The organism is Janthinobacterium sp. 1L-D-8-B-C4, from assembly GCF_057291295.1.
On sequence record NZ_JBXAVX010000001.1, the window covers coordinates 111209 to 224991 of the forward strand.

Annotated in this window: 98 protein-coding genes, 1 tRNA gene and 2 pseudogenes (2 of these 101 running past the window's edge); 45 read left to right on the forward strand and 56 right to left on the reverse strand. The window is 63.0% G+C overall.

The window, feature by feature from the left end:
• Both AC0Z42_RS00540 and AC0Z42_RS00545 read right to left on the reverse strand, forming a co-directional pair.
• Positions 1-1009: the 5' portion of a cytochrome ubiquinol oxidase subunit I gene (locus AC0Z42_RS00540; RefSeq protein WP_485466281.1), read on the reverse strand. 566 nt of this gene lie to the left of the window's left edge; 1009 of the gene's 1575 nt are visible here — the first part of the coding sequence; its start codon is at positions 1007-1009; its stop codon lies off the left edge, out of view.
• A 165-nt stretch (positions 1010-1174) separates the two neighbouring features.
• Entirely contained in the window at positions 1175-1426 is a 252-nt protein-coding gene (locus tag AC0Z42_RS00545; protein WP_485466282.1) for a hypothetical protein, read from the reverse strand.
• An 8-nt stretch (positions 1427-1434) separates the two neighbouring features.
• Between AC0Z42_RS00545 and AC0Z42_RS00550 the strand changes: the two are divergent.
• Positions 1435-1671 (forward strand): annotated as a pseudogene (locus AC0Z42_RS00550) (pirin-like C-terminal cupin domain-containing protein); the annotation flags it as partial.
• 138 nt (positions 1672-1809) lie between these two features.
• On the opposite strand, the gene AC0Z42_RS00555 reads toward AC0Z42_RS00550, so the two are convergent.
• From AC0Z42_RS00555 to AC0Z42_RS00590, 8 genes are all read right to left on the reverse strand, one after another.
• Positions 1810-4239, reverse strand: a complete 2430-nt coding sequence (locus AC0Z42_RS00555; RefSeq protein ID WP_485466283.1) for a TonB-dependent siderophore receptor — start codon at positions 4237-4239, stop codon at positions 1810-1812.
• Between the two features lie 117 nt (positions 4240-4356).
• Positions 4357-5325: a FecR domain-containing protein gene (locus AC0Z42_RS00560; RefSeq protein ID WP_485466284.1), complete on the reverse strand. Its 969-nt coding sequence runs from the start codon at positions 5323-5325 to the stop codon at positions 4357-4359.
• The gene (locus AC0Z42_RS00565; protein ID WP_485466285.1) at positions 5322-5864 is read right to left on the reverse strand and encodes a sigma-70 family RNA polymerase sigma factor; all 543 of its coding nucleotides are present in this window, start codon (positions 5862-5864) and stop codon (positions 5322-5324) included. The genes AC0Z42_RS00560 and AC0Z42_RS00565 overlap by 4 nt, the downstream gene beginning before the upstream one ends.
• 28 nt (positions 5865-5892) lie before the next feature.
• Positions 5893-6492 (reverse strand): metal-dependent hydrolase, encoded by a 600-nt coding sequence (locus AC0Z42_RS00570; protein WP_485466286.1) that lies wholly within the window; start codon positions 6490-6492, stop codon positions 5893-5895.
• Positions 6493-6849: 357 nt separating this feature from the next.
• Positions 6850-8412, reverse strand: coding sequence for an FHA domain-containing protein (locus tag AC0Z42_RS00575; protein WP_485466287.1), 1563 nt, complete (start codon positions 8410-8412; stop codon positions 6850-6852).
• Positions 8413-8664: 252 nt separating this feature from the next.
• Positions 8665-9594: a PP2C family protein-serine/threonine phosphatase gene (locus AC0Z42_RS00580; RefSeq protein WP_485466288.1), complete on the reverse strand. Its 930-nt coding sequence runs from the start codon at positions 9592-9594 to the stop codon at positions 8665-8667.
• Positions 9595-9758: 164 nt separating this feature from the next.
• Positions 9759-10211 (reverse strand): glycine zipper 2TM domain-containing protein, encoded by a 453-nt coding sequence (locus AC0Z42_RS00585; RefSeq protein WP_485466289.1) that lies wholly within the window; start codon positions 10209-10211, stop codon positions 9759-9761.
• A gap of 79 nt (positions 10212-10290) precedes the next feature.
• A complete protein-coding gene (locus tag AC0Z42_RS00590) occupies positions 10291-10863 on the reverse strand; it encodes a GNAT family N-acetyltransferase (RefSeq protein WP_485466290.1) in 573 nt (190 codons plus the stop codon).
• Positions 10864-11032: 169 nt separating this feature from the next.
• Here AC0Z42_RS00590 and AC0Z42_RS00595 point away from each other — a divergent pair, with 169 nt between their 5' ends.
• Positions 11033-12466, forward strand: coding sequence for a M20/M25/M40 family metallo-hydrolase (locus AC0Z42_RS00595; protein WP_485466291.1), 1434 nt, complete (start codon positions 11033-11035; stop codon positions 12464-12466).
• An 11-nt stretch (positions 12467-12477) separates the two neighbouring features.
• On the opposite strand, the gene AC0Z42_RS00600 is transcribed toward AC0Z42_RS00595, so the two are convergent.
• From AC0Z42_RS00600 to AC0Z42_RS00610, 3 genes are all read right to left on the reverse strand, one after another.
• A complete protein-coding gene (locus tag AC0Z42_RS00600; RefSeq protein ID WP_485466761.1) occupies positions 12478-13950 on the reverse strand; it encodes a virulence factor in 1473 nt (490 codons plus the stop codon).
• On the reverse strand, positions 13943-16081 hold the full coding sequence (locus AC0Z42_RS00605) for a T6SS effector phospholipase Tle3 domain-containing protein (protein ID WP_485466292.1): 2139 nt from the start codon (positions 16079-16081) through the stop codon (positions 13943-13945). Before AC0Z42_RS00605 ends, AC0Z42_RS00600 begins: the two co-directional genes overlap by 8 nt.
• Before the next feature lie 116 nt (positions 16082-16197).
• Complete coding sequence (locus AC0Z42_RS00610; protein WP_485466762.1) at positions 16198-17055, reverse strand: MBL fold metallo-hydrolase; 858 nt, start codon at positions 17053-17055, stop codon at positions 16198-16200.
• 173 nt (positions 17056-17228) lie between these two features.
• On the opposite strand from AC0Z42_RS00610, the gene AC0Z42_RS00615 reads away from it, so the two are divergent.
• The 10 genes from AC0Z42_RS00615 to AC0Z42_RS00660 all read left to right on the forward strand — a co-directional run bounded on the left by AC0Z42_RS00615 (position 17229) and on the right by AC0Z42_RS00660 (position 29938).
• The gene (locus AC0Z42_RS00615; protein ID WP_485466293.1) at positions 17229-17471 is read left to right on the forward strand and encodes a hypothetical protein; all 243 of its coding nucleotides are present in this window, start codon (positions 17229-17231) and stop codon (positions 17469-17471) included.
• A gap of 89 nt (positions 17472-17560) precedes the next feature.
• Positions 17561-17809, forward strand: a complete 249-nt coding sequence (locus tag AC0Z42_RS00620; protein ID WP_485466294.1) for a hypothetical protein — start codon at positions 17561-17563, stop codon at positions 17807-17809.
• A 304-nt stretch (positions 17810-18113) separates the two neighbouring features.
• Positions 18114-19004, forward strand: coding sequence for a methylisocitrate lyase (prpB, locus tag AC0Z42_RS00625; protein ID WP_485466295.1), 891 nt, complete (start codon positions 18114-18116; stop codon positions 19002-19004).
• Positions 19005-19024: 20 nt separating this feature from the next.
• Positions 19025-20179, forward strand: coding sequence for a bifunctional 2-methylcitrate synthase/citrate synthase (gene prpC, locus AC0Z42_RS00630; protein ID WP_485466296.1), 1155 nt, complete (start codon positions 19025-19027; stop codon positions 20177-20179).
• Positions 20180-20190: 11 nt separating this feature from the next.
• Complete coding sequence (acnD, locus tag AC0Z42_RS00635) at positions 20191-22788, forward strand: Fe/S-dependent 2-methylisocitrate dehydratase AcnD (protein WP_485466297.1); 2598 nt, start codon at positions 20191-20193, stop codon at positions 22786-22788.
• Positions 22789-22903: 115 nt separating this feature from the next.
• Positions 22904-24085 (forward strand): 2-methylaconitate cis-trans isomerase PrpF, encoded by a 1182-nt coding sequence (prpF, locus tag AC0Z42_RS00640; RefSeq protein WP_485466298.1) that lies wholly within the window; start codon positions 22904-22906, stop codon positions 24083-24085.
• 30 nt (positions 24086-24115) lie between these two features.
• Positions 24116-26041 carry a propionate--CoA ligase gene (locus AC0Z42_RS00645; RefSeq protein WP_485466299.1) on the forward strand — a complete coding sequence of 642 codons (1926 nt, stop codon included), beginning with the start codon at positions 24116-24118 and terminating at the stop codon, positions 26039-26041.
• 176 nt (positions 26042-26217) lie between these two features.
• A complete protein-coding gene (locus AC0Z42_RS00650; protein WP_485466300.1) occupies positions 26218-26925 on the forward strand; it encodes a M12 family metallopeptidase in 708 nt (235 codons plus the stop codon).
• Positions 26926-26936: 11 nt separating this feature from the next.
• On the forward strand, positions 26937-29366 hold the full coding sequence (locus AC0Z42_RS00655; RefSeq protein WP_485466301.1) for a caspase family protein: 2430 nt from the start codon (positions 26937-26939) through the stop codon (positions 29364-29366).
• On the forward strand, positions 29363-29938 hold the full coding sequence (locus AC0Z42_RS00660) for a hypothetical protein (RefSeq protein WP_485466302.1): 576 nt from the start codon (positions 29363-29365) through the stop codon (positions 29936-29938). Before AC0Z42_RS00655 ends, AC0Z42_RS00660 begins: the two co-directional genes overlap by 4 nt.
• A 70-nt stretch (positions 29939-30008) precedes the next feature.
• Here the strand turns inward: AC0Z42_RS00660 and AC0Z42_RS00665 are convergent, their stop codons facing one another.
• Positions 30009-30722, reverse strand: coding sequence for a S24 family peptidase (locus AC0Z42_RS00665; RefSeq protein WP_485466303.1), 714 nt, complete (start codon positions 30720-30722; stop codon positions 30009-30011).
• A gap of 147 nt (positions 30723-30869) precedes the next feature.
• Between AC0Z42_RS00665 and AC0Z42_RS00670 the strand changes: the two genes are divergently transcribed.
• The 12 genes from AC0Z42_RS00670 to AC0Z42_RS00725 all read left to right on the forward strand — a co-directional run bounded on the left by AC0Z42_RS00670 (position 30870) and on the right by AC0Z42_RS00725 (position 43368).
• The gene (locus AC0Z42_RS00670; protein WP_485466304.1) at positions 30870-31289 is read left to right on the forward strand and encodes a MarR family transcriptional regulator; all 420 of its coding nucleotides are present in this window, start codon (positions 30870-30872) and stop codon (positions 31287-31289) included.
• A 16-nt stretch (positions 31290-31305) separates the two neighbouring features.
• A complete protein-coding gene (locus AC0Z42_RS00675; protein WP_485466305.1) occupies positions 31306-31848 on the forward strand; it encodes a hypothetical protein in 543 nt (180 codons plus the stop codon).
• A 297-nt stretch (positions 31849-32145) separates the two neighbouring features.
• Positions 32146-33351 carry a phage tail tube protein gene (locus AC0Z42_RS00680; RefSeq protein WP_485466306.1) on the forward strand — a complete coding sequence of 402 codons (1206 nt, stop codon included), beginning with the start codon at positions 32146-32148 and terminating at the stop codon, positions 33349-33351.
• Between the two features lie 73 nt (positions 33352-33424).
• Positions 33425-33868 carry a hypothetical protein gene (locus AC0Z42_RS00685; RefSeq protein WP_485466307.1) on the forward strand — a complete coding sequence of 148 codons (444 nt, stop codon included), beginning with the start codon at positions 33425-33427 and terminating at the stop codon, positions 33866-33868.
• A 104-nt stretch (positions 33869-33972) separates the two neighbouring features.
• Entirely contained in the window at positions 33973-34212 is a 240-nt protein-coding gene (locus AC0Z42_RS00690) for a phage tail assembly chaperone (protein ID WP_485466763.1), read from the forward strand.
• Between the two features lie 50 nt (positions 34213-34262).
• Positions 34263-37433: a PspA/IM30 family protein gene (locus AC0Z42_RS00695; protein ID WP_485466308.1), complete on the forward strand. Its 3171-nt coding sequence runs from the start codon at positions 34263-34265 to the stop codon at positions 37431-37433.
• Positions 37430-38329: a carbohydrate-binding protein gene (locus AC0Z42_RS00700; protein ID WP_485466309.1), complete on the forward strand. Its 900-nt coding sequence runs from the start codon at positions 37430-37432 to the stop codon at positions 38327-38329. The genes AC0Z42_RS00695 and AC0Z42_RS00700 overlap by 4 nt, the downstream gene beginning before the upstream one ends.
• Positions 38326-40539: an SGNH/GDSL hydrolase family protein gene (locus AC0Z42_RS00705; protein WP_485466310.1), complete on the forward strand. Its 2214-nt coding sequence runs from the start codon at positions 38326-38328 to the stop codon at positions 40537-40539. The genes AC0Z42_RS00700 and AC0Z42_RS00705 overlap by 4 nt, the downstream gene beginning before the upstream one ends.
• A 68-nt stretch (positions 40540-40607) precedes the next feature.
• Complete coding sequence (locus AC0Z42_RS00710; protein ID WP_485466311.1) at positions 40608-41036, forward strand: hypothetical protein; 429 nt, start codon at positions 40608-40610, stop codon at positions 41034-41036.
• A gap of 11 nt (positions 41037-41047) precedes the next feature.
• On the forward strand, positions 41048-41548 hold the full coding sequence (locus tag AC0Z42_RS00715; RefSeq protein ID WP_485466312.1) for a glycoside hydrolase family 19 protein: 501 nt from the start codon (positions 41048-41050) through the stop codon (positions 41546-41548).
• Positions 41545-41727, forward strand: coding sequence for a hypothetical protein (locus tag AC0Z42_RS00720; RefSeq protein ID WP_485466313.1), 183 nt, complete (start codon positions 41545-41547; stop codon positions 41725-41727). The genes AC0Z42_RS00715 and AC0Z42_RS00720 overlap by 4 nt, the downstream gene beginning before the upstream one ends.
• Positions 41728-41934: 207 nt before the next feature.
• Complete coding sequence (locus AC0Z42_RS00725) at positions 41935-43368, forward strand: nucleobase:cation symporter-2 family protein (protein WP_485466764.1); 1434 nt, start codon at positions 41935-41937, stop codon at positions 43366-43368.
• A 13-nt stretch (positions 43369-43381) separates the two neighbouring features.
• Here AC0Z42_RS00725 and AC0Z42_RS00730 read toward each other — a convergent pair whose 3' ends face one another.
• From AC0Z42_RS00730 to AC0Z42_RS00745, 4 genes are all read right to left on the reverse strand, one after another.
• Entirely contained in the window at positions 43382-43855 is a 474-nt protein-coding gene (locus AC0Z42_RS00730) for a DUF7684 family protein (RefSeq protein WP_485466314.1), read from the reverse strand.
• A 6-nt stretch (positions 43856-43861) separates the two neighbouring features.
• A tRNA-Leu gene (locus AC0Z42_RS00735) sits at positions 43862-43948 on the reverse strand.
• A 124-nt stretch (positions 43949-44072) separates the two neighbouring features.
• The gene (locus tag AC0Z42_RS00740) at positions 44073-46352 is read right to left on the reverse strand and encodes a TonB-dependent receptor (RefSeq protein WP_485466765.1); all 2280 of its coding nucleotides are present in this window, start codon (positions 46350-46352) and stop codon (positions 44073-44075) included.
• Positions 46353-46476: 124 nt separating this feature from the next.
• Positions 46477-46833: a hypothetical protein gene (locus AC0Z42_RS00745; protein ID WP_485466315.1), complete on the reverse strand. Its 357-nt coding sequence runs from the start codon at positions 46831-46833 to the stop codon at positions 46477-46479.
• Between the two features lie 13 nt (positions 46834-46846).
• Between AC0Z42_RS00745 and AC0Z42_RS00750 the strand changes: the two genes are divergently transcribed.
• Positions 46847-48250 carry an HD-GYP domain-containing protein gene (locus AC0Z42_RS00750; RefSeq protein WP_485466316.1) on the forward strand — a complete coding sequence of 468 codons (1404 nt, stop codon included), beginning with the start codon at positions 46847-46849 and terminating at the stop codon, positions 48248-48250.
• A 6-nt stretch (positions 48251-48256) separates the two neighbouring features.
• Here AC0Z42_RS00750 and AC0Z42_RS00755 read toward each other — a convergent pair whose 3' ends face one another.
• Positions 48257-48469, reverse strand: a complete 213-nt coding sequence (locus tag AC0Z42_RS00755; RefSeq protein ID WP_485466317.1) for a hypothetical protein — start codon at positions 48467-48469, stop codon at positions 48257-48259.
• A 72-nt stretch (positions 48470-48541) separates the two neighbouring features.
• On the reverse strand, positions 48542-48985 hold the full coding sequence (locus AC0Z42_RS00760; protein WP_485466318.1) for a DUF2939 domain-containing protein: 444 nt from the start codon (positions 48983-48985) through the stop codon (positions 48542-48544).
• A 111-nt stretch (positions 48986-49096) separates the two neighbouring features.
• Here AC0Z42_RS00760 and AC0Z42_RS00765 point away from each other — a divergent pair, with 111 nt between their 5' ends.
• On the forward strand, positions 49097-49936 hold the full coding sequence (locus tag AC0Z42_RS00765; RefSeq protein WP_485466319.1) for a hypothetical protein: 840 nt from the start codon (positions 49097-49099) through the stop codon (positions 49934-49936).
• Between the two features lie 14 nt (positions 49937-49950).
• The gene (locus AC0Z42_RS00770; RefSeq protein WP_485466320.1) at positions 49951-52131 is read left to right on the forward strand and encodes a penicillin acylase family protein; all 2181 of its coding nucleotides are present in this window, start codon (positions 49951-49953) and stop codon (positions 52129-52131) included.
• A gap of 6 nt (positions 52132-52137) precedes the next feature.
• Here AC0Z42_RS00770 and AC0Z42_RS00775 read toward each other — a convergent pair whose 3' ends face one another.
• Positions 52138-53319, reverse strand: coding sequence for a trans-sulfuration enzyme family protein (locus AC0Z42_RS00775; RefSeq protein WP_485466321.1), 1182 nt, complete (start codon positions 53317-53319; stop codon positions 52138-52140).
• Positions 53316-54710, reverse strand: a complete 1395-nt coding sequence (locus tag AC0Z42_RS00780) for a pyridoxal-phosphate dependent enzyme (protein WP_485466322.1) — start codon at positions 54708-54710, stop codon at positions 53316-53318. The genes AC0Z42_RS00775 and AC0Z42_RS00780 overlap by 4 nt, the downstream gene beginning before the upstream one ends.
• A 252-nt stretch (positions 54711-54962) precedes the next feature.
• Between AC0Z42_RS00780 and AC0Z42_RS00785 the strand changes: the two genes are divergently transcribed.
• Positions 54963-55511, forward strand: a complete 549-nt coding sequence (locus tag AC0Z42_RS00785) for a thymidine kinase (RefSeq protein ID WP_065309168.1) — start codon at positions 54963-54965, stop codon at positions 55509-55511.
• Here the strand turns inward: AC0Z42_RS00785 and AC0Z42_RS00790 are convergent.
• Positions 55508-56166 (reverse strand): annotated as a pseudogene (locus AC0Z42_RS00790) (glutathione S-transferase). The gene AC0Z42_RS00785 and the pseudogene AC0Z42_RS00790 overlap by 4 nt on opposite strands.
• Positions 56167-56291: 125 nt before the next feature.
• Here AC0Z42_RS00790 and AC0Z42_RS00795 point away from each other — a divergent pair.
• On the forward strand, positions 56292-56855 hold the full coding sequence (locus tag AC0Z42_RS00795; protein WP_485466323.1) for a TetR/AcrR family transcriptional regulator: 564 nt from the start codon (positions 56292-56294) through the stop codon (positions 56853-56855).
• Between the two features lie 6 nt (positions 56856-56861).
• Here AC0Z42_RS00795 and AC0Z42_RS00800 read toward each other — a convergent pair whose 3' ends face one another.
• From AC0Z42_RS00800 to AC0Z42_RS00810, 3 genes are read right to left on the reverse strand one after another with little or no spacing between them, the layout of a single operon-like run.
• Positions 56862-57092 (reverse strand): hypothetical protein, encoded by a 231-nt coding sequence (locus AC0Z42_RS00800; protein WP_485466324.1) that lies wholly within the window; start codon positions 57090-57092, stop codon positions 56862-56864.
• A gap of 23 nt (positions 57093-57115) precedes the next feature.
• Entirely contained in the window at positions 57116-57388 is a 273-nt protein-coding gene (locus tag AC0Z42_RS00805; RefSeq protein ID WP_485466325.1) for a putative signal transducing protein, read from the reverse strand.
• A 57-nt stretch (positions 57389-57445) separates the two neighbouring features.
• Positions 57446-59416 (reverse strand): methyl-accepting chemotaxis protein, encoded by a 1971-nt coding sequence (locus AC0Z42_RS00810; protein ID WP_485466326.1) that lies wholly within the window; start codon positions 59414-59416, stop codon positions 57446-57448.
• A 530-nt stretch (positions 59417-59946) separates the two neighbouring features.
• Between AC0Z42_RS00810 and AC0Z42_RS00815 the strand changes: the two genes are divergently transcribed.
• The 3 genes from AC0Z42_RS00815 (at position 59947) to AC0Z42_RS00825 (ending at position 63571) form a co-directional block, all read left to right on the forward strand.
• Complete coding sequence (locus AC0Z42_RS00815; protein ID WP_485466327.1) at positions 59947-62214, forward strand: carboxy terminal-processing peptidase; 2268 nt, start codon at positions 59947-59949, stop codon at positions 62212-62214.
• Positions 62215-62479: 265 nt separating this feature from the next.
• The gene (locus tag AC0Z42_RS00820) at positions 62480-63328 is read left to right on the forward strand and encodes a hypothetical protein (RefSeq protein WP_485466328.1); all 849 of its coding nucleotides are present in this window, start codon (positions 62480-62482) and stop codon (positions 63326-63328) included.
• A gap of 9 nt (positions 63329-63337) precedes the next feature.
• Positions 63338-63571, forward strand: coding sequence for a hypothetical protein (locus tag AC0Z42_RS00825; RefSeq protein WP_485466329.1), 234 nt, complete (start codon positions 63338-63340; stop codon positions 63569-63571).
• A 1-nt stretch (position 63572) separates the two neighbouring features.
• Here AC0Z42_RS00825 and AC0Z42_RS00830 read toward each other — a convergent pair whose 3' ends face one another.
• A complete protein-coding gene (locus tag AC0Z42_RS00830; protein WP_485466330.1) occupies positions 63573-64496 on the reverse strand; it encodes a LysR family transcriptional regulator in 924 nt (307 codons plus the stop codon).
• 123 nt (positions 64497-64619) lie between these two features.
• Between AC0Z42_RS00830 and AC0Z42_RS00835 the strand changes: the two genes are divergently transcribed.
• Positions 64620-65849 carry an MFS transporter gene (locus tag AC0Z42_RS00835; protein ID WP_485466331.1) on the forward strand — a complete coding sequence of 410 codons (1230 nt, stop codon included), beginning with the start codon at positions 64620-64622 and terminating at the stop codon, positions 65847-65849.
• A gap of 166 nt (positions 65850-66015) precedes the next feature.
• On the opposite strand, the gene AC0Z42_RS00840 is transcribed toward AC0Z42_RS00835, so the two are convergent.
• Positions 66016-66699 (reverse strand): pentapeptide repeat-containing protein, encoded by a 684-nt coding sequence (locus AC0Z42_RS00840; RefSeq protein ID WP_485466332.1) that lies wholly within the window; start codon positions 66697-66699, stop codon positions 66016-66018.
• 303 nt (positions 66700-67002) lie between these two features.
• Between AC0Z42_RS00840 and alaC the strand changes: the two genes are divergently transcribed.
• The 5 genes from alaC to infA all read left to right on the forward strand — a co-directional run bounded on the left by alaC (position 67003) and on the right by infA (position 74419).
• Positions 67003-68223, forward strand: a complete 1221-nt coding sequence (gene alaC, locus AC0Z42_RS00845; protein WP_485466333.1) for an alanine transaminase — start codon at positions 67003-67005, stop codon at positions 68221-68223.
• A 307-nt stretch (positions 68224-68530) separates the two neighbouring features.
• Positions 68531-71494: a sensor histidine kinase gene (locus tag AC0Z42_RS00850; protein ID WP_485466334.1), complete on the forward strand. Its 2964-nt coding sequence runs from the start codon at positions 68531-68533 to the stop codon at positions 71492-71494.
• Positions 71495-71996: 502 nt separating this feature from the next.
• On the forward strand, positions 71997-73046 hold the full coding sequence (locus tag AC0Z42_RS00855) for a DUF4238 domain-containing protein (protein WP_485466335.1): 1050 nt from the start codon (positions 71997-71999) through the stop codon (positions 73044-73046).
• Between the two features lie 59 nt (positions 73047-73105).
• Entirely contained in the window at positions 73106-73393 is a 288-nt protein-coding gene (locus tag AC0Z42_RS00860) for a hypothetical protein (protein ID WP_485466336.1), read from the forward strand.
• 807 nt (positions 73394-74200) lie between these two features.
• Positions 74201-74419, forward strand: coding sequence for a translation initiation factor IF-1 (gene infA, locus AC0Z42_RS00865; protein WP_166105866.1), 219 nt, complete (start codon positions 74201-74203; stop codon positions 74417-74419).
• 48 nt (positions 74420-74467) lie between these two features.
• Here the strand turns inward: infA and glpK are convergent, their stop codons facing one another.
• The 15 genes from glpK to araD form a co-directional block, all read right to left on the reverse strand.
• Positions 74468-75955, reverse strand: a complete 1488-nt coding sequence (gene glpK / locus AC0Z42_RS00870) for a glycerol kinase GlpK (protein ID WP_485466337.1) — start codon at positions 75953-75955, stop codon at positions 74468-74470.
• A complete protein-coding gene (gene glpD / locus AC0Z42_RS00875) occupies positions 75952-77511 on the reverse strand; it encodes a glycerol-3-phosphate dehydrogenase (RefSeq protein ID WP_485466338.1) in 1560 nt (519 codons plus the stop codon). The genes glpK and glpD overlap by 4 nt, the downstream gene beginning before the upstream one ends.
• A gap of 31 nt (positions 77512-77542) precedes the next feature.
• Positions 77543-78304, reverse strand: a complete 762-nt coding sequence (locus AC0Z42_RS00880) for a TSUP family transporter (protein WP_485466339.1) — start codon at positions 78302-78304, stop codon at positions 77543-77545.
• Complete coding sequence (locus AC0Z42_RS00885) at positions 78304-80325, reverse strand: alpha-glucosidase (RefSeq protein WP_485466340.1); 2022 nt, start codon at positions 80323-80325, stop codon at positions 78304-78306. The genes AC0Z42_RS00880 and AC0Z42_RS00885 overlap by 1 nt, the downstream gene beginning before the upstream one ends.
• Positions 80326-80344: 19 nt before the next feature.
• Positions 80345-81742: a porin gene (locus AC0Z42_RS00890; RefSeq protein ID WP_485466341.1), complete on the reverse strand. Its 1398-nt coding sequence runs from the start codon at positions 81740-81742 to the stop codon at positions 80345-80347.
• Between the two features lie 103 nt (positions 81743-81845).
• The gene (locus AC0Z42_RS00895; RefSeq protein ID WP_485466342.1) at positions 81846-83300 is read right to left on the reverse strand and encodes an NAD-dependent succinate-semialdehyde dehydrogenase; all 1455 of its coding nucleotides are present in this window, start codon (positions 83298-83300) and stop codon (positions 81846-81848) included.
• A 30-nt stretch (positions 83301-83330) separates the two neighbouring features.
• Positions 83331-84116 (reverse strand): SDR family NAD(P)-dependent oxidoreductase, encoded by a 786-nt coding sequence (locus AC0Z42_RS00900; protein ID WP_485466343.1) that lies wholly within the window; start codon positions 84114-84116, stop codon positions 83331-83333.
• Positions 84113-85057, reverse strand: coding sequence for an SMP-30/gluconolactonase/LRE family protein (locus AC0Z42_RS00905; RefSeq protein ID WP_485466344.1), 945 nt, complete (start codon positions 85055-85057; stop codon positions 84113-84115). The genes AC0Z42_RS00900 and AC0Z42_RS00905 overlap by 4 nt, the downstream gene beginning before the upstream one ends.
• A complete protein-coding gene (locus AC0Z42_RS00910; protein ID WP_485466345.1) occupies positions 85050-85937 on the reverse strand; it encodes an aldose 1-epimerase in 888 nt (295 codons plus the stop codon). Before AC0Z42_RS00910 ends, AC0Z42_RS00905 begins: the two co-directional genes overlap by 8 nt.
• A 3-nt stretch (positions 85938-85940) precedes the next feature.
• Positions 85941-86771 carry a carbohydrate ABC transporter permease gene (locus AC0Z42_RS00915; protein ID WP_485466346.1) on the reverse strand — a complete coding sequence of 277 codons (831 nt, stop codon included), beginning with the start codon at positions 86769-86771 and terminating at the stop codon, positions 85941-85943.
• Positions 86768-87682 (reverse strand): carbohydrate ABC transporter permease, encoded by a 915-nt coding sequence (locus tag AC0Z42_RS00920; protein WP_485466347.1) that lies wholly within the window; start codon positions 87680-87682, stop codon positions 86768-86770. The genes AC0Z42_RS00915 and AC0Z42_RS00920 overlap by 4 nt, the downstream gene beginning before the upstream one ends.
• Before the next feature lie 78 nt (positions 87683-87760).
• Positions 87761-89020 (reverse strand): ABC transporter substrate-binding protein, encoded by a 1260-nt coding sequence (locus AC0Z42_RS00925; RefSeq protein ID WP_485466348.1) that lies wholly within the window; start codon positions 89018-89020, stop codon positions 87761-87763.
• Positions 89021-89063: 43 nt separating this feature from the next.
• A complete protein-coding gene (locus AC0Z42_RS00930; protein WP_485466349.1) occupies positions 89064-90167 on the reverse strand; it encodes an ABC transporter ATP-binding protein in 1104 nt (367 codons plus the stop codon).
• Between the two features lie 61 nt (positions 90168-90228).
• Positions 90229-91041 carry an HpcH/HpaI aldolase family protein gene (locus AC0Z42_RS00935; RefSeq protein ID WP_485466350.1) on the reverse strand — a complete coding sequence of 271 codons (813 nt, stop codon included), beginning with the start codon at positions 91039-91041 and terminating at the stop codon, positions 90229-90231.
• A 41-nt stretch (positions 91042-91082) separates the two neighbouring features.
• Positions 91083-92750: an L-arabinonate dehydratase gene (gene araD / locus AC0Z42_RS00940; RefSeq protein WP_485466766.1), complete on the reverse strand. Its 1668-nt coding sequence runs from the start codon at positions 92748-92750 to the stop codon at positions 91083-91085.
• A 354-nt stretch (positions 92751-93104) separates the two neighbouring features.
• Here araD and AC0Z42_RS00945 point away from each other — a divergent pair, with 354 nt between their 5' ends.
• From AC0Z42_RS00945 to AC0Z42_RS00970, 6 genes are all read left to right on the forward strand, one after another.
• The gene (locus AC0Z42_RS00945) at positions 93105-94139 is read left to right on the forward strand and encodes a LacI family DNA-binding transcriptional regulator (protein ID WP_485466351.1); all 1035 of its coding nucleotides are present in this window, start codon (positions 93105-93107) and stop codon (positions 94137-94139) included.
• Positions 94140-94587: 448 nt separating this feature from the next.
• A complete protein-coding gene (locus tag AC0Z42_RS00950; RefSeq protein ID WP_485466352.1) occupies positions 94588-96177 on the forward strand; it encodes an aspartate:alanine exchanger family transporter in 1590 nt (529 codons plus the stop codon).
• A 145-nt stretch (positions 96178-96322) separates the two neighbouring features.
• Complete coding sequence (locus AC0Z42_RS00955) at positions 96323-97513, forward strand: acyl-CoA dehydrogenase family protein (RefSeq protein WP_485466353.1); 1191 nt, start codon at positions 96323-96325, stop codon at positions 97511-97513.
• Positions 97514-97531: 18 nt separating this feature from the next.
• Entirely contained in the window at positions 97532-98677 is a 1146-nt protein-coding gene (locus AC0Z42_RS00960) for an acyl-CoA dehydrogenase family protein (RefSeq protein ID WP_485466354.1), read from the forward strand.
• Positions 98674-99156: a MaoC family dehydratase gene (locus AC0Z42_RS00965; protein WP_485466355.1), complete on the forward strand. Its 483-nt coding sequence runs from the start codon at positions 98674-98676 to the stop codon at positions 99154-99156. The genes AC0Z42_RS00960 and AC0Z42_RS00965 overlap by 4 nt, the downstream gene beginning before the upstream one ends.
• Entirely contained in the window at positions 99149-99604 is a 456-nt protein-coding gene (locus AC0Z42_RS00970) for a MaoC family dehydratase (RefSeq protein ID WP_485466356.1), read from the forward strand. The genes AC0Z42_RS00965 and AC0Z42_RS00970 overlap by 8 nt, the downstream gene beginning before the upstream one ends.
• Positions 99605-99610: 6 nt before the next feature.
• Here the strand turns inward: AC0Z42_RS00970 and AC0Z42_RS00975 are convergent, their stop codons facing one another.
• The 13 genes from AC0Z42_RS00975 to AC0Z42_RS01035 all read right to left on the reverse strand — a co-directional run bounded on the left by AC0Z42_RS00975 (position 99611) and on the right by AC0Z42_RS01035 (position 112894).
• Positions 99611-100183, reverse strand: a complete 573-nt coding sequence (locus AC0Z42_RS00975) for a prepilin-type N-terminal cleavage/methylation domain-containing protein (RefSeq protein WP_426078195.1) — start codon at positions 100181-100183, stop codon at positions 99611-99613.
• Between the two features lie 55 nt (positions 100184-100238).
• Positions 100239-100973 (reverse strand): hypothetical protein, encoded by a 735-nt coding sequence (locus tag AC0Z42_RS00980; protein WP_485466357.1) that lies wholly within the window; start codon positions 100971-100973, stop codon positions 100239-100241.
• A complete protein-coding gene (locus AC0Z42_RS00985; RefSeq protein WP_485466358.1) occupies positions 100973-101737 on the reverse strand; it encodes an ABC transporter permease in 765 nt (254 codons plus the stop codon). The genes AC0Z42_RS00980 and AC0Z42_RS00985 overlap by 1 nt, the downstream gene beginning before the upstream one ends.
• Entirely contained in the window at positions 101737-102450 is a 714-nt protein-coding gene (locus AC0Z42_RS00990; protein ID WP_485466359.1) for a prepilin-type N-terminal cleavage/methylation domain-containing protein, read from the reverse strand. Before AC0Z42_RS00990 ends, AC0Z42_RS00985 begins: the two co-directional genes overlap by 1 nt.
• Positions 102447-103142 carry a hypothetical protein gene (locus tag AC0Z42_RS00995; RefSeq protein WP_485466360.1) on the reverse strand — a complete coding sequence of 232 codons (696 nt, stop codon included), beginning with the start codon at positions 103140-103142 and terminating at the stop codon, positions 102447-102449. The genes AC0Z42_RS00990 and AC0Z42_RS00995 overlap by 4 nt, the downstream gene beginning before the upstream one ends.
• Positions 103139-103522, reverse strand: coding sequence for a hypothetical protein (locus tag AC0Z42_RS01000; RefSeq protein WP_485466361.1), 384 nt, complete (start codon positions 103520-103522; stop codon positions 103139-103141). Before AC0Z42_RS01000 ends, AC0Z42_RS00995 begins: the two co-directional genes overlap by 4 nt.
• Positions 103519-104187 carry a hypothetical protein gene (locus AC0Z42_RS01005; protein ID WP_485466362.1) on the reverse strand — a complete coding sequence of 223 codons (669 nt, stop codon included), beginning with the start codon at positions 104185-104187 and terminating at the stop codon, positions 103519-103521. The genes AC0Z42_RS01000 and AC0Z42_RS01005 overlap by 4 nt, the downstream gene beginning before the upstream one ends.
• Before the next feature lie 8 nt (positions 104188-104195).
• Positions 104196-105755: a hypothetical protein gene (locus AC0Z42_RS01010; RefSeq protein WP_485466363.1), complete on the reverse strand. Its 1560-nt coding sequence runs from the start codon at positions 105753-105755 to the stop codon at positions 104196-104198.
• Positions 105756-105777: 22 nt separating this feature from the next.
• Positions 105778-106983 carry a type II secretion system F family protein gene (locus AC0Z42_RS01015; protein WP_485466364.1) on the reverse strand — a complete coding sequence of 402 codons (1206 nt, stop codon included), beginning with the start codon at positions 106981-106983 and terminating at the stop codon, positions 105778-105780.
• Positions 106983-108686 carry a GspE/PulE family protein gene (locus tag AC0Z42_RS01020; protein ID WP_485466365.1) on the reverse strand — a complete coding sequence of 568 codons (1704 nt, stop codon included), beginning with the start codon at positions 108684-108686 and terminating at the stop codon, positions 106983-106985. The genes AC0Z42_RS01015 and AC0Z42_RS01020 overlap by 1 nt, the downstream gene beginning before the upstream one ends.
• Before the next feature lie 7 nt (positions 108687-108693).
• On the reverse strand, positions 108694-110058 hold the full coding sequence (locus AC0Z42_RS01025) for a tetratricopeptide repeat protein (RefSeq protein WP_485466366.1): 1365 nt from the start codon (positions 110056-110058) through the stop codon (positions 108694-108696).
• On the reverse strand, positions 110055-112007 hold the full coding sequence (locus AC0Z42_RS01030) for a type II secretion system protein GspD (RefSeq protein WP_485466367.1): 1953 nt from the start codon (positions 112005-112007) through the stop codon (positions 110055-110057). The genes AC0Z42_RS01025 and AC0Z42_RS01030 overlap by 4 nt, the downstream gene beginning before the upstream one ends.
• A gap of 158 nt (positions 112008-112165) precedes the next feature.
• Complete coding sequence (locus AC0Z42_RS01035; protein ID WP_485466368.1) at positions 112166-112894, reverse strand: ABC transporter ATP-binding protein; 729 nt, start codon at positions 112892-112894, stop codon at positions 112166-112168.
• A gap of 189 nt (positions 112895-113083) precedes the next feature.
• On the opposite strand from AC0Z42_RS01035, the gene AC0Z42_RS01040 reads away from it, so the two are divergent.
• On the forward strand, positions 113084-113783 hold the start of the coding sequence (locus AC0Z42_RS01040) for a GspE/PulE family protein (RefSeq protein WP_485466369.1). 1004 nt of this gene lie beyond the right edge of the window; the window shows 700 of its 1704 coding nt (coding positions 1-700); it begins with the start codon at positions 113084-113086; its stop codon lies beyond the right edge, outside the window.

The window sequence follows — 113783 nt, forward strand, 5'->3', positions numbered from 1 at the left end:
GGATGTTGACGGCATAGTCGGTGCGCTCGGTTTCCATGTTGGGCAGGCCGAACAGGGTCAGCGGCACGCCGCTGTCCGCGCTGTCATTTTCCCAGTGTCCTTCGATGGCGGCGATCTTGGCTGGCTGGTGCTTGAGCGTGTTGACGCCATGCATGTCGCCGAGAAATGCCTGCAGAGGCGCGATGACCAGCAGCATGCCGAGCGCCATGCCGAACATCTTGCGGACATGGCTGCTGTCGCGGCCGCGCAACAGATGCCAGGCGCCGGTGGCCGCCACCATCAGCGCGGTGGCGACAAAGGCCGCCACGCCCATGTGTGCCAGGCGGAATGGAAACGAGGGATTGAAGATCACCGCCAGCCAATCGGTGGGCACTACGCGGCCATCGACGATGGCGTAACCGGCCGGTGTATGCATCCAGCTGTTCGATGCGAGTATCCAGGTGGCCGACATCAGTGTGCCGAGGGCAACCATGATGCTGGCAAACATGTGCAGGCCGGGTCCGACGCGATTCCAGCCGAACAGCATCACGCCCAGAAAACCCGCTTCCAGGAAAAACGCAGTCAGCACTTCGTAGGCCAGCAGCGGACCGGTGATGCTGCCGGCGAAATCGGAGAAGAAACTCCAGTTGGTGCCAAACTGGTAGGCCATGACCAGGCCGGAGACCACTCCCATGCCGAAATTGACTGAAAATATCCTGATCCAGTAGTGATAGAGATCGCGGTAAACGGCGTTTCCGGTACGCAGCCAGCATCCTTCCAGGACCACCAGAAAGCTCGCCAGGCCGATGGTAATGGCAGGAAAAATGATATGGAACGAAATGGTGAAACCAAATTGTATGCGGGCCAGTAGCAGGGCGGTGCTGTCCATGAATTCATGCTCCGGATGAAGGCGCTGCCGGTCCTTGCTTGTTGTCGTTGTGCCAAAGAAGGCGGCTTGTCGCCAGGCAGTAGAAAACACTTCCAATGTTGACTGAGTGATCGCGCCGGTAATCTCTTCATATGGCTTCATGAAGCAACGTATATGACGTTGAGAGAAAGGCAATCAGCAGTATAGTCAGTGCGACCTTGTGGCACCGTAGCGGCGCGCCTGCTTATTGTTCCAGCACAAACGAGGTATCGATTTTTTGACACGCAGGTTGTCGCCTGGCTGCGCGGCAATGCCGCGCGCCTGATATCACGGCTGGCTGTGTCCAAACCGCCAGTCGTGCAGCCACTGCAGCATGCCGTCCCAGGCGGCAACCAACCAGTCAGTCGACCACAGCGGCCAGCCTTGTATAAACGCTGCGGCGCGCCGCAAATGAAGCCCGTCGAAAAACACATGGTCGGCCACGATGGTGGCGGCCAGCCAGGCGGCGCCGATGACGATCAGGTCGTGGCGGCCGCTCTTCCACCAGCGCAGCGAGTGGCGGCGGATAATCCACGGCATGCCCAGCCGTGGCGCTGCAGGCTGGCCAGGCGTTGCGCCTGGACGGTTTGCCGGCCGAGGCGGCGATCTACCCGATCAGTGGCACGCTGCTGGTTGACGGCGTGGCGATGGCGCCGCATACCATGGCCTTGCTCGATTCGGGCGCCGCGCCACTGGTGACGGCAGGCGAGGGCGGCGGCGCGGTGCAGTTCGTGGTGATCGGCGGCGAGCGGCTCGACGGTCCGCGTTTCATTTTCTGGAACTTCGTTTCGTCGAGCAAGGAGCGCCTGGCGCAGGCGGGCGAGGACTGGAGCGCGCAGCGCATGGGCCAGGTGCCGGGCGAGACGGAATTCATCCCGCTGCCCAAGCCGCCGGCCAGGCCGGCGCCGCAGTTTCTGCAGGTCTTAAAAGCGGGCGCGCAAGGTCAGGCTGGCCTTGCGCGGCTCGCCATAGAAATTGCCCCAGGCGGGCGCACCGACCGTCTGGTAGTAGCGCTTGTCGAGCGCATTTGTCACGCTCAGGGAAGCGGTCCAGTTGCGGTCGATCTGATAGGCGGCGCGCGCGCTCCACAGCGCATATGCGCCTTGCGCCACCGTGATGCCCTGCGTGACGCGCGAGCTTTCGGTCTGGAAGTTCACGCCGCCGCCCACGCTCCACGCCGCCAATGTCCCCGGCAAACGATAGTCGCTCCACGCGCGCAGCATATGGCGCGGCGAGTAGGTGCTGGCAAACATCACGCCGGCGCTGGATGTCTGCTCCAGGTACTTGAAATTGTTCAGCGTGTAGCCGGCGAACAGCTGCCAGCCGCGCGCCACTTCACCGCTGATCTCCGCGTCCACGCCTTCGCTGCGCACCTTGCCGGTGGAGAAATAGCATTCCGTGCCGCTGGAGCAGGTATTGACCAGGTCCAGTTCTGCGCGGTTGCGCTGCTCGATGCGGAACACGGCCAGCGACGCATTGACCTTGCCGTCGAACAGTTCACCCTTGACGCCCGCTTCCAGGTTGCGGCCCTTGAGCGGGTCGAGCAGTGCGCCATCGGCCGTGCGCTGGTTCTGCGGCTGGAAGATGTCGGACACGCTGGCGTAGCCGGACCAGCGAGCGTCGAATGCGTAGATCAAGCCGCCATACGGCGTGAGCACGCCGTTTTCCTTGTACGGATCGATATATACTTCGCCCGTGTCGCGATACACGCTGCTCGATTTGTAGTTCGACACGCGCGCGCCCAGCACCACCGTCAGCGGATCAGTCACGCTCAATCGCGCCACGCCATACGCGCCCGACTGGCGCATGGTGGTGATGCTGGGGTCGCCCCGGTAGCTGTTGGCGCGGAACCAGGCGTCGCTGGGCTCGGCCACGCCGTGCTCGGGTTGCAGGGCGCTGTTGGGCCGCTGCAGCAGGGCCAGGCTGAAGTCGCTGTCGCTTTCCAGGCGGTTGGTACTGGCGCCCACGCTGAAACCATGGCGGCGGCCGAAGGCATTGAATTTGCCGTCGAGCGAAATATCGACGCCCTTGTTGGTGGTGCCGTAGTCGAACACGCCGCCATACATCATCATGCCGGCCAGGGTGGCGCGGTCGAGTGCGCCCTGGCTGAACATGTATTTCACGTCGTGCCGCTCGCGCGTGCCGTTGGCCGTAATTTTCATTACCCAGTCGGCGTCGAAGCGGTGCTCGAATTCAGCGAAGACGGCGCTCTGGCGGCTGTCCCAATGGTTCCAGTCGGCACCGAGGTAGGTGTTGCGCGGCAGGTGAGGGTCGCCGCCGTCGCGGTAGCGCGGCATGCCCGAAAAGAAAGGCGTCGAGCGCAGTTTCTCGACGCTGGCGCCGGTGGTCAGCTTGCTGCCGGGCGCCAGGTCGAATTCCAGCACGCCGTACAGCACGTCGGTGCGGCTGTCGGCGACGTCATAAAAATAGTCGCGCTGGTCGTGCGCGGCCACCACGCGGCCGCGGATGCTGCCCGACTCGTTCAGGGGGCCGGTGGCGTCGACTTCGCCGCGCAGCGCGTTCCAGCGCCCACCCGTCAGCGCCAGTTGTACCTGCTTTTCCGCCAGCGGGCGCTTGCGCACCATATTGATGGCGGCGCCGGGCGAACCCGTGCCCTGCAGCAGGCCGGTGGCGCCACGCACCACTTCCACCCGGTCCAGCACCGCCGTATTGCTGGTAAAGCTGTTCGCCTGCGGGTAGTACATGGCGCGGTTGACGCCGTCGAACTGGTAGGTTTCGACCATGAAGCCGCGCGAATACACATAGCGTCCGCCCATCGGGCTGTCATACATGGTAATGCCGGTGGTATTGGCCAGCACGGCGTCGATGGTGGTCAGGTTCTGGTCGTCCATCTTCTGGCGCGTGATGACGCTGACCGACTGCGGAATTTCGCGCAGGGTCTGCACACCCTTGCCGACGGTGACGGCGCGCGCCGCATAAGAATTGCCGTGTTCGCTGACGGGATCGCGTTCCTGGCTGGCGCTGATGGTCACCGGCGCCATGGTTTTCTCGGCGCCCGCCTGCGGCGCGATGGCCGCCTGGCGCAGCACATAGCCGCCATTGGCCAGTTGTACCGCTTCCAGGCCGCTGCCGGCCAGCAGCAGGGCAAAGCCTTGCGCCACGCTGTAGGCGCCGTGCACGCCGGGCGAGCGCAGGCCGCGCGTTTGCGCCGGGGCGGTCGACAGGCTGACATTGGCGGCCACGGCAAAGTCGTTCAGGGCGCTCGACAGCGGGCCGGCGGCAATCGCGTAGCTGGCGCTGGCCGGCTGGCTTTGCGCCAGCGCCGGCAGGGCGGTCAGGGCGGCGGAGACAGCGCAACTGATGGCGAGCAGGGTGGGAGTGTTCAGTTTCATGCTTGAGCTTTCTGTCTTTACGTTCAAGGGGATGGTGGTGGCGTACATCGGCTGCTTGCCTGGTAAGCCGAAGCAGCGGCCCGAAACACCAACCCCAAAACAGAAAAAAAGTAAAAATCAGCTGGCAAGCGGGCCGACCGTACCCCAGAAGCGCGTCACATAAGTAACTTGCAAGCCGTGCGACACGCACAGGCTTTCCAGCGCGGCGTCGATATCGTCGAGGCGATAAGTGCCCGTGACGCTCTGCTGCGCTACCCTGGCGTCACAGGCGAGGTGGCCGCGCCGGTAGCGCGCCAGTTCGGCCACCAGGCGCTGTAAAGGCCAATCGAAGGCCACCAGCATTGCGCGCGTCCAGCTGTCCTGGTGGCGCGGCGCCGGCATCACGCCACCGTCGCCCAATCGGGTAAACCGCAGCTGCTGGCCCGCTTCGACGCGGCGGGTTTTGCCGGACGCGGCATGGCCATGGCTGCGCACTTCCACCGCGTGCTCGAACACGGTCACGCTGCTTGCCTCTGCGTCGCAGCGCACGGCAAAGCGCGTGCCCAGTGCGCGGATCACGCCGTGCACGGTGTCGACCAGGAAAGGGCGCGCGTCGGGCGCGGTGGCGACCATGATTTCGCCGCGATGCAGGCGCAGCAAACGGCGCGTGGCACTGTACTCGAGGTCGGCCGCGCTGTCGGTGTTCAACTCCAGGGTGCCGCCATCGGCCAGTATCACGCGCCGGCGCTGGCCTGGCGCCGTGCGCAGCGCCGCCCTCCAGGACTGCCAGGCGCTGGACTCCATGCCGATCTGCCCCAGCCGGATGCCGCCGGCGGTGGCCGCCAGCATCGCCAGCAGCTTGGCGGCCGCGCGGCGTTTTACATGCGAGGCCTGCAGCGCCGGCAGCGCCAGGGTGGCGGGAATCGATTTCATCTGGCCGTTCATCTGCCGCAGCAGGTCCCAGGCGCGCACATGTTCGCCGCTTTCGGCCAGCCATGCCGCCAGCGCCATCGGGTCTGCGCTGCCGCAGCACAGCTCCACATGCCAGTGGGCGGCCTGGGCCAGCACTGAGCGGCTGATGGGTGCTATCGGCGCTGCGGGCGTCATGCGGCCGCCAGCACCAGGCATTCGGTATAGGCACGCACCAGGTGCTTTTTTACCGTGGGCAGGGACACGCCCAGGCGCTTGCCGATCTCCACATAGCTCAGCTCTTCGATCTGCGCCAGCAGGAAGATGGTGCGCGTGCGCGTGCCAAGGCGGTCGAGCAGGCGGTCGACCGCCAGCAGGGTTTCGATAATGATGGCCTGGGTTTCGGCCGAGATGGTTTGCGGTTCCGGCTGCTGCGCCAGCGCGTCGAGATAGGCTTGCTCCAGGGCCTGGCGGCGGTAGCGGTCGACCAGCAGCCCGCGCGCGATCGTCGCCAGGTAGCCACGCGGCTCGCGCAGCGGCGCCGCTTCGCGCTTGCCCAGCAGGCGCACAAAGGTATCCTGCGCCAGGTCGGCCGCATCGCCGGCATTGCCCAGCTTGCCGCGCAGCCAGCCATGCAGCCAGCCGTGGTGTTCGCGGTACAGGGTGTTCAGTTGCGGCAGGTGGGTGGTGCTGACGGTACTCACTGCGGACTCCATGATATTGAGAATGATACTCATTCATTATCACATTGCCGTGGCTGGTTCGTCAATTCCCGGGGCCCAGCCGCCACTCCCGCAGCCACTGCCAGCAGGCGTCCAGGGCCGCGCTCATCCATTCGGTCGACCACAGCGGCCAGCCCTGTATAAACCCCGCGGCGCGCCGCAAATGAAGCCCGTCGAAAAACACATGGTCGGCCACGATGGTGGCGGCCAGCCAGGCAGCGCCGATGACGATCAGGTCGTGGCGGCCGCTCTTCCACCAGCGCAGCGAGTGGCGGCGGATAATCCACGGCACGCCCAGCGGATTGGGCCAGTCGGCCAGCAAATGCATGATGCCGCCAGCGGCAAAGCCGAACAGCGGCGGCGCCCATGCATGGTGGGGCAGTTGCAGGTAGGTATAGACCAGTAGCGCGATCCAGGCCAGGCCCCAGTGGGTCCAGGTGCGGTGCGTGATCCACAGCCGGCGCTTGGGCGCCCACCAGGCCACTTCCAGCCAGTCCGGCGCGGTGCCGCCCAGCGCGCCCATTACAAAGGCAAGCATGCTCAGCACTTGGTACGGGCCGCCAGCGCCGGCGTGGGCGACCAGCGCCGCGGCGATCACGCCGGCGGCCCAGCCAGTCGCATGGTGCGCTTTATTTGAAGCCATAGGAAATGTAAAACACGCAGCGCGCGCTGTGTAAAACGTCAGGGAGATTTGCTGGATGAATATACAGTACGCAAGGGCGTAGTGCGAGGCAATTTGTACAATAAGACTAAATTATTTGTTAAATAGCAGTCGCTTCAGCTTGCCTTAAGCTGGCGTAGCAGCCGTACTGGACAGGAAACAGAGTTATGCGGCTGATAATGCATTTTCCGCGATGCGCGCTATGCTGGAATCCTGAGTGAACGTTGGGAGGACTGCCATGAAAATTCCGCGTGAAATACAGATCCCGGCCATCGTGCTGAGCCTTCAGGCGATCTTTATCGTCGGTGTGTCGCTGATCTTTTTGGTACTGGTGCCGAACTAGGCGGTGAGTACCGCGCTGTCGCACAGGCTGACGCCTTCGGTGCGGATGATCCAGCATTCGGGATAGGCTTCGCTGGCGAAACGGTTATGCCGGGCAAAGCCGGCGAGTTTGTCGAGCGCGGTGGCGGGCGCCAGCGCGGTTTCCTTGCCGCTGGCACAATCGAGGTGCCAGAAACCGCCGTTGCGATGAAACAGCACCGGTAGCGCGGCCGCCTGCGGTGCAAGGCTGTGCGGCGAAGGCACGACCACCGGCCGCGCTTCGGGCAGCAGCAAATAAAAACACTCGGCATGCGCGCCCTGGTCGAGGCGGTGCAAGATCACGCCATGCTGCAGAATGGCCGACACGCCCAGCACCACGATGCCCTTGATACTGGCCGTCAGCTCGATGCGCATGCCCGGGCGCAAGGCTACCGGCTTGTGCTTGCCTGGCCATACGCCGTCGAGCAGCATGCCGTAGCGCGACACGTCTTCGATGTCAAAACCCTGCGCGCTGCGGCGGATCACGGCATGGCGGCCGGAAAGCCGGCGCGTCAGGCCATTATTGTCCTGGCCGTCGGCGCTGAAATGGCTGAGCAGTACATCGGCTTCAGGATCGACCAGTTCGAACCGGCCCAGCATGCATTCTTCCAGCGCAAACAAACGGATCTGGCGCTGTTCGCCCGCTTCCGGCGCCGCATTGACGATGCAGGCTGCCGTGCTGGGATGCGGGTGGCAGTCGCTGGCGGCTGGCACGTCGACTTCGATCAGTTCCTCGTCCCAGGCGATGGTGGTAAAGCCCATGTCGATCTTGCCTTGCGGCGCCGACAGGTCGACATGGGCGATGCCGGCATTGCGCGCTGTCACGTCCAGGTTGCAGCCGTCGCCGCCGGTCACGCGCGCGATCGAGGCGTCATCGGCCATCACGCGCACGTTTTTGTGGGTGCTGAGGAAGATCTGGTGGATTTCGGTCAGGGTGGCGTCGCGGCGCGGCACCAGGATGACAAACGTGCACACCCATTTCTGCGCCACTGCGCCATCAACGTGGCTCAGTACGTCCACCTCGATCTGGTATTGCCCGTGTTCCTTGTTGCGCGATGAAAACTCGACAAACACGGGCCGCCAGTCGCCGCGCGTGGTGCGCACCACATCATGCTGTACCTGGCCGCGCGCGATCAGATCGGAGCGCAGGCGCAAGCTCAGTTGCGGCGCGCAATGGGTGTCCAGGCCGCGCAATTCCATTTTCAGTGTTTGCCGGCCACCTGCGGCACGCGGATCGAAACCGCTGATATGCAGATGCGTCTGCACCGCCGCGCTTGCAGGCTGGGCAGGCGTCACTGGCGGACGCATGATCGGCATGCTGACCGAATTGACGGGCGGCGAAACCGCCATTGGCAGTGATACCACGGACGCAGGCACACCCGCCGTTGCCGATTGCTCGGAACGGGCGCTGCGCATGGCGCTCAGCAGGTCATAGCTGGTAAGAGCCTGGACTGGCTGCGGGTGGTTGCCCGCGCAGACCTGCTCACCAGGCAAGACCCAGAACGTACAGTGCGGGTGCTCCGGGTTGCTGCATTTTTTCATGTGGTGGAAACTCGACCGGGTGGGAGCGTGGCGCTCTCTGTTATAGACAAGAGCTTACGCCCTTTTGACCTTGCTTGGCAACAAGCATGATTGCGCCACCGCCTGTTTTTTCAGCAGTTGTGCAGTATCGCCAACGCAGCGTCCAAAATCGCCGGAAACCATTGCCTAAAATCACATTTTATGGATTTTAAGATAGTTATTTATTGCAATTTTTTCGTTCCGCTCCTGCCCGGTCTGGTGCTCTGCGGCAGGTCAGGCCATGACGCGCAGCGCCAGCAAGGTGAGATTGTCGCTGTGTAAGCCTTGCGGTGGGTGGGACAGGAAATCGTCGAACAGCGCCTCGCTGGCCTGCGCCGCCGTGCGGCCTGCGCACAAGGCTGGCCAGCGGGCAAGGACGCTGGCGGGATCGGGGCAGGACCAGAAGCCGTCGCTGGCCAGCAGATACAGGGCGTCGCGGCGCAGCCGCACCACACGGCGGTCTCCCAGGTGCGCCAGGAAGGGCGGCAGGTTGCCTTCGTCCAGCGCATGCAGCGATGGGGCCAGTACTTGCGGATCGACGATGACGTTGCCTAATATAAAAGCTTGCGAGATCTGCGGCTGGTGTTCGCCATACACCTGACTATGCCATTGCTGCTCGCTGATCACGCCATGCATGGCGTACACGGTGGCCGGCACATGATCGACCGTCAGGGGAGTGACAGCACCATCGGCCACTTCATACAGGCGCGAATCGCCCACGTGATACAACAGCGGCTCTTGCTGCGGCGCAATTTCCAGCAGGGTCAGGGTGGTGCCGGGCGGGCGCGACCGGGTTTCGGGGCCGGTATCGAAAGCCGCTTGCAGGCGCGCGTGCAACTGGTCCAGCTGGCTTGCCAGGCTGGCAGCATCAACGCAGGCCGGCATCACCAGCAGCCCCTGCACGGTGGCCTCGGCCGCCTCCCGGCCATGGCCATGGCCGCCCATGCCATCGAGCACGGCCAGGCGCACATGGCCGGCCGGCCAGTCTGCAACCTGGCCACGCCAGGGCGTTTGCCCCACCAGGCAGGCGGCATGGCCGGTGGCGTCGATCAGCAGGAAATTGTCCTGGTTCTCGCGCCGCGCCATGGGGCCAGCACCCACGCTGCTGCCAGCGGCGGCGTCCAGTCGCGGGCCGAAATCGAGTTGGTCTTTGATGAAATGCATCGGAGATGGCAGCCCTGGCGGATATGAATGTTGATAATAAATATAGCTTGCCTGACACAGCTTAGCCGATCCTGCCGAAGGGCGATACCTTGCGCTGACGTAAAAGAATGCAAAAAACCTGCGGCAGCGAAGCTGGCGCAGGTTTCTGTCAGAAGCGCAGACGCTTAGCGGCGATGTCCCCAGCCACGGTCGTCGCGGTAGCCACGGCGGTCATCCCAGCGATCGTGGTCGCGGTAGTAGCCACGGCCAGGCTGCACATACACCACCGGCGGCGGGCCGTAGTAGCGTGGTGGCGGCGCGTAGTACACGGGGCGCGGCGCAGGCTGGTAGTACACCGGTGGCGCGCTCTGGTAGTAGCTGCCGCGGTAGCCGCGGTCATAGCCCCGGTTGTAGCCGCGATCATAGCCGCGGTCGCCCGTGCGCAGGCTGTTGCCGACGGCGGCACCGATCACGCCGCCAACGATCGCGCCGTTGGTGCCGCCAGTGTTGTTGCCGATCGCCGCTCCGACGACGGCGCCGGCAACGGTATTGAAGTCGCGGTCACCGGCGGCCGTTGCTGCCGATGAGACAGCTACAGCCGCTACCATTACCGCACCCAGGAGTTTCTTGTTCAACATGGCATTTCCTTCCAATCCGGCGAGATCACAGTGATCTGCATGAATGAACTATAGCGGCTGCATAAAACTTGATCCATGTCTAATACAACTTATTACAATCCGTCCATGTCGGTAACAAGTCAGCCTGGCGGCCAGCTTGCCACTCCGGCCGCAACAATCCATACATCTTGACGTCGCGCATCACGCCGTTGATGAAGAACGCCTGGCGCAGCACGCCTTCCTGCGTAAAACCGCATTTTTGTGCAATCCGCTCGGAAGCGGTATTGAGCGGATCCATCAGCAGCTCCAGCCGGTGATAAGGATAGGCGCGGAACAGGTAGTCGACCAGCAACTGCGTCGCCTCGCTGGTGTAGCCGCGTCCGTTGCGCTGCGGGTCGAACAGGCGGTAGCCGATCTCGCGGCTGCTGGGCGTGCGGCTCTTGAAATGGGTAATCGTGCCGATCATCTCCTGGTGCTGGTCTTCAATGATGAACAGCTCGCTGTCTTCGGTGACGAAGCCCGTTTGCATGAAGTCGCGCCGCAGCGCTTCGGGCGACTTCAGCTGCGGCGAAAAGAACGCGCCGCGCGAGGGCAGGTCGTTGACCAGCGCGATATACGTGGCCAGGTCGGCGGCCTGCAGGTGGCGCAAGCTGCACAGTGTTCCTTTGATCATGGCAATTCCCGAAGCAAGAGAGCCTGCATGGTACGCCATCGCGGTAATGGCCTGCAATCGGCCGGCTGCAAAATTGCTGCAAGCACAGAATAAATACGCTATCGTGCCGGGCTGCGCCCTGCGTTGCGATGCAAGGCGCACCAGCCCCATCCACCATCACAGGACTCGCATGCCTTCCGTACAACTACACCGTTCCCTTGTTTTCGTGCTGCTCGGCAGCGCCATCAGCGCCGGCGCACTGGCCGCCGCACCGGGCAATGACCCGGCCGCGCTGGCGCAAGTGCGCGATACCGCGCTGCAAAGCGACTGGGCGTATGCGCGCCTGGCCGACATGACCGATCTGATCGGCCCGCGCCTGTCCGGCTCCGCCGGCGCCGCGGCCGCCGTCGAACAGGTGGCCGCCACCATGCGCGCTCTGGGCGCCAAAGTGACCTTGCAACCGGTCAAAGTGCCGCACTGGGTGCGCGGCGTGGAAACGGCGCAAATCGTCGACTACGCCGGCCGTCCCCAGGGTGTCTCGCAGCGCGTGGTGCTGACCGCGCTGGGCGGCTCGGGCGCGACGCCCGCCGCCGGCTTGACGGCGCCCGTCATCATCGTCAAGAGCTTCGAGGAAATGACAGCGCGCGCTGCAGAAGTCAAAGGCGCCATCGTGCTGATCGACACGCCGTTCGACCAGGAAATGGCCGAACGCGGCCTGGCCGGCACCACCTACGGCCAGGGTTCGCGTTTTCGTTTCGCTGGCCCGAAAGCGGCGGCCGAGCTGGGCGCCGCCGCCGCGCTGGTGCGCTCGATCGGCGGCGCCGATTTCCGCATTCCGCACGCCGGCGCCACCGGCCTGGAAGACGGCAAGCGCATTCCGGCCGCCGCCGTCACGGTGGAAGACGCGCTGCTGATCGGCCGCCTGGCCGCGCGCGGCCCGATGAAGATGCACCTGACCCTGACGCCGCAAAACCTGCCCGACGCCGACAGCTACAACGTGATCGCCGACTGGCCGGGCACCGACAAGGCCGGCGAAGTGGTGATCGTTTCAGGCCACCTCGATTCCTGGGACCTGGCCACCGGCGCGCATGATGACGGTGCCGGCGTGGTGGCGGCGATGGGCGTGATCGAGACCCTGAAAAAGCTCGACTACCGCCCGCGCCGCACCATCCGCGTGATCGCCTGGATGAACGAGGAAAATGGCGGCCGCGGCGGCCAGGCCTATTTCGAGGCGAACCAGCAGGCGCTGGGCAAGCAATACGCCGCGATTGAAATGGACATGGGCGCTGGTCGCCCGTTCGGCATCCTGGCCAGCGTCGGTCCGAAATCGGAAAAACTGTTCGCACCGCTGCGCACCGCCCTCCAGCCGATCGGCGCGCACGCATTTACCCGCCGCGACGCACTGGGTTCGGGCGACCTGCACCGCCTGGAAAAAGGCGGCGTCCCCAGCTTCGAGCCGCTGGTCGACAGCCATAGTTACTTCCACTACCACCACACGCCGGCCGATACCCTGGACAAGGTCGATCCCGACAACCTGAAACGCAACGTGGCACTGATGTCGTCGCTGGCGTGGTACCTGGCCAATCTGGATGGCGAGATCGGCAGGGCGCCCGAGCAGGAGTAAGCGGTAGCTGCTTACTGCGAGTAACCTTGGAGGGTATCGGCCGTGTCATGGCGGATGCCCCACCAGGGCAGGTAGGCATGGTTTTCGCCACGTGCGCGAAACCATGGTTTGCCGTGATCGATGGGCCGCACTTTGGCCGGCGGTAATACCATCACGCCGGTCAGGCTGGCGCTGTCGCTGGTGCCGGCCACCAGCACCGGCTTGCCCATGTGATTGGCGTAGGCAATCGCCAGCGCCACGTTCGTCAAGGCCGTACCGGCGCCCATCTCGCCCAGCAGCGCAGGCGTATTGAAGGTCTGCGGCAAAAAGTCGAACTCCGGCACTTCCAGGGTCAGCGCGTGCGCCAACTGGCGCAAGCGGTCGGATGAGGAAGGCAGGATATTGTTGGCGTCGTGGATCACATAGCCGATATTGTCTTCCGTCCTGCCGCCATTGCGCGCCGCTTGCGCAAACACCGATTGCCACGCTTGCACGGCGCGTGGAGGACTGTCCTTGGCCAGCTCGAAATCCGCCGCATTGTTAACCGACGGATAGCCAATCCACGCCAGCGCCGCGCGCTCTGTATTGTAGTTGGGGCCGGCGAGTACCAGCAGCACCAGGTTTTCGTTGATCTGCGTATGTTTCGGGCGGCTGGGCGCATCCCAGTTCATCACCCAGACCGTTTCCTCCGGATTTGCCTCGAGATAGGCGAGTGCGGTTGTCAAGGAAGAAAAGCCGGCGTTGTTGGCGCCCATGGTGATACGTACGTCGGGCGGGGTGGCGCGTGACCAGACGGTGGGGAAACTTCGGTTGCCGATGTCGAAGCTGTCAATGATGCGGTCGCGGATCATGTTTCGCGCTGCCTCCGCATCCAGCTTGCCCGCAGGTAGCGCAGATTCAACGCGTATGCCGGCCAATTCGCGCCAGTTTTTCGGTTTTCCTCGAGGATAGACCCGGTAAAAATAAGTGGGACTGGAAAAATAAATATCCCTGAACAAACCGGTTAATTTTCGTACATACTTGTAGTGATAGCCTTCGAATGTCTCCGTGCCATTGAGATCGTAAGCAATCGGCGCCACTGCCTGTAGCGTACCAAAACCCCGAGGATCGGTCCTGATCATATCGTCGTTCTTGTTGGGCCTGGCCAGGCCCAGAGTCCACAGCAATTGCCATTCAGACGGATAGTCGAGACGCTGCAAGGGATTGAGCCATTGCAGCCCGACTACCTGTGCCCGAAATGGCGGCTTTGGCGTTGCTACTTCCATCGAAGAAATTGCGTTTTGAGCAGGCTTTCCCGTGCTTGCGCACGCCGTCAGCAAACAGAAAAGCGCCAGCCCAGCGAGCATGGGGATGGCAACAAAACGTTTCATGATTTCTCCATTTGATGAGATGCCGGAATCTCCTGCTCTACCTTGCCATGTCAGCCAAAGCGCGGCGGCAACCAGCATGACAACAATCAAACTGAACAAGAACCGTTTGCGTGATGAGTTTTTCAGACTAGACATCATCAGTCCCAAGTGCGGATATGCCAGTCGGCGCCGCCCGGGCAGTACTGTTCTGGCGCTCATCCATTATCTTTGGCGGTTTTCTGGCAGGACTTTTTTCATCGTTGGCCCATTCAAATAGCGGTACGTTCTTGAATCTGCCGCTATCGTAATATTCAAAAAACTCCGCGTTGTTCGCTGTATCATTCAGACGTTCCAGCAATGTCCAGTCCGCCGCTATCCTCAGTGAACGAAGCTCATCCTGCCTGATCGTGCACACCCCCACCGCCACGTCATACGCCAGTGCCTTTTCCGCATGTTCCGCATTGGTCATGATGGTCGAATGATCGGTGGCGTGGGTGTCGATATTGGCTGCAAGATAGCTCCGGATTTCTTTCGTGCGCCAGGCCTGGAATTCGCTTGATGCTTGCTCCGGCTGGTCCACCGCTGTCACGGGCTGGCCTTTTTTCGCCATGCCGTCGCGCCTGGCCTGCATGCGCAGCATGCCGTTCTGTTCATAGCGCAGTGCCGCTTCGGTTTCCGCGTCGCCCTGACCCTGCGCGCGATGCGCGGCATACGCATCATCGGGTTCGGCGGGGCGCTGCCGGTTCAAGGCGTCAGAGGGTGCATCGTTACCCTCGTCAAACTGCTCGCTCGGCTTGCCATCACGCCTGGCATGGGGCAGGAAGGCTTCAGGCAGCTTAGGTGCTTTTATCGGCAGCAGCCAGGACTCGGGCGGCAAGGCATTGATGCGCGTACGTACCAGTTTCATCAGCACGATCATGACCGGCGCGAGCACAAAAGTCAGTATCTTGCGTCCGATGTATTGACTGGAGCGCATGCCTTTCTCGATGGAATATTCGGCAATCAGCGAGCTTGGATGCCAGAAATCCTGGTTGCCTGGCGCCAGTGGCACGCCGTCGCGCTGCCAGATATCGTAATCCCTTTCATTCTCCTGGCCGACCATATGGTTCTGTGCAAACACGCGCTGGGTGAAGACGCCTTCGCCGCCCGTATCGGCAATCTCCCGGGCCGACATGCCGCGCCAGCCGATGCCTTGCACGGGCGTGGCGGAAATCACCTGGTCGTGGGGATTGAAATACAGGGTGACCCGGCCACAGGTGGCGCCATGCAAGCCGTAGGCGGCCCGGTCAAGCGCCGCTTCATAGCCATCCTCGGGCCTGGCTTTTTTGTTGGCCGTGTATTTGTCGACAAACGCTGCATCCTGTTGCATCGCCTGCCGCGTGCGCAGGATATCGAAAAATGCCTTCAAGGTTGCCGTGCGCGCCGCGTATTTTTGCCGGCCCGTATTGCCGTGCTCATCCTTCAAATTGCCGCTGACCCAGTTCTCCGTAAAATTCTTGTCCAGCAGGCTGTATGGCGGATTGCACAGCACATAGCTGTCGGCCACCGCGTCAGCGCCCAAGGTGTCGCCCAGGAAGGCGGCCGCCATCGCCACCATATTGCCCTGGCTATGGCAGACGATGGTAACGGGTACATCTTTCTGGCAGGCGCGGATCGATTGCACCAGCCGCGCCAGGCGCCAGGCGGCGAACACGAAATAGGGACGTGGCGGACAGGCATACACTTGCCGGTCATTGGTCGGGTTCAAATGCTGGATATGCATCCACAAGAACAGTTCTTCCGACAGGCCCTGGCTCCACAGGTCGGGCAGGGCGCTGCAGCCGTTGGCGAACGGCCCGCCGCCCCAGTAGTTCTTTTCGTTCAGGTAGATGCCGTCGCCAAACTCCTGCAGTTCCGCGCTGCTGGCCTTATAGCCCCAGCGGAAACGGATCACGGGCGAATTGGCATCATCTGCGTGCAAGAAGGTGCTGGCGCTGCGCTTTGGATTGAGAAAGCCATCGTCGCTCAATTCGCGCTGGTAGCGCGCCGGTTTCATTTGCCCGCCGGCCGGGCCCGGTATCGCCATGTCTTCGTCGCGGCGTTTCAGGCGCTGGTTCAAGCCTTCGCACAAGCCCGCTTCAGCCTGCTCATACCATTCGCCATCGGAGTTGACGCCGTGCACGAAGATGATAATGCCGGGCCGCTGCAAACGCTGGACTATCCTGAGATCGCTATGGCTGAACAGCGCATGGCCTTCACCTTCACCGAGCAGTATGCAATCGGCATCAAGCTTGTACTCATTCCACATGCGGGCGCTCCGTCGGTGATCAGCGATCAGGAAAATTGCGCCAAGGCAAGCCCGGGCAATCTGCACTCTAGGTGGATATGCCGGGACAGGATTTGCGGGGGATCAAGGAAGGATAGTTACAGCGCGTCCAGCGGTATTTTCAGATAACGCACGCCATTCTCTTCCGGCTCGGGCAGCTTGCCCGCGTTGATATTGACTTGGATCGCAGGCAGTATCAGGGTCGGCATCTCCAGAGTGGCGTCGCGGCCGGTGCGCAGGGCCACGAATTGCGCTTCCGTGACGCCGTCGTGCAGGTGGATATTGCAGGCGCGCTGGGCGGCCACCGTGGTTTCCCAGCGCGCCTCGCGCCCGGCGGGCGGGTAGTCGTGGCACATGAAGAGGCGGGTTGCCGGCGGCAGCGACAGCAGGCGCTGGGCCGAGCGGTACAGCAGGGCGGCCGAACCGCCGGGAAAGTCGCAGCGCGCCGAGCCCACGTCGGGCATGAACAGGGTGTCGCCGACAAACACCGCGTCGCCGATCTGGTAGGCCAGGTCGGCCGGCGTGTGGCCCGGCACGTGCAGCGCGCGCACTTCGAGCGCGCCGATATGAAATACCTGGTCCGGCGCGAACAGCTGGTCGAATTGCGAACCGTCGGCCGTTGCACCGTGCTGGTGATAGATATCGGCAAACGCCTGCTGCACCGCCTGGATGGCGGCGCCGATGGCCACTTCGCCGCCCAGTTGCCGCTGCAAATAAGGCGCGGCCGACAGGTGGTCGGCGTGGGCGTGGGTTTCCAGCAGCCAGCGGCACGTCAACTTGTGTTCGCGCACAAAGGCGATCACCTTGTCGGCCGAGGTAGTCGCCGTGCGGCCCGCTTTCGGATCGTAGTCGAGCACGGAATCGATGATGGCGCAGGCGCCGCCTTCGCCTTCGTACACCACATAGGTGACGGTGGCGGTGGCGGTATCGAAGAAGGCTTGTATATGGGGCATCATCATGTTGGCGTAGAGCGGGCAGGGAAGGCCATTATATCGCCGCACTGGTTCAAAAAATATCTCGGATCATGATTTGATATGTAAAAAACGCATATCGACAGCGGCCAGCCGGTGCAAGGTGTGTGCCTCGCCACACGCTTCGTGCTAATCTCGTTGCCACAAGGAGGAAGTCCATGAACGATACCACTGCACGTAGCGAACAGTACCGCGGTTTCACGATCTCCGTGACGCCGCAAAAGGACAATGACGACCTGTGGGACTTCACCTACCACCTGCAGCGCGAAGCCGGCGCCGAAGGCGAAGCCAAGGACATCGAACGCAGCCGCACCCTGGGTGGCTACGCCACGCCCGAGACTGCCCGCGTGGCCGGCCTGGAAGTGGCCAAGACCGAAGTGGACAATCTGCTGCGTCCCTGACCGCCCGATTTGATCCACCGTAAATCGTTTGCCTTGAATGCACGGCGCTTCATGCTACGATTTCTTTTATTGCGCAAGGAGGCACCCCCATGAACAGCAGTTCCAAGATTCACTACAAAGGCTGGGAAATCGTTCCCCTGGCCGTGCCGACCAGCGATGGCAAATGGTCGGCCAGTTGCGATATCGAACGCGCCACGCCGGAAGGCCTGGAAGTGTTCGAAGGCTCGACCATGCAATTCGTGCGTGACGATGAAGACGGCGCGATTGCCGCCGCCTGCGAAGAAGCGGTGCGCCAGATCGACAATATTATCGCCAATCCGCTGGTGCGCCTCGCCTGAGGCCAGCCACGCATCGCTTTGCCGCGCAGCTGGCGTCCACCAGCTGCCTTTCACCATGTTGCATCCGTGTTTCATAAAATGTTTCATTTTGAGAATTTGAAACAAATATGAAACAGGTCGTCGTTCCTCAGTAGCACTTCCTGTTTCATTCATCCGCTCGCCATACCCCACAAGACGCCGCGATACGGTCGTTTCCCCTCTGGTGTGGGCCATCTGCAACGCTAAAACGGTCGCCTGGCACGGCATTTGCAATACCCATGTTCATAGCAGGTCCATGAAACATTCGAACCCATAAGGTGAACACATGAGTCTTTACTCCGCAGGTGCCGCATTCCGCAAGGCCGTCCAGGAAGAATCCCCGTTGCAAGTGGTCGGCGCCATCAATGCCAACCACGCCTTGCTGGCCAAACGCGCCGGCTTCAAGGCCATCTACCTGTCCGGTGGCGGCGTCGCGGCCGGCTCGCTGGGCCTGCCCGACCTGGGCATTTCCAACCTCGACGACGTACTGACCGATATCCGCCGCATTACCGACGTGTGCGACCTGCCGCTGCTGGTTGACGCCGATACCGGCTTCGGTTCGTCCGCCTTCAATGTGGCGCGCACGGTCAAGTCGATGATCAAGGCCGGCGCTGGCGCGCTGCATATTGAAGACCAGGTCGGCGCCAAGCGTTGTGGCCATCGTCCGGGCAAGGAAATCGTCAGCAAGGAAGAAATGGTCGACCGCATCAAGGCCGCCGTCGATGCGCGCACCGATCCGAACTTTGTCATCATGGCGCGCACCGATGCGCTGGCCGTCGATGGCCTGGAAGCGGCGCTGGAACGCGCGGTCGCCTGCGTCGAAGCGGGCGCCGACATGATCTTCCCGGAAGCGATCACGGACCTGGCGATGTACACCACGTTTGCCAGGGCCGTAAAGGTTCCGGTGCTGGCCAATATCACCGAGTTCGGCGCCACGCCCTTGTTCACGGTCGACGAATTGCGCAGCGCCGAAGTGGGCCTGGTGCTGTACCCGCTGTCCGCTTTCCGCGCCATGAACAAGGCGGCCGAAAACGTCTACACGGCGCTGCGCCGCGACGGCACGCAACAGAACGTATTGGACACCATGCAGACGCGCATGGAACTGTATGAATCGATCAATTACCACGACTTCGAACAAAAGCTGGACGCACTCTTTGCTGCGCAAAAAACCAAATAAATATCATTCCGGAGAAGACAATGACCGCACCACAAGCCACCACCTTCAAGCCTAAAAAATCCGTTGCCCTGTCCGGCGTCACCGCCGGCAATACCGCCCTGTGCTCGGTCGGAAAGACCGGCAACGATCTGCACTACCGCGGCTATGACATCCTGGACGTGGCCGACAGCTGCGAGTTCGAAGAAATCGCCTTCCTGCTGGTGCACGGCAAGCTGCCCACCACGGCCGAACTGAAAGGCTACAAGGCCAAGCTGAAGTCCCTGCGCGGCTTGCCGTCGGCCGTGAAAGCGGCACTGGAAGCGCTGCCGGCCGCCGCCCATCCGATGGACGTGATGCGCACCGGCGTGTCGGTACTGGGCTGCACCCTGCCTGAAAAAGACGACCATAACGCACCGGGCGCGCGCGATATCGCCGACCGCCTGATGGCCTCGTTCGGCTCGATGCTGCTGTACTGGTACCACTACAGCCATAACGGCAAGCGCATCGAAGTGGAAACCGACGACGATTCGATCGGCGGCCATTTCCTGCACCTGCTGCACGGCGAAAAACCGTCGGCGTCGTGGGAAAAAGCCATGCACACCTCCTTGATCCTGTACGCGGAACACGAGTTCAACGCCTCGACCTTCACCAGCCGCGTGATCGCCGGCACGGGCTCGGACATTCACTCGGCCATCACCGGCGCCATCGGCGCGCTGCGCGGCCCGAAACACGGCGGCGCCAATGAAGTGGCGCTCGATATTCAAAAGCGCTACGACACGCCTGACGAAGCCGAAGCGGATATCCGCGAGCGCGTCGCCAACAAGGAAGTGGTGATCGGCTTCGGCCACCCGGTCTACACGATCTCCGACCCGCGCAACGTGGTCATCAAGGAAGTGGCGCGCACCCTGTCGCAGGAAGCCGGTTCGACCAAGATGTTCGATATCGCCGAGCGCCTTGAATCGGTGATGTGGGAGATCAAGAACATGTTCCCTAACCTGGACTGGTTCTCGGCCGTGTCGTACCACATGATGGGCGTGCCGACGGCGATGTTTACGCCGCTGTTCGTTATTTCGCGCACCTCGGGCTGGGCGGCCCATATCATCGAACAGCGCATCGACAACAAGATCATCCGCCCGAGCGCCAATTACGTGGGCCCGGAAGACCTTGAATTCGTGCCGCTCAAGGACCGTACATAATGAGCACCCCCATGAATCACTTGTTCCGCAAACCGTTGCCGGGAACAGTGCTGGACTTTTTCGACACGCGCGCCGCCGTCGACGCGATTCAATCCGGCGCCTACGCCACCTTGCCGTACACCTCGCGCGTGCTGGCCGAAAACCTGGTGCGCCGCTGCGACCCGGAGACGTTGAACGCTTCGCTGCGCCAGTTTATCGAACGCCGCCGCGACCTGGACTTTCCGTGGTTCCCGGCGCGCGTGGTCTGCCACGACATCCTGGGCCAGACCGCGCTGGTCGACCTGGCCGGCCTGCGCGACGCCATCGCCGCCCAGGGCGGCGACCCGGCGCTGGTCAATCCTGTCGTACCCACCCAGCTGGTGGTCGACCATTCGCTGGCGGTCGAATGCGGCGGTTTCGATCCGGACGCCTTTGCCAAGAACCGCGCGATCGAAGACCGCCGCAACGAAGACCGTTTCGACTTCATCGACTGGACCAAGAAAGCGTTTAAAAACGTCGACGTGATCCCGCCCGGTAACGGCATCCTGCACCAGATCAACCTGGAACGCATGTCGCCGGTGATCCAGGTGCAGGACGGCGTAGCTTACCCGGACACCCTGGTCGGCACCGATTCGCATACGCCGATGGTCGATGCCCTGGGCGTGATCGCCATCGGCGTGGGCGGCCTGGAAGCGGAAAGCGTGATGCTGGGCCGCGCCTCGTGGATGCGCTTGCCCGACATTATCGGCGTCAATCTGACCGGCAAACCGCAGCCGGGCATCACCGCCACCGACACCGTGCTGGCGCTGACGGAGTTCCTGCGCAAGCAGAAGGTGGTGTCGTCGTATCTGGAATTCTACGGCGAAGGCGCTGCCCACCTGACCCTGGGCGACCGCGCGACCATTTCGAACATGGCGCCGGAATTTGGCGCCACCGCCGCCATGTTCTATATCGACCAGCAGACCATCAAATACCTGAAGCTGACCGGCCGCGAAGACGCGCAGGTGGCGCTGGTGGAAACCTATGCGAAAGAAACCGGCCTGTGGGCCGACAGCCTGGTCGATGCGCAATACGAGCGCGTGTTGAGTTTCGACCTGTCGTCGGTGGTGCGCAATATCGCCGGCCCGTCGAATCCGCACAGCCGCGTGCCGACCTCGGAGCTGGCCGCGCGCGGCATCTCGGGCGTGGTGGAAAACGAGCCGGGCAAGATGCCGGACGGCGCCGTGATCATCGCGGCCATTACCAGCTGCACCAACACCAATAACCCGCGCAACATGATCGCCGCCGGCCTGATTGCCCGCAACGCCAACCGCCTCGGCTTGCTGCGCAAACCGTGGGTCAAGTCGTCGCTGGCGCCGGGCTCGAAAACGGTGGAGCTGTACCTGCAGGAAGCGGGCCTGATGGACGAACTCGAAAAGCTGGGTTTTGGCGTGGTGGCGTTTGCCTGCACCTCGTGCAACGGCATGTCGGGCGCGCTCGACCCGGTGATCCAGGACGAAGTGGTGGCGCGCGACCTGTACGCCACGGCTGTGTTGTCGGGCAACCGCAATTTCGACGGCCGCATCCATCCGTATGCGAAACAGGCTTTCCTGGCTTCGCCGCCACTGGTGGTGGCCTATGCGATCGCCGGCACCATCCGCTTCGATATTGAAAAAGACGTGCTGGGGATTGGTCCCGATGGCCAGCCAATCTTGCTGAAGGATATCTGGCCGCTGGATGAAGAGATCGACGCCATCGTCGCTGCCAGCGTCAAGCCCGAACAGTTCCGCAAGGTGTATATCCCGATGTTCGCCAAGCAGGCGGATGATGGCATCAAGGTCAGCCCGCTGTACGACTGGCGCCCGCAGACCACCTATATTCGCCGCCCGCCATACTGGGAAGGCGCGCTGGCCGGCGCGCGCCCCCTGAAAGGCATGCGTCCGCTGGCTGTGTTGGGCGACAATATCACCACCGACCACCTGTCGCCATCGAACGCCATCATGCTCGATAGCGCCGCCGGCGCCTACCTGGCGAAAATGGGCTTGCCCGAGGAAGACTTCAACTCCTACGCCACCCACCGCGGCGACCACCTGACAGCGCAGCGCGCCACGTTTGCCAATCCGACGCTGCAAAACGAGATGGTGATCGAAGACGGCAAGGTGAAAGCGGGATCGCTGACGCGCATCGAACCGGACGGCACGATTTCGCGCATGTGGGAAGCGATCGAGATCTACATGGAGCGCAAGCAGCCATTGATCATTATTGCCGGCGCCGACTATGGCCAGGGTTCCTCGCGCGACTGGGCGGCAAAAGGCGTGCGCCTGGCAGGCGTGGAAGCGATCGTCGCCGAAGGTTTCGAGCGCATCCACCGCACCAACCTGGTCGGCATGGGCGTGCTGCCGCTGGAGTTTTTGACCGGCGTCACGCGCAAGACCCTGGGCCTGGACGGCAGCGAAACCTACGACGTGGTCGGCGAACGCACGCCGCGCTCGATTTTGACGCTGGTGATCCACCGCGCCAATGGCGACAGCGAAGAAGTGCCGGTCACCTGCCGCCTCGATACGGCCGAAGAAGTGTCGATCTACGAGGCCGGTGGCGTCTTGCAGCGCTTTGCGCAGGACTTCCTGGAATCGTCGAAAGCAGTGGCGTAGCTTCAATTCACCCCAGAGGCAAGTTCTGGGGTCGGACCCTCAGGGACTCGGCGTCCCCGTCCGACCCCGGTACTTCTGCCGTTGGGTTTAATCAGCCATTCAAGCAGGAACTTCAATGACCCATCCCCCCCAAATCAGAATCCCCGCCACCTATATGCGTGGCGGCACCAGCAAAGGCGTGTTCTTCCGCCTGCAGGACCTGCCAGCGGCAGCGCAAGTACCCGGCGCGGCGCGCGATGCCTTGCTGCTGCGCGTGATCGGCAGCCCGGACCCGTATGGCAAGCAGATCGACGGCATGGGCGGCGCCACGTCGAGCACCAGCAAGACGGTGATCCTGTCGAAAAGCGAACGGCCAGGCCATGATGTCGACTATCTGTTCGGGCAAGTGTCGATCGACACGCCGTTTGTCGACTGGAGCGGCAACTGCGGCAACCTGTCGGCGGCGGTGGGCTCGTTTGCGATCGCCAATGGCCTGGTCGACGCGGCGCGCATACCGCACGACGGCGTGGCTGTGGTACGCGTCTGGCAAGCCAATATCGGCAAGACGATTATCGCCCACGTGCCCGTGACGAACGGCGCAGTGCAGGAAACGGGCGACTTCGAACTCGATGGCGTGACGTTTCCGGCTGCCGAAGTAAAACTCGAATTCCTCGATCCGGCGGCCGAAGAAGAGGGCGCAGGAGGCGCCATGTTCCCCACCGGCCAGCTGGTCGACGAGCTGGAAGTGCCCGGCATCGGCGTATTGAAAGTCACCATGATCAACGCCGGCATCCCGACCATCTTTGTCGACGCCGAGGCCATCGGCTACACCGGCACCGAGCTGCAGGATGCGATCAACGGCGATCCGCTTGCGCTGGCCCGCTTTGAAACCATCCGCGCCCATGGCGCCCTGCGCATGGGATTGATCAGCCACCTCGATGAAGCGGCCAGGCGCCAGCATACGCCGAAGGTGGCGTTTGTCGCCAGGCCGGCCAGCTATGTGTCGTCAAGCGGCAAGCAAGTCAATGCGGAAGATATCGACCTGCTGGTGCGCGCCATGTCGATGGGCAAGCTGCATCACGCCATGATGGGCACGGCGGCGGTGGCCATCGGCACGGCGGCGGCGATTCCGGGCACCCTGGTCAACCTGGCGGCCGGCGGCGGCGAAAAAACCAGCGTGCGTTTCGGCCACCCGTCCGGCACCCTGATGGTGGGCGCGCAAGCGACGCAGGCCAATGGCGAATGGAGCGTCACCAAAGCCATCATGAGCCGCAGCGCGCGCGTGCTGATGGAAGGTTTTGTGCGCGTGCCAGGGTAAAAGTGGAGGGTAGCCAGCCAGCTTGATTTTTTGCAGGATAGGAAGAAAAAATCTCACGGAGGAGACATGAGTTTTGCACAGTTCTACCAGCACTCGATCGACCAGCCCGAAGCTTTCTGGCGCGAGGAAGCGCAAAAGATCGACTGGCATACGCCGTTCGGGCAGGTGCTTGACGACAGCCGCCCGCCGTTCGCGAAATGGTTTGTCGGCGGCACCACCAATCTGTGCCATAACGCCGTCGACCGCTGGGTCGGCAGCCGTGGCGATGCGCCAGCGCTGATCGCCATTTCCACCGAAACCAATACCGAGCGCACTTACAGCTACCGCGAACTGCAGCGCGAAGTGGAACGCTGCGCGTCCATGCTGCTGTCGCTCGGTGTCGGCCAGGGCGACCGGGTGCTGATCTATATGCCGATGATCGCCGAAGCGGCGTTTGCCATGCTGGCCTGCGCGCGCATCGGCGCCATCCATTCGGTGGTGTTCGGCGGTTTTGCCTCGAACAGCCTGGCCAGCCGCATCGACGATGCGCAGCCCAAACTGGTGTTTTCCAGCGACGCCGGCTCGCGCAACGGCAAGGCGATCCCCTACAAGCCGCTGCTGGACGAAGCGATCCGCATCGCCGCGCACCAGCCCGAACACGTGCTGCTGGTCGACCGTCATCTGGTGCCGATGGCGCTGGTGGCCGGGCGCGATGTCGATTACGCGGCCCTGCGCGAACAGCATCTCGATGCGCAAGTCCCGGTTACCTGGCTCGAATCGAACGAAGTATCTTATGTGCTGTACACCTCGGGCACCACCGGCAAGCCGAAGGGCGTGCAGCGCGATGTCGGCGGCTATGCGGTGGCGCTGGCGTCGTCGATGCAGTACACCTTCTGCGGCAAGCCCGGCGAAACCTTTTTTGCCACCTCCGATATCGGCTGGGTGGTCGGCCACTCGTATATCGTGTATGGCCCGCTGATCGCCGGCATGGCCACCATTTTGTACGAAGGCTTGCCGGTCTGTCCCGACGCGGGCATCTGGTGGAGCATCGTTGAAAAATACCGGGTCACGCGCATGTTCTCGGCGCCGACGGCGATTCGCGTGCTGCGCAAGCACCCGGTGGAACTGATGCGCAAACATGATCTGTCGTCATTGAAGGCGCTGTACCTGGCGGGCGAGCCGCTCGACGAAACCACCTCGCAATGGATCGCCGGTGAACTGCAGGTCGACATCATCGACAACTACTGGCAGACCGAGACCGGCTGGCCGATTCTGTCGGTCGCCAGGGGCGTCGACAACACGCCGACGCGCCTGGGCAGCCCGGGCCTGGCCATGTACGGCTACAAGGTGAAATTGCTCGATGAATCAACCGGCGAGGAGTGCGGCGCGAATCAGAAGGGCGTGCTGGTGCTGGAAGGTCCGCTGCCGCCGGGCTGTTTGCAAACCGTGTATGGCGATGACCAGCGCTTTGTCGACACCTACTGGTCCACCTTCAGCGACAAACAGGTGTATTCGACCTTCGACTGGGGCCTGCGCGACGCCGACGGATATTACTTCATCCTGGGCCGCACCGACGACGTGATCAACGTGGCCGGCCATCGCCTGGGCACGCGCGAGATCGAGGAAAGCATTTCCAGCCACCCGAATGTGTCGGAGGTGGCGGTGGTCGGCATGGAGGACAAGCTCAAGGGCCAGGTGGCGATGGCTTTCGTGATCCTGAAAGACCCGCGCGCAGCGGAAAGCGAGCAGGGCCGCGCGCTGCTCGAGCGCGAAATGATGGCGGTGGTCGACCGCCAGCTGGGCGCCGTGGCGCGGCCGGCGCGCGTGCTGTTCGTGCCGCAGTTGCCGAAGACGCGCTCGGGCAAGTTGCTGCGGCGCGCCATCCAGGCCGTGTGCGAAGGGCGCAATCCTGGCGACCTGAGCTCGATGGACGATCCGCTGGCCCTGCGGCAGATCGAGAGCGTGATGGCGGCTTGACCGCTCTTGCGGGCCGGTATGCGCGGGATCAAACCATGCATAGGCAAGGATTGAACTTGTCCCTGCGTTCATTCGTCTTAATGGAAGGAGCGGTGGCGGCACGGCGGTCTGCGCAAGCAGCCGGTGCTTGCCGGCCGCATCCATCGGCCACCCTTCCACCATGACTGGAGACAACCATGTCGGCGAATGAACAGCACTATTGCAGTTGTTTGACCATCGAAGATATTGACCCTGCGGCACGCAAGGTGCTGGACAGCCAGGTGCGCGGCGTGCTGCTGAAAAGCGCGAAGTGGCCCGACCGCAGCGTCATCCGCATACGCTTTCTGGAAGGCGACCCTGCGCTGCAACAGCGCGTGCGCAAGGCCGCCGCCGAATGGGACAAGCTGGTCAATCTGACGTTCTCGTTCGACCAGCGCAAGCCCAGCGATGTGCGCATCGCGTTCCAGCAGGGCAAGGGCTCCTGGTCTTATCTGGGCACCATGTGCAAGACCATTCCCGACCCCCAGCCGACCATGAATTTCGGCTGGCTGACGAATGAATCGAGCGACGAGGAAGTGTGCAGCGTGGTGCTGCACGAGTTCGGCCATTTGCTGGGCCTGACACATGAACATTTCAATGTCAAGGGCGGCGGCATCGAATGGAACCGCGACGCGGTGATCCGCGACCTCAGCGGCCCGCCGAACAACTGGAATATCGACACGATCGAACACAATATGTTCCAGAAGTTCAAAAATGCCGAGATCGTTGCCACGCCGATGGACCGCGAATCGATCATGATGTATCCGATTCCGGCCGCCTGGACGCTCAACGGCATGTCGATCGGCTTCAATGCGGCCCTGTCCGAGCAGGACCGCAAGTTTGTTCAGGGCATGTACCATGACTGAGCGGAGGCGCCATGGCAGACCATGCGATATTGATCGGCATCCGCGATTACCCGACGCTGCTTGGTGACGAGCAAGCCAGTGTGCTGGAAGGCCCCATCAACGATGTCGAAGCCGTCAAGGCATGGCTGCTCGCGCCACATGGTGGCGGTTTCGCCGATGACAGCACCATCCATGTCATTATTTCGGCCGACGTCATGCCCGCTGGCGGCGCCAGCCCGACCGAGGTGGAGCTGGAAAAAGTGCTCTCGCATTTTGAGGATCTGGCGCAGCAAAGCAATGACATGCAAAATGGCCTGCGGGTGGGCGAACGGCTGTACCTGTTCATGGCCGGCCACGGCTTTTCGCCGGAACGCAATAACGCCTGCCTGTTGACCGCCAACGCGCGGCCCGATTTCAACGCCCACATCCATGCCACCGGATGGCTCAACTGCCTGCAGGACAACGCTTATTTCGATGAGTTCGTGCTGTGGATGGATTGCTGCATGGATGGCATGGTACAAAAGCCGCTGCGTGAGCCAATTCTGACGGTGCTCACCAGCGGCATCCCGCCACAGGCCAGCTTCGTTGCCTTCGCCGCGCAGCGCCCCTTGAAAGCGGTTGAAAATCCGATACCTGCCGATGGCAACAAGGTGCACGGCGTGTTTACCTGGGCCCTGCTGGAAGGCTTGCGCGGCGCTGCGGCCGACCAGAACGGGCGTGTCACCGGACGCAGCCTGGCCGACTGGGTACGCAATGCCCAGTCTGCCTTGATGAGCGATGCGCAGCGCGAAAACAGCTTCATCGCGCTCGATCCCGAAATCATCCAGGAAGATCGCGGCCTGATCTTCGTGCGCGGCATCGAGCAGTTGCGCTATCGCGTCACGCTGGCCTTTCCGCCCGAGGCGCACGGCCATGCGGCTTTCCTGTGGAGCGGCGTGCCGCCGGCCGCGCGGCAGATCGCGGCCGATGGCGCGGAGCACCTGCTTGTGCCCGGCCTGTATCTGGTGCAGGTGCCAGACTTGAACCTGTCGCAGGGTTTCGAGGTGCTGACCGACATGCGCGTGGTAGTGCGTGAAAACGGACCGCCAGTCGACCTGGCTGCGGCAGGGAAAATCTTCATGCTCGAAGTCGTCCCCACCGAGCTCAGTACCGAGATCTTCGTGATCGACCAGCGCCTGTCGCTGGTCGACCGGGACGCCGGGCGCCTGTCGACGTCTTTGCCATTCGGGCTGTTCAAGGTCAAGACGCGTCTGGGCCGCGGCATCAGCCAGCGCATCATGCTGCTGGACCGCGATGCGATGTCGCTCAATCCGGGCGACATCACGCGCCTGCCGTCGTCGGTCGTTCCGCTGTCAGGCACCACGTCTGCTCTGGCCGCGCATACCCTGGCCCGCGCGCAGGAATTGAACGCCAGCAGCAGGCAGGCCGCAGCCGGCGACGGCGATGAGGCGGCGCTGATGCTGATGGTGCGCGCCTGCAGTGCGCCTGACACCTCCTTGCTGCACAGTGAACCGTGGAAAGGCGTGTCCATCGTTGACGCCAGTGGCGCCACGGTATTCGATGGCGAATGCGATACGCGCCTGCATCGCGGCGATGCCAATCCGTATGCCGTGGGCAGCAGGAAACTGGCGCCCGGCAGCTATTTCCTGCGCCAGAAACTGGACGATGGCAGCGCCCTCGAACAAAGCCTGCTGATGTGCAAGGGGTGGCGCCTGGAAGTGTATCTGCTGCGCCGCGGTGCGCCCGGCAAGGATCTGCTGAGCGTGCGCCCGCGCGTGTCGCTGGTGATGCGCGAGATGTCGCTGGGCGCTGCCACCGACGAGGCCGAAGACCGCATGGCCGAGAGCCTGCGTCTGGCGCTGGCCGATGAACGCTGCATACTGAATGCCGGCCTGGAACAGATGCTGGTCACTGAGCATCTGGCCAACCCCATCTTCGGCCTGGCCGGCGCGCATTTGCTGCTGCTCGAACACGAGCGCAACAGGTACCGCGATATGCGCAACCTGGACCTGATCGTCCGGCATTTGCAGCCGCAGCTGGGCGCCACGCACCCGGACTGGGTGGCGCTGGCCTTGCAGTGCAACAAGGTCACCGTGCCGCAGGCAGCGGTGCTGGACGGCCCGCCGATGTTTTCCCGCAGCTGGCCCCTGCTGGTGCGGGCCGCGCACGAGGGGCGTATTGCGATACCGTCCGCCATGTGGAGCAGGATGCAGGCGCCGGCCTCGCTGCCGCCCTTCATGGCATGGAGCATCGATGAGACAGTCAAGCTGGCGGCATGGGAAACCTTGCGCAAGGCGCTGCTGGAGCCAGCACTGCCGGACATGGCGATGGCGACGGCGATGACAATCAGCAGGGCGCCGGCAAATTCGCTGGCGCAGCACTCCAGTGCGCGCCTGGCGCGGGCGCAGAAATGGCAACTGCCACCCTCGGCGCTGGACCTGCTTCCCGCCGCACCGCCATGACGCTGGCAACGGCCGGCCGGCTGGCACTCGGGCGCGCAGTGATACTGACGTTTCAGCGCTTTCGCCAGCCGCCCGGGACCACGCTGGAGCAGCCGCCTGCCAGCCTCGGTGCGCTGCCGGTCGGGCGCAATGCGCTGGGCGCGTGGCTGTTGCCATTGGCCGACGACGAATGTTTCTGGATCGGCATGAGCGAAAACAGGGCGCTGGCGCCGGCCATGCTGGCGGTCCGGGCCGAGCTGGGCGACGCGGCGCTGGTCGACGCCGTCACGGGGCAGCCGTGGCACGCGCAGCACGCCGGCGAGCTGGCGCTGCCGGGCACATTGTGGCTGGCCGGCCTGCGCCAGGCGGGCGACCCGCCACGCTGGTCGGTGTTTTCCAATCATCACCTCGCGCCAGCGGCGCAGCGCTGTATCTCGCTCACCTTCCGCCTGCGCGCGCGCGGCGATCACGGCGCGGGCCTCGCCACGCGGCTGGAACTGGTCAACTACGCGCGTTTTTTCAGCGAAACCGGCATCCGGCCACCGCCACCCCTGGATGCTGAAGCGGCCTACAAAGGGTGGCGCTTGCCATGAGGTAGCATCTGAAAAAATGGAGAAATAGCGAACATTACAGGTTGTTTACTACAACATTCGACAGGTCTCATCAGATACGTTCGCTTTCCTTGCGCACCACGCGGCCGACGATAATGCACTCCTTGCCGCGGCACATCTTGCGGTGGTATTTGCGCTGGTCGGGGTTGTCCGAGGTCAGCCACCATTCGCCGACATCGCGCGCCAGGCGCTTGACCACCGGTTCGCCCTCGTAGTTGATGGCGTACACCACGCCGTCGACGGGGCGGATATCAGCCGTATTGATGATCACCACGTCGTCTTCATACAGGGCCGGCTCCATGCTTTCGCCCTTGACCTTGATCGCCACCAGTTTTTCAGGGTGGTAGCCGTTGCGGTCGACCCAGCCGCGCTGCACGCTGATGGTGCTGCCGTCATGCGTTTCGGGCTCGATCGCAAAGCCGGTGATGCCGGCCGACAGGCGCAATTTCACCTTGCGGATATTGTAGAAGTGCTCGTCTTCGCCATCGTTGACGACCACCGGCCGCACGCCGGCCAGCGCGCGCGCTGCCAGGGCTGCCTGGTCGGGCGCCGCACCCTGGTCGAAATACATACTGTCCAACTGCAGGTCCGTCTCCAGCTTGCGCGCGATCTTTTCGCTGAAGGCGCGCCCTTCGCGGTAGGTGGGCGACAGGATTTGTGAAATGCGCGCTTCGCTCCAGCCGCTGGCGTCGGAGATTTTCTTGCGCGTGTGTTCATAGCGCTCGCTGATCAGTGCCAGCAATCGGTCGCGTCTGTATTGATACATGTTCATCTCCACATTAAACCCGAAATTAACCGTTTGATAAATTACCAAATGCTTGACTTTAACATTAGCGATTGATAAAGTCCACTCGTTGCCTGTCGCAAATTCGCACACAGCGCTGCCCGGCAGGCCAGTACAGGGAGGATGGAGATGTTGAACAGCAGTCAGGTGGCCCTTCGCGGAGCGCCGCCGCAAACAGGTCGCAGGGTACTGGGGCGCAGCAAGAAATCGCAGCTGCATATCGCCCATATCGCGCAGCATATCGCCGAGCACGGCCAGGCCAGCGCCGCGCAACTGTCGGCCCGGCTGGGCCTGGACGCCGGCACCATGAGCCGCTATTTGCGCCATATGTGCGGTGCCGGACTGATCCATCTGGCGCAGCGCCATTGCACCGAGCCGGGGCGCCAGCGGCCCGCCCTGTACGCGCCGGGCGAGGCGGATGACGAAGGCGAAGCCTGGGCCGAATTGCCGCCGCAGGTGCGGCGCATGGCCAGCTGGCCACGCGGCACAGCCAGCCGCGATCCGCTGGTGGCGGCCCTGTTCGGGCCGGCCAGGTCATCAACACAGTAACAACGAGGAGAACATCATGGGGTTTGCAGAACAATTCATCGCCGCGCTGTCGTCGCATAATTTGCGCGACGACGCGCTCCACCACGACCTGGACGTGATCGCCGCAGCGGCGCTGGCCGGCGACATGGGCGCCTTGCTGTGCCGGGTCAAGTATGCGGACGGCACCGTCAGCCGCCAGTTCGAAGGCAATGCGGGCAACCTGGCGCAGTTGCTGCGCGCCTGGACCGCGGCCGTGACAAAAAAAGGCCAGGCGCGGCGCTGGGTCAAGGCGGCCACCGCCTGGGACGCGCAGGCGGCCAGCATCCTGTACCGGCGCGTGGCCGAAGCGTCGCTGGCGCACTGGCTCGACAGCAAATGCAAGGTTTGCCACGGTACCGGCGTAGTCAGTGCCGGCGCGGCTGGCGCACCGCTGGTCTGCAAGGCCTGCCATGGCGCCGGCGAAGCGGCAATCACCTGTTCCGGCGGCTTTGAACTGGAGCGCATCAAGGACATGGTCAGCGAACTGGAAGCGATTTTCCAGTCGCACGGCCGGCGCGCCATGCGCCGCCTGGGCAGATAAAATAATTGTGCAATATGCTTTGAGCTGAAAAAAACGTCCCTACAATAGAGTCTCGCTCAAGCAGCAAACAAAGCGAATGCAGCACAGCACCACCACATGCTTATCCACTCGTAATAGACGCGCTTCCTGTGCGACACCGATAGGATAATCTCCAGCGACTCCGCCTTCCCGGCGACTTCTCCTGCAGCCCACAGCCTTGCCGCGTGTGGGCTGTTTCATTTGTTCTTCCATTTTTTCAACGACTTCACCCAGACCGCCCCGGCGGTCTTTTTTTTCATCTCATGAAAGGCACTCCCCATGGCATCGACAGCAAACGGCATCGACAGCGTCATCGTCATCAGCAAACAAGGCGCGGAAGGCGTCAAGGCGGCGGCCGGTGGCGGCCAGGTCTACCCGCGTGTCACGGCTACCTTCGACACCGAAGCGGACAAATACGCCAGCAGCGAAATCGACGCCAGCCAGCAGCAGGGCGATACCCGCCTGGGTAACTTCCGCACGACCGGCGCCATCAAGGCCGAAGCGGCCTGCGGCACCTACGCGCCACTGATGGCCGCGCTACTGCGCCGCGATTTCACGGCCGGTGGCGTGGCCGCCGCCCAGACCACCATCGCCGCCGCCGCCAACGGCCTGGTTCGCAGTGCCGGTTCCTGGCTGGCCGACGGTTTCCATGCCGGCAGCGTGGTGCGCATCAGCGGCATGACGGCGCCGGCCAGCGCCAACAACGCGAAGAATTTTTTCGTGACCACTGTCACCGCCACCAACCTGAACGGCCAGTTCATGGACGGCTCGGCGATGGTCACCAAGGCGGCCGGCGACCTGGTCGGCGTGGTGGCCGTCGGCAAGCGCAGCTTCACGCCATTGACCGGCCACACCACCGACTGGTTCACGGCCGAAGTGCAGGACCCGCAGATCGGCGTGCACCGCAGCTTTGTCGATCAGCTGGTCAGCAAGATGGATATCGCGGTGCAGCCGAACGGCATCACCAGCCTGGACTTCACGCTGATGGGCAAGGCTGAGGGCCCGACCACGGCGGTGCCGCATTTCGCCACTCCGGCAGCCCCAGCCGGCAGCGGCAAGTTCTCGGGCGCCACGGCGATGCTGTCGGTAAACGGCATTCCTTCGCAGATATGCACCGGCATGTCGTTATCGCTCGACGGCCAGGTCAAGGTCGATCCGGTGATCGGCTCGAAGTTCGCCACTGCCGCCTCGCGCGGCAAGGTACTGGGCTCGGGCCAGTTCACGGTACTGCTGCAGGACGCCGTCTACCTCGATTACTTCAAGGACGAGACGGAAATCGCGCTGGCCTACGCAATGGCGTCCGGCACGGCGCCGAACGCCGACGTGCTGGCGCTGGCCATGGGCCGCATCAAGATCACCTCGGCCAAGATCGACGACGGCGAGAAAAACAAGATCGTCACCTGCGCCTTCGACATCCTGCGCTACAAGGGCGCCGACGCGCAGCATGAAGCGACCACCTTGACCATCCAGGACAGCGCGCTGTAACAAACCGGCAAATTGCCATGGCCGCCTGCGTGGCGGCCTTTTTTATCCTTACTTCACTCGGAAAGCAGCACATATGAACAACGCACAAAAAATCCAGGCAGGCTTCGACATCGGCAACCTCAATGCGGTAGCCGCCCCCGTCACTTTCGACGTGCCCGTCATCTTCGACGCCGACGGCGAAGCGGTAGCCGGTCTGACCATCGTCGGCAAGAACAGCGAGCAATACCGCTTGGCCAATAACGCCGTACGCGCCGAAGGCTACAAGAAATCGGCGCGCCGCAAGACCGCCATCGACGCTTCCACCGACGAAGGCGCCGAACTGCTGGTGCAGGCGATCGACGGCAACCAGAAGCGCCTGGCGCTGGCCGTGGTCACCGGCTGGTATGGATTCACCAGCAACGGCGCAGAAGCACCGCTCGATGCGGCCTTGCTGGAAGCGGCGTTTGAAAAATACCCGACCTGGCAGGAAAAAGTCACCACCGCGCTGGAAAACGAGTCGAATTTTTTGAAACTCTGACGGCCAGCCTGCTGCGCTACGCAGCGCACCAGTTCGAGCGCGGCGCGCGCGCTGCCGACGGTCACGCCAAGGGCGAGCATCTCGATGCCGCCCGGCGCCATCCCCTGTACCGCGCGCCGCCCGAAGCGGCAGCACCGCCACTGCCGTTCGAGCTGGCCCACGTGTGGGAGTGGTTCGTGCAGCTGAACCGCAAGCGCCAGAACGGCATGGCCGTCAACCCCATCGCCAGCACCGAGATCCTGGCATGGCAGGCACGCCACCGGCTCGCCATGGAACCGTTCGAGCACCAGTTGCTCGACAGTCTCGATGCGCTGTTCCTGTCGCACCAGCATGCGCCTGACTGACTGTTTTTCCAACCCGGCCGCCATGTGCGGCCCTTTTTTAGAGGCCAACCATGCCAGAGATCACGGAGTTAAAAATCACCTTGTACACATCGAAGGCGGGTGTCGAGGCTCTCAAGGCACTCGACGAGGCAAGTAGCGCCGCTGCCGCCAGTCTCAAGGAAGTCAATACACAAACCGAATTGTCGGTGCTGCTGCTGCGGGCACAGGCGGACCAGGCACGGGACAGTGCTGCTGCAGCCAAGGCACTGGGTGCCATCAACGTCGCTGAAACCAAGGCACTCGCTGACGCCTACAAGGTGGCAAACCTGGGGAATGCCTATACCCGGCTGGCTGCGATGCGGGCCGGCGCCACTGATGGAGTCGGTGCCGGGCCTGGTGTCGCGACCAAGGCCGGCGACAAATACATCGCCTATGCATCTGATGAGCAGCGCCAGAATAATCTGGATAGCGCCGGCAAGGGAGCCGCAGATGCCAAGGCCAAGGCAACTGCGGCACCTGCTGCGCCGAAGCGTAAATACAGCGAGGCGGAATGGAAGGAAGCAGGAGACTTCGCTACCGAACTGGGAAAAAAACTGGAACACGCTTTCGGCGGAGTCGGCACCACTATCGGCAAGATGACCACGGCCTTGCTCAATTTCAGGAAGACGCAGGACGATATCGATTTCAACCTGGCAAAGGATCTGGCGGCAGCTACATCTGAACCGGAACAGACAAAGGCGCGCGACAAGGCCCACCTGGCTGGCGTCAAGCAGTACAAAGAATTGGCAGGTGCCGCCAAGGGCTTCTTCAAGGAGCACACGACTGGCTACGAGGTAATGGAAAAGGTGGAGAAGGGGTTTCGCGCCTACGAATTCGCCATGAATGCCAAGGCATTGTTTGAAAAGCTGACCAACATTACGCTGGTCAGCACCGCAAAAGCTGCCGCCACCACTGCCGAAGTTGCCGGTGCCGCAATCGCAGTTGCGCCAGTGGCGGCTGCCGAAGCGGCCAAGTCCAGCGCTTACGGAACGACTGCGCTGGCGTCGGCGCTGGCGACGCCATTTCCCGCCAGTATCGGCGCGTATGCGATGGTAGCCGGCATGCTGATGGCAATCGGTGTCGCTGTGTCCGGCGGCGGTGGCGCCGATACCACCGCCAAGGATCGCCAGGCCGCCAACGGCACCGGCACGGTGCTGGGCGACTCATCGGCCAAGTCGGAATCGATCGCCAACAGCTTGACCATCATGGAAAAAAATTCCGGGCTTGGCCTGGTGTACTCGTCGTCCATGGTGGTGTCGCTCAAGCAGATCGTGTCCGGTATCGGCGGGCTGGGCAGCTTGCTGGTGCGTTCCGATACGCTGACCGCCACTTTGGCGACCAAGGGTAGCGCCAGCGGCGGCATGCTGGGCAATATCGGCAACAGCATTTTCGGCGGCAAGACCTCGGTGATCGATACGGGGATCGTGACCAGCCAGACGGCCTTGGGCGACCTGGACAAGTCGGGCATCGAGGTCAATGCCTACGTCGACAGCAAGAAGTCCGGCGGCTGGTTCTCCAGTGACAAATACCGCACTGCGCTGTCTGGCCTGGGCAGTGAAACCGGCGATCAGTTCACCAAGATCATTCTCGGCCTGCGCGCCACCATCGTCGCGGCCTCCGATACGCTGGGACTGGGCGGCGACGCTTTCGCCGCCAAACTGAATACCTTTGTCGTCAATCTGGGGAAAATCAGCCTGAAGGATTTGAAGGGCGAAGAACTGCAGAAAGCGCTGGAGGCCGCGTTTTCGAAGCTGGGCGACGACATGGCCAAGTTCGGCGTGGGCGGCCTGGAAAAATACCAGCAGGTCGGCGAAGGTTACCTGGAAACGCTGGCCCGCGTCGCCAACAATTACATGCAAGTGTCGGACGTGCTGGCCGTGCTGGGCAAGTCTTTCCAGGTGACCGGCCTGGGGGCGGTGGCGCTCAGCGAAAACCTGATCGACGCCGCCGGCGACCTCGATGCGCTGACCAGCGGCACCAGCTTTTTTGTCGACAACTTCCTGACCGAAGCCGAACGCATGGCGCCGATCACGAAATCGGTCAACGACGCCATGGGCAAGCTGGGGCTGGCCGGCGTGACCACGATGGACGGCTTCAAGGCGGCGGTATTGAACGCGGCCGATGGCGTGGCGCTTGGCAAGGATGGCGCGGCGCAGTTGTATGCGTCGTTGCTGTCGCTGGCCGAGCCGTTCAAGACGGCCGCTGAATATGCGGCCGACCTGGCGGCGGCCACCGGTGACTATGCCGCCGTGACCAAAACGGCGGCCGAGATCGCCAGCGAGCGCAAGGACTTGCAGTCGCAGCTCGAACAACTGACCCTGAGTGCCATGCAGCTGCGCGCAAAAGAGCGCGAGGCGCTCGACGCCGGCAATCGCGCGCTGTTCGACCAGGTGGCCGCGCGCCAGGATCTGGCGAGCGCCTACGAGACCGAATCGACGGCGATCAGCGGCACCATCGACAAGTTGAAGACGTTTGCCGGCGAACTCACCACTTTCCACAATGGCTTGGCGCTGGGGGCCTTGTCCCCGCTGTCGCCAACCGCGAAGGCAGCCGAGGCGCAGCGCCAGTATCGCGAGATGCTGGGCAAGGCCAACGCCGGCGATGCGGCGGCGCAGTCCGGCCTGACCGGCGCCGCCAGCGCCTACCTGACGGCCAGCCAGGCGGCCAGCGGTACCGCCGGCCAGTACGCACGGGACTATGCGCGGGTGCAGGCGGACATGGCGATCATGGCCGCCTCCGTTGGCAGCCAGGTCACTGCGGCAGAAGCGCAGCAACTGGCGCTCGACAAGCAAGTGGCAGGCCTGGTCAAGCTGAACGACAGCGTCAACGCCGGCGCGGCCACGGTAGCGCAGGCCATCGCCACGCTGGGCATGCTGGGGGTGACGCAAATCGCCGGCGCGGCTGCCGGCGGCCCGGCCTCGGCATCCCAGGCCGGCGTCGGCACCGCAATCAGCGCCGGGGAGGGCGCGCCCACGGCGCTCGAGCCGCGCAACTTTGCGGCACAGGCCAGCCTGGGGAACGAGGCGCTGGTAAATGAAATCAAGGGGTTGCGCGAGGATAACCGCGCGCTCAAAGAAGAGTTGACGTCGTTCAAGGTGCAAAGCCAGACCGAGAACGTGGCGATCGTGCAGAGCGTGGGGAAATTGTCACGCCTTGCCGACCGCTGGGACGCCGATGGAATGCCAACACGGGAGCTTGCATGAAGATTATCAGGCCGCTGGCCATCACGGACGCAGTATTGATCAGCAGTAATGTGCCGGAGGACGATTATCCGGCCTATGCGCCAGGCAGCACTTATGCGCAGGGCGCCAGGGTGGTGGTGCTGGGCCCGGAGGTACATCTGGTGTACGAGTCCTTGCAGGCTGCCAATATCGGTCACCCCCCGGCCCTCAGCATGGAGTACTGGGCAAAGGTGGGGCCGACCAACCTCTGGCGCATGTTCGACGCGTCGATCACCACCCAGGCCGAACAGCCCGATTCGATCAGCGTGTCGCTGGCCACCGCCGGCATTACCAACGGCGTGGCCTTGCTCAATATCGACTGCACCGGCATACACGTGCAGGCGGTCGACGCGATTCTCGGCGTGGTTTATGACAAAAACATCAATCCCGCGCTGACGTCCGGCATCAACAATCTCTACAGTTATTTCACGGAGCCGATCACGCGCATCACGGAACTGGCGCTGACGGACCTGCCGGCCTATTCGAACATGCGCATCAATATCACGCTGTCGAATATCGGCCGCACCGTGCGCTGTGGTGGCATCGTGGTCGGCCAGGTCCGGAAAATGGGCCAGTTGCAGTATGGCGCCAAGATCGGCATTGCCGATTACAGCGTCAAGACGCGTGACGTGTTTGGCAATTTCGATGTGGTCCAGCGCGCGTTCAGCAACAAGGCGACCTGGTCGCTGTGGATCGCCTCGGGCGAGGTCGACTTGTTCAAGCGGCTGCTCGCGCAATACCGCTCCACGCCCATCGTCTATATCGGTGCCGAAATGTACGGCGCCACCATCATCTACGGGTTTTACAAGGATTTTTCAATCGACATTTCCTACCCGGCGATCTCTATTTGCTCACTTGAACTGGAAGGATTGACATGATTAACCATTTGCCGCCAGCACCGTCGCGTGGCGATGACCCTGACGTCTTTGTTGGAAAAGCCGATGCCTGGATGGCCGCGCTGCCAGGCTTTGGCATGGAAGCGAATGCACTGGCAGACAAGTTCAACACCATGGCCGGAATCGGCGCGCTCGGGTATCAGCCGCCGGTTCCCTATGGCGCGGGAATTAACCTCGCTGTCGGAACACAGACCGTGCAATATGGCGCCAATACCTATGCCGCCATCCTGGCAGAGCTGCCCTTCACGACGTCGGGGGTCTTTGAAACAGCCAAATTTCGCTTGATTCAAGGGGTGACCGCGACTGAACTCGCAGCGCCTGGCGGAGCTGATGGGGTAGGGGTGCAACAGCAAGGCATCGGTGCTGTACTTCGTACGCTGGCAACGAAATCAGCTGACCTGATGACACCGCGTGATTATGGCGGCGCGGTGAACGGGATGGCGGACGATAGCGCCGCCGTCGAGCGCGTGGCGGCTGCCGGCGCCGATCTGTCGATGCCGGTCGTGGTACCGAAGCGCGCTCGTCATGGGCTGGCCCTGGCTGGCGTGGAGCGGTACAAAACTGTCTGGTCCGAACCATGGGAAACTGACTATATTGCAGCATGCATGAACGATGCCTATGCAGGCCTGCGGCTCGATATCGACTGCTTCGGCGACTCGACCATGTACGGCAGCGATACCGCCAATCTCGCCGCGCAAGCACCGGAGCCGGCACCGGCCCGCCTGGAAATTGTGCTGCGGCGATTCTTTGCCAATAACAACATTCATGTCAGGAACATGGCCGTGCCAGGCACGACGGTGCGCCAGATGCTGGCGGGCGATGATCACTCCGGGGCGACATTCGAGGCGCGCATGGCAGCGAGCCCGGCGAAAATTGTCTATGTGAATCACTGCATCAATAGCTGCCAGTTGCTCGAACCTGCGGATGGCTACAAGCGGGACCTGCACCAGGTCGTCGAGATTATCCGCAAATACGGCAAAAGCCCGATCTTTTGCACGCCCAACCCGATGTTGCCGACCATCATAGGCGATCGGCGCAAGGCGCTACAACTGAAGGCCTATGCGGAGGCGATGCGCCAGGTATGCCGCGAAGCTGGCGTGCCGCTGGTCGACAACTTTGCATGGGTAACGTCGATGATCGCCACCGGTGAATACTCGATGCTTGAATTGTTGCCGGATGGTTGCCATCCATCGAATTTCCTGTACGGCGTAATGGGGCAGAACATGGCGATTCCGCTGCTCTGCCCGGATAGCGGATTCACCGATGCGCATCAGTTCCTGGGCGCGATGTCGTCACAGGTTCTGGGTACCGCGCCGGTTCCCGTCCTGTCGAAAAATTCGCGCCTGGGCGGCGCCATCGTCACTGACGCCGTCGGCTCTCAAAATATCCGGATGGCGTTTGTGGTCGGGGCGGCCGGCCTGGATATTTACATGGCAATCCCGCTCTGGGCTCTCGGTGCGGAAATGGCATCGATTTCGGTGGACCGTCATCCGTCCAGTGGCAATTTCTCGTTTCATGACAGTCATCGCGCTGGCGACCGCTTCATTCAGGATTACGAAGTGCGCCTGCTTCGCGACGCACAGCCGGGCCTGCACTTTGTCGAGTTTGAAGCAACGTCCGGTGCGGTTGGCTTGTACTACATCCGCACCAGGAAGACACGCCACGAGAAAGTGTTCGGCATCGTCGGGCGGTTCAACTACCGGCAACGTCTGATCGGCAATTTCGAGTTCTACCCAAGCCGGCCCAACGATATTTTCCTGTTCGACGACATCCCGACGCCGCGCCTGGACCAGGCCTTGCGCATCGAGGCGTCGGCCACCTGGCGTATCGGCGCAGGCATCGTGTTGTCCGGGCTCTACACCACGGCCAACGTCGATGAACCGGCACAGCTCGAGGCCGGAGTCATCGTGGGCCTCGATGCCAATGGCTATGCCTGCATCTGGGAAAACCAGGGCGGCGTGTACGCCAAACTGGTGTCCGGAACTGTCAATTATGCCGCTACCGAGCAGACGTTCTATATCAAGGCCACCGGCGGCCGGTTTGGCTCCATCGAACTGTACGTCAACAGCGCACTGGTTGGTATCGCCACGCTGACGCGCCCCTATTGGGGAGGGCTGCTGGGACTGTGGACGGAATCGGCTACCGGCGTGTTCAAGGTCGACCGGATTGATTATCTGAACGACGGACAGTAGCACCTGTTTGACAAGCACAACAACCCGCCTCGGCGGGTTTTTTCATTTCAACCACAAGAGAGGCAATCATGGCCATCGAAACCACCGCCGCTGGCGGCGCACTGATCAAACTGTTTGGCGTGCCGGTGCTGGCAGGCGCCGCCGCCACGTCGCTGGGCTTCATGTTCATGTGGCCGCAGTCGACCCGGGAGGCATTCATCCGCTTTTTTTCCAGCATTATCATTTCCACCTTTATCGGCCCGGCGCTGGTAGCGGCCGTGCTGTCGTGGTGGCCCAGCCTGTTCGACAGCGCGAAAACCGTGGCCGGCCTGTATGGCGGCGACCCGGCCACGGGATTTTTGTTTATCGCCGCGCCGCTTATGGTGGCGGCCGGCCTGCCCGCATGGTGGGTGCTGGGCGCCTGCGTGCGCTGGTTCGACAAGCGGCGCGGCAAGGATATCGGCGAGCTGGCGGCTGATGCCGCCGCCGTGGTCAAATACGTGCGCGGTGTGCTGTGACGGGCGCGCAATTGTTGGCCATCATGCCGTTTGCCGGCCAGCGCGCCACGCTGTACCTGGCGCCGTTAAATAACGCGATGCAGGAATTCGGCATCGACACGCCGGCGCGCCAGGCGTCGTTCCTGGCGCAGGTCGGCCACGAATCGGCGCAATTGCGTTATGTGCGCGAGCTGGCCAGCGGCGCGGTCTATGAAGGACGCAGCGACCTTGGCAATGTGATCGCCGGTGACGGCGTGCGCTACAAGGGGCGCGGCCTGTTGCAGGTGACTGGGCGCGCCAATTACGCGGCGTGCGGCGTGGCGCTGGACATCGACTTGCTGGCTGCGCCGCAATTGCTTGAGCAGCCGGGCGCCGCCTGCCGTTCGGCGGCCTGGTTCTGGCAATCGCGCGGACTGAACCGCTTGGCCGACGCGGGCGACCAGGAGCGGGTCACGCGCCGCATCAATGGCGGCCTGAACGGACTGGCGGACCGGCTCGCCCTGTTCCAGGTGGCGCGCAAGGTGCTGTCATGAAGCCGCCAATGCTGGTGCTGGCGGCGCTGGCGCTGCTGGGCGCCCTCGTGCTGTGCGCCCAGCAATGGGGCTACCTGGCAGGGCGGCTGGACTGCGGCGTGCAACTGGCCACTGGCGCCTGCACCGCAGTTGGCAACACCGTCCGATGTTTGCCATCGAGCACCGCCGCGTTTTGGTGAGCGGCGCAAGAAAACAGTGCAGGCCGGCGCTGCCGGCATGGTGGCATGGACGATTTTGCACCGTGGCGTGCATGGCAGGCTGGCACGATGCATGCATGGAGGCTAGCGATGTTCTTCTCGTCTCATGCTTGCCGACCTGGTGCGGCAGGCCAACTGGAAATGGAGCGTACCGTGGCAAAACCTCACCTGACAGCCATCCCCCGCATCATGGTACCGCCTGCCGGCGACAGTCCGTCGCCGGTCGATGAAATGCTGCCGCCTGCCAAACTGTTCACCCTTGGCCTGCAGCACGTGCTGGTGATGTACGCGGGCGCCATCGCGGTGCCCCTGATCGTCGGCCGCGCTTTGAAACTGCCGCCCGAGCAGGTGGCCGCCCTGATCAGCGCCGACCTGTTCTGCTGCGGCCTGGTCACCCTGATCCAGTCGCTGGGCCTCGGCAAATATTTCGGCATCCGCCTGCCCGTGATGATGGGTGTTACCTTTGCCGCCGTCAGCCCGATGCTGGCGATGGCAAACAATCCCGAACTGGGCATCACCGGCATCTTTGGCGCGGTAATCGGCGCCGGCGTTGTTTCCATGTTGATCGCACCGTTTATCGGCCGCATGCTGGGTCTGTTTCCGCCGGTGGTGACGGGCAGCATCATTGCCGTGATCGGCGTGTCGCTGATGCGCGTGGGCGTGAACTGGGTCATGGGCGGGCCGCCATCGATGGCGAAAATTGCCGATCCTGCCTTCGTCGCCACCGCGGGCGGTGGCATGGCGCCGATGATTGCCAACCCCGCCTATGGCGCGCTGGACAATATGGGCATCGCGCTGTTCGTGCTGGTGGTCATCTTGCTGGTAGCGAAGTATGGCCGCGGTTTTCTTGCCAATATCGCCGTGCTGACCGGCATTGTCGCCGGCACGGCGCTGGCCTTTGCGCTGGGCAAGACAGACTTCGCCAAGGTGGCCAGCGCCAAGGCGTTTGCCATCGTCACGCCGTTCCAGTTCGGCATGCCGACCTTTGACGCGGTGGCGATTCTCACCATGAGCCTGGTGATGATCGTGGTCATGATCGAATCCCTGGGCATGTTCCTGGCGCTGGGCGAGATGACCGGCAAGCGAATCGACCAGGCCGACATCAGCCGCGGCCTGCGCGTGGACGGCCTGGGCACCCTGATCGGCGGCATCTTCAATACCTTTCCCTACACCTCGTTCTCGCAAAACGTCGGCCTGGTCGGCGTCACGGGCGTGCGCAGCCGCTGGGTCTGCGTGGCTGCCGGCCTCATCCTGCTGATAATGGGCGTGCTGCCGAAAATCGCCCAGGCGGCCGAAGCCGTGCCGGCCTTCGTGCTGGGCGGGGCAGGGTTGGTAATGTTCGGCATGGTGGCCGCCACCGGCATCCGCATCCTGGCCGGCGTCGACTACAAGAGCAACCGCAACAACCTGTTCATCGTCGCGCTGTCCATCGGCTTCGGCATGCTGCCATTGGTGGCCGAGCAGTACGCCCAGCATATGCCCAAGGCCCTGTCGCCGCTGCTGCACAGCGGCATCTTGCTGGCGGCGATCGCGGCGGTGTTGCTGAACCTGTTCTTTAATGGGTTGGGGTCGCCGGAAGAAGCCAAGGCCAGGGCGCGCGACAGCAGCCATGGCAGTGAATAGCTAGAAAGGCGGGTCAGGCGTCGCGCCAGGCCGCTTCGAGTTCGTCGCGGCGCGGCGCCTCGGCGATATGCAGGATCAGCGTTTCGCGCAGTTCGGCGGGGTGCACGGCGCGATGCTTGGCGAACCAGAACACCTCGCTCAATTCCTCATCTTCATGCCAGGTCGTCGCCAGCGCTTTTTCCGGCGCAACGTCTTCGTAATTCGTCGCTTCCAGATAAGCATCGTCGATGGCGTCATGCCAGGCCTCGCACTGCTTGCCCCATGTCGATGCGTACAGGCAGCCGGCCGCGATCAGTCCACGGCAAGTTTCCCACATCGTCATCTCCGCCACATCGGCTTCGATGATCACGATGGCTTTGAATGAGGATACTCCTTCCAGCGCGGGGAAATCGCTGTCGGGCATGAGGTGCAGGTACCGCAGGATTTGTTTTTGCATGGCGGGGAGAGCGGGGCAGAAGTGAGTGTGCGCCACCGTTGCAGCCAGCATAAGCGCTGGTGCCCGGAGCCGGAATCGAACCGGCACGCCCTTACAGGCGGGAGATTTTAAGTCTCCAGTGTCTACCAGTTTCACCATCCGGGCAGCGCGGCAAGATTCTAGCACATGGGATAGCCTTTATGCCATAAGTAGCCAATTGCAGCAAAGATGCCGCCCGGTTTGTACCGAACGGCATTTTTTGATCCTGGCCTTTGCCAGCGGTAACCAATTAGAACGTCGCCTTGAACTGCACCCCATACGTGCGTGGCTCGTTGATGATGCCCGTTAAATTGTCAAAATCGATCGCGCCCAGCGACTGGATCTGGTTGGTGATGTTGCGGCCGTACGCGGAGAGTTCGTAGCGGTCCCATTTGTAGCCCATGCGCAGGCCGCCTTCGAGCAGTTCCTTGGCCTTGTATTCCTTGGCTTCGTACAGGAAGAAGTTGTAGCTGGTGCGGTAGGCCCAGTCGGTGTAGGCGTAGAACTCGCCGTTGGCGACCGGGATGCTGTATTTCAGGGTGAAGTTGCCCTGCCATTCGGGTGCGCGCGGCAGCGGGTTGCCGTCGATGTAGGCGGTGCCGGCGAACGGGCCGCGCGGGTCGGTGACGGTGCAGCCGCTGGCGGCGTTGTTGCTGGCGTTGCCGCAGCTTTGCACGAACAGACTCTTGTCCTGGATCTCGGTGTGGTTGTAGCTGCCGCCCAGGGTCATGCTCCAGGCATCGCTGAGGTTGGCCTGGAAGTCCAGTTCCACGCCGCGACCGATGGCCTTGTCGGCGTTGATCAGCTGGTTCATGTTGACGGCGCCGCTGCCGGCGGTCAGCTGCTTGTCTTTTACACGGTACTGGAACACTGCCAGGCTGAGGCGCGCGCGCTTGTCGAACAGGTCCTGCTTGATACCGGCCTCGACCGAAAGCGCTTTCTCTGCGCCGGCAAACGAGGGGCGGTCGGCCAGGCCGTTCAGGCGGCCCTGCATCGATGGCGCGCGGTAGCCGGTGGCGACGCGGGCGTAGGCGTTGGTCGACGGCGTCAGCACATAGGTGCCGCTCAGGTCCCAGCTGAAATTGTGCGAGGTGTCGTTCAGGTAGAACGGGCCGGCCGTGGTCGCTTCCACGCGCTTGGCGGAGAAGTCTTTTTCGTCGCGCGTGTAGCGCACGCCGGCGCGCAGTTTCAGCGCGTCCGAGACGGTGTAGTTGAGCGAGCCGAACGCCGCGTATGATTTCGAGCTCTGGTTTTGGGTGGCGTAGTTCGGGCTTTGCGGGTTGCCTGGCGCCAGGCTGTCAAATGCGATGCTGTCGATCTGGATATCTTCCTTGAAGTAGAACAGGCCGCCTATCCATTGCAGCGGACCCTTCGCACTCGATTCGGCGCGGAACTCCTGGGAAATTTGCTTGTGATTCGGGATCACGTCGGCCGTTTCCACCACGAACGGAATGAATCCCGGGCCCATCGGTGGCGCGTAGACTGCGCCGTAGCCGCCGTCGACGTCGGCGCGGCTGAAGAAATCGAGTTTTTCGTAGCCGGTGATCGAGTGCAGGGTGACGCCTGGCAAATCCCATTTCAGGCGCATGCTGCCGCCCTTGGTCTTCAGGTGCTGGCGGTTGATGCCGTCGGTCGGGTAGTTGTCGTAATCAAAACCGTCAACCAGGTCGTTGGTGCCTTGCTTCAGGATATTCGCGCGGAACAGGGTGGCGGTGCCGTCGAGGTTGCGCGCGTGCACATTGAACAGGGCGCTGAAGTCGCGCGTTGGCTTGACCAATACCTGCAGGCGGCCGGCACTGTCTTCATAGCCTTCGAAGTCGCGCGTGCCGGTCGGGCGCGGATTGTGCACGCGGTCGTCGCGACGCTGGGTCTGGCCCGAAAAGCGCAGCGCCACGGTGTCGCTGACGGGCACGTTGAAGGCGCCTTCCACGTTTTTCATGCCATCCTTGCCGAAACCGCCGCTCAGGTAGCCTTCCGTCTTGAAGACGGGCTTGGCCGAATCGAACTTGATCACGCCGGCCGGCGAATTGCGGCCGAACAAGGTGCCTTGCGGGCCGCGCAGCACTTCCACCTGGTCGACGTCGAAGACGGGAAAGCCTTTCAGCATGGCGTTTTCCATCACCACGTCATCCATCACCAGGCCAACCGGCTGCGAGGCGTTCAGGTCGAAGTCGGTATTGCCCAGGCCGCGGATATAGAAGCGCGGAAAGGTGCGGCCGTAGTCGGACTCGACCGATACGCTGGGCGAACGGCTGTTCAGGAAGCGGATATCGGCGCCGCCGGCGGTCAGCACGTCAAGCTTGTCGCCTTTCAGGGTGGCGATCGACATCGGCACGTCCTTGATGTTTTCTGCGCGGCGCTGGGCGGTGACGATCACCGTTTCCAACTGGCCCGCACTGGAGGTGGTCGTGGCTACGGGCGTCTCGGTGGCCGCTGCTGCGGCTTCCTGTGCCATGGCCTGCAGCGGGAAAGCGGCGGTAATTGCCAGGGCAATCAAGGTGCGGCGCACCATGCCTGCATGCTGTGTCATCATGAAACGACTCCTATCGGTCTGATTGTCGGGAAGGGAAAGGCCGGCTTTCGCCGTCAGTGAAAGTCATGCTAGCACGGAAAGTTTTGCCATTCGGACCAGTTTCCACGGCGACCAATTCATATCAATTTCCTCTGAATCCACCAATAAAATCGTATTTGTCGTCACCGGGACGGTGATGCATAGTGGGGAGCCGGGGCGTTCGCGCCGGCGGCCAAAAACGCCATGCCAGCCCCTGCGGCGAGGTATTCCCAAGCCCAGTCGAGCAAGCCGGCAGCAAAAAACAACAGTTTCCGCACCTGAGCGTGGCGCGGCCCATGTTGTTGCAGTGCCACATGCTCCACTCATGCAAGTCGCCTGCCAGAGCACGCTCACTCTGACTTGTCGGCTTCCCGGCCAAATATTTTCCGCTCATGCAGGGTGGCAACACATCGCGTAGAATATAAAATAATTTCATCAAAGAAATTTTTATTTCCATCATGCTAATCTCCAATATGACCCCACTTCCCGCCAGCAGCATCAAGCTGTCCGAACTGATTGCCGCGCTGAGCCAGGCGCTGGACATTACCGAAGGCCAGCCGGAAGGCCATTGCATCCGCTGCTGCTGGATCGGCATGCATATGGGGCGCGAGATCGGCATGAACGACGATGACTTGTGGGACCTGTATTACACCTTGCTGCTGAAAGACCTGGGTTGCAGCAGCAATGCCGCGCGCATCTGCGAGCTGTACCTGACCGATGACCTTGCCTTCAAGCAGGATTACAAGACGGTGGGCGACAGCCTGCCGCAGGTGCTGAAATTCGTGCTCAAGCACACCGGCCTGAAAGCCGGCCTGGCCGAGCGTTTTCGCGCCGTCATGACGATCTTGCGCGACGGTCCACGCATCGCCCAGGAGCTGGTCGCCACGCGCTGCCAGCGCGGCGCCGATATCGCGCGCCTGCTGCGCTTCCCGGAAAGCGTGGCGGCTGGCATCTACAGCCTCGACGAGCACTACAATGGCCAGGGCAAGCCGGACAAAGTGGCTGGTGTAGCGATTCCCCTGTTTTCGCGCATCGCGCTGATGGCGCAGGTGATTGATGTGTTTCATACGGCCGACGGCGCCAGGGCGGCGCGCGCCGAAGTGCGCCACCGTGCCGGCAGCTGGTTCGATCCGCAACTTGTAGACGCCTTCGAACGGATAGCCGAGTCTGGCGCCTTCTGGTCCATGCTGCGCTCGGAATCGATCGGTGCGGCGGTGGCTGCGCTGGAGCCGGCCGCGCGCATGGTGCCGGTCGATGAAGATTACCTCGACGATATCGCCGCAGCCTTTGGGCAGGTGGTCGATTCAAAAAGCCCGTACACCAGCGGTCACAGCGAACGGGTGGCGCTGTACACCGACATGATCGGCGAGGCGATGGGGATGACGCTGGAACGGCGGCGCTGGCTCAAGCGCGGCGCGCTGTTGCATGACGTGGGCAAGCTGGGCGTGAGCAATAGCGTGCTCGACAAGGCCGGCAAGCTCGATAGCGACGAGTGGCTGGCGGTGCAATTGCATGCCGGCTATACGCAGAAAATCCTGTCGCGCATCGACGCCTTTACCGAACTGGCCAGCGTGGCGGCGGCCCACCATGAGCGGCTCGACGGCAAGGGTTATCCGAACGGCCTGTTTGCGGACGAGATTTCGCTTGAAACGCGCATCATCACCACCGCCGATATTTTTGACGCCATCACGGCCGACCGGCCGTATCGCGGTCCGATCCCGATCCCGAAAGCGCTCGACATCATGGCCGAGACAGTCGGCACCGCGATCGACGCACAGTGCTTCGAAGCGCTCAAGGCGGCGCTGGCGCGCTTGCCGGAACTGGCCGAGGCAACCACGCCCGCCGCGGTTGGCGCAACCGTCCCGCTGGCTGCCTGAACGCGCTTAAATCGGGAATGCGCCGGCGCCCGACACATTCAGGCAAGCCACTTTGTCGCTGGAAAAATACTTGATCTGTCCCAGGCCAATGGCGTAGCAGCCCTCGGCCAGCGTCGAAATCGGCCCCGTGAGTTTTTCGCCACTGACCAGCGTCACTACCCACGGCGTGCTCGCCGACTTGCCCGCGTGGGCCAATGCTTGTTGTACCAGATCCGACATGCTGCCTCCGATGGAAGGTTGAAAATCAGATCATAGCAGTGCGTGCGAATTTCCCGTGTCTCCCAGCCAAGGTCACAAGTCGGCTGGCAAGGCCAGGTCCGCCAGTTGCCAGTCCCACATGCCGCGCCGGCGCAACACGAAGGCGCTGGCCGCGTCGCCGGCGCCCACGCGGCGCAGCACCACTTCGTTCCAGGAGCGGTAGGACATGCGGAAATCGTGGCGCCGGCCATCGGCTGCCTGCTTGCCGTGCAGGATCAGCACCGTCAGGCCGGGCGGCGAGACGATCCTGTCGAGCAGCTGCTGCAGTTGCTCCTCGCTGCCCGCCTCGCCGGCCGCGCGCAACTGCCTGGCCACGCTGGCGCGCAGGGCCGGCAGGTCGGCGTATTGGGCCAGGCTGGCCGTGCGCACCGACCTGGCCGCCATGCTGATGCGGTACATGGCGATATACGGGCTGACATACGTGAAGCCGACGGCGGCAACCGTAAAAATTGCCGCGACGGCGTGCTTTCTTTTCATGTCTCAATGCCGGGATGATGATGTCGGCCATGATTTTACCCGGTGAGGCAAAGCAGATGGTGTAGCATGCGTGCCGGCGCGCACCATCGCGCCGTACTACAGAGGACAACCATGAATATCATTATCAACCAGGTGCTGCAGTCGTATGTCGACCCGCTGACCGAGAGCGAATACGCCGCGCTCGAGCGCAGTCTGCTGGCCGAAGGCTGCCGCGACGCGCTGGTGCTGTGGAACGATGTGCTGATCGACGGCCACAACCGCTACGCCATCTGCCGCAAGCACCATATCGACTTCAGGACGATCCAGAACAGCAGTTTCGAGTCGCTCGACGACGTGATGCTGTGGATGATCGACAATCACCTGGCGCGGCGCAGCGTGTCGGACTTCCAGCGCGGCGTGCTGGCGCTGAGGAAAAAGGAAATCGTTGCCGCGCGCAGCCCGGCGCCGGCCGCCGCCGACGATGCCGCGCAGGGCGAGCCCGCGCCGAAGCCGGCCATGAGCACACGCGAAGACGTGGCCAAGGCGGCGCGCCTGTCCAGCAACCAGATCAGCCAGATCGAAAAAATCCAGAAGGCGGCCACGCCGGAGCTGGTCGAAGCGGTGCGTTCTGGCACGATTTCCATCAATGCGGCCGCCACCGTGGCTTCCTTGCCGCAGGACGAGCAGGTGGCGGCGGTGGCCGGCGGCAAGAAGCTGCTGCGCCAGGCGGCCAAGGAAATCCGCGAACAGCGCGCCGCCACGCGCACGCCGCGCGAACCCAAGGTTCCCCAAGTGTCGCAAGATACGCCCGAGACCGGCAACGAGCCGTGGGCCGAGAACGCCGCGCAGGCGCCGAGCGAAGTGGAACGCTTGCGCAGTGAATTGGCCAGCCTGAAGCAGCGCGTGGCGCAGCTGCAGGCGGAAAACACGGAACTGAACCAGCGCATCGCGGCGCTGATCGACGCATCCTGAACCACGGAGACACCATGTCCACCCGCCGCTGGCTGTACGCCGCCGTCCTGTATGGCGCTTGCGCCGCACCGCTTGCTGCCGCCACCGAGATGGCGCGCTGGCAGGCGCAGGCCGCCAATGTGTCGATCGCGCGCGACACCTGGGGCATCCCCCATGTGACGGGCAAGAGCGATGCGGACGCCGTCTTCGGCCTGATGTACGCGCAGGCCGAAGACGATTTTGCCCGCGTCGAACTCAATTACATCAACGCCATGGGGCGCCTGGCGGAAGTGGAGGGCGAGCGCGCACTGTACCGCGACCTGCGCATGAAGCTGTTCATCAATCCGGCCGAGCTGCAGGCGCAGTACCGCGCCAGTCCACCCTGGCTGCAGCGGCTGATGGACGCATTTGCCGATGGCCTCAACTTTTACCTGGCCACCCATCCCGCAGTCAAGCCGCGCCTGATCACGCATTTCGAGCCGTGGATGGCCTTGAGCTTCAGCGAAGGCAGCATCGGCGGCGATATCGAATCGGTCAGCCTGGCGCAACTCGAAGCCTTTTATGGCCAGCCAACCGAGGTGGCGCTGGCGGCCTCGGCCAGCGGCCTGGAGCCGGAGCCGAGCGGCTCGAACGGCTTTGCCATCGCGCCGGCCATTACCAAAAACGGCCACGCGCTGTTGATGATCAATCCGCACACCTCGTTCTATTTTCGTCCCGAAGTGCAGGTCACCAGTGGCGAAGGCCTGAACGCCTATGGCGCGGTGACCTGGGGCCAGTTCTTTGTCTACCAGGGCTTCAACGAGCGCATCGGCTGGATGCATACCTCGGGCGGCGGCGACGTGATCGACGAATACCTGGAAACCATCGTCGCACACAAGGGCGCCTGGCACTACCGCTATGGCGCCGAGCTGCGGCCCTTGAAAGCCGTGCCGATCAGCTTGCCCTACAAATTGGCCGATGGCGCCATGGCCAGCCGCACCATCACCGCGTATTACAGCCACCACGGCCCGATCGTGCGCGCCCAGGACGGGCGCTGGGTGGCGGTGCGCCTGATGAATGAACCGTTAAAGGCCCTGACGCAGTCCTACACGCGCACCAAGGCGCGCGATTACGCGTCCTTTTACCGCACCATGGAGCTGCGCACCAATTCCTCGAACAATACCGTGTATGCCGATGCCGATGGCAATATCGCCTACTTTCACGGCAACTTCATCCCGCTGCGCGACCCGCGCTTCAACTGGACGCAGCCGGTCGACGGCAGCGATGCGGCCACCGAATGGCGCGGCTTGCACCCGGTCGGCGAGACCATCACGCTGCTCAATCCGAAAAACGGCTGGATCCAGAATACCAATAACTGGCCGTATTCGGCCGCCGGGGCGGACAGGCCGCGCCAGCAGGACTACCCGGCCTATATGTCGGTGTATGGCGAAAACGCGCGCGGCCTTCATGCAGTGAAGGTGCTGCGCAAGCAGACGGCTTTCACCCTCGACAGCCTGATCGCCGCGTCCTATGACAGTGAGCTGACGGCCTTCGAGACCTTGCTGCCGCCGCTGTTTTCGGCATATGACGCGCTGCCGGCGGGCAGCGCCGACAAGCTCGCGCTGGCCAAAAAGATTACCTTGCTGCGCGGCTGGGACTGGCGCTACAGCCTTGAATCCACTGCCACTTCGCTGGCCGTGTTCTGGGGGCAGGAGCTGGCCGAGACGGTGGGCAAGGATGCGCGTGCCGTCGGCGTGCCGGTGGTCGACTTCATGGCCACCGCGCAAGTGAGTGACGCGCAGCGGCTGGCGGCGCTGTCGGCCGCGGTGGCCAAACTGGAACGCGATTTTGGTTCATGGCAAACGCCGTGGGGCGAGATCAACCGCTACCAGCGTCTGACGGGCGAGGTGGTGCAGCCATTTGACGATGCCAAGCCCAGCTTGCCGGTACCGTATGCCTCGGGTAACTGGGGCGCGCTGGCCGCCTATGGCCAGGCCAGCAAAAGCACTACCCGGCGGATTTATGGCGAACGCGGCAACAGCTTCGTGGCGGCGGTGGAGTTCGGCCCCAGGATCAGGGCAAAAAGCCTGTTGGCCGGTGGTCAGAGCGGTGACCCGGCTTCGCCGCATTTCCAGGACCAGGCGGCGATGTATGCGCATGGCCAATTCAAGGACGTGCTGTTTTACCCGGAACAGGTGGAACGGCACCTGGAGCGCCGCTACCACCCGGGGCAATAGGGCCGCTCAGATCGCGTCAAGCGCGGTGCGCAAATCGTGGCGCAGGTCTTCCAGGTCTTCGATGCCCACCGACAAACGCACCAGCCCGTCGCCGATGCCCAGCTTGGCCCGCTGTTCGGCTGGTATGCTGGCATGCGTCATCAGGGCAGGGTGCTCGATCAGGCTTTCCACGCCGCCCAGGCTTTCGGCCAGGGCAAACACCTCGCAGGTTTCCAGGAAGCGGCGCGCGCCAGCCAGGTCGGTGTCCAGATCGATCGAGATGATGCCGCCGAAACCGTCCATCTGGCGCTGCGCCAGCGCGTGCTGCGGGTGCGACGCCAGCCCCGGATAAAACACTTTACGTACTTCTTTCTGCTGCTCCAGCCACTGCGCCAGCGCCAGTGCGCTCTGGCAATGGCGCTGCATGCGGATCGCCAGCGTTTTCACGCCGCGCAGGGCCAGGAAACTGTCGAACGGACCGGCGATCGCGCCCACTGAATTTTGCAAAAAGCCCAGCTGCTCGCGCCATTCGGCCTGGCGTTCTTCCGCGCCGACGATGGCGATGCCGCCGATAATGTCCGAGTGGCCGTTCAGGTATTTGGTGGTCGAGTGCACCACGATATCGAAGCCGTGTTCCAGGGGGCGCTGCACCAGCGGGCTGGCGAAGGTATTGTCGGCCACCGCGATAATGCCCCGATCGCGGCAGATGTCGGCGATTGCGCGCAGGTCGGCCAGTTTCAGCATCGGGTTGGTGGGGGTTTCCACCCACACCATCTTCGTTTCCGGGCGCAATGCGGCCAGCAGGTTTTCCGGATTGGTCAAATCGACATACGTGAAGTCATGGCCGGCCGAGCGGCGCCGCACGCGCTCGAACAAACGATAGGTGCCGCCGTACATGTCGTCGCCGGCAACGATATGGCTGCCGGCATCGAGCAGTTCCAGCACGGACGAGATCGCGGCCAGGCCGGAAGCGAACGCAAACGCGGCGCTGCCGCCTTCGAGGTCGGCCACGCAGCGTTCCAGCGCCCAGCGCGTGGGATTGTGCGAACGGCCGTAGTCCAGGCCCTGGTGCACGCCGGGGCTTTCCTGCACGAAAGTGGAAGTGGCGTAAATCGGCGGCATGATGGCGCCCGTCGACGGGTCGGGCGACTGGCCGGCGTGGATCACGCGCGTGGCGAGATGGCTTTTGCGGATGGTTTTATCGTTCAAGATAGTGTCCTGCGTAAGTGGTTAAGAAGGTCGAAGCGCGTGATCAGGCCGTAGAACAGGGCGTCGTCGGCCACCACCGCCGTCAGGCCCCGGTCCAGGGTGGCGCGCAGGGCGGCGATGCCGCTGGCCGGCGCCAGGGTTTCAAGCTGGGTGGTCATGGTGTCGCCCACCAGGCCGGCAAAGTGCGCCGCATCGCCAGACACATGCAGCAGCAGGTCCGATTCGTCGATAATGCCCACCAGCTTGCCGTCGGCCAGTACCGGCAGCTGCGCCAGGTCGCTGGCGCGCATGCGGTTGAAGGCCGTCAGCAAGGTGTCGCCCGGCGCCACGCTGACCACGTCGCCTTCGTCGTAGCGGCGCCCGATCAGGTCGCGCAGGTCGCCCGACAGCGCCCGCTGCAACAAACCCTGGTCGCGCATCCAGCCGTCGTTATAGACCTTGGACAGATAGCGCGTGCCGGTGTCGCATACAAACGTGACGACCCGTTTCGGCGTGGTCTGTTCGCGGCAGTACTTGAGGGCGGCGGCCAGCAGGGTGCCGGTCGACGAGCCGCCGAGGATGCCCTCGGCCAGCAGCAGGGCGCGTGCGCTGTCGAAACTTTCCTGGTCGGTAATCGTATAGGCTTTTTTCACGCTGTCCATGTCGGCAATCGATGGAATGAAGTCTTCGCCGATGCCTTCCACCGCCCATGAACCGCTCGTGTCGCTGACCTTGCCCGACTCGATGTATTCGGTGAGGATCGAGCCCTGCGGGTCGGCCAGCACGAATTCAAGCCTGGGCTGCGCCTGGCGGAAGTAGCGGGTGAGGCCCGTCAGGGTGCCGGACGAACCGACGCCGACCACGATCGTATCGAGCTCATGGCCGCTTTGCTCCCAGATTTCCGGGCCGGTGGTGGTTTCATGCGCCAGCGGATTGGCGGGATTGTTGAACTGGTCGGCAAAGAAGGCGCCCGGCAGTTCGCGCGCCAGGCGCGCCGCATAATCCTGGTAATACTCGGGGTGGCCCTTGCCGACGTCCGAGCGGGTGGTGTGCACTTCGGCGCCCAGGGCTTTGAGGTGCAGCACTTTTTCGGTCGACATTTTATCGGGCACCACCAGGATCACCCGGTAGCCCTTGATGCGCCCGACCAGCGCCAGGCCGATGCCGGTATTGCCCGCCGTCGCCTCGATGATGGCGCCACCGGGCTGCAGGCGGCCGTCGGCCTCGGCCGCCTCGATGATGGACAGGCCGATGCGGTCCTTGATGGAGCCGCCCGGGTTTTGCGATTCGAGTTTCAAAAACAGCTGGCATGGGCCCGTATCGAGCCTGGTCACTTCGACCAGCGGGGTATTGCCGATCAGCTTGAACAGCGCCGGCGGATGCGATGGTAATGGATTGATGCGGTCATTCATGATGGCTCCTGTCAGCGAAACAGCCGCACCGGATTATGTCCGGGGCCGCCTTCCGTGCCGCGCAGTGTAGGCGCGGGTCCGGGTGCTGCGAACGAATGTTTTAATGCTAGCTTATGCGTATTTCATCTATTCGGTAAGTTTGTGGCAACGCCAGTATGCGCCGCGCAAAGACAGTCTGTCGCAACGCTGGCAAGGCGCTTTATAATCACGCCTCACAACGTTATAAATCATTGGCAGACAGGACAGGCGGCAGTGGCAAAACTTTATTTCCGGTATTCCGCAATGAACGCGGGCAAGTCGACGGCCTTGTTGCAGGTCGCGCACAACTATGAAGAGCAGGGCCAGCAGGTGCGCCTGTACACGGCCGCCATCGACAGTCGCTACGGCGTGGGCCGCGTCACTTCACGGCTGGGGCCGCAGCGCGTGGTCGATATTTTCGACGCCGACACCAACTTCCTGGTCGATATCCCGCAAGTGGCTTGCCTGCTGGTCGATGAAGCCCAGTTCCTCAGCACGCAGCAAGTGCAGCAGCTGCACCAGCTGGCGCAAGTGAAGGGCGTGCCGGTCATCTGCTATGGCCTGCGCACCGATTTCAAGGGCGAACCGTTTCCCGGCTCGGCCTACCTGCTGGCGCTGGCCGACGATATCGAAGAATTGAAGAACATCTGCACCTGCGGCAAAAAAGCCACCATGAATATCCGCGTCGACGAGCAGGGCCGCCGCATCAAGGAAGGCGAGCAGATCAGTATTGGCGGCAATGAGTCGTACCGCCAGGCCTGCGGGCGCTGCTTTTATTCCTAGGCAGCGGCCGCCTGGGTTTCTTCCACCATCTGCTTCCACGCGATCACGCTGGGCCGCTGCTGCATGCGGGCATGCCAGGCGTGCAGCGCCTTGAACTCCATTGGCACCGGCAGCTTGACGATGGCGGCGAAAATAAACGCCGCAATCACGGTGATGTCCGCCATCGAAAACGCGTCGCCGGCGATATACGGCTGCTGCTGCAGTAGCGCGTCAAAGTAGCCCATCGCGCGCAAGGCGCGGTCGCGCTGGCGCATGCCCCATTCCCTGTTCTGATACAGCTCCACTTTCGGCCCCAGGCCTGGCGTGGCGTGGTGGAAGTAGGTGCTGATCGCGTCCAGCAGTTCCAGCTCGGCACGCCGGCTCATCATGTGGATCGTGCCTTTTGCCAAAGGCGTGGTACCGGTCAGCGTTGTCACACCCGTCAGGTTGTCCAGGTACTCGGTAATCGCCGTGCATTCCGCAATCAGGGTGCCGTCCGGTAGCTCCAGCACGGGCAGGGTGCCGGAATAATTCTTCGCCAGAAATGCGGGCTGCTTGTGTTCCCCGGTCCACAGATTCACCGATTCGTAGCGGATATGCGCTGACAGCTGCTTTTCGGCGACGGCAATCCGTACACGGCCGGATAGGGGCCGTCAAACCAGTCGTAAATCTTCATATCCTCAGTCATATTGGTGTTCATGATGGCTCTCCAAGTAATCTACCTAACATTAGGTAGGTAAACTATAGATGCTATAATTTCCGCTGTCAACACACTATTCAGATAAGGAAGCAGGGGAGCCTATGGGTGCAAACTATCGCGATGCCATCATGGACGCCGCCAGGAAAGCCGCGCAAGCACACGGCTACAGCGGTCTGAACATGCGCTCGCTGGCGGAAAGTGTCGGCATCAAGAGCGCCAGCATCTATTACCATTTCCCAAGCAAGGCCGACCTTGCCGCCGCCGTGGCGAAGCGTTACTGGGAAGACTCCGCCGCCGAACTGCTGGCGCTGGAGGAATCGGGCAACGATCCGCTCGCCTGTCTGAAGTTGTATCCCGCTACGTTCCGACGCTCGCTGGAGAACGACAACCGCATGTGTTTGTCGAGCTATATGGCGGCCGAAAACGACGACTTGCCAGAGGAAGTCAAAGCGGAAGTCAAAACCTTTGCCGATGTGAATGTGGCCTGGCTGGCCAAGATGCTGGTCGCCGCCGGCAAGGCCAGCGTGGAAGAAAGCGCCGACAGGGCGCGCGCCATTTACGCCGCCGTGGTCGGCGCGCAACTGGTGGCCCGCAGCCGCGCGGATATCGCGCTGTACGATGCGATGATCAAGACGTATCGCGCGGTGGGCTTGCTGCCTGGTTGAACACCATCAGCGATTTTTCAATGCCATCAACTTTTGGGAAAGTTTTTCCTTGAAGTCATCCAGTTGCGATTGCGTCATGCTGAACGTGGAAAACCAGTCGATGCTGTCGTACAGCGCATCTTCAGACAAATAGGTTGAAAGTTCCCTGATGATGGCGTCACATTCGTCATCAAAAACATGCATATTGAAATGAAGGATGTCCTTCAAGGGATGATCTCCCGGTCCGCCTGCGGCCATTTGATTTCTTTCAGGGCAAGGTGTTATTCGGCTACCGGCGCGCCCACATCGGCATCGTCCGACAACGCCAGGTCGCCGCGTTCGAACGCCGCCAATATTTCTTTCGCGCGCGCCACGTCGTGTTCACGCACCATGATGCGGGCGCCGCCGATGGCAGCGGCCAGCAGCATGTCGGCCTGCATGTGCTGGTCGTCCGTCAGCAGCACGTCGATGCCTGATGCTGCCAGGCAGCCGCGCAGTACGTGGGCGTCGGTGGGGATCATCAAACGGGCAATCAGAACGTAATCGTCGTGCATGGGGTCTCCCGGCGGTGGCTGTTTTTTCATCTTAGCACTGCCGGGCCATGGTCGCGCTTACAGCTTGAACACGCCGACGACTCTTTCCATTTCATGCGCCTGTTCCTGCAGCGCATCGGCTGCGGCCGCCGCTTCTTCCACCAGCGCCGCGTTCTGCTGGGTCACCTGGTCCATCTGGGCGATGGCCTGGTTGACCTGGTCGATGCCGCTGCGCTGTTCTTCGCTCGCTTGTGCCACTTCGGCCATCAGCGAACTGACCTTGTGCACGCTGTCGACCACTTTGGCGATGGTGGCGCCGGCCTGGCTGACCTGCGCGTGGCCCAGGTCCACCGTGCTGGCCGACGCTTCGATCAGGTCCTTGATGTCCTTTGCCGCCGCGCTCGAGCGCTGCGCCAGGGTGCGCACTTCGGTTGCCACCACCGCAAAGCCGCGGCCCTGTTCGCCGGCGCGCGCCGCTTCCACGGCCGCGTTCAGGGCCAGGATATTGGTTTGAAACGCAATGCCGTCGATCACGCCGATGATGTCGGTGATCTTGCCCGACGAGCTGCGGATCGCTTCCATGGTGCTGGTCACCTGCGCCACAGCCGCGCCGCCCTGGGCGGCAAGGGTCGACGAGGTTTGCGCCAGGCCACTGGCCTGCTGCACGTGCTCGACGTTCTGTCGCACGGTCGAGCTCAGTTCTTCCATCGAGGCGGCGGTTTCTTCAAGCGAACTGGTCTGTTGTTCGGTACGGCTCGACAGGTCGAGGTTGCCACTGGCGATTTCACCGGAGGCGGTGGCGATCTGGCCGGCGCTGCTGCGCACCTGGCCTACCACTTTCGACAGGTTGTCGCTGATATGGTTCAGCGCGTGCAGCAGGCGGCCGATTTCATCTTCGCTGGTGGTGTCCAGGTGCACCGTCAGGTCGCCGCCGGCGATCTGTTCGGCAGCGGCTTCGGCATGCGCCAGCGGTCGCGACACCAGCTTGCGTACCAGCAGGTACAGCAGTCCGGCAAACAGCAGCACGGCGATCACGCCCGCGATCGCCAGCTGGGTGCGCATCTGGCGCGCTTCGACGGTGATTTCATCGGTGAAGGTGCCGCCGGCGATGATCCAGCGCCAGTCCTTGAACTCGCGGAAATACAGCTGCTTTTCGCGCGCGGTTGCAGCGCTCTGGCCGGGGGCGGTCCAGGTATAGCGCATGGCGCCGTTTTTCTGCGCGATCATGTCCTGGACAAACAGGCGGCCGTCGCTGGCCTTGAAGTCGAGCGCGCTCTTGCCTTCGCTGTTCGGATGCAGCACCAGCTGGCCGTAGTTGGCACCGGGCGCGGTGTCGACGATATAGATATAGCCGGTCTGGCCGATCTTGACCTGGCGGATTTTTTCTTTCAGCATCGTCAGGTTTTTCGTGATGTCCAGGCCGATGAACAGCACGCCTACCACCTTGCCGGCCGCGTCGCGCACGGGGTCGTATTGCGTGATGTATTGCCTGCCGAACAGGGTAGCCATGCCGACGAAGCTCTGGCCGGCGCGCAGCGGCGCGTAGCTGGGGTGGCTGTGGTCGAGCTGGGTACCCACGGCCCTTTCGCCGTCCTGTTTTTTCAGCGAGGTGCTGATGCGCACGAATTCATCGCCGCTGGCGGCGAAAATGGTGGCGATCACCCCGGTTTGCGTGGTGTAGCGGTCGACCAGGGCGGTGTCGAGGTTCAGTACCTTGTCGCCATTGGACAGCTGTGGCGTGGCCTTGCCGGCAACCGCCACCATATTGGCGCTGTCGACCGTAAATGGACCAGGAAACTCGGCCGCGAACAGGCGCGCAAAGCTGGCCGCTTCATTGACCATGGCCGTGTTGAACACTTCGGTGGTAGTCATGACACCGTTGAGTTCGCTGGTGACCGCCGCTTCGGCGCGCTGTTCCAGCACATGCGAAGTGCGCATGCTCATCAGGGTAGTCAGGCTGGCCAGTATCAGGCTGACCAGCGCAAACGTAAACACGGTGATCTTGCCGCCGACACTCCAGTGACGGGGATGAAAAGAAAATTTCTGCATGGATTGTGGGTTCAAAAAGTCAAAATGGCTGCGCGCCGCGCATGCGCAATGCAACTTGCCAGTCAAAAAACGGGCAATCGCGAGCGGATGAAACGCAGGTGCAGGTGGCGCTGAATGGGGTGGGGCTGGCCGGTAGCTGTGTAGACAGGCCGGCGAACAAGCGTGCATGATATCACGATAAGCACATTTTGTTTCCGTGTGGAATGATTAAGGTCAATGAATACAATCACTTGAGATAAATGTTGACGAGCTTGCCATGCCCTGTTTCAAGCGAAAACTGGCCTTTTTACAGGCGACATCCGCTTGCGAATGTTTCAGTTTGTAATGAATCCGGCATCGCGTTTAACGCGCGCTTAAGCTTCCGGGAAGAAACTGATGTTCCATCGGAGACTGGCCCTGTGTATCCTGTAGAATTACAGCCAGACCAGTCGTGACATCCCCCTTTTTTATAGTCGTAGAGGCCGGTGCGAGATCGATCATCGATCAGGCGCGCCGCCAGTAAATGATTTAACCAATTTTCGGAGAAGCCGATGAAGAAGCAATTAATCCTGGTCACCCTGGCGCTTGCCCTGTCAGCCCATGCTGGCGCAGCCCAGACCGACAAGAGCGCCGCTCCTCCGCCCATCATGAAGCCATTGGCCCAGCAAACACAAGCGGCCCTGTGGGCTTCGCGCGTGCTGTCGCGCTATCACTACAAGGCAACCCCGCTCGACGATGCGATGTCGGAAAAAACCTTCGACCGCTATTTCAAGTCGCTCGACGCTGAAAAGCTGTTTTTCGTGCAGGCCGATATCGACCGTTTCGCGCCCTTGCGCACCAAGCTCGACGATGCCATCAATGGCGAAGACCTGACGGCGCCGTTCGCCATCTATAATCTTTACCAGCAGCGTTTCGACGAGCGCATGGCGTATGCCCGCGAACTGCTGAAGACCAAATTCGACTTCGCGGCCGATGAAAGCTATCAGCTCGACCGCGAAAAAGCGGCCTGGCCGAAAAACGAAGAAGAAGTGCGCGACCTGTGGCGCAAGCGCGTCAAGAACGACTGGCTGCGTTTGAAACTGGCCGGCAAGGAAGACAAGGCCATCCGCGAGACGCTCGACAAGCGGTATGAAAGCTACACCACGCGTTCGCGCAAGCTCAACAATGAAGACGTGTTCCAGATCTTCATGAACGCCTACGCCATGTCGATCGAGCCGCATACCAATTACCTGGGCCCGCGCGCCTCGGAAAACTTCGATATCGCCATGCGTTTGTCGCTCGAAGGCATCGGCGCCGTGCTGCAGACGCGTGACGAATACACGGTGGTGCGCGAAGTGGTGCCGGGCAGCCCGGCAGGCCTGTCGGGCAAGCTGAAAGTGGGCGACCGCATTATCGGCGTGGGGCAGGGCGACAGCGGCCCCATCGTCGAAGTGCTGGGCATGCGCATCGACGACGTGGTGCAGCTGATCCGTGGCACCAAGGATTCCGTGGTGCGCCTGGACATCCTGCCGGCCGACGCCGGCCCGGACGCCAAGCACACCATCGTGCCGCTGGTGCGCAAGAAAATCAGCATGGAAGAGCAGGCGGCCAAGAAATCGATCATCGAAGTGCGCGAAAACGGCGTCAAGCGCCGTATCGGCGTGATCGCCTTGCCGACCTTCTACCAGGATTTCGAAGCGCGCCGCCGTGGCGACAAGGATTTCAAGAGCGCCACGCGCGACGTGACCCGTTTGCTGGGCGAGTTGAAAAAAGACAAGGTTGACAATGTGTTGATCGACTTGCGCAACAATGGCGGCGGCTCCCTGAATGAAGCGGTCGAGCTGACCGGCCTGTTCATCGACAAGGGTCCGGTGGTGATGCAGCGCAGCGCCGAAGGCAAGGTCGATATCGAAAGCGACACCAACGCCGGCCTGGCCTGGGACGGTCCGATGGGCGTGCTGATCAACCGCGGTTCGGCCTCGGCTTCCGAGATCTTCGCCGCCGCGATCCAGGACTACGGCCGTGGCCTGGTGATCGGCGAAGGCAGCTTCGGCAAGGGCACCGTGCAGACGCTGATCAACTTGGACCGTTTTGGCGGCAGCGAGAAAGCGCGCCTGGGCGAGCTGAAGATGACGGTGGCGCAGTTCTTCCGCATCAATGGCGGCACCACGCAGTTGCGCGGCGTGACGCCCGATATCAAGCTGCCGACCATGTCGGACACCGACAACTTCGGCGAATCGAGCTACGACAACGCCCTGCCGTGGGTGGCCATCAAGCCGGCGCCGTTCACGCCGACCGGCGACATGAAGGAAATCGTGCCGCTGCTGGACAAAAAGCATGAGGTGCGCGTGGCCAAGGACAAGGACTTCCAGTATCTGCAGGACGACATCGCCCTGGTCGTCAAGCAGCGCAAGGAAAACCAGCTGTCGCTCAATGAAACCGTGCGCCGCAAGGAACGCGATGCCCAGGAAGCGCGCACCCGGGCCCGTGAAAAGCGCCTGATCGCGCAGATTTCGAACCCGGCCGACGACCTGGTGGTGATCCAGGATCCGAAAGACGTGTTGAAAGGCGCGAAAGCCGCCGCCAAGACCGCAAAGCAGATCGCCGCGGTCAAGGGCGCCTTGCGCACCGATGACGGCTTGCAGGGTGACGAGCGCGCGCTGAGCGCCGAACTCGATGCGGAATCGGCAGCCAAGAGTGCGAAAGACGTGCTGCTGAACGAAACCGTGCGCATCCTGGCCGACGAAGTGGCGCTGATCAAGGGCGATACTCGCTTGGCGGCCAAGGTGTTGCCATATGGCGCCGATACCAAGGCGACGCCGGTGGCGGCGACCAAATAAGCGTTGAGCCTGCCTCCGGCAATGCCGGGGGCAAGCTAGCCATCAGTTATTTGCAAAACGCATTTCCATCATTGCCACAATCAATTGGCATAATATGCCGCGATGCAGCATACTTCATTTGTCTCCTCTATTCTCCTCCAAGAAAATAGATTCAGCCCGCTCCCGCAGCGGGCTTTTTTTTGTCCGTTCGATTCCAATTGAATCGCTCTTGCAAAAAATATAAGTCCCATGCTAGCGTACGGTTCCCTTTTCCTGGAGACACTCCATGATCCGTCGCACCGCGCTGTTGTCCGCCATCTCTCTGAGCCTGCTGCTGGGTGGCTGTAGCAAGAATGAAGATCAGGCCGCCGCCGACGAGGGCAAGCAGGCGCAGGCCACTGCCGAGGCGCAGGCGGCCGAAGCGCCCGCCGCCGAGCCTGCCCCCGAGCGCAAGCTCGATTACTGGAAAGCGCTGGGGCCATTGCTGGCCGGCAGCTACAACGGCAACTGCCTGCGCATGCCGGACGGGCGCAAGATGGACGCGCTGGTCACGATAGGCGCCGACGGCAAGGTTGCGTCCGGCGACATGCAGCTCGATTTTCATGCCGCCAAAATGGCCATGATGATGCGTTCGCGCGACGACAAGGGCCAGTACAGCACCCTGGGCACGCTCTCCATCGATGACGGCAAGGCCGGCATGCTGTCGCTGATGTCCAGCCCCGCTGGCAAGGAAAGCACCATCAGCCTGTCGCGCGGAGACATCGGCCTGATGTGCAGCAACAACAGCGGCGTTGGCAGCTTCAACAATCAGGCGCTGTTCCTGACCGCGGCAAAGCTGGTGAACGGCAAGAAGCAGAGCATCGGCTGCCTCGACACCAAGAACCTGCTGGTGCGCCGCAAGGTCGATGTCGAGGTGGTCGACGGCGTGATCAAGATCGGCGACGACGCCTTCGACATGAAGACGGCCGTCAGCGAAGGTTTTACGCTGATGGACGGTGGTACTTCCCTCATGTTGAACGTCGTCATGCCGCAGGAAAAATCCATCAATGTTGCGTATGACGGCGCGGGCAAGCTGGTCAACGTGCAGGCGCGCGACAAGCAGGAAAGCACGCATTTTTGTACCGCCGAGAATTGAGAGGCCGGGATGGATCAAGTCACCGCACAAAAACTGATGGCGCTGTACCAGGGCATCGGTCTCGCCCTGAGCGAAGCCGATACCGTTATCCGTACCTTGCCCGATGCCGAGCGCCATGAGCACTTGACTGGCCTGGCCGAGACGGTGATGCAGATATGGAGCAAGCTGCAGCTGCCCGTGGTACGCCAGTATCCGGAACTCGACCCGGACCGCGAGCATTTCCGGAAATCAGCGGACGCTTGAATCAGCGCCGGTCTGGCTGCTGCACATCTTCGTTTTGCGCCAGCAAAGCGGTCAGCCAGGCCGCAAACGCCTGTACCCTCGGCACGGCCAGCCGCCCTTGCGGCGCCAGCAGCGACATCGGCATCGGTGTTGGAGGGCAATCCTCCAGCACCGGCACCAGCGCGCCGCTGGCCAGGTGTTCGCGCGCCTGGTAGACGGCCAATTGGCCCAGGCCCATGCCCTGCAGCACGCAGGCCAGGTTCGCTTCGGCATCGTTGACGGACACCATGCCCGTCATGGCGACCCTGGCCACTTGCCCTTGCTGCACGAAATCCCAGTCAAAGGCGCGGCCCGTGCGGCCTGAAAAATGCATCACGCCACGGTGGCGCGACAGATCGGCCAGCGTTTTGGGCGTGCCATGGCGTGCCAGGTAGGCCGGCGCTGCGCAGGTCAGGAAGCGCATATTGCCAATGCGCTTGCCGATAAAGGCGGAATCCTGCAGTTGCCCCACGCGCAAGGCGCAATCGATGCCTTCCTCGGTCAGATCGACCAGCCGGTCCGTCAGGCTCAGGTGCAGTTGCACTGCCGGGTAGGCGGCATGGAATTGCCCGATATAGGGTATCACCAGCGTGCGCCCCACGGTGCCGGGCAGGTTGACGCGCAGCATGCCACGCGGTTTGTTGGCGTCGGGGCCGCGAAACGCCAGTTCGGCCGCATCGACGGCGCCCAAGATGGCCAGGCAATGGTTGAAATATTCGGCGCCATCGGGTGTCAGCGACAGGCGGCGCGTGGTGCGCTGCAGCAGCTGCGTGCCCAGGTAGGCTTCCAGCTTCTGCAAGGTGGCCGTCAGCGCCGCACGCGGCAGGTTCAGCGTTTCGGCCGCCTTGGAAAAGCTGTTCGCTTCCACGATGCGCACAAAGGTTTGCATGGCCTTGATCTTGTCCATCGGCGGGCAGGGCTCCTTGATTGTTCATTTAATGTGAAATGTGTAGAGTAATTATGCACTAATTATCTTCTTCGATAAATTCCCTACAATGGCCTTACTTTATCTTTGAACCGAGGAAATAACATGAACAAGGCCTCCAAAAATTCCGCCGGCGCCGGCGAAGTGCCCGATATCTCGTCCGGCATGGTGCTGCTGCTGGCGATCGCGTCCGGCCTGATCGTCGCCAACCTGTACTATGCGCAAACCCTGGTCGGCCCGATCAGCGCGTCGACCGGCCTGTCGGCCAAGGCCGCCGGCCTGATCGTCACCCTGACCCAGATCGGCTACACCCTGGGCCTGCTGTTCGTGGTGCCGTTGGGCGACTTGCTGGAAAACCGCCGCCTGATCATTACCGGCCTGCTGGTGACGGCCGTTGCGCTGATCGTCGCTGCCCTCAGCACCGGCGCCATCGTGTTCCTGGCCGCCGCCCTGGCGATTGGCCTCGGTTCCGTGGCGGCGCAGGTGATCGTGCCTTTTGCCGCGCATTTGTCGAAAGAAGCGACGCGCGGCCAGGCCGTCGGCAAGGTGGTCAGCGGCTTGTTGCTGGGCATTATGCTGGCCCGTCCGGCCGCCTCGCTGGTGGCCGCCCATGCCAGCTGGCATGTGGTGTTTGGCGGCGCCGCCGTGTTGATGCTGATCCTGGCAGCAGTGTTGCGCCGCGCCTTGCCGATGCGCCAGCCAGTATCGAATATCCGTTATCCAGCGCTGATGGCCTCGCTGTGGCACTTGCTGCTCGGTACGCCAGTGCTGCGCCGCCGTGCTGCCTACCATGCCGGCCTGTTTGGCGCCTTCAGCCTGTTCTGGACCGTCACGCCGCTGGTGCTGGCCAGCCCCGCCTTCGGCCTGTCGCAAACCGGTATCGCCATCTTCGCCCTGGTCGGCATGGCTGGCGCAGTCGCTTCGCCGATCGCCGGCCGCCTGGCCGATGCTGGCCACACTTTGCCGGCCACGGCCGTCGCTTTGATATTGGGCATGGTGGCGTTTGCCCTGCCGATGTTTGTACCGCAATCGCAACATCTGGCGCTGGGTTTGCTGGTGATAGCCTCCATCGTGCTCGACATGGGCGTGGCCGCCAACCTGGTGCTGGGCCAGCGCGCCATCTTCAGCCTGGCGCCGGAAGTGCGGGGCCGCTTGAATGGCCTGTATTTCGCGATGTTCTTTGCCGGTGGCGCAGCCGGGTCCGCCGTCGGCGCCTGGGTCTATGCCAGTTATGGCTGGCAAGCAACGCTGTTGACCGGCATGGCGTTTCCGGCGCTGGCGCTGCTGGTGTGGCTGGGAGAATTCTTGCCGAGCCTGTCGCGCCGCACCGCCTGAAAAAGCGAGCGTTCGCACGGTTATCATGAAAACGCATTTCTATCATCATGAATGACAATTGGTTTTAAATGCCGCGATGCAGCATCATTCATCTGTCTCCTCTAACTCCTCAACGGAATTAGATTCAGCCCGCTCCCGCAGCGGGCTTTTTTTTGCCTCGATTTTCCTAGATGACCGAAATGCCCAGCTCGCGCACAAAATTGGCCGCTTGTGCATGGGTGATCACCGCGCCCTTGAACAGCGACGCTTCCGTCAGCTTGAAGCCATCGATATCGGCGCCGCGCAGGTCGGCGCCCTGGAATTTGGCCAGTTTCAGTACCGCATTGCGCAGGCTGCCGCCTTCGAAGACGGCGTCGCGAAAGTCGCAGCCGGCCAGGTAGGCTTCGGAGAAATCGAGTTGCTTCAGGGTGGCCTTCCGGAACGAGAAGCCGCGCAGGTCGGCGCCGATCAGCAGGCTGTCTTCGAAGCTGGCGCCCAGGTGCGCCACTTCCTCGAACGAGGCGCCGGTTAGTTTGCAGCCGCGGTACGAGATGGAGGCCAGCTTGGCGCGCCGCCATTTGGTGTTGTTCAGGTCGCAGCCTTCGAAGCTGGCGTCGACCGCGTCGACGGATTCAAAATCGGCGCCGCCGGCGCGGCAACGGCGCCAGGTCGTGCGCTCCAGCTTGCAGGCGAACAGGCTGGCGCCGGTAAAAGTGCAGCGCTCGAAGGCGCAACCCTGCAGGTCGAGCCGGGCCAGGTCGGCGTCGTCAAAGGCGCAGCCTTCGAAGGTGCGCACCGCTTGCGCCAGCAGTTGTTCGAGCCCGGCGCGGTCCAGTGTCAGCTCGCTTGCGATTGTGTCGTGTGTTGCCATCCGTTGATTCCTTGTAATGGCGGGGGAGGGATGGCGCGGCGGGAAGAATGCACGAACCATGACACCGCCCCCGACTGGTGTAACAGCCAAGATCAGCGCCGTGGGTCCGCGTGGGCGGGAGCATGTTGTAGTTCAACACGTACCGGGTTACCAACCGGTTTGCTCATTTTCGACTAGATGCCTATTGTAGCCGCTCCAGATCGCCCTTGCCAGCCTGAACGGCGCCGGGTTAGTATGGTTGCAGGCGCACTCATTGCGCCAACGTCGCTCGGACGGATCCGGGCGCTTACGTACAGAGATATCATGACCGACAGCCAAACTCCGCGCAGCTTTTCGCGCATCAATCGTCTTCCCCCCTACGTTTTCAATATCACCGCCGAACTCAAGATGGCCGCGCGCCGCCGTGGCGAGGACATCATCGACATGTCGATGGGCAATCCCGACGGCGCCACGCCCAGCCATATTGTCGACAAGCTGATCGACACGGTGAAGCGGCCCGACACGCATGGCTATTCCGCCTCGAAGGGCATTCCGCGCCTGCGCCGGGCGATTGCCCACTGGTACAAGCAGCGCTACGAAGTCGAGATCGACCCCGACAGCGAAGCCATCGTCACCATCGGCTCGAAAGAAGGCCTGGCCCATCTGATGCTGGCCACCCTGGACCGTGGCGACACGGTGCTGGTGCCCAACCCCAGCTACCCGATCCATATCTGGGGCGCGGTGATTGCCGGCGCCGATATCCGCTCGGTGCGCATGGGCCCTGGCGTGGATTTCTTTGCCGAGCTGGAGCGTGCGATCCGCGAGAGCTATCCCAAGCCCAAGATGATGGTGCTGGGTTTTCCGTCGAACCCCACCGCGCAATGCGTGGAGCTGGAGTTTTTCGAGCGCGTGGTGGCGCTGGCGAAACAACACAACATTCTGGTGGTGCATGACCTGGCCTATGCCGACATCACCTTTGACGGTTGGAAAGCACCGTCCATCATGCAGGTGCCCGGCGCGCGCGACGTGGCCGTCGAGTTCTTTACCATGTCGAAAAGCTACAATATGGCCGGCTGGCGCATCGGCTTCATGGTCGGCAATGCCGAGCTGGTGGCAGCCCTGGCGCGCATCAAGAGCTACCACGACTACGGCAGTTTCACGCCGGTGCAGGTGGCGGCGATTGCGGCGCTGGAAGGCGATCAAAGCTGCGTGACGGAAATCTGCGCGCAATACCAGCGCCGCCGCGACGTGCTGGTCAAAGGCTTGCATGAGGCAGGCTGGATGGTGGAAAAGCCGAAGGCCTCGATGTATATCTGGGCGCATATCCCGCAAGCGTACCGCCACCTGGGCTCGCTGGAATTCGCCAAGCTGCTGCTGGAAAAAGCCAAGGTCAGCGTGTCGCCGGGCATCGGTTTTGGCGAATATGGCGACGAATATGTGCGCTTTGCCCTGATCGAAAACGAGGCGCGCGTGCGCCAGGCGCTGCGCGGCATCAAGAACATGCTGCGCGCGCCGGCGGCGGCCAGGGAGGAAACGGAAAAATAATGCCGCAAGGAATTATTGATTGACACTGTTATCACTAAATCGTATTTCCCATATCATCAATATAAAGTGGTTTTATAGCTTGCAATCCGGCATCATGCTTCTGTCTCCTCTACTTCCTCACAGGAAATAGATTCAGCCCGCTCCCGCAGCGGGCTTTTTTTTGCCTGCAATTTTCTGGCTATCCCGGTACCATGCGCATTCCGTCAATTATTTGCAGAATGCCAAGATGACCAAGTCCCGGCTTGAACGCCACTCGCCATCCCCCCTGTGCTTTGCTGCATGTTTTTTTTGCCTGTTGATGTTGATCGTGCCGCAGGCATTCGCCCTCGACAGCCACTTTCGCATCGGTGACTACCGCCATGATGTGTGGGGCGCAAAGGAGGGCGCGCCGGCCATGACGACGGCGATGGCGCAGACCAGCGATGGCTGGCTCTGGCTCGGCACCACGCGTGGCCTGTACCGGTTCGACGGCGCCACGTTTGAGCGTTTCGTGCCGCTACCGGGCGAAGCGCTGACCTATCACGGTATTTCCACCATGTTTGCGGCGCCGAACGGCGACTTGCTGATCGGCTATCTGCTCGGTGGCTTCAGCGTCTTGCGCAACGGCCATGTGATCAATCTGACGTCGGTCCAGAACCGGCCGTTTTCCACGCCTTTTTCCGTGCGCGCCGACGCCGACGGCAGCTTCTGGATCGGCGCCGGCAACGGCCTGCGCCGGCTGCGCGGCACGGCCTGGGAAACCATCGGCAAAGAGTGGGACTATCCCGCCGAGAAGGTGCAAAACATGGTGCTGGACCAGTACGGCCGCCTGTTTGTCGGCGATGGCAAGCAGTTGTTCCTGCTCGACCGGGAAAAGCGCAAATTCCATCCGGTCGGCCCGGCCGGCGACAGCCCTGGCCTGATCATCTCGCCCGATGGGCAGCTATGGCGGCGCGAGGGCAGGCAACTGAGCCGCTTCGACGTGCCCCATGCGGGGCCAGCGCTGGCGCGCCTGCCGCAGGCGGCTTCGGCCTCGATGGCGGTCAACCAGCTGTTTGACCGCGATGGCAATCTGTGGATGGCATCCTGCCCGGAAAAGGTCTGCATGGTCCGGCGCGCAGCGCTGCCGGCGGGGCCGGCCCTCGATACGCTGCAGTTGCCCAACGAACAGCTGGCCCGGGAAGGCAAGCCCGGCAACAGCAAGATCCACGGCATGCTGGAAGACCGCGACGGCAACATCTGGATCGCCACGCCAGGCGGGCTGGAGCGTTTGCGCCATCACCGGCTGGCGACCATCGCCTATCCTGGTGGCACCTCGGGCGCGTCGATCGCCCGCAACCGTGCCGGCGAGTTGCTGGTGGCAATGAATGCCCCGACGCCGCTGCACAGGATCGAAGGCAGCACGCTGCAGCCAGTGGCGCAGCACGCCGCCACCCAACTGCTGCGTAGCGGCTTGAACGGCACCTTGCTGCTGGCCAGGCCCGATGGCCTGGTGGTGCAGGGCGCCAACGACGAACAGCTGATCGCCTACCCGCCGCCGGCCGCGCCGGAAAAAGTGGTGCGGCTGGTGCAGGAAGGCCCGGGCCGTTACTGGGCCGGGCTGGCGGGCCGGCCCTCGTTTCGTTATGCCGACGGGCAGTGGACCAAGCCCGACAAATATGGCCTGCCCTTGCGCGAAGCGGCCAGCGCGTCGAATGGCGATGGCCATGTCTGGCTCAGTTATTCGAACAACCGGATTTTTGATTTCAGCCCGGCCGGCGTGCGTGAGTACAACGCCGCCAGCGGCGTCGATGTGCGCGTGGCGCAGTTTCTCGATGTGCAGCGCGAAACGCTGGCCTCGGGCGACGGCGGCCTGCAGGTGCTGTCGGGCGGGCGCTTTCGCCATGTGCGCGCGGCCGATCCCGATGTGCTGGCCGGCATCAACGGTGTCCTGGTGGCACCGAATGGCGACCGCTGGCTGAATGGCTCGCGCGGTGTACTGCATGTGCTGGCGAAAGACTGGCAAACCGCCATGCGCGAGCCGGACAGCTTGCTGATATACGATTTGCTCGACCAGCTCGACGGCTATCCGGGCACGTCCCAGATCAGCAATGTGTCAACGGTGGCGGCCATGCCGGACGGGCGCATGTGGTTTGTCGCCAGCGGCGGCATCGCCGTCTACGACCCGCGCCATGATCATCGGGCCATCGGTGCGCCGCCACCGGTAATACGCGCACTGACCGTGGACGAGCGGCGCTACAGCCCGTTTGAAAAGATCAGCTTGCCAGCCGGCACCGAGCGCCTGGCCATCGCCTATACGGCGCTCAGCTATACCATGCCCGAGCGCACGGTATTTCGTTACCGTCTCGATGGCGTGGACCAGGGCTGGCAGGCGCCGCTGTCGCGGCGCGATATCAGCTATGCCAACCTGGGGCCGGGCAAATACCGCTTCGTACTGCAGGCCGCCATCGCCGGCGGCGACTGGAGCGACCAGTCCGCCACCCTGAAGTTCGAGATCGCGCCGCGTTTTACGCAGACCTGGTGGTTCATGCTGCTGTGTGCGCTGGGCCTGCTGGGCCTGGCCGTGCTGCTGCACCGCTGGCGCTTGCGGCAGGTCATGTCGCGTCTGTTGAGCGTGCATCGCGAGCGCCAGCGCATCGCGCGCACCTTGCACGACACGTTTTTGCAAAGCCTGCAGGCCTTGGTCTGGGGTTTCGAGTCGATCAAGCTCAGTCTGCCGAAGGATGCGGCGGGCGCGCAGTTGCTCGACACCACCTTGTTGCACGCCGATCAGGTGATGGCCGAAGGGCGGCGCCAGATTCTCGACCTGCGCCCCGCAGCGACGGGCGCCGATGCGCTCGACGCGCGCCTGGCGGTGCTGGCGGCAACCCTGCGCGCACGCTTTTCCTGCGAGATCTACCTGTGCATCACGCCGCAGACGCCGGTGCCGCTGCAAGATGCCGTGGCCAGCGAGGCCTATCATATCGCCCACGAAGCCATCATGAATGCCCTCAACCACGGACCTGTGGGCACGCTGGAAATTGCCCTCAGCTATGCGCCCGCGCATTTCACGCTGCAGGTCACCGACGATGGTGGCGGCATCGATGCCGCCATCCTCGCTGCAGGCGGCAAAGCCGGCCATTGGGGCCTGACCGGCATGCGCGAACGCGCGCGCGGCATCGGTGGCAAGGTCAGCATTGCCAATACGGGCGATGGCGCCGAGGTGACGCTGCAGGTGCCGGCACGCGCGGCGTACGCCATCGTTGGCGGCAATTGGCTGCGCAAGCTGCTGCGCTGGCGGCATCGCTGTTGATATTGTGCAGATATTGATCAAGCGTATTTCTGTCATCACAACAGACCATTGGATTTATATGCTGCAATGCGTCAAGATGTACCTGTCTCCTCTACTTCCTCACAGGAATTAGATTCAGCCCGCTCCCGCAGCGGGCTTTTTTTTGTGCGTCGGGTGTTAATAGGCAACTGGCCAATTTCTTTTAATATCAAACGCTTACGCCAATTTTCTTCGCGCCGCAACAAGAAATTAGGCATCCTGGGTGGTGAGGTATATCCTGAACCCTCAGCGGCCAGACCTATGTCGCGCTATGAGGGCTGTCACTCTCATCATCAGTTGCTGCCGTTCCGGCTATCTTCCTATGTTCGCTGACAACCTTGGTCGTGGTGCAATGGGTCATCGTTGTTGATAAAATCAGTAATAGCAACACTGCATTCAGATAACCTCACGGCGGCTAGGCAGACCAACTTCTTCAAGTTCGCTGGACTACGTAGCTGAACGAACATAACGCGACTGGGCCCCAATGAGTAATCGCAAAAATCACCACTTTGTTCCTCAATTCTACTTTCGTCGCTTCTCATCAGATGGGAAAAGTATTTGTGTCCTAACGAAAGCAACGGGGCAGCTTATCGAAAAGGCCTCCATCAAGAGCCAAGCCAGCCGCAATAACTTTTATGGAAGTGACGAACTGGAATCAGCTCTGGGGGAGATTGAAGGGGCATGCAGTACGACACTTCGCAATCTTGCAGCCCTGGAAAACCCTACACTGCTCGAAGGCTCCGACGTCTCCAAGTTGCTCTTGCACATTGCCCTGCAACGCTCCCGCACCATGAGCGCGCGAACCAATGGACAAGCGTTTCAGGACAAAATGGCCCGCTTATTTGCCGAGATGGCGTTGAATCAAAGTACGGAGATTGATGAGGACGCGCGAAAGCTGCTATTGGAAAACTTAGAGGATATTGGTGCCGAACCAGTTCAGGCGCATAGGGTTCAAATGGGCGTAGCGGTGGAAGCCGCAGGCGAATTAAACGACCTACTGCCGCTTATGCTTGTTAACAAGACCAACCGCCCCTTCGTGTTTGGCGATGCCCCTGTGGTTTTCTACAATGCGCTTTACCGAAATGTCCGACATCGCGGCGTCTTGGGGCTGACTACTCCTGGCTTGCTCGTGATTTTCCCGCTCAGCTCGACACAGTGTTTGATGCTAGTCGACTCTGCCAGTTACAAAATACTACGAGCAAAGAACAACTGCATTAGCCTCCGCGAGTTTCGAGACGTCGCTGCGATTAACAAGCTCCAACTTCATGCTGCTTCAAGCTGCGTATACTTTGCAGACTTCCAATATGCGCGATACGTTTCGGAACTCTGGCGCCAAGAACAGAATCGTTTTCGGCCGCATGCAGGAGTGGTAATCGAAGCACCTGGCTTCGATACTGGCACCGGTGAACCGATGGGAGACATTGTGCACGGTTTTGAACCACAACTCCCATATCCATTCTCATTGTCGTTCTTGCAATACCCCGTACTAGGCGACGAAAATTACCGATTTTCGCGTCGCTCGGATATGTACTGATACTTCACGGCTGAAACCTCGATAGGCTCTCTGGTAATCCACACGCGAAGAATCCGCCAATGACCGAAAAACTCATCCTCGACTGTGGCTCATTTCGAACTGCTCTTGCCAGTCTGTCCAAGATTTTTCAAACAACGCGTAAAAAGTTGAAGGTCTTACTTTTTGCCAAGGAAATCGGCGCACATTATGATAGGCATTGGAGAGAACTTCCTGATTTCAAAGACTATCTCTATACCGTAGCTGAAGGCCACTTGGGACGCCCATTGCCACTCGACGCAGTCTGCTTGTATCACACGACTCGGGTACTCCCGGGAACCACCTTTTCGGAAGGAAATCTTGCCGCTTGACGCGGCTCTTCCCGCGCTAAAGGAGAGGCTCATTGAAGCTGTTGAGAATGTTAGCCTTAAAGCGCAGTTGCGTCACGCCTTGCATGCCGGCGGTGTGGGCGACCACCACTATGCAAACAAAACTCAAAATCCGATGCACTGGGGACCGTACGCCATACTGGTCCGCGATGTGGCTTCATGTGCGGCAGATTTATCACAACACGATTACTTGGCCATGCCCGAAATCATTGAGGATATTTGCAATGGCTTCGATGAGCCCGTACGCGGGCTATCTCGGTCTCGAGGAGACTGTGTTGTTAGGTCGCCGGCGAGGGTGGCTCGTTCGACGAGGAGCCATTTCAATTCGGGTGCGGTACGGGTTGTCAATTTTTGTGCACTTGGGGAGGACAATACCCACGTACAGCGACGGAGCAAGAGTGATTTCGTGCTGTGCTGCCGCAAATTTTGGCCCATTTGAGTCCAATTTAGACGTTCTTGGGCCATTTGCTTATTAACACCCTGTGCGTCGAGCATGGGCGCACTCTTGCGGGTGCCAGTTCCGTCGTGAGTTGGCCACGGCGAACGAAGTGAAATGCAACTGCGGATTGCATTCGCCACTTGGGTTGGCCCCACTTCAGCTGGGTCATCGGGCGTCGGAACGCATCTGTTGTGGTCCAGTGGTGCCCGGTTACTGGTAAGATGATGCCCCGCGCGACGAAAGTGCGTCATTCACGTGCCAGGCGCTACCTGGCGCTTCTGGTGCTGATCGTGCCACTGCCGCGCAAAAGGCGACTCCGCCAATACAGTTGTATCACTATAGGAAATTCGATGGCAAAAGATGATGTCATAGCAATGCAAGGCGAAATTTTGGAAAACCTTCCCAATGCCACGTTTCGTGTCAAGCTCGAAAATGGCCACCTGGTACTGGGCCATATTTCGGGGAAAATGCGCAAGAACTACATCCGTATTCTGCCTGGCGACAAGGTCAATGTGGAGCTGACCCCGTATGACTTGAGCAAGGCGCGGATCGTATTTCGGACCAAGTAAGCGGCTTGCCGTGATGGGGCGGCGAAGCGGCGTGATGCCGATTCCGGTTCATTCCCGGCGCTCGGTGGTGTGCCGCACCGCCGTTTCCCATTGCCGCATCCGCTCGTCGGCCTGGTCGCGGCCGATGGTGGGTAGAAAAGTTCTTTCCACGCGCCATTGCGCCGCCAGTTCATCGGTGCCGCGATACTGGCCGATCGCCAGGCCGGCCAGGTAGGCCGCGCCCAGGGCCGTCGTTTCGATCACTTGCGGGCGCACCACCGGGATGCCCAGCAGGTCGGCCTGGAATTGCAGCAGCAGGTTGTTGGCGCAGGCGCCGCCGTCGACGCGCAGTTCGGTGATCGGCGCTTGCGCGTCGCGCGTCATGGCCTGCAGCAGGGCGGAGCTCTGGAAGGCGATCGCTTCGAGCGCTGCGCGCGCGATATGGCCCACCGTGCTGCCGCGGCTCAGGCCCAGGATGGCGCCCTTGGCCGATGGCACCCAGTAGGGCGCGCCCAGTCCCGTAAACGAGGGCACGAACACCACGCCGCCCGAATCGGGCACCGAGGCGGCCAGGCTTTCCGCTTCGCCGGCATGGCCGATGGCCCCCAGGCCGTCGCGCAGCCACTGCACCACGGCGCCGCCGATAAACACGCTGCCTTCGAGCGCATAGGCCGCTTGCTCACCCACCTGGCAGGCGGCAGTGCTGATCAGGCCATGCCGCGATTGCGCGCATTGCACGCCCGTGTTGAGCAGCAGGAAGCAGCCGGTGCCATAGGTGTTCTTGGCCATGCCGGGCTGGAAGCAAGTCTGGCCGAACAGCGCCGATTGCTGGTCGCCGGCGATGCCGCCGATCAGCACCGGGCTGCCCAGCATGTCGGCATCGGTTTCGCCATACACATGGCTGGACGGATGGACGGCCGGCAACAGACTGGCGGGGATGCCCAGCCAGTCGAGCAGCTGCACATCCCAGCAGCCTTCATGGATATTCCACAGCATGGTGCGCGAGGCGTTGGTCACGTCGGTGACGTGCAGGCGCCCGCCCGTCATCTGCCAAGCGAGCCAGGCGTCGATGGTGCCGAAGGCCAGTTCGCCGCGCATGGCGCGCGTGCGCACGCCGGGCACCTGGTCGAGTATCCAGCGCAGCTTGGTGCCGGAAAAATAGGGGTCGAGCACCAGCCCAGTCTTGGCATGGATGGCGCCTGCCAGGCCCCGCTCGCGCAGGCGGTCGCACAGCGCCTCGGTGCGCCGGTCCTGCCAGACGATGGCGTTGTAGACCGGTTCGCCGGTGGCGCGGTCCCACACCACCGTTGTTTCGCGCTGGTTGGTGATGCCCAGCGCGCCCAGGTCCGAGGCCGTCAAACCGGCCTTGTGCAGCACCTCGCGGCTGGTCGCGAGCTGGCTGTGCCAGATTTCCATCGGATCGTGTTCGATCCAGCCCGGCTGCGGAAACAGCTGGCGAAATTCGCGCTGCGCCACGCCGACGATGGTGCCTGCTTCGTCGAAGACCATGCTGCGCGAACTGGAGGTGCCCTGGTCGAGGGCCAGCAGATAAGTCATGCCGCCACCTGCTGCGCCAGGTGCAGGTCCAGCCACTGCCGCAGGCGCGCCACGTCGGCCGGCTGGCAGCGCAGGCCCAGTTTGCTGCGCCGCCACAGGATATCGTCGCAGCTCTTCGCCCATTCCACTTCGACCAGGTAGCACGCTTCGGCTTCGTACAGGCCCGGTGCCAGTTCCGTGCCCAGGTCCGCCATCGCGCTTGCGCCTGTCAGCAAACGCGTGGCGCGGCTGCCGTAGGCGCGCGCGTAGCGGTGCGCCAGCTTGGGCGGCAACCAAGGGTGCGCCTGCTGGAAGCGGGCCAGGAAACCGTCGAAATCATGGCGCTCGACCAGTTGGCCGGCTTGCTGCAGGTCGCCGCCCGGCAGCGGCGCATTGGCGGTCCAGGCGGGCTGGGTGTTGGCCAGCAAGGGCGCCAGCAGCGCCATCGCCTCTTCGGCCAGCTTGCGGTAGGTGGTGATCTTGCCGCCCCAGATATTGAGCAGCGGCGCACCTGTGGCGGAATCGCCGTGCGCCACTTCCAGCAGGTAGTCGCGCGTGACGGCCGACGCATCCCGGGCGCTGTCGTCGAGCAGCGGGCGCACGCCGGAATAGGTCCAGACCACGTCGGCCGGGCTGATCTCGCGCTGGAAATAGCGATTGGCGGCCTGGCACAGATAGGCGATTTCATCGCCGCTGATTTTTACCTGGGCGACGTCGCCCTTGTATTCCTCGTCGGTGGTGCCGATCAGGGTGTAATCGTCCTGGTATGGAATCGCGAAGATGATGCGCTGGTCCGGGTTCTGGAAAATATACGCGTTCGGATGCTCGAACAGGCGCGGCACGATGATGTGGCTACCCTTGATCAGGCGCAGCCCTTGCGTCTTGCCGCCGCCGGCCGCGCCGGCAAACTGCGCCGTCCACGGCCCGGCCGCATTGACGATGGCGCGTGCGCGCAGGCCACTGCGCTGGCCGTCGGGACCTTGCAGGGTGGCCTGCCAGCCATCGCCATCGCGGCGTGCGTCGACGCAGGCGGTGCGCGTGAGGATGTGCGCGCCGTGTTCTTGCGCGGCCAGCGCGTTGAGCACCACCAGCCTGGCGTCGTCGACCCAGCCGTCGGAATACACGAAGCCCTTGCGGTAGCCCGGTTTGAGCGGCGCGCCGGCCGCGTGCCTGGCCAGGGTGATCGCCTGCGAGGCGGGCAAAAAGGCGCGTTTGGCCAGGTGGTCGTACAGGAACAGGCCGGCGCGTATCAGCCAGGCCGGGCGCTGGGCGGCGTCGTGCGGCATCACGAAACGCATCGGCCACATGATGTGCGGCGCGGCGCGCAGCAGCACTTCGCGTTCCTGCAGCGCCTTGCGCACCAGCTTGAATTCATAATATTCGAGGTAGCGCAGGCCGCCGTGTATCAGCTTGGTGGAGGCCGACGAAGTGTGCTGCGCCAGGTCGTGCTGTTCGCACAGCACCACGCGCAGGCCACGGCCGGCCGCGTCGCGCGCGATGCCGGCGCCATTGATGCCGCCGCCGACGACCAGCAGGTCGCAGTCAGGGGGCAGGGAGGTAAAGCGGGATGCGGACATGAAGGACTCGATAGTTTAAAAGATGGATGATTCAATGGAACAGCGCCAGCACCGGCGGCAGCACCAGCGCCAGGCCCGCGACCAGCAGCAGCACGAACACGGCGCGCCGTACTTGTTGTACCGGCAGGCGTGACGGATAGCGGCGGGCCAGCCAGGTCAGCCCCATCACCACCGGCAGCGCTTCGACGGTCAGCCACACGCCAGTCATGCTGAACTTGCCATGCGCCAGGACCAGCGCCAAACGCAGCACGGCGTTGGCGGCAAACAGCACGATCAGCGAGTGGCGTATCATGTCGGCCGGCCACGGCTGGCGGTACAGGTGATACACCATCGGCGGGCCGGCGCTGGCGAACAGGCCGCCCATCACGCCGGAGACCCCGCTGAAGAACAAAAACGACGGCAGGCCGGACTGGGTTGTGCGCGCGCTGGCGCGCAGCACCAGCAGGAATGCGCAGACGATGATGGCGCAGCCAAGCAAAAAACGCAGCAGGCTGACCTGCTGCGCGCTGAACCAGCCCAGCAGCGCCACACCGGCGCCCACGCCGACCAGGCTGCAGGCCAGCGACGGCGCGAACACCGGCCACGCCAGCTGCGGCTTGCTGCGGCCGAAGGTGATGGCCGCATTCACCAGCACCAGCACGCTGACCACATTGGCCACGTCGCCAAGGCTGGCCAGGTGCAGCACGGCGGTGAGGCCCAGCAGGATCAGGCCGAAGGCGAAACCGGTCAGGTTCTGCGCATAGCTGGCCAGCGCCACGCAGGCCAGGAACAGCAGGTGCGGCACTATCCCCATCAATTTGCCAGCGACAGGAAAAACACCTGCTGCGCGCAACCCTGGCGCACGAACACCGGTGGCTGGCCGATGGGCGCCGCCACTTCCACGCGCTGGCCGCCGTCGAACACGGCGCCGCTCCACAAATGCACCCAGGCGTCGCCCTGTGGCAGGTAGGCGCTCCAGCGCGTGGCGCCGGCCGCGTGCACGGGCGCCACCAGCAGGTCGGGGCCGAACAGATATTGATCCTGGATGGCGTAGGTGGCGCGGTCATGCTCGTAGTGCAGGAACAGCGGGCGCTGCAGCGGCAAGCCCAGCGTGACCGCCTCGTCGGCCAGGGCGGCGATGGTGGGCGCCAGCGCCACGTGCAGCCGCGTCATGCGGGCAAAATGGGCAAACACCTGTTCGTCCTGGTAGAACTGGAAGTTCTCGTCCGGACGGTTGCCTTCATGGGTGCGCATCATCGAGGTAAACACCGCCATCTCGGTCCAGCGCTGGAACAGCTCGGCCGTGCGCAGGTTGCCGAACAAGCTCGTGTAGCCGCCGATATCACTGTGGTGGTAGGCGTTGCCGAGCAAACCGGACGACAGCGCGCCGCAGATCACCGTCTGCAAGCCGTCGTGGCGGCTGAAGTCGACCGACTGGTCGCCAGCCCACAGCAGCGGGCAGTGCGCCTGCACTCCCGTATAACCGGCGCGCATGAAGAAGGTGGCGTCGCCGGTCTTGCCGGCCGCTTCGATGGCGCGCGCATTGACTTCGGCCCACAGGGTCGGCCAGGCGTTGTGCATCAGGCGCGCGTCGACGCCATTGTGCAGGCGCAAGTCGATCGGCAGGTATTCGCCGAAGTCGGCCATCCAGCCGGACAAACCAAAATCGAGCATTTCCTGGCGCAGCACGCGCTCTTCGAACCACTGCGCGGCGGCGGGGTTGGTGAAGTCGACCACGCCGCAATCGAATTCGCCGAAGTCGACCAGGTAGGCGCCGCCGTCCATACTGGTGGCCAGCAAGCCTTTTTCCAGCGCTTCCCGGTACAGCGTGCCGTCGTTGCACAGGTAAGGGTTGACGTAGCCGAGGAAGCGGATGTCCTCCTTCGCCAGGTCGGCGATCCAGTTTTTCAGGTCCGGGTAGCGCTGCGGCTGCCAGCGCCAGTCCCAGAACAGCCGCTTGCCGAACGAGGTCTGGCGCAGGCCCACCCAGTCTTCGCACCACAGGGCGCTGACCGCCAGGCCGTGCTGCTTCGCTTGCGCGAGGATGGTGCGCGCATGGTCTTCGCCGCCTTTCATGCCCAGCATGGCGCCATTCTGCAGCCAGGCCGGCAGGCGCGGCTGGCGGCCGAAGCGCTGCGACACCACGCCGACCAGGTCGACGAAGGAATCGGCCAGCATGAATTCCAGGCGCTCGGGCATGGCCCAGAACTGCAGCTCGTGGAAATCGGCATGGCGGAAATCGAAGTCGGCATAAGCCGTCGTCTCGGCATGCAGGCAGTAGCGCTGCGAGGAGATGAAGCTCGGCTGCGGGTAGTTGGTGTGGTAGTAGTCGCCGCCCGACTTGGCCGTCACGTCGGCCTGCCAGGTTAGGTGAGTCGACTTGTCGCGGCCCACACCCGGCTCCGAGGTCCACAGCGGAAAGTGGCGCCCGCGCAGGTCGAAGTAGGACATCTGCTCGCCGCAGCCCCACACGTGTTCATCGTGTTCGGCGGGCAGGCGCAGCCACAGCCGGTTCCAGCCCGGCGCCGCGTGCTGCACCACCAGGTGCAGGCCATGCGGCTGCGGCTGCACCCGCAGCACCAGTTGCGGCGCGTCGCCGGCATGGCGCGCAAAGGCCAGCAGCGCGCCTTGTTCGTCTTGCGTGATCGCCAGGTGGCGCAGGGCGGTGCGTTCTTCGACATAGTCTTCGATGTCGAAATTGCCGCGGTACATATCCATCCGTTCGCGGCCCTGGCCGACGAACAGACACGGCGCCTGCACAGCGTGGCGTAGCAGCAAACGTCCCGCGCAGCGCAGCGCGAGGCCGTCGTTTTCCTGATCTAGTGTGAACTGCATGTCGAGCTACTCCTGATAATTAAAAGACGAGGAACATGCCGGCGGTCAGTTCGACCGGGCTGTAGCCAAAATAGTTATTGTCCCCGCGGAACTGCAATACGCCCAGTTTGGCATGCTCATTATTCTTGATGCGGGTGGCGTAGGCATAGAACGACAGGGTCGGCTGGAAGTTGTACAGATAGCCCAGCGAGTAGGCGGTCGACTTCGGCTTGCCGACGCCGTCGCCCGTATTGGCGCCGAACGCGCCGCGGCTGTTGGCGCCGTCATAGCTGATCTGCGCCAGGCTGCCTTCGATGCGGTGCTTGCCCAGGTCGTACGCGCCCGAGACGCCGAACGCGTCGGCGCCGTAACCGCCCGCGTTCGATACGCGATACGAGGTGTAGGAGCCGCCGAGGGTAAAGTCGTTCCACTTGTAACGCGCGCCGACGATGTCGGTGACCTGGTTGCGCTTGACGAAATTGCTGCTTGCCGCCGTGCTGATATCGTTGCTCTGCTGGTAGTCCATGTGGGCGTAGCCGAGGAACAGATTGTCCTTCTTGTACAGCAGGTTGGCGGCCCAGCTGCGGCCGTCGTCTTCCAGGTCGGTGGCGGATGACGCCTGCTGGCCAGCCGAATACGACACTTCGGCCGAGAAGTTATTGTAGGTCGGGCTGCGGTAGCGCAGGGCATTGCCGTAGAACAGGGCGGTGCCCGAGTTGTTGCCGGCCAGGCTGGTGGTCTTGCTGGCGTTGTCGGTGACGGGGTCTTTCAGATAGCGGCCCAGGGACTCGGGGCGGGTCAGCGAAAACAGCGCGCTGAAGTCGTTCGCGCCATAGTTGTGGGCCGAGGCCAGGTCGGCGCCCAGCGAGACCCAGAACGGCGCCATATACATGGTGCCGCCTTCGATCGAACCCCAGGTGGTCGAGGCGAAACCGACCGTGGAGCCCCGGTTGAACAGCACCGACGAGCTGGTGTTGTTCTGCGTGCCGCCGCCGGCGTTGCCGTTGAACAGGTTCAAGCCCGTCTCGACGCCGAAGATGGCCTTGTATTCGTCGCTGAAGACCCACGAACCGGTGAGGCCCAGGCGGCTGGCCATCTCGCCCTGGTTCAAACGGTGGTTGGTCAGCTGGCGCCCGCTGGCGTCCTTGCCGCGCGAGACGGTGTAGCCGATATCGCCACGGCCGTACAGCTTCCAGTTGAAACCGGTGGCGGACTTTGCCGGTGTTGCCGCTGCCACCGCCGGCGCCATGGCGGTGGTGGCTGGCGCTGGCTGGGCGGCCTTGGCTTCCATCTGCGCCACTCTTTCCTGCAACTGGGCCAGCATGGCCTTCATGTCGCTGAGCTCGTCGGCACGCACGTTAGCGCTAACAAATGGCGCCGCAAAGAAGAGGGCGGTGATGGCCGTGGCCAAAGTGGTCTTGCGGATGGTGGTTTGCATGATCTTGTCTCCTGTATTTTTTATATGGATGATGCTGGTGATCCCTGCCTGCTGCGGTGTTGCCGCCGCCCCTGCGGGCGGCGCTATATCAAATCAAATCAAATCAGATTCCTCCCATGCACAGATATTTGATATCGAGGAAGTCGTCCATGCCGTAGTGCGACCCTTCGCGGCCCATGCCCGAATGCTTGACGCCGCCGAACGGCGCCATTTCGTTGGCGATCATGCCCGTATTGATGCCGACCATGCCCACTTCCAGCTCTTCGGCCACGAGCCAGACGCGGCCCAGGTCGCGGCTGTAGAAATAGCCGGCCAGGCCGAACTCGGTGTCGTTCGCCAGTGCGATCACTTCTTCTTCGGTGCTGAAGCGGAACAGCGGCGCCAGCGGGGCGAAGGTTTCCTCGCGCGCCACCAGCATGGTGCTGTTCGCGTCCAGCACCACGGTCGGCTCGAAAAAGCTGCCGCCCAGCGCATGGCGCTTGCCGCCGATGGCCAGCTTGCCGCCCTTGGCCAGCGCGTCGGCCACATGCTGCTCGATCTTGCGCACGGCGTTCTCGTCGATCAGCGGGCCTTGCGTCACGCCCGCCTCAAGCCCGTTACCGAGTTTCAGCTGTTCCACCTTGGCCACCAGGCGGGCCGCAAAATCATCGTAGATGCCGTCCTGCACGTAGATGCGGTTGGCGCAGACACAGGTCTGGCCGCTGTTGCGGTATTTCGACATCAACACGCCATCGACGGCCGCATCGATATCCGCGTCCTCGAAGACGATAAAGGGCGCATTGCCGCCCAGTTCCAGCGACAGCTTCTTGATGGTGCCGGCCGCCTCGCGCGACAGCCAGGCGCCCACTTCGGTGGAACCCGTAAACGTGATCTTGCGCACCAGGTTGTTGTGGCACAGCTCGGTGCCGATCGCCTGCGCGGCGCCCGTTACCACATTGAACACGCCGGGCGGCACGCCGGCGCGCAGCGCCAGTTCGCCCAGGGCCAGTGCCGACAGCGGCGTTTGCGAGGCCGGCTTCAGCACCATGGCGCAGCCGGCGGCCAGGGCCGGTCCCGCCTTGCGCGTGATCATGCCGTTCGGGAAATTCCACGGCGTAATCGCCGCGCACACGCCGATCGGCTGCTTGATGACAACGATGCGTTTGTCGTTCGACGGCGGCGCGATCACGTCGCCATAGGCGCGCTTGCCTTCCTCGGCAAACCATTCCAGGTAGGCCGCGTTCGAGACGATCTCGCCCTTGGCTTCCGCCAGCGACTTGCCTTGTTCGCTCGTCAAGATCAGCGCCAGGTCGTCGGCGTGCTGCAATATCAAGGCGTGCCAGGCGCGCAGCACGGCGGCGCGCGCCTTGACGGTTTCCTTGCGCCACAGCTTGAAGGCCGCGTGCGAGGCGGCGATGGCGCGCCGCGTTTCGGCAGCCCCCATACGCGGCACGGTGGCGATGATGTCGCCGGTGGCCGGGTTGGTAACGTTGATGGTGGCGCCGTCATCGGCGTCGCACCATACGCCATCGATCAGGCATTGCTGTTTCAACAGGCTTGCGTCTTGCAGGTTCAACATGAGAAATCTCCTTGAATGGTGGGATGCGGCTTAGCCGGTGACGGATACCTGCGCCAGGCCCGCGTCGACGATGATGTTCTGGCCCGTGATGCCGTTCGAATCGTCGGCCGCCAGGAACAGCGCCGTGCGCGCCACGTGGCCGGGATCGAGCCGGTATTTCAGGCATTGCAGTTCGATGAAACGACGGTCTTCCTCGGGGTCGCGCCACAGGGCGGCCTGGCGGTCGGTGGCGATGGCGCCCGGGGCGATGGCGTTGACGCGGATATTCTGTTCGCCCAGTTCGCGCGCCAGGGTGCGCGACAGGCCGGCGATGCCCGCCTTGGCCGTGGTGTAGCCGACCAGGTTGGGCCGGCCGCGCATCCAAGAGATCGAGCCGAGGTTGATGATGGCGCCGCCACCGGCCGCCGCCATGCCGGGCGCCACCTGCTGGATCGCGAACACATGGTGTTTCAGGTTCAAGGCCAGGCAGTTGTCCCAGTAGTCGGGCGTCAATTCGGCCAGCGTATGGCGGTCGTCGCGGCCGGCGTTGTTGACCAGCACGCGGATGGCGCCGAAGCGCGCTTCGACGTCCGCCAGGCTGGTCTGGTAGGCGGGAATATCGCGGATATCGCTGTAGACAAAATGTGGCGCATGGCGCGACAACGGCGCCATGCGGGCCACCAGCGCATCGCTGGCGTCGCGGTCGATATCGCAAAACGCGACCTGCGCGCCCTGCAGCGCGAAGTGTTCGACCAGCGAGGCGCCGATGCCGGAGCCGCCGCCCGAGACAAAGACCACGCGGTCCTGCAGGCTTGGGTAGAGAGTAATGGTGTTCATGATGGTTCCTTGTGCGTATCCGCATCGCGGTACAACGGTTCGGGGCGGCCCGCCACGTCCAGGCGCACGGCAAAGATGCCGCCGGCCCGGGGCTGGCGCGCCAGTTCTTCTTCAGTCGCGCCTTCGCGCGCGCTGGTGATATACAGGGTGCGCAGGTCGGCGCCGCCAAAGGCGACCATGGTCGGGCGCGTCACGGGCACGTGCACCACGCCGATGATCTCGCCGTCGGGCGAAAAGCGCAGCACGCGCCCGCCCTCGTACTGCGCGCTCCAGTAGCAGCCCTCCATATCGATGGTGGCGCCGTCGGGCCGGCCGCCATACACGGCTTCCTCGCCTTTCGCCGGCAGGCGCGCGAACACGCTGCGCTCGCCCACCTGGCCGGTCGCGGTGTCAAAGCCGAAACGGTAGATCACGTGATTGGGCGTATCGGACTGGAACAGCGCGCTGCCGTCCGCCGTGAAGGCCAGGCCGTTGCTCACTTTTACGCCGAAGTTCTGCTCTGGACTATCCTGAGGGCCCCAGCCCGGACGCACCGTGCCTTGTTCGAGGCAGAACATGGCCGCCTGTTCGCTGGTGCGCGGCTGGTACATGGCGCCGGCCCAGAAGCGGCCGGACGCATCGCAGCGGCCGTCGTTAAAGCGCATGTCGGTGGTGTCATACGGTGCGTCGGCCAGCTTGTGCAAACGTGACTGCTCCGGATAAAAACGGTAAAAGCCGTCGCGCAGTGCCGCCACCAGGCCGCCACCATCGGCCAGGGCGATGCAGCCCGGCTCGCACGGCACCCACCAGACGCGGTCAAGGCCAGTTGCCGGATCGTAGCGGTGCAGGCGCCGGCCGGCGATATCGATCCAGTACAGGCACTGCTCGGCCACGCTCCACAGCGGGCATTCGGCCAGCTCGGCGCGCGCGTCGAGCACCAGTGTGGCTTGCCATTCACGCATGTTGTGTCTCCTCGACGGCCAACCGCATGGCGATCGACAGGCTCTCGCCCGGCGCCAGCAGGCGCATGCCGGTGTCTTTGGCGCCGCGCGCGGCCAGCGCAAACGCGTCATTCGCCTGCGTGACCGGTTCGATGGCGATAAAGTTGCGTTCGTCGTTCGGCGCAAAGCACACCAGGTGGCGGCAGTTGTCGCTGGCCGACATGCGCAGCACGTAGTCCGGGTAGTGCAGGCTGGCGCTGCCGCTCCAGCCGCTGTAGCAGTCGTCCGCCTGCCAGCCGGCCACCGGCTGCGGCGTGGCAAAGGGTGAACTTTGCGGCTGCGGCGCCAGGTCCAGTGGCAGGCGGTCGTCGCCAGCGCGCCAGAGGCCATCCCACTGGCTTTCCAGGCGCAGGCCGGACGCCAGCGGAAAGTAAGGGTGGAATCCCAGGCCGGCCGGCATGGCGCGCGCGTCGTCGTTGCTCACCGATAAACTCATGCGCAGCCCAGCGTCATCGAGCGCCACGGTCTGCCGCACCGTGCAGGCATACGGCCAGTCGGCGTCGGCCGTGTGCGCCAGCAGCAGCTCGGCGCTGTTGCCGCTGCGCGCCACCACCTGCCAGGCGCGCTGCCAGCCAAAGCCGTGGATGCTGTGCGGCTCGGGCGCGAAGTTGGCGCGCAGGGTGTGGCGCTGATCGGGCGCGTTGAGCAGCGCGTGGCCGATGCGGTTCGAATAGGGCACTAGCGGATAGCAGGCCATCTGCCGCACCGTGGCCGTGGCTGGCGCCGGGCGAAGCATGTCGCGCCCGCGCCAGCGCCAGCCGGCCAGCGCGCCGCCGGTGGCCGGCCGCAGTTCGGCGCGGCTGTCGCCATGCGCCAGCGTGATGGAAGAACGGTGATCCATCCATTACCCCTTCAAGCCGCCCGAGGTCAGGCCGCTGACGACCTTTTCCTGGAAGATCACGATCAGCACGACGATCGGCACGATGGCCACCACCAGCGCCGCCGAAATGATCGGCCACGGGAAGGCGAATTCGCCTTGGTACAGCTGGATGCCGACCGGCAGGGTGCGGTAGGCCACGGCCGAATTCATCGACAGCGCCAGCAGGAATTCATCCCACGAATTCACGAACGCCAGGATGGCGGCCGTCGCCACGCCCGGTGCGGCCAGCGGCAGCACGATGCGCCACAGGGCGCTGATGCGGGTGCAGCCGTCGAGCATGGCCGCGTTCTCGATATCGCGCGGAATATCCTGGAAAAAGCTCACCATCATCAGTGTGCAGATCGGCAGGTTGAGCACCGTGTAGGGCAATACCAGCGCCCAGTACGAATTCAACAGTCCCAGGCTGCGCATGATTTCGAACAGCGGCACCATCAGGGTCACCAGCGGGAACATCGACACGCCGATAATGGCGGTCAGGATCAGGCCACGGAAACGCAGGCGCAACCGGGCGATCGCATAGGCGGCCAGGGCGCTGATAAAGAGGCTCAGCAACGTCGACAGGCTGGCCACGATCAGGCTGTTGGTGAGAAACGTCAGCAGCGGCTGGTCCTGGAAGGCCGAGATGAAATTGCCGATGGTCGGTTCGTGCGGCCAGTAGGTGATCGGCTTTTGCGTCAGCTCGCCCTCGGTTTTCAGCGAGGTGAAAAGAATCCACAGGGCGGGGAAGACGCCGTTGAGGATGACGATCGCGGCGGCGAACCAGCGCAGGCGCTTCGATGAAAACAGGCCGCTCATTCTTTGTCTCCTCTGACATATTTCAAGTACACGAAGGTGGTGGCCATCGACAGCAGGAACATGAACACGGCCAGCGTCGAGCCATAGCCCACGTCGAGGTAGTCGACGGTATTGGACTGGATATACATGGCCAGTGTCTTGGTCTCGTCGCCAGGGCCGGGCATGTTGTAGGGAATATCGAACGACTGGATGGCCGTCAGGGTACGGAAGATCAGCGCCACCAGCATCGACGGCACCAGGAGTGGCAGGGTCACTTCCGTGAACTGCTTCCATTTGCTGGCGCCGTCCACTTCGGCCGCTTCGTACAGCGAGGCGGGGATGGTCTGCAGGCCGGCGAGCAAGATCAGCGCCATGAACGACGAGGTTTTCCAGATGGTGGTGATGCAGATGGCGGCCATCGTCAGCGCCGGCGAATTGAACCAGATCTGTGGCTGCCATCCCAAGGCCGGGAACAGCAGGTCGATGCGGCGGATGATGTCGTTCACCAGGCCGTATTCGCTGTGGAAGAACCACGCGAAGATCAGGCCGACAAAGGCCAGCGGCAGCGCCCACGGCAGCAGCAGCGCCAGGCGCACCGGCCAGCGGTATTTGAACGGCATGTTGGCCAGCATGGCCAGGCCCAGGCCCGCCACCAGCGCGCCCGGTACTGTCACCACCGTGATGATGATGGTGTTTTTCAGCGACTTCCAGAACAGGCTGTCTTCCAGTGCCAGCTTGTAGTTGTCCAGCCCGACAAAGGCGGGCACGCCGCCACCGGAGAGGCGGATATCGAAAAAGCTGTTGTAGATCAGTTTGCTGACCGGGTAGGCCACGATCAGCAGTAAAAAGAGAATTGCCGGCGTCAGCAGGACCCAGGCCAGCGTGGTTTCGCTGGGGTCCGTGATGCGGCTTTTCAGGGAGCGTTGCCTCATGTTTTCCTCGACTGTTGCGGTGCGTATGCATGTGCGCCGCCCGGGCCGTCTTGATGGCGGCCGGGCGGCGGCAGGCCCTTAGCGCAGAATGCGCTTGACCCGGTTTTCGATCTCGGCCACGCCGGCCGCCGGCGTTTTCACGCCCGCCATTACCGAATTGGTATTGACGCGGATCGCTTCCGACACTTCGCTGTAGCGTGGCGTGACGGGGCGCGAGCGGGCGCTTTGCACCACCGGCAGCGCATCGGCGAACCAGCCATTGACGGCCAGCACTTCCTTGTCCTGGTAGACCGATGGGTAGACGGGCAGGTTGGACGCCTTGATCGCCAGCTGTTTCGACACTTCCGGGCTTGACAGCCAGCGCACCAGCTTGGCCGACGCTTCCTTGTTTTTCGAGTACGACGACACGGCCCACTGCCAGCCGCCGATGCAGGAAGCCGGTTTGCCACCCGCCATGGCTGGCAGGCTGACCACGCCGACCTTGTCTTTCACGCCGCTGTCGCCTTCCTGGAAGTGATTCCAGGCATAGCCCCAGTTGACGGCGAAAAGCACATTGCCAGCCTGGAATTCCTTGCGCGTGTCGTCGGTCGCCACTTCGGCGATATTCTTTTTCGCCACGCCTTGGTCGACCAGCTTGCGCCACATGGCCAGGCCCGCTTCGGCCTTCGGCTTGTCCAGGCTCAGCTTGCCGTTGGTGATCAGCTCGCCGCCCTGGCTCCAGTACGGCAGCAGAAAGGTGCAGACGGCGCCTTCGATGGCCTTGCCCTGGAAGCTGATGCCCTGCAGTTCGGGATTCTTTTCGCCAGCCTGGATGGTGCGCGCCACGGTAGCCAGCTCATCCCAGGTTTTTGGCGGCGACAGCTTGTATTTGGCCAGCAAGTCCTTGCGGTAGTACAAAAACATGGCGTCGGCAAAGGCGGGCAGGGCCACTACCTTGTTGTCGACCATATTGGCCTGCTTGTAGGCGGGCAGGTACTGGCCCATGATCTTGTCGCGGTCGGCGCCCAGGTATTTGTCCAGGCTTTCGATCCAGCCGGCCGAGGCGTACTGGGCCGGGCGGATGATGTCGATCAGGAACACGTCCAGGGTCGAGTCGCCGGCCGACAGCACCGTGTTCAGGTATTTCTGCTGCAATTCCGAGGTGGCGCCGCCCGTTTCCAGGTCGATCTTGACGCCGGGATTGGCGGCCATGAACTTGGCGAACAGTTCGCGCATGACTTCGGGGCGCTCCTGGCCGCCGACAAAGACTTTCACGGTTTGCGCGTAGGCGGCGGTGGCAAGGCCGTTGGCGAGAACGAAAGTGGCGCCTAGCGCCAGCACGAGGGATTTGATACGCATGTTTGTGTCTCCTGTTGAGTTTGTATGCCGGACTGTGCCGAGCTTATTTTGATGGCAGCACCGCGCCGCCCTGCGGGTCGAACAGATGGAATTTTTCCATGTTCAGATGCACCGTCACCTGCTGGCCGGGTGCCAGCGCAAAGGTGGGCGGCAAACGCGCCGTCAGCTCGCCGCCCTGGCACTGGAAGATCACCAGCGTTTCGGCGCCCAGCGGCTCGACCACCACCACCGTGGCCGTCAACGGCGCGCTGGCCGGGCCGGCGGCATCGAGCGTGATGTCTTCCGGACGGATGCCGAACTCCACCTGCCGGCCGTCGAGCTTGCCGCAGGCGGACTGCGCGGCGGGCGGCAGGGCCAGGCGCGCCGTGCCCAGCACGATTTCTGTCTGACCGTCGCCGCCGCGCACGACCTTGGCGCCAAGAAAATTCATCGGTGGCGAACCTGTGAAACCGGCGACGAATTTCGATACCGGCTCGTTATAGATCTGGTCTGGCGTGCCGACCTGCATGATATTGCCGCCCGACAGCACGACGATGCGCTCGGCCAGGGTCATCGCTTCGACCTGGTCATGCGTCACATAGATGGTGGTGGCGCCGATGCGCTGGTGCAGCTTCTTGATTTCCGTGCGCATTTCCGAACGCAGCAGGGCGTCCAGGTTCGACAGCGGTTCGTCGAACAGGAACAATCTTGCCTGGCGCACGATGGCGCGGCCCATGGCCACGCGCTGGCGCTGGCCGCCGGACAGGGCGCGCGGTTTGCGGTCCAGCAAGTGCTCGATCTTCAGGATGGCGGCGGCGGCGCGCACGCGCTGCTCGATTTCCGCCTTCGGAAAGTTGCGCAGTTTCAGGCCAAAGCCCAGGTTATCGAACACGGATTTATGCGGGTACAGCGCATAATCCTGGAACACCATGGCGATATCGCGTTCGCGCGGCGGCAGGTCGTTCACCACTTGCCCCTCGATCGAGATGGTGCCGCCGGTGATCGATTCCAGGCCCGCCACCATGCGCATCAGGGTCGATTTGCCGCAGCCCGAGGGCCCGACAAAGACGACAAATTCGCCCTTCTTGATTTCCAGGTCGATGCCATGAATGACTTCGACGCCGTTGTCATATTTCTTGACAACCTTTTCCAGTTTTACACCTGACATGCTCGTCTCCAAAGAATGCGAATGACGCGTCTGAGCGCGCTCCATATGCTGTTACAGAAAATTAATACACGCCCGTCTCGACAGTTTTCGCCAAAGAAGGTTTGAGTGCCGCGATAAAAGCATTGGCCTGGCGCATCATCATGCCCAGGTCCGAAGCGACGGCGACAAAGTCGTAGCCGTAGCCGATAAACGTTTGCAGCATCTCCGGCGTGGGGCCGACGATGCCGATCGGTTTGCCGATGGCGCGTGCGCGGTGCGCCGCGTCGGCAATCGCCGCCTGCACTGCCGGGTGGCCGATATTGCCGATATGGCCCATATTGGCCGACAGGTCGCCGGGTCCCACGAACAGGGCGTCGACGCCTTCCACGGCGCCAATCTCTTCCAATTGTGCCAGCGCGGCCGGGGTTTCCAGCTGGATGATGGAAAACACGGCGCCGTTGGCACGCGCCGCATAGTCGGCCACGGTGCCGTAGCGGCTGGCGCGGTGCACGGCGGCAAAACCGCGCGTGCCGGGGACCACCTGGCCCGGCATCGGGTAGCGGGTGGCGGCCACGGCGCTGCGCGCCTCATCCGCGGTTTCCACGAATGGGAACATCAATGTCTGGGCGCCGATATCGAGCGCGCGCTTGATCTGCACCAGGTCGTTCCAGGCCAGGCGCACCACGGGCGCTGCCGGCGTGCCGCCCAGCGCCTGCAGGATATGGTAGGCGTCTTGGTAGTCGATGGGCACGTGTTCCATGTCCAGCACCAGCCAGTCGAAGCCGGCGCAGCCCATGGCTTCGGCCGTGACGGGGGTGCCGGCCATCAGCCAGCTGCCCAGCGGGACCGCGTGGTCCGCCAGCAGGGCGCGGAAGGGGTTGTTCAATATATCCATGGTGATCCTGTGCTCTCTATATATATGTAGTAAGGCGGCAATCAGAAAATCGGCGGCTCGGGCGTGGCCGCATTGCCCAGCAAGAAGTCGAGGTCGCAACCCTGGTCGGCCTGCGTCACGTGTTCCATGTACAGGCGGGTATAGCCGCGTGCATATTTCTGCGCCGGCGGCAGCCATGCGGCGCGGCGGCGCGCCAGTTCCTCTTCCGGCACATCCATGTTCAGGCTGCGCGCAGCGATGTCCAACTCAATCATGTCGCCGTTGCGCACCAGGGCCAGCGGGCCACCGACGGCCGCTTCGGGCGTCACGTGCAACACGCAAGTACCGTAGTGGGTGCCGCTCATGCGCGCGTCGGAAATGCGCACCATGTCGCGCACGCCTTGCTGCAGCAGTTTTTTCGGCACCGGCAGATTGCCCCATTCCGGCATGCCGGGCGCGCCGATCGGGCCGCCGTTGCGCAGGATCAGCACGGTGTTTTCATCGATGTCGAGGTCGGGCGCATGGATCTGCGCCAGCATCTCGGCGTTCGAATCGAACACCAGCGCGCGGCCACGGTGTTTGGCGAATTTCGGATTGGCGGCCGACGGCTTGATGACGGCGCCGCCCGGGCACAGATTGCCGCGCAGCACCGCCAGCGCCGCGCCATCGGCCACCGGCTGCGACACCTTGCGGATCACGCTGTCGTCCAGGCAAACGGCGTCGGCGATATTCTCGCCCAGGCTGCGGCCGGTGACGGTCAGCGCCGACAAATCCAGCTGCGGCGTGATTTCCTTCAGCAGGGCCGGCATGCCGCCCGCATAGAAAAAGTCTTCCATCAGCTTGTCGCCGGACGGGAACAGATTGGCGATCACCGGCACTTTTTGCGCCATCGCATCCATCTCGTCGAGCGACAGCGCCATGCCGGCGCGCCCGGCGATGGCGATCAGGTGGATCGCCGCATTGGTCGAGCCACCGAGCGCCATATACGCCGCCACGCCGTTCGACAGCGAAGCGCGGGTGAAAAAGCGCGACGGTTTCAGGTCTTCCCACACCATGTCGACGATGCGCTCGCCGCATTGCGAAGCCATGCGCACATGGTTGGAATCCATGGCCGGGATGCTGGTCGCGCCGGGCAGCGTAAAACCCATGGCTTCGACGATCGACGTCATGGTCGAGGCCGTGCCCATGGTATTGCAGGTGCCGGGCGAGCGCGTCATCTTCGCTTCGAGCTTGATCCATTCGGGCTTGGCGATGTCGCCTGCCACGTAGTCGTCCCAGAATTTCTTGGTATGCGTGCCCGCGCCCACGCTCTGGCCACGGTAGCGGTCGTTGAGCATGGGGCCGGCGGGGCAGAAGATGGCGGGAATATCCATGCTGATGGCGCCCATCAGCATGCCCGGCGTGGTCTTGTCGCAGCCGCCCAGCAGCACCGCGCCGTCGATCGGCAGCGAGCGCAGCAGCTCTTCGGTTTCCATCGCCAGGAAATTGCGGTAGATCATGGTGGTCGGCTTGACCATCACTTCGCCCAGCGACAGGGCTGGCAGTTCGACCGGGAAGCCGCCGGCCAGCAGGATGCCGCGCTTGACGGCCTCGGCCCGCTCGCGCAAATGCGAATGGCAGGGCGACAGGTCGCTCCAGGTGTTGATGATGGCGATCACGGGGCGGTCGAGGAATTCTTCGCGGCGCAAGCCCATTTGCTGCAGGCGCTGGCGGTGGGCGAACGAACGCATGTCGTCGGGGGCCAGCCAGCGCTGGCTGCGCAGCGATTCCAGCGTGCGGCGGGAGGTGGCGGAGCTCAATGTGTGTCCTTTATCGTGTGCCTGTCCAGCTGCGTATGGCTGTTCAGTGGCGCTGTCTCGGGTCTTGCATGTCGTCTTTGTTAGCGCTAACATTGCAAGCACAGCGAAATATAATTTGAATTGAACCCCGTTGTCAACCGATTTAATGACGCTACAATGCGCGCCGTGTGCTGCCGCAGGCAGACAGGCATTACACTATCGGCATGATTTCTTTTAACTAATTTCCATATGGGAATTTATGCACATGCAAAACCCGGCGCTCACACGCCAGAGCAGGCAGTCCCCATGAACGAACCCGTACGCAAGCGCCGCGGCCTGGGCCGCAGCACCGTGTTCGATGTCGCCAAGCTGGCGCAGACATCGGCCATTTCCGTGTCCCGCTATTTCAAGGAACCGGAGCGCGTGTCGCAGGAAACGCGCGAGCGCATCAAGAGCGCCATCGACCAGCTGGGCTATATCCGCAACGAAGCGGCCGGCGGTCTGGCCTCCACGCAAGGGCGTATCGTCGGCGCCATCGTGCCCAGCGTCTCGAATTCCATCTTTGCCGAAACCATCCAAGGCCTGTCGACGACCTTGTCGAAACATAATTACCAGCTGTTGCTGGCAACCCACGATTATTCGATCGAAACGGAAGAAAAAGTGGTGCGCGCCTTTCTCGGCTGGTCGCCCCGCGCGCTGGTGCTGACGGGTGCCGACCATAGCGCCGCCACCGAAACCCTGCTGGCCGGTCTTAAAATTCCCGTGATCGAAACCTGGGACGTACGTCCCGAGCGGCCGTATCCGCAAATCGGTTTCTCGCACCGCGCCACCGGGCGCGACATGACCTTGTACCTGCATCGCCGTGGCTACCGCAAGATCGTCTATGTCGACAGCGGCATCGGCAGCGACTTCCGCGCCCGCAAGCGCGCCGAGGGCTATGAGGAGACCATGCGTGAACTGGGCCTGGCGCCACAGGTCGTGCAGGCCATCGCCACCGCGCCGCTGGATGCGGGCGCCGAGGTGTTCAGTGCGCAAATGGCGCGCGCCGACCGCCCGGATGCCTTGTTTTTTGCCAACGACAATATGGCCGCCGGCGCCATCTACGAGGCGGCGCGCGCCGGCATCCGCATTCCCGAGCAGTGCGCGGTGGCCGGCTTCGGCGATTTTCCGTTTTCCGAAAAACTCACGCCCGCGCTGACCACCATCCGCGTGCCGCGCTACGACATCGGCTATCTGGCCGCGCAGGCGATTCTATTGCGCCTGGGCGAGCTGGAAGAGGGCGGCGCGCCGCTGGCGCCCGAGCCCTTGCCGTATGAGCTGATCGCGCGCGCCAGTGCCTGACATGGAGCAAAAGCAGATATAGATTTTGCATATCAACCTCATAGGAAAAGATGATTGGCTAAATATGCTGCGATGCGGCATCATTCACCTGTCTCCTCTACTTCCTCACAGGAATTAGATTCAGCCCGCTCCCGCAGCGGGCTTTTTTTTGCCTGGCGCTCGGTGTCAAAGTAGCTTGTTTGTCCCGACTGCCATTCTGCTTCACCGAATGTTGCTTCTTGTTCAGATATAGATAATTCATATTTCTATCATCACAACAGATCATTGGCTTTGTATGCTGCGATGCGTCATCATTCACCTGTCTCCTCTAACTCCTCACAGGAATTAGATTCAGCCCGCTCCCGCAGCGGGCTTTTTTTTGGCTATTTTTTTGTCGATTGCCAAGCTGGCATTGTCAGGCGTGCATGAGTGCTACACTGCCAACTTTTAACCGTAAGGAACTGCCAAGATGATCGAACTATTGCGTCATACGTTGGAATCGACGCCGATCCTGGCGCTGTTCCTGGTCATCGGCCTGGGCTATGCGCTAGGTCGTGTCAGCGTGTTTGGTTTCTCGCTGGGCGTTGGCGGCGTGCTGTTTGCCGGGCTGGCGCTGGGCGCGTTTGCGCCGGGCTCGGTGCCGCCGCCTATCGTCGGCTCGATTGGCCTGCTGCTGTTCCTGTATGGCATTGGCGTGCAGTACGGCACGCAGTTTTTTGCCGGCCTGCGCGGCGCAGGCCAAAAACATAACCTGATCGCCTTTGTCGCCGTGATGAGCGGACTGGCCGTGTCGATCTGGGGCGGGCAGTGGATCGATATTTCGCTGCGCATGGCCAGCGGCGTATTTGCTGGCGCCATGACCAGCACCGCCGCGCTGCAGGCGGCGATCGAAGCGTCGCATGGCAACCGCGATGCGGCCGTCGGCTATGCGGTGGCGTATCCGTTCGGCGTGGTCGGCCCCATGCTGGGCCTGTATCTTGCCGGGCGTGTCTTGAAACCGGTGCTGGCGCCGCCGCCGGTGCCTATCGTGGTCTCTGAAATCGCGATCGACCGCGATGCGCTGGCGGGCGCTACCTTGTCCGAGCTGGCCGATGGCCCTTTGGCCGGCGTGCAGGTGATCGGCGTGCGCCATGGTCACCAGAACAGCTTGCCAGATCCCGGCCTGGCGGTGGGCGTGGGTGACGCGCTGATGGTGGCCGGCACGGTGGCCGGGGTTGACGCCGCGCGCGCGGCGCTGGGCCACCTGGACCCGGGCCGGCTGATGAAGGACCGCCGCGATTACGACGGCATCGAAGTGTTCGTCTCGGACGCCGGGATCGTCGGCGTGCCGCTGGGCGAACTGGACCTGTTCAAGGATTTCCCCGCCAGGATCGCCTTTATCCGCCGTGGCGACGCCATGGTGCTGCCGCAGCCCTTTTTGACACTGGAATTCGGCGACCGGGTAACGGTGATCGCGCCGGCCAGCCATGCTGCCGACGTGCGCAAGCTGTTCGGCAATTCGATTACCGCCACTGCCGAGTTCAGCTATGTGTCGCTGGGCATGGGCATGGTGCTCGGTGTGCTGCTGGGCCTGGTGCCAATTCCCTTGCCGTGGATCGGCTCGTTCAGCCTGGGCCTGGCCGGCGGGCCGCTGGTGATGGCGCTGATCCTGGGCCGCCTGGGACGCATTGGCAAGGTCAGCTGGCGCCTGCCGCTGTCGGCCAATCTGGTCATGCGCAACTATGGCCTGACGATCTTCCTCGCCTCGGTCGGCATGGCGTCAGGCTTGCCGTTCCTGCAGCAGGCCGGCGCCGACGGCTTGCCGATGCTGGCCCTGGGCGCCGTCACGGTGCTGGTGGTGGTGGCTTTGGTGGTATTGCTGGGCAAGTTCTTCCTGCGCCTGCCGTTTCCCGAATTGCTGGGAATCGCCGCTGGTGCCACCGGCAATCCTGCCGTGCTGGTGTTCGCCAACCGCCTGGCGAAATCGGACCGGCCCAACCTCGGCTATGCCATGATCTTCCCCAGCATGACCATCGTCAAGATCATCGCCGTGCAAATACTGCTGCATCTGTACGGCTGATTTTTCCGCTCGCGCCGGCGGCCTGAAAACCGCTGGCGCCGCTCCTATTCTGTTGTACAATCCTTGAGAACGGTCGTGCTTTTTTGTGCGCTGAGCTTGCCTTGCGCGCAAACGCCACGCTGCCCATAACAAGGAGGAGACAGACATGGATTTGAATTATTCAAGCGACGAGACGGCGTTTCGCGACACGGTGCGTGCCTTTCTCGACAGCAACCTGCCGGCGGACCTGCAGCGCAAGGTACGCGGCCATTTGCGGTTGAGCAAGGAAGATTATGTGCGCTGGCACAAGATCGTTGCACAGCAGGGCTGGGCCGCACCCAACTGGCCGGTCGAACATGGAGGTACCGGCTGGACGGCCGTGCAGCGCCATATCTGGGAAGACGAATGCGCACGCGCCGCCACGCCGCCTATCCTGCCGTTCGGCGTCAACATGGTGGCGCCCGTCATCATGGCCTTCGCCACCGAAGCGCAAAAAGCCCATTACTTGCCGCGCATCCTCAATTGCGACGACTGGTGGTGCCAGGGTTATTCCGAGCCGGGCGCCGGCTCCGACCTGGCCTCGCTGAAAACCACGGCCGTGCGCGATGGCGACGACTATATAGTCAACGGCCAGAAAACCTGGACCACCCTGGGCCAGCACGCCGACATGATCTTTTGCCTGGTGCGCACCGACAGCAGCGTGCGCAAGCAGGAAGGCATCAGCTTCCTGCTGATCGACATGAAAACGCCAGGCATTACCGTGCGCCCCATCATCATGCTTGACGAAGACCACGAGATCAATGAAGTGTTCTTTGACAATGTGCGCGTGCCGGTAACCAACCTGGTCGGCCAGGAAAACCGTGGCTGGACTTACGCCAAATATCTGCTGGGCCATGAACGCACGGGCATCGCCGCCGTCGGCCGTTCGAAGCGCGAGCTGGCGTTCCTGAAGCAACTGGCCATGCAGCAACTGAAAAAGGGCGAGCCGCTGCTGCGCGACCCGGCCTTTGCGGCCAGGGTGGCCGGCGTGGAGATCGAATTGATGGCGCTGGAAATGACGGTGCTGCGCGTCATCAGCGAAGAAGGCAAGCAGCCGGGGCCGCAAGCCTCGATGCTGAAAGTGCGCGGTTCGGAAATCCAGCAGCAGCTGACGGAACTGATGGTCGAGGCGCTGGGACCGCAGGCGCTGCCGTTCGATCCCGCTTTCCTCGAGGGCGAACAGGAGCACAGCGCTGGCGGTGACGATCTGGCCGCGCCGCTGGCCGCCTACTATTTCAATTACCGCAAGACGTCGATCTATGGCGGCTCGAACGAAATTCAAAAAAACATCATCACGCAGATGATCCTGGGCCTGTAAGGACAAAAAGGAGACGATATGGACTTTACTTTCAACCAGGAACAGCAGCAGTTCGCCGATGCGCTGCGGCGCTGGGCCGACAAGGATTACCGTTTCGAAGCGCGCCAGGCGATTATTCACTCCGATAGCGGCACCTCGGACGCCGCCTGGGCGACATTGACGGAATTGGGCATGACGGCCTTGCCGCTGCCGGGCGAGCAGGGCGGCTTTGACGGCACGGCTGTCGACATGCTGCTGGTGATGCAGGAACTGGGCCGCGCATTGGTGGTCGAGCCGTATTTTGCCACCATGTTTGGCGCGCAATTTCTGAAGCTGGCGGGCAGCCACGGCCATGTGCTGCAGCAGGTTGCCGAAGGCAGCGTCAAGCTCGCTTGCGCGCTCGGTGAAGCGCAGTCGCGCCACGAACTGCACGATATCGCCACCACCGCCACCGGCAGCGGCGACGGCTTTGTGCTCGATGGCACGAAAACCGTGGTGATCCATGGCGCGCAGGCGGGCTACCTGGTCGTGTCGGCACGCAGTAGCGGCGACCAGCGTGGCACGGATGGCATTTCGCTGTTCCTGGTGCCCTCTGATGCGCCCGGCGTCACCGTGCGCGACTACCGCACCATCGACGGCCAGCGCGCCGCCAGCGTGACCCTGGTGCAAGTGGTGCTGGGCAGCGATGCGCTGATCGGCCAGGCGGGCCAGGGCTGGGAGCTGCTCGACGCGGCGGCTGACTATGGCGCCACGCTTTTGTGCGCGGAAGCGGTCGGCGCGATGGACGCCATTTTTGCGGCCACCCTGGAATACCTGAAGACGCGCCAGCAGTTCGGCGCGCCGATCGGCAAGTTCCAGGCCTTGCAGCACCGCATGGCCGACATGTTCATCCACCTGGAACAGGCGCGCTCGATGGCCATGCTGGCGGCCGCCAGGGTCGATACCGCAGAGCCCGTGGAACGGCGCCGCATCGTCTCGGCCGCCAAAGCCAGGGTAGGGCAGGCGGCAACCTTTGTCGGCCAGCAAGCCGTACAATTGCACGGAGGCATGGGCGTGACGAATGAAATGCCTGCTGCCCATCACTTCAAGCGCCTGACCATCATCGGCCTGACCCTCGGCGACGCCGAGCATCATGTCGAGCGCTTTATCGCCCAGCCGGGCTTTTTGCCATCGGAGACAGCATGACTGTGAGTCCCACAAAACACTGGTATTTCGAAGACTTCACGGCCGGCCTGGAAATTTTCCTGGGCCAGCGCCATGTGTCCGAAGACGAAATCATCGCCTTTGCCACGGACTTCGACCCGCAGCCGTTTCATGTCGACCACGACGCGGCCGCACAGACCATCTTCAAGGGCGTGATCGCCAGCGGCTGGCATACCTGCAGCATGATGATGCGGCTGGTGGTCGACAACCTGCTGAAACATTCGTCCAGCATGGGCTCGCCTGGCCTGGACAGCATCCGCTGGCTCAAGCCGGTGCGCGCCGGCGACACGCTCAATCTCACCTACCAGGTCAAGGAAGTGCGCGCCTCCACCTCCAAGCCGGACCGCGGCATCGTCATTTCCATTTGGTGCGTCAGCAACCAGCATGGCGAAGTGGTGACCACCGTCGAAGGCATGGGCATGTTCGGCCGCCGCCCGGCCGGCGAGGCGGTCGATGCGTGATATCGACGGCATCGCCGGCTTCCAGGCCTTGGCCGGCCAGCATGTGGCCATCTCCGAATGGATCTCCATTACCCAGCAGCGCATCGACACCTTTGCCGATGCTACCGACGATCATCAGTGGATCCATGTCGATGCGGAACGCTGCGCGCGCGAGTCGCCGTACGGCTGCACCGTGGCGCACGGCTTTCTGACCCTGTCGCTGCTGCCGGCCATGCTGCAAAACGCGCTGCATATGGCCGGCATCAGCATGGCCATCAACTACGGCCTGAACAAGGTGCGCTTTCCCGCGCCGGTGCCGGTCGGCAGCCGCTTGCGCGCGCGGCTTGATATTCTGTCGGTGGATGCGTTGCCGGAAGGTGCCCAGGTGAACTGGGCAGTGACCATGGAGCGCGAAGGAGACGCCAAGCCGGTGTGCGTGGCGGAGTTTTTGATCCGCTGCTATCCCTGAGGCAAATTAGAAGAAGACAGCAGTACGCGGAATAATCGCCCCCGTATTGCCGTAAGGCTGGGTCGCCCGCACCGAACCGGTGGTGGCAATCCCGTCGTCGAGCTTGCTGTCGATCTGCTCGGCGTAGCCTTCGGGCAGGTTGTCGAAGCGGATGCCGTTGCCGGCGCGGCCGGCCACTTCGTCGTTATACAGGTAGACGGCGCCGCCCTGGGCGCTGGTCATGAACTGGCTGGTGCCGTTGAACGAGCCGGTAATAAAGCCGCCCAGCGCCAGGTGCTGGGGCGCCAGCGTGAATTCGCGCGGCTGGCCGTCGCCGATCTGGCCGTCGCCATTGCCATTGCCGGCCGAATTCGGTACGTGCAGGGTGCCTTGCAGGTCGTCGCCGGGCAGGGCGCGGAACTTGTCCTGATAGGCGTTGACGGCGGCCGTCAGCGAGTTCGACTGCTGGATGATGTTTTTCACCTTGGCGCTGTCGATCAGACCCTGGCCTTTCAAGACGCCGCCCAGCAGCAGGCCGATAATGACCAGGACGATGGCGATTTCTACGAGCGTGAAGCCTTGCTGGCGGCGTGATGGCATGGGTGATCCTTGTCGTTGCGCCACCCGTTGAGGTGCGGGCGGCTGGTGGTGAAGTTTACTGTAAATGCGTGTTGCCGGGAATCGCGTGTTTCTTTTTTGCTGCAATCTCGTCGAGTTTGCGCGCCATAAAGGCCAGTTCATGCGGGTCGGTGATCTGCCCGCTGGCGATCAGGCCGCCCAAGATAATCTGCGCGCTGTCTGACTGGTCCATGTCTTCCAGAATAAAGGCTTCCATCTGCCGCACCCAGGCCGGCACGTCAGGGCCGGTGGCTTGCAGGCGCAACTGGCGCGCCAGCGTCAAGGCCAGCGGCAGGTCGTGCAGCTGGTGCTTGGCGACCAATGTTGCCTGCGCCATGGCCGGCCAGCGGCGCGCCGGGTCCAGCGCAAAGCTGGCGCTGACGAACTGCAGCATGCGGCGCGCGCGCACCGGGTCGGCCACCCCCGCATAGATTTCGCTGGCGGCCACCAGCGCGTAGCGGCTGCGCGGGTCGAGCGTTTGCGCCGTGTCCAGCCAACCGGCCAAACGGTCGTAATCGAGCGCGCGCCAGGGCAGACTGACGCCGGCTTGATCTTCGAACGATTGCAGATGCAGCAGCATGGCTTTCGACATCGCCAGCGGCTCGCCCAGGCTGGCCAATTGCGCCATGGCGGCGGAGGGCGGCGGCGACAAGGGCCGGGCCAGCGGTGGGCTGGACCGCTGCGCCAGCTGCCAGCCCAGTTGCAGCAGCAGGGCAAGAAGCAACGCCAGCCATAAGGTGCGCGGCACGGATGACAGCGGTTTTTGCTGCATCAAAAACTCTTGCGATAAAAGTCGCACAGCGCGCAAGTGGCCAGCAGGCCGACGTAAATCACCGTCTGCGCGGCCACCAGGCCCAGCGCCTGCCAGTTGCCGGTGGCGTACAGCAGCCATTCGCTACGCGTAAAGTGGTCGAGATTGGGCAGCAGCAGGGCCAGCGTGTCGATGGCCCAGGCAATGGCTTGCCGGCTGCCATCGTGCGTAGTGGTGCCATGCGCCAGTAGTTGCAGGCTGCCCACGCTGCGCGCCAGCACATAAAATCCGCCGCTGGCGGCCAGCGCCGGCAGCGAATGCGGCAAGCCCAGCGCGCACAGCAGGCTGAAGGCGGCCATGATCCACAGTTCACCCAGCAGCGAGACGGCCCACAGCGCGCTTTGCGCGGGCGCCGCCCACACGGCGGTCAGCAGGCCGAACAGCAGCGCCGGCAGCAGGGCAAGCGCGCCAAAGCCGGCCAGCTTGCCCAGCACATACACGGCGCGCGGCATCGGCAGCGCCAGCAACAGTTCCTGGCCCTTGTCGGCCGCTTCGCGCGCCAGGCTGGTGATGACAAAGCCAACCAGCAGAAACACCGCCACCAGGCGCAGCAGGGCCGACAGGATAGCCGCCTGCACGGCGCTGCTTTCCGTCAGCGCCAGCTGCTGCAGGAAACCGGCCAGCGCCAGCGCGGCGCCGCTGGCCAGCACGAACAGCCAGGGCAGGCGGCCAAGCAGCGCTTCGAGCAAGGTGTAGCGCGCGATGATCAGGCCAGGGCGCCACATCAGCGTGGCAACCTTTGCGCGGCCACCATGCGGTTGAACAGGATATGGGGCGAGACCCAGGCGACGATATCGTCATAGCTGCCGCCAGCCTGCCCGGTCTCGCTGGCGGCGCGGCTGATGAAGATGTTGCTGCTGATTGCATTGCTGCGCTCGTCGACATTATTGCCCTGCTCGCCAGCCTGGCGCTGGCCTTGCTCGCTGATGGCGCCAACGCCGTTTTTGCCATGCGACATGATCATCGCAGGGATATCGTTCAGGGCGGTGGCCTGCACCAGCGCGCCGCCATTGCGCGTGACGATGCTGATATCGCGCGGCGTGTTCAAGGCAAACAGCTGCTCGCTGTCGCTGAAGGCCGGCGTCACGCTGTAGCGAAACAGATTGTTCCAGCTGTCGCTCTTGCGCAAGCCCAGGGTGGCCCAGGGCAGGATGCCGACCCGTTTTTCGCCATTGCAGCGCGCGCCGCGCCGGTCTTCCAGCCCATTCACACTCGATACCGCCGGGCAGGGCAGGTAGCCGTGCAGCAAGGCGAAACCGGTCAGCGCCTCTTTTGCCTCATCGAGCGCCTTTTGTGTATCAAACACCTTGCGCTGTTCGAATTGCACCGTCAACGGCGTGACCAGGCCGCCTATCATCAGGCCGACGATGACCAGCACGATGGCGACTTCAATCAGGCTGAAGCCGGCCTGGCAGCTTTGCGGAGAGTAATGCCTCATGGCAGTGTCCGCGCCGCGCGCATGCGTTGGTACAGCGCCGGCAAGGGGATCCAGGCCAGCAGGTCGTCGACACTGTTTCCCGTCACAAAGGCGGTACTGGCAGCGTCATTGGCTGCCTCGTCGAGATTGCCGCGCAAGGTGGGCGCCAGCCGGGTTCCGCTGGCCGCCGTACCATAACCTTCTTTTCCTTGCGAAAAAACCACGGCGGGCAGGCATTGCATGCTGACATTGCATTCTTCCTGGCCCGCCACATACGCCAGGCCACCGTTCGCCTTGCGCTGCAGAATCACCCGGTTGGCCACGGCGGAAACCGACGCGATCGGCGCGCGCGACATTTCCGGCGTGACGCTGTAGCGCAATACCTTGCCCCAGGCATCGAGTCCCGGCACGCCCAGCGCCACCCATGGCAAAAAGCCGCTGCAGTCGGCGTCGCTGGCGCACTCGGCCGGCCGCTCGCGGCCATCGATGGCCGAATTGGCCGGACGCGGCAAGCGGCCATTGGTGGCTGCAAAGCCGATCAAGGCCTCGCGCGCCTGCGCCAGGATGGCGAGGCTGCGCTGCTGGCGCCCGCTTTCTGCGCCATTGCGGTTGAAGGCGTTCATCAACAGCGAGGCCGCGCCCAGGCCCAGCACTGCCACCAGCAACAGCAGGGCGGCACCGCGCTGCGTTTTGAGTGTGCTCCTGCGCATCATGGCCGCGCTTCCATTACGGTGCCGCTGGCCGGATCGTATTGCTGGCCCGGTTTCAGCAGCACCACCTGGCCATTACTCAGGCGCAAGGTCAGCTGGCCGGCATTGGAGACCTGGTTGTGCGGCTCCTGCTGCGGCGTCTGGTTCAACCAGACGGTCGAGCGGCCGCTGCTGCGCTGGACCAGGCCATTGAGTTCCATTGGCGGTGCGGGTGGTGGTGGCGCAACTTGCACCTGTGTTGCCCTGTCCGGCGGCGCGCCGCTGCGGCTGGCGTCCAGCTGGGCGCGTTCTTCGGGTGAGGAAAACAGCCGTCCCAGCTGGGGCGGCTGCGCTTCGGCAAGCGTTGCCATGGCGCAGCAGAGGATGAGCCAGGCGCGCTTCATGGCAGCCCCGGCGCGGCAAGCGGGCTTTCGCCCAAGGTCAGCCACAGCAGGCTGCAATCGGCGCTCAGGCTGGCGTTTTGAGCGCCGTTGACAGCGGCGCCGCTGCGCTTGAGCGCGCAATCCTGCACGGCAAAGTAGCCGGACTGGCGCAGGTCGTCAAAAAAGTTCAGCAAATCCATTTCGTGCAGCAAATCCATGTGGAGTTGCATTTTACTGCCACGCAACTGGTATTGGCCCATGCTCAAAGGCAGAGGCACCTTGAGTACCTGCCGGGCGCTGATCTCATAGCTGAGCGGCAGCAGATGGCGCTGCTGCTGGCTCAGCCGTATCGCATCGATCCAGGCCAGGCGGTTTTCCTCGCCGATCAGGCCGCGCCGTTGCACGGCCAGGAAACGCGGCGCAAAGGTGCGGATTTCCAGTTTTTCCGTTTCCACCTGGTTGAAGCGGGCGGCGGCGGCGCGGCGTTCCTTTTGCGCCAGGTCCAGCCGCTGGGCTTGCCGCCCGTGGTAGCCGCCCGCCAGGTGCAGGGCGAACAAACTGAGCAGCACGGTGGCCACGCAGCACAGCAGGGCGCGCCGTATCAGATGCAGTTCGCCCAGCCACGCCGGCAAAGCGCGCGTGTTGGTGGCCGGCTTTTTCATGCCGGGTGTAAATGGCGGTTTCATGGATGCACTCATGGCTGCCACACCAGCAGCACGGTAAAACGGGCTTGCGTGTCTTGCGCCGGCGACTCGCTCTTGCCGGCCAGGCTGGCGCTGGGCCGCAAGTCCAGCGGCGCCTCTTCGATCGCCACCACCAGGCGCGGATGGCGTGCCAGCGCTTGCGCAAACGCCGTGATGGCAGACAATGCGCCACGATAATCATTGCCCGGCATGCCGACATCAAGCTCCAGCCGCAAGGCTTGCGGTGGCGCGGCAGGGATGCCGGCGTCAACGCTGCTCGGCACCTGGCCTTTTCTCTGGCTGGCCTGGTTTTGCGGCGGCGGCTGCGCACCGCTGCCACGCGGTGGTGGCGGGCCGGCGTTCCAGTGCAGCTGGGCCAGCCTGACTTGCGGCGCCTGGTCGAGTGCGGCGCTCAGCATGGCCAGCAGGCGGCCCGGCTCGGGCGCCTGGGTGGCGATCATGTGTTCCAAGGTCACGGCGGCCTTCATGTTGCGGGTTTTCGCCGGCGCCGGCGGCAGGCTGGCCATCACGTTGCGATAGCGCTGCTGCCAGGACGCGGTTTCCTGCTGCAATTGCGCCAGGCCGGCTTCATTGTCCAGGCCGCCCAGCAGCATGGCGCCGCACCACAGCAGGGCCGAGGCGCCGATCAGCGCGCTGGCGCCATACAGCGCCTTGCGCGCGCGCTGGTAGCGGTAGTAGCGGGATAGCGCGCCGGGCGGGTAATGGCTGGCTGGCGGATGTTTTGCCAGCAAGGTCAGCAGCAAAGAGTCGGCCAGTTCCGGCGTGCGCTGCAGGCCCACCCTTGCGCTGGCAAACTGCATGTCGATAAAGTGGAACGCCACTTCCACGCCGTTATCGCACAGCAATTCGAGTTTGGCGATCTGCTCTTGCGGCGCCAGGATCACGGTGTTGAGCAGGTCGCCTCGTTCGAGCATGCGCGTGCTGGTCAGGAATTGCCGGGTTTTTTCCGTTTCCAGCGCAATATTGACAGCCACGCCGTCAAGCGCGATGGCCACGGTCTGGCGCGAAAAGCGCAGTTGGCCGCCTTCATAATAGCTTTGCCGCAGGCCGCCCGACTGCTGCGTGACCAGCAGCAGGTGCTGGTGCGTCAGCGCCAGTTGCCTGACCAGCGCGATACTGAGCAGGCTGGCCGAATACAGGCCGGCCACCGGTATTTGCAGCTGTTCCAGCAGGTCGGTCCACGCTTGCAGCAAGGAAGGATTGGTCAGCGCAAAGAACAGCATCTGGTCATCATGGCGGCCGTCCGGGTCACGGCCCAGCACGGCGCTGCCCCGGTATGGCGTGTCGCGGTACAGCTGCCCCAGGCGCCTTGCCAGCAGGGCGCGGCCGGCCTTGCCGCGCACATGGGGCAGAAGCTGGCGCTGGAAGTCTTCCTCGATCAGGTCGACCAGCAGACAGGCGGGCACGTCCAGGCGTTGCTCGGCTGGGTCTTCCAGCCAGGCGGAAAATGCGTCCAGCCCTGCCGCGCTGGCGTCAAAGGCCTGGCCCGCGCCCAGTTCGCCATGCCGCCAGTCGTAGGCGCACAGATGGTCGCTGGTTATGTAAAACAATTGTTTGCGGAACACTACGGCCTCAAGTTTTGATGGTACTGATCGTGTCGTAGATCGGCCCCAGCACGGAGAGCATGATCCAGCCCAGCAGCAGGCCCAGGATCACCGTCATGGCCGGCTCTATCATCGCTTGCACTTTTTCAATCAGTTCCTTCACTTCGCGGTTATAGAAATAGCTGACGTTGCGCAAGGCCGTATCGAGCGAACCGGTCGCTTCGCCGACTTTCAGCATGCGGATCACCAGCGGCGGAAAGATGCCCGTGTGCTGGAAGGCGCTGGTCACGCCATGACCTTCGGCGATCAGCTGGGCGGCGCGGCGCAGGCCGGCCGCCACCACGCGGTTGCCGGCGATGCCTTCGGACAAGCGGATGCATTCGAGGATGGTGATGCCCGAGGCATACATCAGCGCAAAAAAAGTGGCGAAGCGGGCCAGGATGATTTTATGCAGCACGGGCCCGACCAGCCACAGTCGCAGCTTGAGGCCGTCGAACAGGTAGCGCGCCGTCTCGCTGCGCTTGAGCCAAACGCGCACGCCGAAAACGCCCAGCAGCGGCAAGGCCAGCAGTACGGCCCAGTAATCGATAAAGATAGTTGACACGAAAATCAGCGCGCGCGTATGCAGCGGCAATTCGCCCCCCATATTGCGGATAAACGCGGTCAGTTGCGGCACCAGGTAGATCATCAGGAAAAACGTGACGGCGGCCACCACGATGGCGACCAACACCGGATACATGATGATCTTGCGCGTCTGCGAAGCGAGTTCATCCTGCCATTTCAGGCTTTCCGACAGGTTCTTGAACACCTCGGCGATCCTGCCGCTCTGTTCGCCCGCCAGGATCAGGCTGGTAAACGTGGCGTCGAAAATGTCGTCGTGCTGGGCCAGCGCACCGGACAGCGGCAAGCCGCCTTCGATGCTTTCGATCAGGTCGGTCACCACTTCGCGCAGACGCGGGTGATCGGTACTTTCCCGCAAGTCGCTCAAGCCGTCGAGGATGGGCACGCCCGCGCCCGTCAGCTGCTCCATATGGAAGCAGAAGTTGATCAGGTCGCGCCGCTGGATCACGCGCTTGCCGAACAGCACCAGATGCTGGCCGGTCAGCTTGCAGTCGATCAGGTCCAGCTGCATGCGGTGCAGGCGCGCTTCCAGGTCGGGCACATTGGCCGCTTCCATGCTGCCGGGAATCAATGCGCCAGCGGCATCCATGGCGCGGTAGACATATTGCGCCATCAGCCCAGCCTGTCCGTCAGGTCGACCACGCGCGCCACTTCTTCGAGGGTGGTGGTGCCGTCGCGCACGCGGCGCAGGCCATCGTCGACCAGTGTATGAAAGCCGCCTGCGCGCGCCGTGCTTTTCAGTTCGCGCAAGCTGGCGCGGCGCGACGTCAGCTCGTCCAGTTCGGGTGTCATTTTCAGCAATTCCATAATGGCCAGGCGGCCCTTGTAGCCCTGGTGGGCGCAGCGCTCGCAGCCCACCGCGTGGCAGAGACTGGCCGGCGGATCTTCCGGCTGCAGGCCCAGCAAGCGCCGCTCGACATCGTCGGCAACCACGGTTTCCTTGCAATGCACGCACAGTTTGCGCACCAGGCGCTGGGCGATAATGCCGATGATATTGCCGGCCATAATGTCGGGCCGGATGCCGATGTCGAGCAGGCGCGGCAGCGAACCGATGGCAGAATTGGTGTGCAGGGTCGAATACACCTGGTGGCCCGTCATGGCGGCCGCAAACGCCATCTCGGCCGTTTCGCGGTCGCGGATTTCACCGACCAGGATAATGTCGGGGTCCTGCCGCATCATCGAGCGGATGCCGTCGGCAAAGCCCAGCTTTACCGATTCGTTGACCGAGGTCTGGCGTATCATGTTCATCGGATACTCGACCGGGTCTTCCAGCGTCATGATATTGACGCTTTCCGTATTGATATGGTTGATGATCGAATACAGGGTGGTGGTCTTGCCGCTGCCGGTCGGGCCGGTGACCAGGATCACGCCATCGGGCCGGGCGATCATCAGTTTCAACAGATTCAGCTCGCGCTCGGCCAGGCCCAGCGCATCGAGCGGGACAATGCCTTTTTGCCGGTCCAGCACGCGCAGCACGAAGTTTTCGCCATGCGTGGTCGGTTGCGCCGAAGCACGGAAATCGATTTGCCGGCCCGAAAAACGGATCGTGATGCGGCCGTCCTGCGGCGCGCGCGCTTCGGCGATATTCATGTTTGAAATCACCTTCAGGCGCACCGCCATGGCCGGCCAGTACGATTTGTGCAGGCTGCGAATCTGGCGCAGGATGCCGTCGATGCGGTAGCGGATGCGCAGGAACGACTGCTCCGGCTCGAAATGGATGTCGGATGCGCCGTTCTGCACCGCGTCGGCCAGCAGCGCATCGATCAGGCGCACCATCGGCTGGCTGTATTCGTCCGACGGCGAGGCCATGCTCTGGTAATTGACTTCGCCCGTTTCGATCTCATGCAAAATGCCGTCGATCGACAGCTCGAAACCGTAGTACTGGTCGATCGCGCGCGAAATGTCCGATTCGTTGACCAGCACGGTGGAAATCGTGATGCCCTTGACCAGCATGGCGCTGATCTGGTCGAGCGCGACGATATTGCTGGTGTCGGCCATCGCCAGTATCAGGTTGTCGGTTTGCCGTTCATAGACGATGGGAAACACGCGATAGCGCTTGGCCACTTCCTTGGGGATCAGTTTCAGGGCAACTGCATCGACCACCAGGCTCGACAGGTCGGCGCTTTCCTGCTTCAGGTTTTCACTGAGCGCCATGCGCACGGTGGCTTCCGTCACGAAACCAAGCGTGATCAGGAGTTTGCCCAGCGGCTCGTTGCTGCGTTTTTGCTCGATCAGCGCGATGCGCAGCTGGTCTTCGCTGATCACGCCTTTCTTGATCAGCAATTTACCCAGCGGAAGTTTGGTCTGTTCTGGCATGAAGCGATTATTCCTTGATGATCATGCTGCCCGCACTTGCCGGCCCGCCCAGTTCAGCCAGCCGTTGCTGCGCCGCAGCGCGATCAAACGCCGACGGGGTCGTCTGCGCCAGGGTCAAGGCGCGCTGGTAATAAGTTGCAGCCAGCCTTGGCTGGTTCAGCCGGTCCAGGCCAACGGCCAGGTTGAACGCATAGTCGGCATTGCCGGGCACGGCGCTGTAGGCGCGGAAAAATTGCTGCTGCGCTTCGGGCCAGCGCCGCTGCTGGGCGTACACATTGCCCAAGGCGAACAGAACGGGGCCGCTTTCGGGCGTGCGTTCGAGCATGGCTTTCAGGCGCGATTCGCTCTGCACCAGGTCGCCCTGGCGCAGGCCGATCAGGCCAGCCAGCGCCACGCCATCGTCCGGATGCATTTCCAGCAAGCGCAGATACAATGCGGCTGCCTGCGCACCCTGGTTGGCCTGCTGGGCCACGACCGCCAGGCCCAGCAGGGCGTCGCGGTTGGCCGGGTCCTGCTGCAGCACGGCTTCGTATTGCTGGCGGGCAGCGCCCAGCTGGCCGCCGGCCAGCGCCTGGTAGCCTTGCTGGACGCCGGGATTGATCTGCGCCGCCGTGTCGTTGCGCACCACCTGGATCTGCTGGTTGTAGGGCGCGGCTACCGGCGGCAGCGCGGGCGGGGCAGGTGGCGGCATCTGCGCCAGCTGCGCCGCCACCGCCTGCTGCACGGCCGACTGTATCATCGCCTGCTGTTCGGCCGCGCTGGCGGCTTGCCGCTCTTCGCGGCCAGATTCCGGCAACGCTTCGTTGAACTGTTCCTGTGCCTGCGCGCCGCCGGCGGACGGCACGATCACCAGCGGCCCGGCCGTGCCGGCCGTGCCTGGCGCGTCGGTCAGCGGCATCGGCACGCCCGGCAGGCTGGCGCCCACGCCGGGGCTGCTGCTGGCGCGCCAGTACCAGTACGCCATGGCGCACACCACCAGCAGCAAGATGCCCAGCAGTACTGCCAGGCGCACGGTGGCCGGATCGACACTGACTGGCGCGCGCGGTGGCGTGCGCCTGCGGCTGGCGCCAGATGATGGTGGCGGTGGTGCCGGGGCAGGGCGGGGCTTGGGCTTTGGCGTTTCACGCGGCGTTTCGGCCTGGGGTTCAGGCGCGGCGGTGGGCGCCGGCGCGCCGTTCAACGGTTCCAGGCTCAGCCCTGAAGTAAATTCCGGCACTGGCGGCATCGGTGCCGGCGGTACCAGGGGAGCGTCAAACGGCGCCAGTTCCAGCACCTGGTCGTAGGCCTCGGATGGCTTGTCCAGCTCCTCTTCGTGCAGGCTGTTCTGTTTTGCGCGCTCGGCTTTCTTGAGCGCCTGCATCAGCAAGCTCATGGGTTTTCTCCTTGCACTCCTGCCACCGGCGCTTCCGTGTAAGGCTGGCTGTTCAGCGGCGCTTGCCCCGGCAGCAGGTAGCGGTAGTCGCGGAAATCACCTTCGATGCTGGCGTCCTTGACCACCACCGGGCGCATGAAGATCACCAGTTCCGTCTTGGTGCTGGCTTCATTGCGGTAGGTGAACAGATTGCCGACCAGCGGCAGGCTCGACAGGCCCGGCACGCCATCCCTGGTGTTGTCGACGGAGTCCTGCATCAGGCCGCCCATCACGGCGATCTGGCCGCTGTCGACCTTCATGATCGATTCGAGTTCGCGCGCCTGTATCACCGGCACCCGGCTTTGCACATTGGCCGTCGCCAGCGCCGGGTTCGGGTCCTGCACATAGCCGACGATGCGCGTGATGGTGGGCCGCACATTGAGGGTGACGACGTCGCTGTCGGAAATTTGCGGCGTCACGCTCATCACGAAGCCGACCGGCACCGTTTCCAGTTTCGATTCATAGGTAGCCGGCGTGGTGATGGTGCCGGTCGAGCTGATCACGGCCGGCGTGACCTTGATGGTAAAGAAGACGTTGTTGTCGACCACTTTCAGCATCGCCGTCTGGTTGTTCAGCACGCTGATCTTGGGGCTGGACAGCACTTTTACCTTGCCGAACGATTCGAGCAGCTGGATGGTGGTGGAAAAACTGTCCTTCAGATAGTTCAGCACGAAGATGCCTGGCGTGGCGCCCGGCGTGACGGCGCTGGGCAGGGCCAGGTTGCCGACCTGGCCCTGGTTCAGGCGCAGGCTGCCCGTCAGGCGCGACCAGTTGATGCCCTGCTGGTATTCGCGGTTCAGGCGCACTTCCATGATGGTGGCTTCGATCAGCACCTGGCGCTTGGCGCTGCTGGTGACCAGGTCGAGGAATTCGCGGATCTTTTCGTGCTGGCGCCCGCTGGCGCGCACGGCGATCAGGCCAGCTTCGGTATTGACCACCACCGACGACGAAGCGCCTTTGTTGGCCAGTTTCAGCAATGGCAAACCGTTTGCGTCCAGCTGCGCCGCGTTGTTATTGCCATTGGGGTTCGCATTGGGCGCCTGGTTTTGCGGCACTTGCGGCATCTGCGTGCCGTACTGGCCGGCCGGCGCCGCGTTCTGGCCGCCATAAGGAAGCGCTGCAGGGGTGCCGCCCTGATTCTGGTTGCCCTGCTGGCCTTGCCCCTGTGCTTGCCCCTGCAGCGTCGCCAGTTGCTGGTTCAGCTGCGCCAGCGGGTCGACCAGCGGGTCGTTGAGCGTGCTCTCGCGCAGCAGGTCGCGGATATTTTTTTCCAGGCTGTACCAGAAATTGTTTTCCGAGCGGTTCACCACCAGGGTGGTGGAGTTGTTGTTGCCATTGCCGCCACTGCCTTGGTTGCCTGTCATGTTGCCGCTGTTGCTGGCGCTGCTGCTTGCGCCGCCGCCGGCGGTGGAAATCTGCGTGGCGATATTGACGCTGCTGTTGGTGCTGCGCGCCATGTTCACATAATCGACCTTGTAATTGCGCCACACGGGTGCGTCCGGCATCACCAGCAAATTCTTGCCGTCGATTTCATAGCGCATGTCCACCTGGTTGCCGATGCGAGCCAGCAGTTGTGGCAAGGTCTGGTTCAAGGCGTTGAGGGTAACATTGCCGGCAATGTCGGGGTGGATATCGACATCCATGCCGGCATCGCGCGCCAGCGCGAACAGCAAGGATTGCACCGGCACTTTGTGCACGGTGACGCTGTAGGTCTCGACCCTGGGCGTGGCCGTCGGCGCGGCCATGGCGGCGCTTTGCCGTACCGGTTCGGGTATCGCCCCGGCCACGCGCGGCGCTGCATCGACATGCGAAGCCGATAGCGGCAGTTGTGGCGCAGCGCAGCCGGCAAGCAGGGCGCAGCAGGCGGTGGTGACGCAGGAAGCGAGCACAGGGAGAGGGTGTTTGTTCATGCAGCGGTCGCCCGTGAGGTCATGTTGTGCTTTTGCAATTTTACCCGTCATGATCCTCTAAAAGCCACCGGGCCGCCAGCAGTTGCTGGCCAGTTGGAAAAATAAAGTCACTTGTCGCCACGTCAAGTCAGTTATCAAATAAATCATTGCGTGCTGCTTCATGCGTTGATGCAATTGAGGAAAGCCTGCTCCAGGCTCGCTTGCGGGCCGCCGCCGTGCTGCTTGCGGCATTGCGCCGGCGTGCCGACAAACACCATCCGGCCCTTGTGCAAAATCGCCATGCGGTCGCACAGCTCGTCGATGTCGGCCAGCGCATGCGAGGTAAGAAATACGCCGCGTCCCTGTGCGCGCAACTGGCGCAGCGCCTGCTTGAACAGCGCGCGCGCCTTCGGGTCCAGCCCGCTCATCGGTTCGTCGAGCACCAGTTGCTGCTTGCCTGACAGCAAACAAGCTAGCAGCCCCAGCTTTTGCATCATGCCCTTGGAGTAATCGCGCGCCTGGCGCAGCAAGGCTTCCGGCGCCAGTTCCAGCGCCTCGGCCGCCTGCCTGGCCGCAGCTTCGTCCCATGGCACTTGCTGCAAGCCCAGCAGGTAGCGCAAAAAATCGCGCCCGGAGAGGTAATACGGCGCCTGGAAACGCTCGGGCAGGAACGACAGCGGCGCGCGCGCGGCGCTGTGGCGGTAGGGCTGGCCGAAGATGCTGATCTCGCCAGCATCAAGCGTGCAGAAATCGAACAGGCAATGCAGCAAGGTGGTCTTGCCGGCACCGTTGACGCCAGCCAGGCCGAACAGTTCACCGGGCAGCAGCAGCAGGTCGACGCCGCGCAGCACAGGGTTGCCTTTCAACTGTTTATGCACGTTGTGGTAGCGGATGGCGCAGTCGCTCATGAAGGCAGGCAGAGAGGATCGGTCTTCATTATCGCCATGGGCGCGCCCGCGCCGCAAGGATTAGTTGAACGTTGTTGGATCAGGCTGTGGTCAAGGCGACAAATAGTTTTTCTTCAAGAAACAACACGTTCTGGAATAAAATGCCGGTGCAATCAGGCGCGTGGGCGTCGAACCTGTTGAGGAGCAAGCATGGCAAGGCCAGAGAAAGTCCGGCTCGGTGAGATTTTGGTGCAGCAGAAATTGCTGACGGAAGAACAGTTGGGCCTGGCCTTGACGGAACAGAAGCGTTCGGGCCGCAAGCTGGGCCGCGTGTTCATCGAGCACGGCTATGTGACGGAAGAGCAGATCTCGGGCGCACTGGCTCGCCAGCTGGCCATTCCCTACATCAACCTGAAGTTTTTCAACATCAATGCGGAACTGGTGCGCCTGCTGCCGGAAACCCAGGCCAGGCGCTTTCGCGCGCTGGTGCTGGAAGACCGCCGCGAAGGCCTGCTGGTCGGCATGTCCGACCCGACCGACCTGTTTGCCTACGACGAGATCGCGCGCCTGGTCAAACGCAATATCGAACTGGCGGTGGTCAACGAAACCGAAGTGCTGGCGGCGATCGACCGCATCTATCGCCGCACCGAAGACATTTCCACCCTGACGCGCGAGCTGGAGCAGGACCTGGGCGACGTCTCGGTCGACTTCGGCGCGCTGGCCGCCAATCCGGGCCTGGAAGAAGCGCCGATCGTCAAGCTGCTGCAATCGGTATTCGACGACGCGACCCAGGTGCGCGCCTCGGACATTCATATCGAACCGCAGGAAAGCCGGCTGCAGATCCGTTTCCGCATCGATGGCGTGCTGCACCTGCAGACCGAAGCCGATATCAAGATCGCGCCGTCGCTGG

What these genes read in the sequence shown, in the direction of transcription:
- AC0Z42_RS00545 (WP_485466282.1), bottom strand. Translation starts at nt 1,426, where the DNA reads ATGCCGTGGATTATCCGCCGCCACTCGCTGCGCTGGTGGAAGAGCGGC.
- AC0Z42_RS00555 (WP_485466283.1), bottom strand. Translation starts at nt 4,239, where the DNA reads ATGAAACTGAACACTCCCACCCTGCTCGCCATCAGTTGCGCTGTCTCC.
- AC0Z42_RS00560 (WP_485466284.1), bottom strand. Translation starts at nt 5,325, where the DNA reads ATGACGCCCGCAGCGCCGATAGCACCCATCAGCCGCTCAGTGCTGGCC.
- AC0Z42_RS00565 (WP_485466285.1), bottom strand. Translation starts at nt 5,864, where the DNA reads ATGAGTATCATTCTCAATATCATGGAGTCCGCAGTGAGTACCGTCAGC.
- AC0Z42_RS00570 (WP_485466286.1), bottom strand. Translation starts at nt 6,492, where the DNA reads ATGGCTTCAAATAAAGCGCACCATGCGACTGGCTGGGCCGCCGGCGTG.
- AC0Z42_RS00575 (WP_485466287.1), bottom strand. Translation starts at nt 8,412, where the DNA reads ATGAAAAAATGCAGCAACCCGGAGCACCCGCACTGTACGTTCTGGGTC.
- AC0Z42_RS00580 (WP_485466288.1), bottom strand. Translation starts at nt 9,594, where the DNA reads ATGCATTTCATCAAAGACCAACTCGATTTCGGCCCGCGACTGGACGCC.
- AC0Z42_RS00585 (WP_485466289.1), bottom strand. Translation starts at nt 10,211, where the DNA reads ATGTTGAACAAGAAACTCCTGGGTGCGGTAATGGTAGCGGCTGTAGCT.
- AC0Z42_RS00590 (WP_485466290.1), bottom strand. Translation starts at nt 10,863, where the DNA reads ATGATCAAAGGAACACTGTGCAGCTTGCGCCACCTGCAGGCCGCCGAC.
- AC0Z42_RS00595 (WP_485466291.1), top strand. Translation starts at nt 11,033, where the DNA reads ATGCCTTCCGTACAACTACACCGTTCCCTTGTTTTCGTGCTGCTCGGC.
- AC0Z42_RS00600 (WP_485466761.1), bottom strand. Translation starts at nt 13,950, where the DNA reads ATGTCTAGTCTGAAAAACTCATCACGCAAACGGTTCTTGTTCAGTTTG.
- AC0Z42_RS00605 (WP_485466292.1), bottom strand. Translation starts at nt 16,081, where the DNA reads ATGTGGAATGAGTACAAGCTTGATGCCGATTGCATACTGCTCGGTGAA.
- AC0Z42_RS00610 (WP_485466762.1), bottom strand. Translation starts at nt 17,055, where the DNA reads ATGATGCCCCATATACAAGCCTTCTTCGATACCGCCACCGCCACCGTC.
- AC0Z42_RS00615 (WP_485466293.1), top strand. Translation starts at nt 17,229, where the DNA reads ATGAACGATACCACTGCACGTAGCGAACAGTACCGCGGTTTCACGATC.
- AC0Z42_RS00620 (WP_485466294.1), top strand. Translation starts at nt 17,561, where the DNA reads ATGAACAGCAGTTCCAAGATTCACTACAAAGGCTGGGAAATCGTTCCC.
- prpB (WP_485466295.1), top strand. Translation starts at nt 18,114, where the DNA reads ATGAGTCTTTACTCCGCAGGTGCCGCATTCCGCAAGGCCGTCCAGGAA.
- prpC (WP_485466296.1), top strand. Translation starts at nt 19,025, where the DNA reads ATGACCGCACCACAAGCCACCACCTTCAAGCCTAAAAAATCCGTTGCC.
- acnD (WP_485466297.1), top strand. Translation starts at nt 20,191, where the DNA reads ATGAATCACTTGTTCCGCAAACCGTTGCCGGGAACAGTGCTGGACTTT.
- prpF (WP_485466298.1), top strand. Translation starts at nt 22,904, where the DNA reads ATGACCCATCCCCCCCAAATCAGAATCCCCGCCACCTATATGCGTGGC.
- AC0Z42_RS00650 (WP_485466300.1), top strand. Translation starts at nt 26,218, where the DNA reads ATGTCGGCGAATGAACAGCACTATTGCAGTTGTTTGACCATCGAAGAT.
- AC0Z42_RS00655 (WP_485466301.1), top strand. Translation starts at nt 26,937, where the DNA reads ATGGCAGACCATGCGATATTGATCGGCATCCGCGATTACCCGACGCTG.
- AC0Z42_RS00660 (WP_485466302.1), top strand. Translation starts at nt 29,363, where the DNA reads ATGACGCTGGCAACGGCCGGCCGGCTGGCACTCGGGCGCGCAGTGATA.
- AC0Z42_RS00665 (WP_485466303.1), bottom strand. Translation starts at nt 30,722, where the DNA reads ATGTATCAATACAGACGCGACCGATTGCTGGCACTGATCAGCGAGCGC.
- AC0Z42_RS00670 (WP_485466304.1), top strand. Translation starts at nt 30,870, where the DNA reads ATGTTGAACAGCAGTCAGGTGGCCCTTCGCGGAGCGCCGCCGCAAACA.
- AC0Z42_RS00675 (WP_485466305.1), top strand. Translation starts at nt 31,306, where the DNA reads ATGGGGTTTGCAGAACAATTCATCGCCGCGCTGTCGTCGCATAATTTG.
- AC0Z42_RS00680 (WP_485466306.1), top strand. Translation starts at nt 32,146, where the DNA reads ATGGCATCGACAGCAAACGGCATCGACAGCGTCATCGTCATCAGCAAA.
- AC0Z42_RS00685 (WP_485466307.1), top strand. Translation starts at nt 33,425, where the DNA reads ATGAACAACGCACAAAAAATCCAGGCAGGCTTCGACATCGGCAACCTC.
- AC0Z42_RS00695 (WP_485466308.1), top strand. Translation starts at nt 34,263, where the DNA reads ATGCCAGAGATCACGGAGTTAAAAATCACCTTGTACACATCGAAGGCG.
- AC0Z42_RS00700 (WP_485466309.1), top strand. Translation starts at nt 37,430, where the DNA reads ATGAAGATTATCAGGCCGCTGGCCATCACGGACGCAGTATTGATCAGC.
- AC0Z42_RS00705 (WP_485466310.1), top strand. Translation starts at nt 38,326, where the DNA reads ATGATTAACCATTTGCCGCCAGCACCGTCGCGTGGCGATGACCCTGAC.
- AC0Z42_RS00710 (WP_485466311.1), top strand. Translation starts at nt 40,608, where the DNA reads ATGGCCATCGAAACCACCGCCGCTGGCGGCGCACTGATCAAACTGTTT.
- AC0Z42_RS00720 (WP_485466313.1), top strand. Translation starts at nt 41,545, where the DNA reads ATGAAGCCGCCAATGCTGGTGCTGGCGGCGCTGGCGCTGCTGGGCGCC.
- AC0Z42_RS00725 (WP_485466764.1), top strand. Translation starts at nt 41,935, where the DNA reads ATGGTACCGCCTGCCGGCGACAGTCCGTCGCCGGTCGATGAAATGCTG.
- AC0Z42_RS00730 (WP_485466314.1), bottom strand. Translation starts at nt 43,855, where the DNA reads ATGCTGGCTGCAACGGTGGCGCACACTCACTTCTGCCCCGCTCTCCCC.
- AC0Z42_RS00740 (WP_485466765.1), bottom strand. Translation starts at nt 46,352, where the DNA reads ATGACACAGCATGCAGGCATGGTGCGCCGCACCTTGATTGCCCTGGCA.
- AC0Z42_RS00745 (WP_485466315.1), bottom strand. Translation starts at nt 46,833, where the DNA reads ATGATGGAAATAAAAATTTCTTTGATGAAATTATTTTATATTCTACGC.
- AC0Z42_RS00750 (WP_485466316.1), top strand. Translation starts at nt 46,847, where the DNA reads ATGACCCCACTTCCCGCCAGCAGCATCAAGCTGTCCGAACTGATTGCC.
- AC0Z42_RS00755 (WP_485466317.1), bottom strand. Translation starts at nt 48,469, where the DNA reads ATGTCGGATCTGGTACAACAAGCATTGGCCCACGCGGGCAAGTCGGCG.
- AC0Z42_RS00760 (WP_485466318.1), bottom strand. Translation starts at nt 48,985, where the DNA reads ATGAAAAGAAAGCACGCCGTCGCGGCAATTTTTACGGTTGCCGCCGTC.
- AC0Z42_RS00765 (WP_485466319.1), top strand. Translation starts at nt 49,097, where the DNA reads ATGAATATCATTATCAACCAGGTGCTGCAGTCGTATGTCGACCCGCTG.
- AC0Z42_RS00770 (WP_485466320.1), top strand. Translation starts at nt 49,951, where the DNA reads ATGTCCACCCGCCGCTGGCTGTACGCCGCCGTCCTGTATGGCGCTTGC.
- AC0Z42_RS00780 (WP_485466322.1), bottom strand. Translation starts at nt 54,710, where the DNA reads ATGAATGACCGCATCAATCCATTACCATCGCATCCGCCGGCGCTGTTC.
- AC0Z42_RS00795 (WP_485466323.1), top strand. Translation starts at nt 56,292, where the DNA reads ATGGGTGCAAACTATCGCGATGCCATCATGGACGCCGCCAGGAAAGCC.
- AC0Z42_RS00800 (WP_485466324.1), bottom strand. Translation starts at nt 57,092, where the DNA reads ATGGCCGCAGGCGGACCGGGAGATCATCCCTTGAAGGACATCCTTCAT.
- AC0Z42_RS00805 (WP_485466325.1), bottom strand. Translation starts at nt 57,388, where the DNA reads ATGCACGACGATTACGTTCTGATTGCCCGTTTGATGATCCCCACCGAC.
- AC0Z42_RS00810 (WP_485466326.1), bottom strand. Translation starts at nt 59,416, where the DNA reads ATGCAGAAATTTTCTTTTCATCCCCGTCACTGGAGTGTCGGCGGCAAG.
- AC0Z42_RS00815 (WP_485466327.1), top strand. Translation starts at nt 59,947, where the DNA reads ATGAAGAAGCAATTAATCCTGGTCACCCTGGCGCTTGCCCTGTCAGCC.
- AC0Z42_RS00820 (WP_485466328.1), top strand. Translation starts at nt 62,480, where the DNA reads ATGATCCGTCGCACCGCGCTGTTGTCCGCCATCTCTCTGAGCCTGCTG.
- AC0Z42_RS00825 (WP_485466329.1), top strand. Translation starts at nt 63,338, where the DNA reads ATGGATCAAGTCACCGCACAAAAACTGATGGCGCTGTACCAGGGCATC.
- AC0Z42_RS00830 (WP_485466330.1), bottom strand. Translation starts at nt 64,496, where the DNA reads ATGGACAAGATCAAGGCCATGCAAACCTTTGTGCGCATCGTGGAAGCG.
- AC0Z42_RS00835 (WP_485466331.1), top strand. Translation starts at nt 64,620, where the DNA reads ATGAACAAGGCCTCCAAAAATTCCGCCGGCGCCGGCGAAGTGCCCGAT.
- AC0Z42_RS00840 (WP_485466332.1), bottom strand. Translation starts at nt 66,699, where the DNA reads ATGGCAACACACGACACAATCGCAAGCGAGCTGACACTGGACCGCGCC.
- alaC (WP_485466333.1), top strand. Translation starts at nt 67,003, where the DNA reads ATGACCGACAGCCAAACTCCGCGCAGCTTTTCGCGCATCAATCGTCTT.
- AC0Z42_RS00855 (WP_485466335.1), top strand. Translation starts at nt 71,997, where the DNA reads ATGAGTAATCGCAAAAATCACCACTTTGTTCCTCAATTCTACTTTCGT.
- AC0Z42_RS00860 (WP_485466336.1), top strand. Translation starts at nt 73,106, where the DNA reads ATGACCGAAAAACTCATCCTCGACTGTGGCTCATTTCGAACTGCTCTT.
- infA (WP_166105866.1), top strand. Translation starts at nt 74,201, where the DNA reads ATGGCAAAAGATGATGTCATAGCAATGCAAGGCGAAATTTTGGAAAAC.
- glpK (WP_485466337.1), bottom strand. Translation starts at nt 75,955, where the DNA reads ATGACTTATCTGCTGGCCCTCGACCAGGGCACCTCCAGTTCGCGCAGC.
- glpD (WP_485466338.1), bottom strand. Translation starts at nt 77,511, where the DNA reads ATGTCCGCATCCCGCTTTACCTCCCTGCCCCCTGACTGCGACCTGCTG.
- AC0Z42_RS00880 (WP_485466339.1), bottom strand. Translation starts at nt 78,304, where the DNA reads ATGGGGATAGTGCCGCACCTGCTGTTCCTGGCCTGCGTGGCGCTGGCC.
- AC0Z42_RS00885 (WP_485466340.1), bottom strand. Translation starts at nt 80,325, where the DNA reads ATGCAGTTCACACTAGATCAGGAAAACGACGGCCTCGCGCTGCGCTGC.
- AC0Z42_RS00890 (WP_485466341.1), bottom strand. Translation starts at nt 81,742, where the DNA reads ATGCAAACCACCATCCGCAAGACCACTTTGGCCACGGCCATCACCGCC.
- AC0Z42_RS00895 (WP_485466342.1), bottom strand. Translation starts at nt 83,300, where the DNA reads ATGTTGAACCTGCAAGACGCAAGCCTGTTGAAACAGCAATGCCTGATC.
- AC0Z42_RS00900 (WP_485466343.1), bottom strand. Translation starts at nt 84,116, where the DNA reads ATGAACACCATTACTCTCTACCCAAGCCTGCAGGACCGCGTGGTCTTT.
- AC0Z42_RS00905 (WP_485466344.1), bottom strand. Translation starts at nt 85,057, where the DNA reads ATGCGTGAATGGCAAGCCACACTGGTGCTCGACGCGCGCGCCGAGCTG.
- AC0Z42_RS00910 (WP_485466345.1), bottom strand. Translation starts at nt 85,937, where the DNA reads ATGGATCACCGTTCTTCCATCACGCTGGCGCATGGCGACAGCCGCGCC.
- AC0Z42_RS00915 (WP_485466346.1), bottom strand. Translation starts at nt 86,771, where the DNA reads ATGAGCGGCCTGTTTTCATCGAAGCGCCTGCGCTGGTTCGCCGCCGCG.
- AC0Z42_RS00920 (WP_485466347.1), bottom strand. Translation starts at nt 87,682, where the DNA reads ATGAGGCAACGCTCCCTGAAAAGCCGCATCACGGACCCCAGCGAAACC.
- AC0Z42_RS00925 (WP_485466348.1), bottom strand. Translation starts at nt 89,020, where the DNA reads ATGCGTATCAAATCCCTCGTGCTGGCGCTAGGCGCCACTTTCGTTCTC.
- AC0Z42_RS00930 (WP_485466349.1), bottom strand. Translation starts at nt 90,167, where the DNA reads ATGTCAGGTGTAAAACTGGAAAAGGTTGTCAAGAAATATGACAACGGC.
- AC0Z42_RS00935 (WP_485466350.1), bottom strand. Translation starts at nt 91,041, where the DNA reads ATGGATATATTGAACAACCCCTTCCGCGCCCTGCTGGCGGACCACGCG.
- araD (WP_485466766.1), bottom strand. Translation starts at nt 92,750, where the DNA reads ATGCGTTCGTTCGCCCACCGCCAGCGCCTGCAGCAAATGGGCTTGCGC.
- AC0Z42_RS00945 (WP_485466351.1), top strand. Translation starts at nt 93,105, where the DNA reads ATGAACGAACCCGTACGCAAGCGCCGCGGCCTGGGCCGCAGCACCGTG.
- AC0Z42_RS00950 (WP_485466352.1), top strand. Translation starts at nt 94,588, where the DNA reads ATGATCGAACTATTGCGTCATACGTTGGAATCGACGCCGATCCTGGCG.
- AC0Z42_RS00955 (WP_485466353.1), top strand. Translation starts at nt 96,323, where the DNA reads ATGGATTTGAATTATTCAAGCGACGAGACGGCGTTTCGCGACACGGTG.
- AC0Z42_RS00960 (WP_485466354.1), top strand. Translation starts at nt 97,532, where the DNA reads ATGGACTTTACTTTCAACCAGGAACAGCAGCAGTTCGCCGATGCGCTG.
- AC0Z42_RS00965 (WP_485466355.1), top strand. Translation starts at nt 98,674, where the DNA reads ATGACTGTGAGTCCCACAAAACACTGGTATTTCGAAGACTTCACGGCC.
- AC0Z42_RS00970 (WP_485466356.1), top strand. Translation starts at nt 99,149, where the DNA reads ATGCGTGATATCGACGGCATCGCCGGCTTCCAGGCCTTGGCCGGCCAG.
- AC0Z42_RS00975 (WP_426078195.1), bottom strand. Translation starts at nt 100,183, where the DNA reads ATGCCATCACGCCGCCAGCAAGGCTTCACGCTCGTAGAAATCGCCATC.
- AC0Z42_RS00980 (WP_485466357.1), bottom strand. Translation starts at nt 100,973, where the DNA reads ATGCAGCAAAAACCGCTGTCATCCGTGCCGCGCACCTTATGGCTGGCG.
- AC0Z42_RS00985 (WP_485466358.1), bottom strand. Translation starts at nt 101,737, where the DNA reads ATGTGGCGCCCTGGCCTGATCATCGCGCGCTACACCTTGCTCGAAGCG.
- AC0Z42_RS00990 (WP_485466359.1), bottom strand. Translation starts at nt 102,450, where the DNA reads ATGAGGCATTACTCTCCGCAAAGCTGCCAGGCCGGCTTCAGCCTGATT.
- AC0Z42_RS00995 (WP_485466360.1), bottom strand. Translation starts at nt 103,142, where the DNA reads ATGATGCGCAGGAGCACACTCAAAACGCAGCGCGGTGCCGCCCTGCTG.
- AC0Z42_RS01000 (WP_485466361.1), bottom strand. Translation starts at nt 103,522, where the DNA reads ATGAAGCGCGCCTGGCTCATCCTCTGCTGCGCCATGGCAACGCTTGCC.
- AC0Z42_RS01005 (WP_485466362.1), bottom strand. Translation starts at nt 104,187, where the DNA reads ATGAAACCGCCATTTACACCCGGCATGAAAAAGCCGGCCACCAACACG.
- AC0Z42_RS01015 (WP_485466364.1), bottom strand. Translation starts at nt 106,983, where the DNA reads ATGGCGCAATATGTCTACCGCGCCATGGATGCCGCTGGCGCATTGATT.
- AC0Z42_RS01020 (WP_485466365.1), bottom strand. Translation starts at nt 108,686, where the DNA reads ATGCCAGAACAGACCAAACTTCCGCTGGGTAAATTGCTGATCAAGAAA.
- AC0Z42_RS01025 (WP_485466366.1), bottom strand. Translation starts at nt 110,058, where the DNA reads ATGAGCTTGCTGATGCAGGCGCTCAAGAAAGCCGAGCGCGCAAAACAG.
- AC0Z42_RS01030 (WP_485466367.1), bottom strand. Translation starts at nt 112,007, where the DNA reads ATGAACAAACACCCTCTCCCTGTGCTCGCTTCCTGCGTCACCACCGCC.
- AC0Z42_RS01035 (WP_485466368.1), bottom strand. Translation starts at nt 112,894, where the DNA reads ATGAGCGACTGCGCCATCCGCTACCACAACGTGCATAAACAGTTGAAA.